Origin of the sequence: Egicoccus sp. AB-alg2, assembly GCF_041821065.1 — a bacterium.
Taxonomy (GTDB): Bacteria; Actinomycetota; Nitriliruptoria; order Nitriliruptorales; family Nitriliruptoraceae; genus Egicoccus.
Window position 1 is genome coordinate 1 of sequence record NZ_JBGUAX010000002.1, and the last position, 113,853, is coordinate 113,853.

109 protein-coding genes, 1 pseudogene and 2 riboswitches (1 of these 112 only partly in view) are annotated in these 113,853 nt (G+C 73.0%); of the genes and pseudogenes, 24 read left to right on the top strand and 86 right to left on the bottom strand.

Annotated features, from left to right (window positions below; genetic code table 11):
* Window positions 1-364 precede the first annotated feature (364 nt).
* From ACERM0_RS02610 to polX, 9 genes are all read right to left on the bottom strand, one after another.
* Complete coding sequence (locus ACERM0_RS02610) at window positions 365-799, bottom strand: hypothetical protein (RefSeq protein ID WP_373676960.1); 435 nt, start codon at window positions 797-799, stop codon at window positions 365-367.
* Between the two features lie 67 nt (window positions 800-866).
* On the bottom strand, window positions 867-1,568 hold the full coding sequence (locus ACERM0_RS02615; RefSeq protein WP_373677467.1) for an ABC transporter ATP-binding protein: 702 nt from the start codon (window positions 1,566-1,568) through the stop codon (window positions 867-869).
* A gap of 59 nt (window positions 1,569-1,627) precedes the next feature.
* Complete coding sequence (locus ACERM0_RS02620) at window positions 1,628-2,404, bottom strand: ABC transporter ATP-binding protein (protein WP_373676961.1); 777 nt, start codon at window positions 2,402-2,404, stop codon at window positions 1,628-1,630.
* Window positions 2,391-3,518: a branched-chain amino acid ABC transporter permease gene (locus ACERM0_RS02625; protein WP_373676962.1), complete on the bottom strand. Its 1,128-nt coding sequence runs from the start codon at window positions 3,516-3,518 to the stop codon at window positions 2,391-2,393. The genes ACERM0_RS02620 and ACERM0_RS02625 overlap by 14 nt, the downstream gene beginning before the upstream one ends.
* Window positions 3,519-3,522: 4 nt before the next feature.
* Window positions 3,523-4,623 carry a branched-chain amino acid ABC transporter permease gene (locus tag ACERM0_RS02630; protein ID WP_373676963.1) on the bottom strand — a complete coding sequence of 367 codons (1,101 nt, stop codon included), beginning with the start codon at window positions 4,621-4,623 and terminating at the stop codon, window positions 3,523-3,525.
* A gap of 7 nt (window positions 4,624-4,630) precedes the next feature.
* Window positions 4,631-6,175, bottom strand: coding sequence for an ABC transporter substrate-binding protein (locus ACERM0_RS02635; protein ID WP_373676964.1), 1,545 nt, complete (start codon window positions 6,173-6,175; stop codon window positions 4,631-4,633).
* Window positions 6,176-6,205: 30 nt separating this feature from the next.
* Window positions 6,206-7,654, bottom strand: a complete 1,449-nt coding sequence (locus tag ACERM0_RS02640; RefSeq protein WP_373676965.1) for a hypothetical protein — start codon at window positions 7,652-7,654, stop codon at window positions 6,206-6,208.
* Window positions 7,655-7,784: 130 nt separating this feature from the next.
* Window positions 7,785-8,435: a DNA-3-methyladenine glycosylase gene (locus ACERM0_RS02645; protein ID WP_373676966.1), complete on the bottom strand. Its 651-nt coding sequence runs from the start codon at window positions 8,433-8,435 to the stop codon at window positions 7,785-7,787.
* Window positions 8,432-10,228 (bottom strand): DNA polymerase/3'-5' exonuclease PolX, encoded by a 1,797-nt coding sequence (polX, locus tag ACERM0_RS02650; RefSeq protein ID WP_373676968.1) that lies wholly within the window; start codon window positions 10,226-10,228, stop codon window positions 8,432-8,434. Before polX ends, ACERM0_RS02645 begins: the two co-directional genes overlap by 4 nt.
* Window positions 10,229-10,374: 146 nt before the next feature.
* On the opposite strand from polX, the gene ACERM0_RS02655 reads away from it, so the two are divergent.
* Window positions 10,375-10,980 (top strand): hypothetical protein, encoded by a 606-nt coding sequence (locus ACERM0_RS02655; protein ID WP_373676969.1) that lies wholly within the window; start codon window positions 10,375-10,377, stop codon window positions 10,978-10,980.
* A 52-nt stretch (window positions 10,981-11,032) separates the two neighbouring features.
* Here ACERM0_RS02655 and argH read toward each other — a convergent pair whose 3' ends face one another.
* From argH to ACERM0_RS02710, 11 genes are all read right to left on the bottom strand, one after another.
* Window positions 11,033-12,448, bottom strand: coding sequence for an argininosuccinate lyase (argH, locus tag ACERM0_RS02660; protein WP_373676970.1), 1,416 nt, complete (start codon window positions 12,446-12,448; stop codon window positions 11,033-11,035).
* Entirely contained in the window at window positions 12,445-13,197 is a 753-nt protein-coding gene (locus ACERM0_RS02665; protein WP_373676971.1) for a VOC family protein, read from the bottom strand. The genes argH and ACERM0_RS02665 overlap by 4 nt, the downstream gene beginning before the upstream one ends.
* On the bottom strand, window positions 13,194-14,411 hold the full coding sequence (locus ACERM0_RS02670; RefSeq protein WP_373676972.1) for an argininosuccinate synthase: 1,218 nt from the start codon (window positions 14,409-14,411) through the stop codon (window positions 13,194-13,196). Before ACERM0_RS02670 ends, ACERM0_RS02665 begins: the two co-directional genes overlap by 4 nt.
* Before the next feature lie 17 nt (window positions 14,412-14,428).
* Complete coding sequence (argR, locus tag ACERM0_RS02675) at window positions 14,429-14,914, bottom strand: arginine repressor (protein WP_373676973.1); 486 nt, start codon at window positions 14,912-14,914, stop codon at window positions 14,429-14,431.
* Between the two features lie 16 nt (window positions 14,915-14,930).
* Window positions 14,931-15,875, bottom strand: coding sequence for an ornithine carbamoyltransferase (gene argF / locus ACERM0_RS02680; protein WP_373676974.1), 945 nt, complete (start codon window positions 15,873-15,875; stop codon window positions 14,931-14,933).
* A 9-nt stretch (window positions 15,876-15,884) separates the two neighbouring features.
* Entirely contained in the window at window positions 15,885-17,111 is a 1,227-nt protein-coding gene (locus tag ACERM0_RS02685; RefSeq protein ID WP_373676975.1) for an acetylornithine transaminase, read from the bottom strand.
* On the bottom strand, window positions 17,108-18,112 hold the full coding sequence (argB, locus tag ACERM0_RS02690; RefSeq protein WP_373676976.1) for an acetylglutamate kinase: 1,005 nt from the start codon (window positions 18,110-18,112) through the stop codon (window positions 17,108-17,110). Before argB ends, ACERM0_RS02685 begins: the two co-directional genes overlap by 4 nt.
* A gap of 13 nt (window positions 18,113-18,125) precedes the next feature.
* Complete coding sequence (argJ, locus tag ACERM0_RS02695) at window positions 18,126-19,334, bottom strand: bifunctional glutamate N-acetyltransferase/amino-acid acetyltransferase ArgJ (protein WP_373676977.1); 1,209 nt, start codon at window positions 19,332-19,334, stop codon at window positions 18,126-18,128.
* A 5-nt stretch (window positions 19,335-19,339) separates the two neighbouring features.
* Window positions 19,340-20,362: an N-acetyl-gamma-glutamyl-phosphate reductase gene (argC, locus tag ACERM0_RS02700; RefSeq protein ID WP_373676978.1), complete on the bottom strand. Its 1,023-nt coding sequence runs from the start codon at window positions 20,360-20,362 to the stop codon at window positions 19,340-19,342.
* A gap of 87 nt (window positions 20,363-20,449) precedes the next feature.
* A complete protein-coding gene (gene arfB, locus ACERM0_RS02705; protein ID WP_373676979.1) occupies window positions 20,450-20,872 on the bottom strand; it encodes an alternative ribosome rescue aminoacyl-tRNA hydrolase ArfB in 423 nt (140 codons plus the stop codon).
* A gap of 23 nt (window positions 20,873-20,895) precedes the next feature.
* Complete coding sequence (locus ACERM0_RS02710; RefSeq protein WP_373676980.1) at window positions 20,896-22,086, bottom strand: RtcB family protein; 1,191 nt, start codon at window positions 22,084-22,086, stop codon at window positions 20,896-20,898.
* Between the two features lie 118 nt (window positions 22,087-22,204).
* Here ACERM0_RS02710 and ACERM0_RS02715 point away from each other — a divergent pair, with 118 nt between their 5' ends.
* Entirely contained in the window at window positions 22,205-24,247 is a 2,043-nt protein-coding gene (locus ACERM0_RS02715) for an alpha/beta fold hydrolase (RefSeq protein ID WP_373676981.1), read from the top strand.
* A gap of 56 nt (window positions 24,248-24,303) precedes the next feature.
* On the opposite strand, the gene ACERM0_RS02720 is transcribed toward ACERM0_RS02715, so the two are convergent.
* The 9 genes from ACERM0_RS02720 to ACERM0_RS02760 form a co-directional block, all read right to left on the bottom strand.
* A complete protein-coding gene (locus ACERM0_RS02720; protein ID WP_373676982.1) occupies window positions 24,304-25,842 on the bottom strand; it encodes an LVIVD repeat-containing protein in 1,539 nt (512 codons plus the stop codon).
* A gap of 108 nt (window positions 25,843-25,950) precedes the next feature.
* Window positions 25,951-28,446 (bottom strand): phenylalanine--tRNA ligase subunit beta, encoded by a 2,496-nt coding sequence (pheT, locus tag ACERM0_RS02725; RefSeq protein ID WP_373676983.1) that lies wholly within the window; start codon window positions 28,444-28,446, stop codon window positions 25,951-25,953.
* Between the two features lie 120 nt (window positions 28,447-28,566).
* Complete coding sequence (gene pheS, locus ACERM0_RS02730) at window positions 28,567-29,610, bottom strand: phenylalanine--tRNA ligase subunit alpha (protein ID WP_373676984.1); 1,044 nt, start codon at window positions 29,608-29,610, stop codon at window positions 28,567-28,569.
* A gap of 75 nt (window positions 29,611-29,685) precedes the next feature.
* Complete coding sequence (locus ACERM0_RS02735) at window positions 29,686-30,699, bottom strand: ATP-binding protein (protein WP_373676985.1); 1,014 nt, start codon at window positions 30,697-30,699, stop codon at window positions 29,686-29,688.
* Window positions 30,700-30,732: 33 nt separating this feature from the next.
* Entirely contained in the window at window positions 30,733-31,527 is a 795-nt protein-coding gene (locus ACERM0_RS02740; protein WP_373676986.1) for a TrmH family RNA methyltransferase, read from the bottom strand.
* 94 nt (window positions 31,528-31,621) lie between these two features.
* The gene (gene rplT, locus ACERM0_RS02745) at window positions 31,622-31,990 is read right to left on the bottom strand and encodes a 50S ribosomal protein L20 (protein ID WP_373676987.1); all 369 of its coding nucleotides are present in this window, start codon (window positions 31,988-31,990) and stop codon (window positions 31,622-31,624) included.
* Between the two features lie 83 nt (window positions 31,991-32,073).
* Window positions 32,074-32,268 (bottom strand): 50S ribosomal protein L35, encoded by a 195-nt coding sequence (gene rpmI, locus ACERM0_RS02750; protein WP_373676988.1) that lies wholly within the window; start codon window positions 32,266-32,268, stop codon window positions 32,074-32,076.
* A 107-nt stretch (window positions 32,269-32,375) separates the two neighbouring features.
* Window positions 32,376-33,041: a translation initiation factor IF-3 gene (gene infC, locus ACERM0_RS02755; protein WP_373676989.1), complete on the bottom strand. Its 666-nt coding sequence runs from the start codon at window positions 33,039-33,041 to the stop codon at window positions 32,376-32,378.
* 278 nt (window positions 33,042-33,319) lie between these two features.
* Entirely contained in the window at window positions 33,320-33,805 is a 486-nt protein-coding gene (locus ACERM0_RS02760) for a hypothetical protein (protein WP_373676990.1), read from the bottom strand.
* Between the two features lie 122 nt (window positions 33,806-33,927).
* On the opposite strand from ACERM0_RS02760, the gene ACERM0_RS02765 reads away from it, so the two are divergent.
* From ACERM0_RS02765 to ACERM0_RS02775, 3 genes are all read left to right on the top strand, one after another.
* Window positions 33,928-34,191: a phosphoribosyl-ATP diphosphatase gene (locus ACERM0_RS02765; RefSeq protein ID WP_373676991.1), complete on the top strand. Its 264-nt coding sequence runs from the start codon at window positions 33,928-33,930 to the stop codon at window positions 34,189-34,191.
* A gap of 145 nt (window positions 34,192-34,336) precedes the next feature.
* Window positions 34,337-35,185: an ATP phosphoribosyltransferase gene (gene hisG, locus ACERM0_RS02770; protein ID WP_373676992.1), complete on the top strand. Its 849-nt coding sequence runs from the start codon at window positions 34,337-34,339 to the stop codon at window positions 35,183-35,185.
* Between the two features lie 3 nt (window positions 35,186-35,188).
* Window positions 35,189-35,704, top strand: a complete 516-nt coding sequence (locus tag ACERM0_RS02775; protein ID WP_373676993.1) for an NUDIX domain-containing protein — start codon at window positions 35,189-35,191, stop codon at window positions 35,702-35,704.
* A gap of 48 nt (window positions 35,705-35,752) precedes the next feature.
* Here ACERM0_RS02775 and ACERM0_RS02780 read toward each other — a convergent pair whose 3' ends face one another.
* The 15 genes from ACERM0_RS02780 to rpoZ all read right to left on the bottom strand — a co-directional run bounded on the left by ACERM0_RS02780 (window position 35,753) and on the right by rpoZ (window position 52,352).
* Window positions 35,753-36,418, bottom strand: a complete 666-nt coding sequence (locus tag ACERM0_RS02780) for a hypothetical protein (RefSeq protein ID WP_373676994.1) — start codon at window positions 36,416-36,418, stop codon at window positions 35,753-35,755.
* Window positions 36,419-36,516: 98 nt separating this feature from the next.
* A complete protein-coding gene (locus tag ACERM0_RS02785) occupies window positions 36,517-38,775 on the bottom strand; it encodes a UvrD-helicase domain-containing protein (RefSeq protein WP_373676995.1) in 2,259 nt (752 codons plus the stop codon).
* On the bottom strand, window positions 38,772-39,233 hold the full coding sequence (gene ribE, locus ACERM0_RS02790; RefSeq protein ID WP_373677468.1) for a 6,7-dimethyl-8-ribityllumazine synthase: 462 nt from the start codon (window positions 39,231-39,233) through the stop codon (window positions 38,772-38,774). Before ribE ends, ACERM0_RS02785 begins: the two co-directional genes overlap by 4 nt.
* Window positions 39,234-39,253: 20 nt before the next feature.
* Window positions 39,254-40,606: a bifunctional 3,4-dihydroxy-2-butanone-4-phosphate synthase/GTP cyclohydrolase II gene (locus ACERM0_RS02795; protein WP_373676996.1), complete on the bottom strand. Its 1,353-nt coding sequence runs from the start codon at window positions 40,604-40,606 to the stop codon at window positions 39,254-39,256.
* The gene (locus tag ACERM0_RS02800; protein WP_373676997.1) at window positions 40,603-41,316 is read right to left on the bottom strand and encodes a riboflavin synthase; all 714 of its coding nucleotides are present in this window, start codon (window positions 41,314-41,316) and stop codon (window positions 40,603-40,605) included. Before ACERM0_RS02800 ends, ACERM0_RS02795 begins: the two co-directional genes overlap by 4 nt.
* Entirely contained in the window at window positions 41,316-42,410 is a 1,095-nt protein-coding gene (ribD, locus tag ACERM0_RS02805; RefSeq protein WP_373676998.1) for a bifunctional diaminohydroxyphosphoribosylaminopyrimidine deaminase/5-amino-6-(5-phosphoribosylamino)uracil reductase RibD, read from the bottom strand. Before ribD ends, ACERM0_RS02800 begins: the two co-directional genes overlap by 1 nt.
* 157 nt (window positions 42,411-42,567) lie before the next feature.
* Window positions 42,568-42,701, bottom strand: a riboswitch (FMN riboswitch).
* Window positions 42,702-42,762: 61 nt separating this feature from the next.
* Window positions 42,763-43,734: a response regulator gene (locus ACERM0_RS02810; RefSeq protein WP_373676999.1), complete on the bottom strand. Its 972-nt coding sequence runs from the start codon at window positions 43,732-43,734 to the stop codon at window positions 42,763-42,765.
* Window positions 43,731-44,423 (bottom strand): ribulose-phosphate 3-epimerase, encoded by a 693-nt coding sequence (gene rpe / locus ACERM0_RS02815; protein ID WP_373677000.1) that lies wholly within the window; start codon window positions 44,421-44,423, stop codon window positions 43,731-43,733. The genes ACERM0_RS02810 and rpe overlap by 4 nt, the downstream gene beginning before the upstream one ends.
* 131 nt (window positions 44,424-44,554) lie before the next feature.
* Window positions 44,555-45,865, bottom strand: coding sequence for a 16S rRNA (cytosine(967)-C(5))-methyltransferase RsmB (rsmB, locus tag ACERM0_RS02820; RefSeq protein WP_373677001.1), 1,311 nt, complete (start codon window positions 45,863-45,865; stop codon window positions 44,555-44,557).
* On the bottom strand, window positions 45,862-46,791 hold the full coding sequence (fmt, locus tag ACERM0_RS02825) for a methionyl-tRNA formyltransferase (protein ID WP_373677002.1): 930 nt from the start codon (window positions 46,789-46,791) through the stop codon (window positions 45,862-45,864). Before fmt ends, rsmB begins: the two co-directional genes overlap by 4 nt.
* Before the next feature lie 90 nt (window positions 46,792-46,881).
* Window positions 46,882-47,454 carry a peptide deformylase gene (gene def / locus ACERM0_RS02830; RefSeq protein ID WP_373677003.1) on the bottom strand — a complete coding sequence of 191 codons (573 nt, stop codon included), beginning with the start codon at window positions 47,452-47,454 and terminating at the stop codon, window positions 46,882-46,884.
* Window positions 47,455-47,526: 72 nt separating this feature from the next.
* Window positions 47,527-49,536, bottom strand: coding sequence for a hypothetical protein (locus tag ACERM0_RS02835; RefSeq protein WP_373677004.1), 2,010 nt, complete (start codon window positions 49,534-49,536; stop codon window positions 47,527-47,529).
* Between the two features lie 13 nt (window positions 49,537-49,549).
* Window positions 49,550-50,740 (bottom strand): methionine adenosyltransferase, encoded by a 1,191-nt coding sequence (gene metK / locus ACERM0_RS02840; protein WP_373677005.1) that lies wholly within the window; start codon window positions 50,738-50,740, stop codon window positions 49,550-49,552.
* Window positions 50,741-50,814: 74 nt separating this feature from the next.
* The gene (coaBC, locus tag ACERM0_RS02845; RefSeq protein ID WP_373677006.1) at window positions 50,815-52,038 is read right to left on the bottom strand and encodes a bifunctional phosphopantothenoylcysteine decarboxylase/phosphopantothenate--cysteine ligase CoaBC; all 1,224 of its coding nucleotides are present in this window, start codon (window positions 52,036-52,038) and stop codon (window positions 50,815-50,817) included.
* Window positions 52,039-52,082: 44 nt separating this feature from the next.
* The gene (gene rpoZ / locus ACERM0_RS02850) at window positions 52,083-52,352 is read right to left on the bottom strand and encodes a DNA-directed RNA polymerase subunit omega (protein ID WP_373677469.1); all 270 of its coding nucleotides are present in this window, start codon (window positions 52,350-52,352) and stop codon (window positions 52,083-52,085) included.
* 211 nt (window positions 52,353-52,563) lie between these two features.
* Here rpoZ and ACERM0_RS02855 point away from each other — a divergent pair, with 211 nt between their 5' ends.
* Together ACERM0_RS02855 and ACERM0_RS02860 are read left to right on the top strand one after the other, a co-directional pair.
* Window positions 52,564-53,319 carry a hypothetical protein gene (locus tag ACERM0_RS02855; RefSeq protein WP_373677007.1) on the top strand — a complete coding sequence of 252 codons (756 nt, stop codon included), beginning with the start codon at window positions 52,564-52,566 and terminating at the stop codon, window positions 53,317-53,319.
* A 10-nt stretch (window positions 53,320-53,329) separates the two neighbouring features.
* Complete coding sequence (locus ACERM0_RS02860) at window positions 53,330-53,899, top strand: LemA family protein (RefSeq protein WP_373677008.1); 570 nt, start codon at window positions 53,330-53,332, stop codon at window positions 53,897-53,899.
* Window positions 53,900-54,124: 225 nt separating this feature from the next.
* Here the strand turns inward: ACERM0_RS02860 and ACERM0_RS02865 are convergent, their stop codons facing one another.
* From ACERM0_RS02865 to mihF, 3 genes are all read right to left on the bottom strand, one after another.
* Window positions 54,125-55,867: a hypothetical protein gene (locus ACERM0_RS02865; RefSeq protein WP_373677009.1), complete on the bottom strand. Its 1,743-nt coding sequence runs from the start codon at window positions 55,865-55,867 to the stop codon at window positions 54,125-54,127.
* A gap of 102 nt (window positions 55,868-55,969) precedes the next feature.
* Window positions 55,970-56,539, bottom strand: coding sequence for a guanylate kinase (gmk, locus tag ACERM0_RS02870; protein WP_373677010.1), 570 nt, complete (start codon window positions 56,537-56,539; stop codon window positions 55,970-55,972).
* Window positions 56,536-56,856 carry an integration host factor, actinobacterial type gene (gene mihF, locus ACERM0_RS02875; RefSeq protein WP_373677011.1) on the bottom strand — a complete coding sequence of 107 codons (321 nt, stop codon included), beginning with the start codon at window positions 56,854-56,856 and terminating at the stop codon, window positions 56,536-56,538. Before mihF ends, gmk begins: the two co-directional genes overlap by 4 nt.
* 143 nt (window positions 56,857-56,999) lie before the next feature.
* Between mihF and ACERM0_RS02880 the strand changes: the two genes are divergently transcribed.
* The 3 genes from ACERM0_RS02880 to ACERM0_RS02890 all read left to right on the top strand — a co-directional run bounded on the left by ACERM0_RS02880 (window position 57,000) and on the right by ACERM0_RS02890 (window position 60,506).
* Entirely contained in the window at window positions 57,000-57,617 is a 618-nt protein-coding gene (locus tag ACERM0_RS02880; protein WP_373677012.1) for a hypothetical protein, read from the top strand.
* 93 nt (window positions 57,618-57,710) lie between these two features.
* Window positions 57,711-58,388 (top strand): orotate phosphoribosyltransferase, encoded by a 678-nt coding sequence (pyrE, locus tag ACERM0_RS02885; RefSeq protein ID WP_373677013.1) that lies wholly within the window; start codon window positions 57,711-57,713, stop codon window positions 58,386-58,388.
* Between the two features lie 165 nt (window positions 58,389-58,553).
* Window positions 58,554-60,506, top strand: coding sequence for an ATP-dependent metallopeptidase FtsH/Yme1/Tma family protein (locus ACERM0_RS02890; protein ID WP_373677014.1), 1,953 nt, complete (start codon window positions 58,554-58,556; stop codon window positions 60,504-60,506).
* Window positions 60,507-60,578: 72 nt separating this feature from the next.
* On the opposite strand, the gene chrA is transcribed toward ACERM0_RS02890, so the two are convergent.
* A complete protein-coding gene (chrA, locus tag ACERM0_RS02895; RefSeq protein ID WP_373677015.1) occupies window positions 60,579-61,991 on the bottom strand; it encodes a chromate efflux transporter in 1,413 nt (470 codons plus the stop codon).
* A gap of 136 nt (window positions 61,992-62,127) precedes the next feature.
* Here chrA and ACERM0_RS02900 point away from each other — a divergent pair, with 136 nt between their 5' ends.
* Together ACERM0_RS02900 and ACERM0_RS02905 are read left to right on the top strand one after the other, a co-directional pair.
* Window positions 62,128-63,120 (top strand): acetylxylan esterase, encoded by a 993-nt coding sequence (locus ACERM0_RS02900; RefSeq protein ID WP_373677016.1) that lies wholly within the window; start codon window positions 62,128-62,130, stop codon window positions 63,118-63,120.
* Window positions 63,117-63,842: a Clp protease N-terminal domain-containing protein gene (locus ACERM0_RS02905; RefSeq protein WP_373677017.1), complete on the top strand. Its 726-nt coding sequence runs from the start codon at window positions 63,117-63,119 to the stop codon at window positions 63,840-63,842. Before ACERM0_RS02900 ends, ACERM0_RS02905 begins: the two co-directional genes overlap by 4 nt.
* 157 nt (window positions 63,843-63,999) lie before the next feature.
* Here ACERM0_RS02905 and ACERM0_RS02910 read toward each other — a convergent pair whose 3' ends face one another.
* A complete protein-coding gene (locus ACERM0_RS02910) occupies window positions 64,000-65,589 on the bottom strand; it encodes a pyruvate, phosphate dikinase (protein ID WP_373677018.1) in 1,590 nt (529 codons plus the stop codon).
* Window positions 65,590-65,669: 80 nt separating this feature from the next.
* Here ACERM0_RS02910 and ACERM0_RS02915 point away from each other — a divergent pair, with 80 nt between their 5' ends.
* A complete protein-coding gene (locus ACERM0_RS02915) occupies window positions 65,670-66,299 on the top strand; it encodes a transcriptional regulator (RefSeq protein ID WP_373677019.1) in 630 nt (209 codons plus the stop codon).
* 14 nt (window positions 66,300-66,313) lie between these two features.
* Here ACERM0_RS02915 and ACERM0_RS02920 read toward each other — a convergent pair whose 3' ends face one another.
* Window positions 66,314-66,838 carry a VOC family protein gene (locus ACERM0_RS02920; RefSeq protein WP_373677020.1) on the bottom strand — a complete coding sequence of 175 codons (525 nt, stop codon included), beginning with the start codon at window positions 66,836-66,838 and terminating at the stop codon, window positions 66,314-66,316.
* A gap of 105 nt (window positions 66,839-66,943) precedes the next feature.
* Here ACERM0_RS02920 and ACERM0_RS02925 point away from each other — a divergent pair, with 105 nt between their 5' ends.
* Complete coding sequence (locus tag ACERM0_RS02925) at window positions 66,944-67,417, top strand: MarR family winged helix-turn-helix transcriptional regulator (RefSeq protein WP_373677021.1); 474 nt, start codon at window positions 66,944-66,946, stop codon at window positions 67,415-67,417.
* Window positions 67,418-67,427: 10 nt separating this feature from the next.
* On the opposite strand, the gene ACERM0_RS02930 is transcribed toward ACERM0_RS02925, so the two are convergent.
* A complete protein-coding gene (locus tag ACERM0_RS02930) occupies window positions 67,428-68,018 on the bottom strand; it encodes a hypothetical protein (protein WP_373677022.1) in 591 nt (196 codons plus the stop codon).
* Window positions 68,019-68,419: 401 nt separating this feature from the next.
* Here ACERM0_RS02930 and ACERM0_RS02935 point away from each other — a divergent pair, with 401 nt between their 5' ends.
* The gene (locus ACERM0_RS02935) at window positions 68,420-68,761 is read left to right on the top strand and encodes a hypothetical protein (protein WP_373677023.1); all 342 of its coding nucleotides are present in this window, start codon (window positions 68,420-68,422) and stop codon (window positions 68,759-68,761) included.
* A gap of 180 nt (window positions 68,762-68,941) precedes the next feature.
* Here the strand turns inward: ACERM0_RS02935 and pyrF are convergent, their stop codons facing one another.
* From pyrF to pyrR, 8 genes are read right to left on the bottom strand one after another with little or no spacing between them, the layout of a single operon-like run.
* Window positions 68,942-69,628, bottom strand: a complete 687-nt coding sequence (pyrF, locus tag ACERM0_RS02940; RefSeq protein WP_373677024.1) for an orotidine-5'-phosphate decarboxylase — start codon at window positions 69,626-69,628, stop codon at window positions 68,942-68,944.
* On the bottom strand, window positions 69,625-70,611 hold the full coding sequence (locus ACERM0_RS02945; RefSeq protein WP_373677025.1) for a dihydroorotate dehydrogenase: 987 nt from the start codon (window positions 70,609-70,611) through the stop codon (window positions 69,625-69,627). The genes pyrF and ACERM0_RS02945 overlap by 4 nt, the downstream gene beginning before the upstream one ends.
* A complete protein-coding gene (locus tag ACERM0_RS02950) occupies window positions 70,608-71,540 on the bottom strand; it encodes a dihydroorotate dehydrogenase electron transfer subunit (protein WP_373677026.1) in 933 nt (310 codons plus the stop codon). Before ACERM0_RS02950 ends, ACERM0_RS02945 begins: the two co-directional genes overlap by 4 nt.
* Window positions 71,537-74,866, bottom strand: a complete 3,330-nt coding sequence (gene carB / locus ACERM0_RS02955) for a carbamoyl-phosphate synthase large subunit (RefSeq protein ID WP_373677027.1) — start codon at window positions 74,864-74,866, stop codon at window positions 71,537-71,539. Before carB ends, ACERM0_RS02950 begins: the two co-directional genes overlap by 4 nt.
* Window positions 74,853-76,037 (bottom strand): glutamine-hydrolyzing carbamoyl-phosphate synthase small subunit, encoded by a 1,185-nt coding sequence (gene carA / locus ACERM0_RS02960; protein ID WP_373677028.1) that lies wholly within the window; start codon window positions 76,035-76,037, stop codon window positions 74,853-74,855. The genes carB and carA overlap by 14 nt, the downstream gene beginning before the upstream one ends.
* Window positions 76,034-77,344 (bottom strand): dihydroorotase, encoded by a 1,311-nt coding sequence (locus ACERM0_RS02965; protein WP_373677029.1) that lies wholly within the window; start codon window positions 77,342-77,344, stop codon window positions 76,034-76,036. Before ACERM0_RS02965 ends, carA begins: the two co-directional genes overlap by 4 nt.
* Window positions 77,341-78,282 carry an aspartate carbamoyltransferase catalytic subunit gene (locus ACERM0_RS02970; protein ID WP_373677030.1) on the bottom strand — a complete coding sequence of 314 codons (942 nt, stop codon included), beginning with the start codon at window positions 78,280-78,282 and terminating at the stop codon, window positions 77,341-77,343. Before ACERM0_RS02970 ends, ACERM0_RS02965 begins: the two co-directional genes overlap by 4 nt.
* Complete coding sequence (pyrR, locus tag ACERM0_RS02975) at window positions 78,279-78,857, bottom strand: bifunctional pyr operon transcriptional regulator/uracil phosphoribosyltransferase PyrR (RefSeq protein WP_373677470.1); 579 nt, start codon at window positions 78,855-78,857, stop codon at window positions 78,279-78,281. The genes ACERM0_RS02970 and pyrR overlap by 4 nt, the downstream gene beginning before the upstream one ends.
* A 439-nt stretch (window positions 78,858-79,296) precedes the next feature.
* On the opposite strand from pyrR, the gene ACERM0_RS02980 reads away from it, so the two are divergent.
* Window positions 79,297-79,602, top strand: a complete 306-nt coding sequence (locus tag ACERM0_RS02980; protein WP_373677031.1) for a PH domain-containing protein — start codon at window positions 79,297-79,299, stop codon at window positions 79,600-79,602.
* Window positions 79,603-79,710: 108 nt separating this feature from the next.
* On the opposite strand, the gene ACERM0_RS02985 is transcribed toward ACERM0_RS02980, so the two are convergent.
* Genes ACERM0_RS02985 through ACERM0_RS03005 form a run of 5 tightly spaced genes read right to left on the bottom strand, consistent with a single transcriptional unit; the run spans window position 79,711 to window position 83,480 of the window.
* Window positions 79,711-80,652: a patatin-like phospholipase family protein gene (locus tag ACERM0_RS02985; RefSeq protein ID WP_373677032.1), complete on the bottom strand. Its 942-nt coding sequence runs from the start codon at window positions 80,650-80,652 to the stop codon at window positions 79,711-79,713.
* Between the two features lie 32 nt (window positions 80,653-80,684).
* On the bottom strand, window positions 80,685-81,281 hold the full coding sequence (gene nusB, locus ACERM0_RS02990; RefSeq protein WP_373677033.1) for a transcription antitermination factor NusB: 597 nt from the start codon (window positions 81,279-81,281) through the stop codon (window positions 80,685-80,687).
* Complete coding sequence (efp, locus tag ACERM0_RS02995) at window positions 81,281-81,838, bottom strand: elongation factor P (protein ID WP_373677034.1); 558 nt, start codon at window positions 81,836-81,838, stop codon at window positions 81,281-81,283. The genes nusB and efp overlap by 1 nt, the downstream gene beginning before the upstream one ends.
* A 32-nt stretch (window positions 81,839-81,870) precedes the next feature.
* On the bottom strand, window positions 81,871-83,034 hold the full coding sequence (locus tag ACERM0_RS03000) for a M24 family metallopeptidase (RefSeq protein ID WP_373677035.1): 1,164 nt from the start codon (window positions 83,032-83,034) through the stop codon (window positions 81,871-81,873).
* A complete protein-coding gene (locus tag ACERM0_RS03005) occupies window positions 83,031-83,480 on the bottom strand; it encodes a type II 3-dehydroquinate dehydratase (RefSeq protein WP_373677036.1) in 450 nt (149 codons plus the stop codon). Before ACERM0_RS03005 ends, ACERM0_RS03000 begins: the two co-directional genes overlap by 4 nt.
* A 188-nt stretch (window positions 83,481-83,668) precedes the next feature.
* Here ACERM0_RS03005 and ACERM0_RS03010 point away from each other — a divergent pair, with 188 nt between their 5' ends.
* The 3 genes and pseudogenes from ACERM0_RS03010 to ACERM0_RS03020 all read left to right on the top strand — a co-directional run bounded on the left by ACERM0_RS03010 (window position 83,669) and on the right by ACERM0_RS03020 (window position 86,950).
* On the top strand, window positions 83,669-84,835 hold the full coding sequence (locus ACERM0_RS03010) for a hypothetical protein (RefSeq protein WP_373677037.1): 1,167 nt from the start codon (window positions 83,669-83,671) through the stop codon (window positions 84,833-84,835).
* 143 nt (window positions 84,836-84,978) lie between these two features.
* A complete protein-coding gene (locus ACERM0_RS03015; RefSeq protein WP_373677038.1) occupies window positions 84,979-85,695 on the top strand; it encodes a YciI family protein in 717 nt (238 codons plus the stop codon).
* A pseudogene (locus tag ACERM0_RS03020) lies at window positions 85,692-86,950 on the top strand (RNA polymerase sigma factor). The gene ACERM0_RS03015 and the pseudogene ACERM0_RS03020 overlap by 4 nt, the downstream one beginning before the upstream one ends.
* A 355-nt stretch (window positions 86,951-87,305) precedes the next feature.
* Here ACERM0_RS03020 and aroB read toward each other — a convergent pair.
* The 20 genes from aroB to ACERM0_RS03120 all read right to left on the bottom strand — a co-directional run bounded on the left by aroB (window position 87,306) and on the right by ACERM0_RS03120 (window position 107,275).
* Entirely contained in the window at window positions 87,306-88,436 is a 1,131-nt protein-coding gene (aroB, locus tag ACERM0_RS03025; protein WP_373677039.1) for a 3-dehydroquinate synthase, read from the bottom strand.
* On the bottom strand, window positions 88,433-88,987 hold the full coding sequence (locus tag ACERM0_RS03030) for a shikimate kinase (RefSeq protein WP_373677040.1): 555 nt from the start codon (window positions 88,985-88,987) through the stop codon (window positions 88,433-88,435). The genes aroB and ACERM0_RS03030 overlap by 4 nt, the downstream gene beginning before the upstream one ends.
* 2 nt (window positions 88,988-88,989) lie before the next feature.
* Entirely contained in the window at window positions 88,990-90,177 is a 1,188-nt protein-coding gene (gene aroC, locus ACERM0_RS03035; protein WP_373677041.1) for a chorismate synthase, read from the bottom strand.
* A 137-nt stretch (window positions 90,178-90,314) separates the two neighbouring features.
* A complete protein-coding gene (locus ACERM0_RS03040; RefSeq protein WP_373677042.1) occupies window positions 90,315-91,487 on the bottom strand; it encodes a hypothetical protein in 1,173 nt (390 codons plus the stop codon).
* Between the two features lies 1 nt (window position 91,488).
* The gene (locus ACERM0_RS03045) at window positions 91,489-92,121 is read right to left on the bottom strand and encodes a type II secretion system protein J (RefSeq protein ID WP_373677043.1); all 633 of its coding nucleotides are present in this window, start codon (window positions 92,119-92,121) and stop codon (window positions 91,489-91,491) included.
* Window positions 92,118-93,617 (bottom strand): prepilin-type N-terminal cleavage/methylation domain-containing protein, encoded by a 1,500-nt coding sequence (locus tag ACERM0_RS03050; protein ID WP_373677044.1) that lies wholly within the window; start codon window positions 93,615-93,617, stop codon window positions 92,118-92,120. The genes ACERM0_RS03045 and ACERM0_RS03050 overlap by 4 nt, the downstream gene beginning before the upstream one ends.
* 80 nt (window positions 93,618-93,697) lie before the next feature.
* On the bottom strand, window positions 93,698-94,321 hold the full coding sequence (locus ACERM0_RS03055) for a hypothetical protein (RefSeq protein ID WP_373677045.1): 624 nt from the start codon (window positions 94,319-94,321) through the stop codon (window positions 93,698-93,700).
* 59 nt (window positions 94,322-94,380) lie between these two features.
* A complete protein-coding gene (gene gspM / locus ACERM0_RS03060) occupies window positions 94,381-95,043 on the bottom strand; it encodes a type II secretion system protein GspM (RefSeq protein ID WP_373677047.1) in 663 nt (220 codons plus the stop codon).
* Complete coding sequence (locus ACERM0_RS03065; RefSeq protein ID WP_373677048.1) at window positions 95,040-95,669, bottom strand: PilN domain-containing protein; 630 nt, start codon at window positions 95,667-95,669, stop codon at window positions 95,040-95,042. Before ACERM0_RS03065 ends, gspM begins: the two co-directional genes overlap by 4 nt.
* Window positions 95,666-96,703, bottom strand: coding sequence for a type IV pilus assembly protein PilM (gene pilM, locus ACERM0_RS03070; protein ID WP_373677049.1), 1,038 nt, complete (start codon window positions 96,701-96,703; stop codon window positions 95,666-95,668). Before pilM ends, ACERM0_RS03065 begins: the two co-directional genes overlap by 4 nt.
* Before the next feature lie 3 nt (window positions 96,704-96,706).
* Entirely contained in the window at window positions 96,707-96,922 is a 216-nt protein-coding gene (locus tag ACERM0_RS03075) for a helix-turn-helix domain-containing protein (protein WP_373677050.1), read from the bottom strand.
* 159 nt (window positions 96,923-97,081) lie between these two features.
* Window positions 97,082-97,882, bottom strand: a complete 801-nt coding sequence (locus ACERM0_RS03080) for an A24 family peptidase (protein WP_373677051.1) — start codon at window positions 97,880-97,882, stop codon at window positions 97,082-97,084.
* Window positions 97,883-97,980: 98 nt separating this feature from the next.
* Complete coding sequence (locus ACERM0_RS03085; protein WP_373677052.1) at window positions 97,981-98,451, bottom strand: type II secretion system protein; 471 nt, start codon at window positions 98,449-98,451, stop codon at window positions 97,981-97,983.
* A 96-nt stretch (window positions 98,452-98,547) separates the two neighbouring features.
* A riboswitch (cyclic di-GMP riboswitch) is annotated at window positions 98,548-98,640 on the bottom strand.
* Window positions 98,641-98,830: 190 nt separating this feature from the next.
* Complete coding sequence (locus tag ACERM0_RS03090; protein ID WP_373677053.1) at window positions 98,831-100,072, bottom strand: type II secretion system F family protein; 1,242 nt, start codon at window positions 100,070-100,072, stop codon at window positions 98,831-98,833.
* 11 nt (window positions 100,073-100,083) lie between these two features.
* Window positions 100,084-101,757: a PilT/PilU family type 4a pilus ATPase gene (locus tag ACERM0_RS03095; RefSeq protein ID WP_373677054.1), complete on the bottom strand. Its 1,674-nt coding sequence runs from the start codon at window positions 101,755-101,757 to the stop codon at window positions 100,084-100,086.
* A gap of 25 nt (window positions 101,758-101,782) precedes the next feature.
* Window positions 101,783-103,450, bottom strand: coding sequence for a GspE/PulE family protein (locus tag ACERM0_RS03100; protein WP_373677055.1), 1,668 nt, complete (start codon window positions 103,448-103,450; stop codon window positions 101,783-101,785).
* Window positions 103,447-104,100: an ATP/GTP-binding protein gene (locus ACERM0_RS03105; RefSeq protein ID WP_373677056.1), complete on the bottom strand. Its 654-nt coding sequence runs from the start codon at window positions 104,098-104,100 to the stop codon at window positions 103,447-103,449. The genes ACERM0_RS03100 and ACERM0_RS03105 overlap by 4 nt, the downstream gene beginning before the upstream one ends.
* Window positions 104,100-105,419: a DUF4388 domain-containing protein gene (locus tag ACERM0_RS03110; protein ID WP_373677057.1), complete on the bottom strand. Its 1,320-nt coding sequence runs from the start codon at window positions 105,417-105,419 to the stop codon at window positions 104,100-104,102. Before ACERM0_RS03110 ends, ACERM0_RS03105 begins: the two co-directional genes overlap by 1 nt.
* A 9-nt stretch (window positions 105,420-105,428) precedes the next feature.
* Window positions 105,429-106,550: a roadblock/LC7 domain-containing protein gene (locus ACERM0_RS03115; protein ID WP_373677058.1), complete on the bottom strand. Its 1,122-nt coding sequence runs from the start codon at window positions 106,548-106,550 to the stop codon at window positions 105,429-105,431.
* A 194-nt stretch (window positions 106,551-106,744) separates the two neighbouring features.
* Window positions 106,745-107,275 (bottom strand): DUF488 family protein, encoded by a 531-nt coding sequence (locus ACERM0_RS03120; RefSeq protein WP_373677060.1) that lies wholly within the window; start codon window positions 107,273-107,275, stop codon window positions 106,745-106,747.
* Window positions 107,276-107,592: 317 nt separating this feature from the next.
* Here ACERM0_RS03120 and ACERM0_RS03125 point away from each other — a divergent pair, with 317 nt between their 5' ends.
* Window positions 107,593-107,910 carry a DUF1905 domain-containing protein gene (locus tag ACERM0_RS03125; RefSeq protein ID WP_373677061.1) on the top strand — a complete coding sequence of 106 codons (318 nt, stop codon included), beginning with the start codon at window positions 107,593-107,595 and terminating at the stop codon, window positions 107,908-107,910.
* Between the two features lie 6 nt (window positions 107,911-107,916).
* On the opposite strand, the gene ACERM0_RS03130 is transcribed toward ACERM0_RS03125, so the two are convergent.
* Window positions 107,917-109,308 (bottom strand): FAD-binding oxidoreductase, encoded by a 1,392-nt coding sequence (locus ACERM0_RS03130; protein ID WP_373677471.1) that lies wholly within the window; start codon window positions 109,306-109,308, stop codon window positions 107,917-107,919.
* A 202-nt stretch (window positions 109,309-109,510) separates the two neighbouring features.
* Window positions 109,511-111,187 (bottom strand): LuxR C-terminal-related transcriptional regulator, encoded by a 1,677-nt coding sequence (locus ACERM0_RS03135; protein WP_373677062.1) that lies wholly within the window; start codon window positions 111,185-111,187, stop codon window positions 109,511-109,513.
* Window positions 111,188-111,348: 161 nt separating this feature from the next.
* Between ACERM0_RS03135 and ACERM0_RS03140 the strand changes: the two genes are divergently transcribed.
* From ACERM0_RS03140 to ACERM0_RS03155, 4 genes are all read left to right on the top strand, one after another.
* Window positions 111,349-112,182 (top strand): alpha/beta fold hydrolase, encoded by an 834-nt coding sequence (locus ACERM0_RS03140; protein WP_373677063.1) that lies wholly within the window; start codon window positions 111,349-111,351, stop codon window positions 112,180-112,182.
* 75 nt (window positions 112,183-112,257) lie between these two features.
* Complete coding sequence (locus ACERM0_RS03145; RefSeq protein ID WP_373677064.1) at window positions 112,258-112,590, top strand: ArsR/SmtB family transcription factor; 333 nt, start codon at window positions 112,258-112,260, stop codon at window positions 112,588-112,590.
* Complete coding sequence (locus tag ACERM0_RS03150; protein WP_373677065.1) at window positions 112,587-113,225, top strand: cation transporter; 639 nt, start codon at window positions 112,587-112,589, stop codon at window positions 113,223-113,225. Before ACERM0_RS03145 ends, ACERM0_RS03150 begins: the two co-directional genes overlap by 4 nt.
* A 121-nt stretch (window positions 113,226-113,346) precedes the next feature.
* Window positions 113,347-113,853, top strand: the start of a protein-coding gene (locus ACERM0_RS03155; RefSeq protein ID WP_373677066.1) for a BTAD domain-containing putative transcriptional regulator. 3,033 nt of this gene lie beyond the right edge of the window; 507 of the gene's 3,540 nt are visible here — the first part of the coding sequence; its start codon is at window positions 113,347-113,349; its stop codon lies beyond the right edge, outside the window.

Below are 113,853 nucleotides of genomic sequence, written 5' to 3' on the forward strand. Positions count from 1 at the left end.
TCGCTCCTCCGGCTCATGACGTCGAGACGACGTGAAGGCCGGTGGTCCTCGTAGCTCCCGGGCGGTCACGACCGATGGTCGCGGCGCGTCGGCGACGGCTCGAGGTGGAAGGAGCGTGGCCCGCTCGGGGCCGGTCGTCAACGGTACCGGGCTGCTGCCCGTGTGTCCAGCCGCGCCGTGTTGGCCGCGGCGTGCCCCGCTGACAGGTGGAACAGTATCCAGGGCCCGCCGCGGCGCAAACCAGCCCACCACCCCCGCGCAACGATCGCGCAACTCGGGCGCCCGACTTGCGTCGCACCACCTCGACGTGCCTGCCGATGCAGCGGCCGGGTCACGGCCAGCTCACGTCCGCTCGCCGGCCTGCTCAGCCCACCACGTCCACGACCGGTCGGCACACGCGACAGGGCGCCAACCCGCGCCGTACCGCGTCCTGGGGGCGCATCGGCTGCAGGCGCTCCCGGCCGGCCACGAGCTCGCACGCCGGCAGGTGGAAGGTGCTGGCGCCGGCCACGACGGCGGTGCCGTCGACGGGCACCGCCGAGGGCAGGGCCCCGGTCGGCCGCTCCCCCGCCACCAGGTCGGTCAGCGCGTCGATGCGGGCGGTCAGGCCCGCGTTGGTGCGCCGCAGCTCCTGGACGATGGCCAGCATGAGCCCGAGCCCGATCAGCCCCAGGCCGGCGAGCCCGCCGGAGATGAGATAGGGCACCTGGCCCTGCACGTGGTCGAGGCTGGCGGCGCCGTTCCAGCCCAGTGCGATCAGGAGGAAGCCGACACCCGTGAACCCCACGGCGAGGTGCATCGTGCTCCTGGTCCGGTCTCCCACGTCTTCCTCCAATCGACGGGGCGCCTCGGTGACGAGGCGCCGCTCATCCCATCAGGGCCGCGCTGACAGCCGAGCGGTCCCGCAGCTGCTCGCCCACGAGCCGGCGGACGACCCGGCCCCTCTCCATGACCACCCCGACGTCGGCGACCTCGAGGGCGCCGACGTTCTGCTCGATCAACAGCACCGTGACACCGTCGGCGGTGATTCGCCGCACAATGTCGAACACGTCCTTCACGATCACCGGCGCGAGCCCCATCGAGGCCTCGTCGACGATGAGCAGGCGCGGCCGGGCCATGAGGCCGCGGGCGATGGCCAGCATCTGCTGCTCGCCGCCGGACAGCGTCCCGGCCGCCTGGTCGAGCCGTTCGCGCAGGCGCGGGAAGTAACCCAGCACCTGCTCGAGGCGGTCGGCGACCCACGACGCGTCACGACGCTGCGTCCACGCGCCCACCTGCAGGTTGCGGCCGACGCTGAGATCGGGGAACACACGGCGGCCCTCCGGGACCATGACGACCCCTGCGTCGACGCAGCGCTTCGTCGACCACCGCGTGATGTCGTGGCCGTCGAAGTGGATCGCTCCCGACCAGACGCGTAGCGCGCCGCAGATGGTGTGGGCGGTCGTGGTCTTGCCGGCACCGTTGAGGCCGAGCAGCACGGCGGTCGAGCCGGCGGCGACGTCGAGGTCGACGCCGTGCAGGACCGGCAGGTTGCCGTAACCGGCATGCACGTCCGTCAGCGACAGCAGGGGACGGGGCGTCTCGTCGCCGCCGACGGGCCGGGTCGATGGGTGCACGGCGGTCCTTCTCATGCCAGCGCCACCGCACCCTGGCCGAGGTAGGCCTCGGCGACGTCCCGGTTGGCACGCACCTCGTCGGGGCGACCCTCGGCCAGCAGGCGCCCGAAGTTGAGGACGTAGACGTAGTCGCAGATACGAAGCATGAAGGGCACGTGGTGCTCGATCACCACGACGGTGAGCCCGAGGTCGCGGCGCATGGCCAGCAGTCGGTCGGCGAACCCGTCGGCTTCCTCGGGGCCGAGCCCCGCCAGCGGCTCGTCGAGCATCAGCACGTCGGGATCGGTCGCGAGCACCGCCGCCACCTCGACCTGCTTGAGCATCCCGTAGGAGAGCCCTCCCAGTGGCTGGTCGGCGAGGTGCAGCAGGCCGAGCTCGCCGAGCAGCAACCGGGCGCGCCGGCGCAGGACGCGTTCCTCGCCGACCGCGCCGGGCAGCCCGAGCAGTCCGGCGGCCACGCCGTAACGGATGTTGCGGTGCTGGGCGACGAGCAGGTTCTCCAGGACGGTGAACGAGCGCACGAGCCCGACGTGCTGGAACGTCCGACCGACGCCGCGGACCGTGCGCTGGTCCGGGCGCAGGTGGGTGACCCGTTCGTCGCGGACGAACACGTCGCCCTCGGTCGGCGCGTAGAAGCCGGTGACGCAGTTGAACAGCGTGGTCTTCCCGGCGCCGTTCGGTCCGATCAGGCCGACGATCTCGTGCTCGTTGACGTCGAAGCTGACGTCCGCCAGCGCCTGGAGGCCACCGAAGCGGATCGACACGCCGCGCGCGCTAAGGACGGCCATCGCTGCCTCCTGGCGCCGTCGCGGTGGTGTCGGCGCCGGGGGCGCCGGGCGGGCGGAACGTGCACCACCGGACCACCGGGCTCAGCGACTGGGCGATGCCGCCCGGGAAGCGGACCAGCACCGCGAGCAGCAGCAGCGCCCCGAAGACCTGGGCAGCGGAGCCGTCCAGCGGGAAGCGGTCGATGCCCTCGTGCAATGCGTCGAGCACGTTCGGCAGGGCCGTGAACAGCGCGGCGCCGAGCACGACCCCGATGCGCGACCCGATGCCCCCGACCACGACCATCATCAGAAACGTCAGCGACAGCATGAAGTTGAACGTCAGCGGCGAGACCACCTCGGTGATCGAGGCGAAGAGCGCGCCGGCCAGGCCTGCGACGGCGCCGGCGTGGACGAAGGCCAGCAGCTTGTAGCGCGTGACGTCGATCCCCCACGACGCGGCGACCCGCTCCGAGTCGCGCAGCGCCCGGATGGCGCGACCGGCCTTGGACGCCGTCAGTCGCCAGTCGAGCAGCCACACCGCGGCCAGGCCGGCGTAGCAGACGTAGGCGTAGGCGAGGTCGCCGGTCGCCCAGGACGGCCGGTCCGCCGTCTGACCGGCGCCGCCGCCGGTGAGCGGTTCGATGCCGAACAGCACCCGTTCGGCGAACAGGCCCAGCGCCAGCGTCACGAGCGCCAGGTACAAGCCCCGGACGCGCAGGGCGACGACGCCCAGGAGCAGCGCGATGGTGGCGCCGAGGGCCACCGCGACGGCCGCCGCGACCTCCCACGGCAACGCGAGCTCGGTCAGTACGAAGCCGGCCCCGAAGGCGCCGATGCCGAGGAAGGCCGAGTGCCCGAGCGAGACCTGCCCGGTGTAGCCGACCAGCACGTTCAGGCTGAGCGCGACCATGCCGTACACGGCGACGGTCGCGACGACGGTGCGGGTGAGCGGGGGCACCACCAGCGGCAGCCCGCCGACCGCGGCGGCGAGCAGGCACCACACCGTCAGCCGACCCGCGATGCCGGCCGGGCCGGGCCGCCAGCTCGACACGGGAGCGGCCGCCGGGCCGACGGTGCCGCGGGTGGGGGGCCCGGCGGACGGCGCGGCGGACGGTCGTGTGGCGGTGGCGGACATCGCGTCAGCCCTCCTTGCCCAGCAGCCCGAGGGGTCGGAACACCAGCACGAGCAGCAGTACGACGAAGGCCGCCAGAGTCGGCGCGTTGGGGACGTTGAGGTCGAACGCGACCGTCACCTCGTTGGCGGTCGCCGACACCTGCCCGAGCAGCAGCCCCCCGACGACAGCGCCGGCCGGCGAGGCGATCCCGCCAAGGACGGCGGCGGTGAAGGCCGGTATCAGGAAGGTGCTGGTCATCAGCCCCGGAGTGATGCCCTCGAACACGCCGGCGCCCAGCACGCCCCCGAGCGCGGCCAGCCCGCCGGCCAGCCCCCAGGCCAGCGACGACATGGCCCGCGCCGAGACACCGTGCAGTTCGGCGGCGAAGGCGTCCTGTGCGCTGGCGAGCAGCGCGACCCCGAGCGGCGTGCGGAACAACGCCACGAGCGCGACCGAGGCGACGACCAGCACGGCGGCGACCACGAGGGTGTGCGCCGGTACGCGCAACCACAGGACCCGCAGGGTGCCGCTGAAGAACTGTGGGAAGGTCCGGGACTGCAGGTCGAAGACGACCACCTGCACGCCGATGAGCAGCAGGGCCACCCCGGCGGTGGCGACCAGGCTGGTGACGGGGCTGCGGTCCGCGAGGCGCTGGATGACCGCGAGGTTGACCGTCACCGCCAGGGCTGCACCGACCGCGACCGCGACCAGTGTCAGCACCACCAGGCGGGCGAAGGACACCTCGGCGGCGTCCACGAACCCGTCGAGGTCACCGCCGAGCAGGAGCAGCACGACCACGAAGGCGGGCATGGTGCCCAATTCGCCCTGCGCGAAGTTGAGCACCCGGGTGGCGCGGTAGACGAGCGCGATCCCGAGCGCCACCAGGGCGTAGATCGCCCCGGACCCGAGGCCGTTCACGACCGCGGCACCCACGTCCATGCCGGCGGCGGCCAACCCGCCGGCGACGACGAGGACGGCGACGCTCCAGACGACCGTCGTCCGGCGCGCTGTCAGTGCCCCCGTCAAACGCGCGAGCCGTGTCTCGAGCACGCCGTCGGACGGCGCCTCGGGTACGGCGACCTCGGCCTCCAGGGCCGCGGTCGACTCGGTCGTGTCGGTCGTCATGGCGCGCTCAGAAGCTCGACTTGAAGGTGCCGCCGTCGCGGTACTGGCGCGATCCGCAGTCGGCCCGCAGCACGTGGACGCCGGTGCCTCCGAAGTGGTTGTCGGGGCGGTAGTTCACGTCCGGGTACACCCCGGTGGAGACCCGCCCCGAGGACGCGACGACGGCGCGGAAGTCCTCGCGGGTGAGGTCGTTGCCGAACGTCTTCTCGTAGCTCTTGAACGCGGCGTGCTGCAGCTTGCTGGCACCCCAGATGGCCCACGCGATGTCGTCGGCCGGCACGCCGAAGCGGCTGGCCGCCTGCTGGAACTCCGGGTCGAGCTTGCCGGCCGTCTCGAGCGCCGGGAACGGCGAGAAGAACGTGCCGTTGCCGACGTGCGGGCAGCCAGAGCGCAGCACGTCGTTGAGCCCCTTGCTGACACCGACCCCGACGTAGTGGAAGTCGCGGTCGGTCGACTGCGCGAAGCGGATGTAGTCCAGCGGACTGGAGAGGAAGAACACGACCTCGACACCGCGGCGCTCGAGCTCGCCGGCGTAGCTGGAGTACCAGGTCGTGTCGCCCTTGGGGTGGCGCTGGGTGCCGGCGTAGTCGAGACCGTGCTTCTTCACCGCGGCCTCCCAGCCGCTGACGGCGTCGTTGAAGTTGGGGGTCTGGGTGACGATCGCGCCGACCTTCTTGCCGGGGAAGGTCTTCTTCACGTACTGCGCGAGCAGGTCGGCCTGCTGCCGGTAGGTCATCGACGCGGCGAAGTACCAGGGGTTGCCCTCCAAGCCGGTCTCCGTGACACCGGCCGAGAAGTAGGGCACGCGTTCCTGCCCCATGCGGCGCCCGCAGGCCTGGATCTGGTCGGTGCCACCGCCGCCCATCAGCAGGAAGGCACGACCGGCCAGGTTGCGGCAGACCTGGATCGCCGAGTTCGGGTCGTAGCGGTCGTCGGCGAAGATCACCTCGATCTTGTCGCGGCCGAGCACCTTCTGGCCCTTCGCCTCCGTGATCCAGCGCCAGTACAGGTCGCGGGACTTCTCGAACGAGGTGGAGGGCAGGGGCGCCGCACCCGTCACCGGCGCGTGGACGGCCAGGGTGATCGTGTCGTCGGTCACGCCCGTCCGGTCGCTGCCCTGGGGCTGGCGGGCGCCTCCCCCACCGGAGCCACCGCCGCCGCCTCCGCCGCCACCGGCCGTCGCAGCGTCACCGGATCCGCCGCCTCCCTGCTCGCCAGCGGCACCGTCGCCGGATCCGCCTCCGCCATCGGCGGCGTCGGCGTCTGCGTCGACGCCCTCGCCGAGGTCACCTGCGGCGAGGTCATCGGCGGCGGCTGCGTCGCCGCCCTCGACGTCGAACGCGCCATCGAGGGCAGCGTCCTCGCCGAAGCCGTCCGCGGCGAGCGCCTCCTCGTCGCCCGCCTCCACCAGCAGCTCGGCGCCGCCGGCAGCGCCGCTGCCGCGCGCCAGCGGGCTGCTCTCCACGTGGACGCCCGGCTTCTGCCCGCAGGCGACCAGCGTCAGCGCCAGTGCCACGGGGATCCCGAGTGCGTGAAGGATGGTGTGTCGCATCTGCCGACCTCTGGGGCGTCGGTGGACGGATCAGGCCAGGCCGGCGTCGCCGCCCCGGCGTTCGATCAGGCGGCTCAGCGCGCCGCCGCTGCCGGGCAGCGAGACGCCACCGGGCACGAGCGCCTGGCTGGTGAGGTAGGCACCGCCGAGGAAGACCGGCACCAGGAGCCACAGCCACCACGGGTTGCCGACGCCGCCCTCGTCGGCGGCGAGCGTCGGATTGGCGCCGCCGGGCGGGGCGGCGACCTCGGCGGCGTCGCCGGGGGCACCGTCGGCGAGCGCGGCCTCGTCGAGCGACTCGCCGTCGGCGAGCGCCTCCCCGCCCGCGTCGTCGAAGGCGACGTCGTCGAAGCCCCCGTCCCCGCCCCCACCGGCGTCGTCGTCGAAGCCGCCGTCGTCGAACCCGTCGTCGAAGCCGTCGTCACCGAAGTCGCCCTCGGCCGCGACGACCGGATCGGCCGGCCCGTCCTCCAGGGGCGGCATGCCCTCCACTGGAGGTGCCGGCTCGGCGGTCTGCATGCTCGCGCGGACCTCGGTCAGGTCGAGCGCCACCTGGGCGGTGGTGGACGTGTCGGGGTCGCCGAAGGCGAGGTTGGGGGCGCCGATCGGTCGCAGGAGCAGACCGTGGTTGGCGAGCTCGCCGTCCGCCCAGGCGGCGGCCGTGAAGGTCAGGTCGAACGACCACACGTCACCGTCGGTCCGGACGGCGTTGGTGCCGTAGATGCAGTCGACGTCGACGACCTCCTCGTCACCCTCCGCTCGGCGTGGCAGGTCGTCGTCCGAGGACGCCTGCGGGGCGCCACCCGGTGTGAACTCGCTCAGCAGCGGGCACGCCTCGATGCCGATCAGCTCCGGATCCAGCTCGACCGGGTCCTCCTGCAGCGCGGCCGCCAGGCCCTCGGCGAGCACCGCCGGGTCCTGGGGACCGATGGTCTCGAACGCCGCCAGCACGGCCCGCCGGAAGGCCGGCGACCCGAGCTCGTAGCTGGGCTGGCTCTGCGGGACCGTCACGGTGAAGGCGACGATCTCCTGCCCGTCGGGAACGGGCGGCAGGGCGAAACGGATGGCGGTCTGGTAGCGCGGCTGCCCGCCGAGGAACGAGACCGCGGCCGTGTCCGCCGGGACCGGCTGCACGGGCACGGCCGGCTCACGCTCGTTGACCTCGCGCAGGGCACCCACGACGGTCTGGCGCACGTCCTCCGACGCCTCCGGGCACAGCTCCGGACGCACGACGCAGACGGCCTCCGGCGGGAACTGGCGACGCAGCGTCGGAGGGATGGCGTCGGTCGTCGGCGACACGTACAGCGTCGACGCCTCGATCTCCAGCGGTGCGCCGTCGTCCGCCGGAGGCGCAGCGTCCTGCGCCGCGGCCGGCGCGCCGGCCATGGCCGCCACCAGCAGCGTGATGCCGGTGAGCCGGCCCACGTGTCGGTGCGCCCGGCCACGGACACGTGCATCGTCGATCGCTGCGGGCCGCATCGAGACCTCCCTGCCGGGCCCGTCTCCCACGGGCCTCCAGCACGCCCAACGAGCGAGCGCGCGGCAGGTCACGCGGCCGCACGCGATTCCTTGCGGTATGCCACGTGGGCCCTCGCGCGGTGCGGCCGGTTCAGGCCGGGCGCGGTGCGCGGGGGTGGCGCCGGTAACCGCTCACCTCGGGCACGTCGCGCAGCGCGAACCGCCACGGGACGTCGGCAGCCTGCCGCACCCCGACCCGCGGGCCGACGACGACCTCGGCCCGGCCGGGCCGGTAGCCGTCGTCCACGAGCTGCAGGGTCGCCTCGTCGTCGAGGAGGTCGGCACCGTCGTGCTCGGGCGCGGTCACCGCCAGGGCCTGGCAGAGGCGGCCCGGACCACGCAGCAGCTCCCGGTCGTCACGGGCGGTGGGTCGCCGTTCGCGCAGCACATCACGACCGTCCAGCGCGACGGCCGCCCGCAGCAGCACCGCGGCGCCCGTGCCGGGCGGCTCGGCCGCCACGTTCAGGCACCAGTGGATGCCGTAGGAGCGGTAGACGTAGGCGGTGCCGGGCCGGGCGAACATCGGCGCGGTGCGGGGCGTGAGGCCGGCGGCGCTGTGGCTGGCGGCGTCGTCCTCGCGGTAGGCCTCGGTCTCGACGATCCGCACGACGCTCCACGTCCCGTCGGGCTCGCGGCGGCGCAGGAGCGATCCCAGCAGCGCGATGGCCGCCTCGGGCGCACCGACGGCCAGCCGCTCGCGCGCGAACGGCCGCAACTCGCCGACGGATCTGACCACGGTCACGCCGTGCGGACGCGGTCGACCCACGCCACGAACCGGTCCAGCGGCCAGGTGTTGGCGACCTGGTCGCGCGGCAGGCCGCCGCGCCGCGCATTGGCGACTCCGTGACGCAGGTTGTCCAACTCCGGCACCGAGTGCGCGTCGGTGGAGATCACGAACGTGACCCCTCGTGCGGCGCCCTCGCGGATCACCTCGGCGGAGGCGTCGAGGCGGCGCAGGTTGCAGTTGATCTCGATGGCGGTGCCGGTCTCCGCCGCGGCGTCCAGGACCTGGTCGAGGTCGAGTTCGATGCCGGGACGCTTGCCGATCATGCGGCCGTGGAGGTGCCCGATCGCCGTCACCGAGGGGTGCCGGATCGCGGCCACCACCCGCTCGGTCTGCTCCGTGACCGGGCGGGTGAAGTGGGAGTGCACGCTGGCGACGAGCCAGTCGTAGCCGGCCAGGAACTCCGCGTCGTAGTCGAGGGTGCCGTCCAGGCCGATGTTGAGCTCCGCCCCGTGGAACAGCCGGATGTCGCCCCGCTGCTGCTCGAGGTCCCGGACCAGCCGGCGTTGCCGGAGCATGCCCTCGCGCGAGATGCCGTTGATGCGCAGGTTCTCCGCGTGGTCGGTGATCGCGAGGTACTCGTGGCCGCGCTCGACCGCGGCGGCCACCATCGTCTCCAGCGAGGCCCGCCCGTCGCCCGACCAGTCGGTGTGGTCGTGCAGGTCTCCGCGCAGGTCCTCGCGCGTGACCAACGTCGGGGCGGTGCCGGCCTCCGCGGCCTCGATCTCGCCGTCGTCCTCCCGGCGCTCGGCCGGGATCCACGGCAGGTCCAGCGCCGCGTACACCTCGTCCTCGGTGCGCTGGGCGACGACCTCGAGGTCGCGCCGGTCGACGGGCGCTGCCTCGGCGTCCTCGTCGTCGGCGTCGACGTCCTCGGGCAGCTTCGCGAGCGCGTACTCGTTGAGGGTCATGCCGCGCTTCAAGGCCCGCTGGCGCAGCCGGATGTTGTGGGCCTTGGAGCCGGTGAAGTACAGCAGCGCGGCACCGAAGCTCTCCGGCGGGACGATCCGCAGGTCCACCTGCACGCCCTCGCGGGTCAGCACGCTGGTCTTCGTGCCGCCCGAGCCGATGACCTGGCCGACGTCGCCGAGACCGAGGAACGCCTCGGTGACCGCGGGAGCATCGGTGGCGGCGACCAGCACGTCCAGATCGCCGAGGGTCTCCCGGAAACGGCGGACCGAGCCCGCGTAGGCGGCTTGCTCCACGCCGTCGACGACGCGCATCGCCGCGACGATGCGCTCCGCGAGCGGCACGGCGACGTACAGCGGCACACGGGTCTGCTTCGACGAGAGCCCCAGCTGTTCGATGGCGAGGCGCAGGTTGTCGGCGGTCTTCTCCCCCAGTCCCGGCAGGTTCGCGATCCGCCCGTCGTCGAGGGCCGCACGCAGCCCGTCCAGGTCACGGATGCCGAGCAGGTCGTCGAGCAGCCCGATGGTCTTGGGCCCGAGGCCCGGGACGCGGAGCAGTTCCTGCTTGCCGACCGGATGCTTGGCCCGCAACTCCTCGAGCTTGGCCATCGTGCCCGTGTCGACGTACTCGCGGATCTTGGCGGCGATGCTCTTGCCGATGCCCTTCACGTTCGCGAGCTGGGCGGCCGACAGCTCGGCGACGTCGGTCGGTAACTGCTCGACCGCCCGTTGCGCGTTCTGGTAGGCACGCACCCGGAACGCCTGCGGGCTGCCCTCGTCGATCTCGGTCAGCGTCGCGAGCTCGCCCAGTGCGCGGGCCACCTCGCCGTTCTTCTTCGCCACCGTGTCCGCTTCTGCCCTCGGTGCCGGCGGTCGGCACCGTCGCCGGAAGCGTAACGTCGGGCGCACCTCGGACGTCCGGCCGCGCGTCGTCCGGGCCGCGGCGTAGGCGTTCGGGTAGGTGTGCGCCCGGACACGAGGAGGCGCGCGTGAAGCTCTACGCCGACACCGGCCCGAAGCGCACGGCCCAGGTCCTCGGCGACGGGGCCGTGGCCGTGGTCACGTTCCTGCTGCTGTGGCTGGCGTCGTTCCTGCGCGAACAGATCCTGGGTTTCCGCACCGCCGCCGAACGGGTCGAATCGTCCGGGCGCAGCGTCAGCAGCGGTGCCACGTCCGCCGGCGACGCACTGTCCGACGTGCCGCTGGTGGGTGGGGCGCTGCGCACGCCCTTCGACGTCGTCGCGGAGGCCGGCCGCGACCTCAGCGTGGCCGGGACGGAGGCCGGCTCGTCCATCGACGCGCTGGCGCTGTGGCTGCCGTTGCTGCTGGTGGTGCTGCCGGTCGGCCTGCTGCTGTTGAGCCACCTGCCGCGGCGGGTGCGGTGGGTCCGTGAGGTCGCCGAGGTGGAACGGCTCGCCGGCACGGTCGGCGCCGACCGCCTGCTCGCCCACCGGGCGATTGCGAACCGCTCGCTGCGCGACCTGCGTCGGGGCGGCGTCGACGCGGCTGGCGCGTTCGCTGCCGGCGACTGGGCCACGCTCGCCCGGCTCGAGCGCCGTGCGCTGGGGCTCCGCGACCGGCCACCCGCGGGCTGAGGAGGAGGCAGGCCCCGCCGCGCGCACGCCCGATCGCTGGCCGCCGTGTCCGTCAGTCGCCGCGATTGGTCGCGGACGCCCGCCGCGCCAGGCGCAGCTGCTCGCGGACCGCGCTGGAGGCCGTGCCGAGCGTGCTGTCACGCCGGTCGACCGCCTGGCGGGCGTCGAGCAGGTCCGCCACGCCGCGGTCGAGCACCGGGTGGGCCGCAGCCAGCTCGCCCGGGTCGAGCCCGTCGAGGTCGACGCCGCGCGTCTCCGCCAGCCGCACCACCTCGCCGACCACCTCGTGGGCCTCACGGAAGGGCACCCCGCGACGGACGAGTTCCTCGGCCAGGTCGGTGGCCAGTGCAAACCCGCCGACCGAGGCGTCGGCGAGCCGGTCCTGGTCGAAGGTCAGCGACGCGACCGTCCCGGTGATGGCCGGCAGCACGAGCCGCAGCGTGCCCACCGCGTCGAAGACGGGCTCCTTGTCCTCCTGCAGGTCGCGGTCGTAGGCCATCGGCAGCGCCTTGACCGTGGTCAGCAGCGACACGAGGTCGCCGATGACCCGACCGGCCTTGCCACGCACGAGTTCCGCCACGTCCGGGTTGCGCTTCTGCGGCATGATCGACGAGCCGGTCGAGAACGCGTCGCCGACCTTCGCGAACCCGAACTCGGCCGTGGCCCACAGCACGATCTCCTCGCCGAGGCGCGAGAGGTGCACGGCCAGGATCGCGCAGGCGGACAGCAGTTCCAGCGCGAAGTCGCGCGAGGCCACCGCGTCCATCGAGTTCTCGATGACGCGCGAGAAGCCGAGGTGCTCGGCATACGCGGCCGGGTCGAGGCCCAGGGTGGTGCCCGCCAGTGCGCCCGAGCCCAGCACCGACGCGTCGAGGCGTTCGCGGGCGTCGCGGAGGCGGCCGGCGTCGCGGTCGAGCATCCAGACGTAGGCGAGCAGGTGGTGGCTGAGCAGGACCGGCTGGCCGCGCTGCACGTGCGTGTAGCCGGGGGCGAGCCAGTCGAGGTGCGCCTCGGCCTGTTCGACCAGCGCGGCCTGCAGTTCGCCGACGAGCCCGACGAGGTCGTCGCAGGCGTCACGGCACCACAGGCGCAGGTCGTTGGCGATCTGGTCGTTGCGCGACCGGCCGGCACGCAGCTTGCCGCCGAGGGGACCCAGTTCCTCGACCAGCCAGCGCTCCACGGCGCCGTGGACGTCCTCGTCGGTGGGCAGGAACGGGAACTCGTCACGCGCGAACAGGGCCGCGCACCGCTCCAGGGCGGCCAGCATGCGGTCGAGTTCGTCGTCGTCGAGCACGCCGATGCGCCGCAGTTCGTGGGCGTGGGCGCGGGAGCCGGCCAGGTCCTGTCGCCACAGCTGCCGGTCGAAGGCGGTGGAGACGCCCAGCTGCCAGGCGGCCTCGTCCGGCCCGGTCGTGAACCGGCCGCCCCAGAGGCGGCCGGCGTCGGTGGCGTCGTGTTGCTGGGTCACGGGGCGGACTCCGGATCGTCGGATGCGTGGAAGTGGTCGGGCACCACGCACAGCAGCAGGCCGGCCGGGTCGGCCAGGGTGACCCAGCTGTCGACGTCCTGGACGTGGGCGGCGCCGGCCGCCTGCAGGCGTGCGGCGGCGTCGGTGACGTCGGTCGCGTCGAGGTCGACGTGGTAGCGCGGGGCTCCGTCGTCCAGTCGCTGCACCTCGAAGCGCACCGGGCCGGACACGCCCGGCACGTCACCGAGCAGGACGTACTCGTCACGTTCGGTGGCGACGCGGGCATCGACCTCGAACGCCGCGGTCCAGAACCCGACCTCCGCGTCGACCAGCCCGGCCGGGACGTCGACGAAGACGGCGGCCAGGCGCGCCGGTCCGTGGCCGGGCGTCCCGAGCTCGGGTTCGATCCGGCCTGTCTCGACCACGCACAGCACGAGCCCGGCCGGGCTGGCCAGCACGTCGCCGTCGCCCTGCGGTCGCGACGCGACGTGGGTCGCTCCGGCCGCCAGCAGCCGCTGCACCTCGCCCGCCACGTCGTCGGTGTCGAGGTCGAGGTGGAAGCGGCTCACGCCGTCCTCGCGGCGCTGGACGTGCAGTCCGCAGACCGCGTCGTGGCCGACGAGGTGGGTGTGGTGCTCGGACGCCCGCCGCGTCGAGGCGGCGCCCAGCGCGGCCGCCCAGAACGCCACGACGGCGTCGTGCGCGGCCGCGGGGGCGTCGGCCTGGACGTTGCGCAGGCGGAGGCTCACAGCTGGTCGCCGTGCTCGGTCGCGCGGGCGGCCCAGGTCTTCAGCGGCAGGCCCCACAGCTTGACGAAGCCCTCGGCCAGCGACTGGTCGAACTGGTCCTGCGCGTCGTAGGTCGCCATCTCGTACTGGTACAGGCCCGAGTCGTCGCTGCGACGGCCGACGACGGTGGCGTGGCCCTTGAACAGCTCCACCCGGACCTCGCCGTTGACGTAGCGGTTGGCCTCCTCCATGAAGGCGTCCAGGGCCTTCTTGAGCGGCCCCCACCAAAGGCCGTTGTAGATCAGCTGGGCGTAGCGGCCCTCCTCGGCGCGCTTGTGCTCGGCCAGTTCCTGCTCCAGGCACAGGTCCTCGAGGTCGCGGTGGGCCGTCAGCAGCGTGATCGCGCCGGGGCACTCGTAGATCTCGCGGCTCTTGATGCCGACGAGGCGGTCCTCGATCATGTCGATGCGCCCGACGCCGTGGGCCCCGGCACGCGCGTCCAGTTCGGCCACCAGCTGCGCCAGCGGCAGTTCCTTGCCGTCGAGGCTGACCGGCATGCCGTGGCGGAAGGCGAGCACGATCTCCTCGGGCTCGTCGGGGGCGTCCTTGACGCTGACGGTGCGCTCGAAGACGTCCTCGGGCGGTGCCGCCCAGGGGTCCTCGAGGATGCCGCACTCGGCCGTGCGGCCCCAGGCGTTCTCGTCGATCGAGTACGGCGACGCCTTGGACTTCACCGGGATCGGGATGCCACGCTCGTTGGCGTAGTCGATCGCTGCGTCGCGCGACAGGCCCCACTCGCGGATCGGTGCCACCGTGTCCAGGTCGGGTGCCAGGCACATCGTGCCGACCTCGAAGCGGACCTGGTCGTTGCCCTTGCCGGTGCAGCCGTGCGCGACACCGGCGGCACCCGTCTCCCGGGCGACACGGACGAGGTGCTTGACGATCAGCGGACGCGACAACGCGGACACGAGCGGGTACTTGCCCATGTACATCGCGTTGGCCTTCAGTGCCGGCGCGATGAAGTCGGTGGCGAACTCGTCCTTCGCGTCGACCACGACGGACTCGACGGCGCCACAGTCGAGGGCGCGCTGGCGGATCTCGTCGAGGTCGTCGACACCCTGGCCGACGTCGACGGCGCAGGCGACGACGTCGACGTCCTTGTGCTCGCGCATCCACTGGATGGCGACGGACGTGTCGAGGCCGCCGGAGTAGGCGAGCACGATCCGAGGCTTCATGCGAAAGACTCCTAGGGTCAGGCGGGAGAGGTGGTCGGGGTGGCGAGGCCGGCGCGGATGCGCAGCCGGTCGGCGAGGTCGGCGCCGGACAGGGACTCGGCGGCGACGACCAGCACGGTGTCGTCCCCCGAGACGGTGGCCAGCACGTCGTCGAGCTCGGCGAGATCGATGGCGGAGGCGACGGGATGGGCGCACGCGGGTGGGGTGCGCAGGACGACGAGGTTGTGGCTGTGGGCGACGGACACGACGAACTGTCGCAGGGTGTCGTCGAGGCGACTGCGTGCGGAGCCTGGCCCGGGATCCACGGCCAGACGGTAGACCAGCGCACCGTCGGCGCCGCGGACCTTCACGGCGCCGAGCTCGTCCAGGTCGCGACTGACGGTCGCCTGGTGGGCGTCCAGCCCACGGGCCGCCAATGCCGCGCGCACCTCGGCCTGCGAGCCGAGGTCGGTCGAGCTGATCAGCTCGCGCAGCAGCTGCTGCCGACGTGCCTTGTCCGCCATCGGGGCTCCTCCCGGCTCAGGCCAGCAACGCGGCCAGCAGCGCCTTCTGGGCGTGCAGCCGGTTCTCGGCCTGGTCGAACACGCGGGACGCGGGGCCGTCGATCACCTCGGCGGTGACCTCCTCCCCGCGGTGGGCCGGCAGGCAGTGGAGGAACACGGCGTCGCTGGCCGCCTGCCCCATCAGCTCGGCGGTGACGCGGTAGGGCACGAAACGCTGGGCGCGCGCGTCGGCCTGCGCCTCCTGCCCCATCGACGCCCACACGTCGGTGTAGACGGCGTCCGCGCCGGCGACGGCCTCGGCGGGGTCGGTCGTCACCTGGATCTTCGCCCCGGTGTCGGCACCGATGGCCTGTGCCCGGGCGAGGATCGTCGCGTCCGGGGCGTGTCCCTCCGGATGGCCGACGCGGACCGACAGCCCGACCTTGGCGCCGGCCAGGAGCAAGGAGTTGGCGACGTTGTTGCCGTCGCCGACGTAGGCCAGGGTGCGGCCCTCGAAGTCGACGTGGGCCTCGCGGAAGGTCTGCAGGTCGGCGACGGCCTGGCAGGGGTGCTCGAGGTCCGTGAGTGCGTTGACGACGGGGACGTCGGCCGCGTCCGCCAGCTCCTCCAGGCGGTCCTGGCCGAAGGTGCGCACGACCACCGCGTGGACGTAGCGCGAGAGGACCGTGCCCGTGTCGGCGATCGTCTCGCCGCGGCCGAGCTGCAGTTCCGCCGACGACAGCGGCAGCGGCTGGCCGCCCAGCTCGGTGACGGCCACCTGGAACGACACCCGCGTCCGCGTCGACGGCTTCTCGAACACCAGCGCGACCGTGCGGCCGCGCAGCGCGCCGTGGGCCAGGTCGGATCCGGCGGCCAGGCGCTCGGCGCGGTCGGCCTTGAGCTGGTCGGCGACGTCGAGCACCTGCAGCAACTGCTCGCCGGTCAGGTCGTCGACGGACAGGAAGTCGTCGGGGAAGGTCATGGCGGTTCCTCAGGCAGTGGGGTCGTCGCCGGCGGCGACGGCGTCCAGCGACTCGGCCACGGCGGCCAGCGCCAGGTCGATCTCCTGGCGGCTGACGGTCAGCGGCGGCGCGAACCGCACGACGTCGGGGGCGACGGCGTTTACGATCAGGAAGCGCTCGCGGCAGGCCGCCTCCACCTCGGCCGCGACCGGGGCGTCCAGCTCCAGCCCCAGCAGCAGGCCACGACCGCGTACGCCGCTGGCCAGCGGCGCGGTGTCGACCAGCCGCTGGAGCCCCTCGGTCAGGCGCCGGGCGCGGGTGCGGCCGGCGGCCAGCACGCCTTCGGCCTCGATGGTGTCGATGACGGCGTTGGCGGCGGCGCAGGTGACGGGGTTGCCGCCGAAGGTCGTGCCGTGGTCGCCGACGCCGAAGGCGGTCGCCGCCTCGCCACGGGCGACGCAGGCCCCGATGGGCAGGCCGTTGGCCAGCGCCTTGGCGAGCGTCACCACGTCGGGCACGACCGGGGTGTCCTGGTACGCGAACCAGGGGCCGGTGCGACCGATGCCGGTCTGCACCTCGTCGACGACCAGCAGCGCGCCCACGGCGTCGCAGGCCTCGCGGGCGGCGAGCAGCACCTCGTCCGGGACCGGCCGGACGCCGCCCTCGCCCTGCACGACCTCCACGAGAACCGCGCAGGTGGTGTCGCTCACCGCGGCACGCACGGCGTCGGCGTCGTCGTGGGGCACGTGGTCGACGAACCCGGCCAGCGGCGCGAACGGCTCGTGCTTGGCGGGCTGCCCGGTGGCCTCCAAAGTCGCGAGCGTGCGCCCGTGGAACGAGCCCTCGAGCGCAACGACGCGGGTCTTGTCGGGGCGCTGCCGTTTGCCGTGGCGCCGGGCGAGCTTCACCGCGGTCTCGTTGGCCGTGGCACCGCACTGGGCGAAGAACACCCGTGCGTCGTCCCACCCCACGATCCGGGCCAGCCGCTCGGCCAGCGCGACGGCCGGCTCGGTGACGAAGAGGTTGGAGGTGTGCACCAGCGTGCCCGCCTGCGCCGCCACGGCCGCGGCGACCGCCGGGTGGGCGTGCCCGAGGTTGGTCACCCCCAACCCGCACAGGAAGTCGAGGAAGACGTTGTCGTCGGCGTCGAACAGCGCGGTGCCCTTGCCCCGGACGAACGCCGCCTTCGGGGCCGGGTAGGTCGGCATGAACCGCTGGCCGGCGCGGGTGGCCAGTGCCTCGGTGGCGCTGGTCATGCGGCACCCGCCCGTGTCGCGGCCGGCGCGGGGGTGGCCGTGGCCCGTGCGCCGGGGGTGATCATGGTGCCGACGCCCTCGTCGGTGAAGATCTCGATCAGCACCGCGTGCAGCACCCGCCCGTCGAGGATGTGGGCCTGCGGCACGCCGTCCTGGATCGCCCGCACGATGGAGCGCACCTTCGGGCGCATGCCCTCGTGCAATTCGCCCGCGTCGAGCATGGCCTGCAGCCGGTCGGCGGAGACCTCGCTCATGAGGCTCTGCCGCTCCGGGTCGCCGAAGTCCTGGTAGAGCCCCTCGACGTCCGTGAGGTAGACCAGCTTCGAGGCGCCCAGGGCGGCCGCGATCGCGCCCGCCGCGAGGTCGGCGTTGACGTTGCGTTCCCGTCCGTCGGCGTCGCGCCCGACGGTCGCGACGACCGGCAGGAACTGGTCGCGCAGCATCTCGTCGAGGTAGTGGGTCGCGACCTGCTCGACCTCGCCGACCAGCCCCAGGTCCTCGCCGTCGGGGCCGACGGCGGGGCGGACCCTCAGCAGCCCCGCGTCGGTGCCCGCGACGCCGACCGCCGGGGCGCCGGCGGCCTGCACGAGCCCGACCAGCTCCGGGTTGACCTGCCCGAGCAGCGACATGCGCACGACGTCCATCATGGCCTCGTCGGTGACCCGCAGACCGCCGACGAACGAGGACCGGACGCCGAGCTGGCCGGCGAGCGCGCTGATCTGCGGACCGCCGCCGTGGACGATCACCGGCCGCAGCCCGACGAAGTGCAGCAGCGCGACGTCGGCCGCGAAGGAGCGCTTGAGCTCGTCGTCGACCATCGCGTTGCCGCCGTACTTGATCACGACGGTCTGGCCGTGGAAGCGGGTGATCCAGGGCAGCGCCTCGCGCAGCACGGCGGCCTTGCCCTGGGCGGCGACGACCCGCTCGAAGGCCTGCTCGTCCGCGGACGTCGTCGTCGACGCGGTCGTGTCCGCGCTGGCCGTGGTGGACGGGATGGACATGGCAGACGGTCCCCTAGGTCGTGTACTCGGCGTTGAACCGCACGTACTCGGGTGTCAGGTCGCAGGTCAGCACGGTGGCGGCGGCGTCGCCGGAGCCGAGGTCGATCTCGATCTCGATCTCCGGCTTGCTCATCGCGATGGTGGCCTGGTTGCGGTCGAAGCTGGCGGCGACGCCGAAGCGGCAGACCGTCACGCCGGCGCAGCGGATGCCGACCCGGCGCGGGTCGAAGTCGACCTGCGCGTTGCCCATCGCCATCAGGATGCGTCCCCAGTTCGGGTCCGCACCGTGGATGGCGGCGCGCACCAGCAGCGACGTGGCGACGGCGCGGGCGAGGCGCTCGGCGTCCGCTTCGGTGGCGGCCTGCCGGACGGTGACGGCGGCGACGCGGGTCGCGCCCTCGCCGTCGGCGACCACCTGGCGGGCGAGGTCGGCACAGACGGCGTGCACGGCCCGGGCGAGCGTGTCCAGGCGCGGTGGGTGTGACGCGCTGCCGCCGGCCAGCAGGGCCACGGTGTCGCTGGTCGACCCGTCGCCGTCGACGCTGATGCGGTTGAAGGTGGTCGCCACCGCGCTGCGCAGCACCTTGCGGGCGATCGGGCCGCCCAGCGGCGCGTCCGTGGTGATCGCCACCAGCAGCGTGGCCATGGCCGGCTCGATCATGCCGACGCCCTTGGCCATGCCACCGACCACGCAACTGCCCTGCTCGTCGGTGACGCGGAAGGCGACCTGCTTGCCGTGCGTGTCGGTGGTCAGCATGGCCTGGGCGGCAGCGTCGCCGCCGTCGGGTGACAGCGCGTCGACGGCGGCCGGCAGGGCGGCCTCGATGCGCTCGATCGGCAGCGGGACGCCGATGACGCCGGTGGACATCACCAGCACCTCGTCGGCGGCGACACCGAGGTGCCCGGCCGTCACGGCCGCCAGTCGCGCCGCGTGGGCGTCGCCGTCGGGCGTGCACACGTTGGCGTTGCCGGCGTTGATGACGACGGCGCGCGCCTTGCCGTCGGCGACATGCGCTTCCGTCAGGCGGCAGGCGGGCGCCTTGACGAGGTTGGTCGTGGTGACGGCCGCGGCCCCGGCGACCTCGTCGGCCACGAGCAGGGCCAGGTCCGGGTTGCCGGACGGCTTGACCCCGCTGACGACGCCCGCCGCGCGGAAGCCGTCGGCGGCGGTGGCGCCACCCGGCACCGGCTGCAGGCCGCTGCGGTCCTGCGGTCCCCACACGCCGGTCACGGGTACAGCCCGATCGCGGTCAGGCCGGTCGTCTCCTCGAGGCCGAGCAGCAGGTTGGCGTTCTGCAGGGCCTGCCCCGCCGCGCCCTTGCCGAGATTGTCGGTCACCGCGACCACCGTCACACGCCGGGTCCGCGGGTCGGTGACGGCCGACAGTTGCGCCCCGTTGGAGCCGGTCACGGCCTTGACCACCGGGAACTCGCCCGGCGCGAGCACGTGGACGAACGGCTCGTCCGCGTAGGCCTGGACCAGCGCGCGCTGCACGTCGTCCGCCGACACGCCGTCGCGCAGGGTCGCGTAGCTGGTGGTCAGCAGCCCGCGCGGGATCGGCAGCAGGTGCGGGGTGAAGCTGATCGGGCCGAGGTCGGCCCCGAACGCGGCGAGGTGGGCCTCGATCTCGCCCGTGTGCCGGTGGGCGGGTGCGCCGTAGGCCGTGACGCTGCCGGCCACGTGGGTGGCGTGCAACGCGTCCTTGGCGGCCCGGCCGGCCCCGGACGTGCCGGACTTGCCGTCGACCACCACGGTTCCGGGCTGCACCAACGACGCGAGCGGGACCAGCCCGAGCAGCGCCGTCGTCACGTAGCAGCCGGGGTTGGCGACCAGGGTCGCGTCCGCGATCTGCTTGCGGTTGAACTCCGGCAGCCCGTAGACGGCCGGGGCGAGGTCCGGCCGCGGGTGCGTCTCGCCGTACCAGGTCGCGAACCCGTCGGCGGGCAGCCGGAAGGCCGCGGACAGGTCGACGGTGCGCACGCCGGCGTCGTGGAGGGCCGCGCCCAACTCCAGCGACGGGCCGTGCGGCGTCGACAGGAACACCAGGTCGAGGCCGGCCAGGCGATCGACGTCGACGGCGTCGAAGACCGCCGTGCCGGCGAGATTCGGGAACAGCGAGGCCACCGGCTCGCCCGCCTGCGAGTGGGCGGCGACGACGGCCACCTCGAGCTGCGGGTGACCGGCCAGCAGGCGCAGCAGTTCGGCCCCTCCGTAGCCGGAGGCGCCGACGATGCCGACCGACGCGGTCATGGGTGCGGCTCCTGTCGAGACGAAGCGCGCAGTCTGCAGGATTATGCAGCACTATGCAAACGCCGGTGGGTCGCCGACCGCTCCGCATCAGACGTCGGGCGGCTTGCGCAGCTTCTTGGTCTCGCTGCGCTGCCGCTTGGCCTGCAGCCGCCGATCCTTGGACGCGCGGGTGCGGCGGGTCGGGCGGCGGACCTTCGGTGGCTCGAGCGCCTCCCCCACCACCGCCTGCAACCGCGCGAACGCCGCCGCGCGGTTCTGGTGCTGGCTGCGGTGCTCGGAGGACTGCAGGATCAGCACGCCGTCCCCGGTGATCCGGTTGCCGAGACGTTCGAGCACGCGCCGGCGTTGCGTCTCCGTCAGCGACGGTGACGCGGCGACGTCCCAGCGCAGTTCGACCTTGCTGTCGGTGGTGTTGACGCCCTGCCCGCCGGGGCCGGAGGACCGGGACACGCGCACGTCGAACTCCGCCTCCGGGACGGAGACGCCGCGGCGCAGTCGGATGTCGGCCATGGCCGGCAGCGTAGGAGGGCCGGTCAGTGGCTGCCGCGACGGCTGCCCTTCTCCACGCCCTTGTAGTTCACGAGCGTCCGCAGCCGGTGCACCACCTCCACCAGGTCCGTCTGGTCGGCCATCACCGTGTCGAGGTCCTTGTAGGCGGTCGGGATCTCGTCGATCAGCGCGGCGGCGTCCTGCTGCAGCCACGTGCGTCCGAGCATCGCCTTCTCCATGTCCTCGACCGTGAACGCCCGGCGGGCCTGGTTGCGCGACATCGCGCGACCGGCGCCGTGGGCGGCGGAGGCGTAGCTGGCGGGGTTGCCCAGGCCCCGAACGATGTAGGAGCCGGTGCCCATCGAGCCCGGCACGACCCCCAGTTCGCCGGGCCGTGCCGAGATCGCGCCCTTGCGGGTGATCCACAGGTCCCGGCCGTCGTGGCGTTCGCGCCGCGCGTAGTTGTGATGGTTGTTGATCGTCTGCCGGACCTCGAACGGCGCCAGGGCCCGGAGCCGTGCGAGAGCCACGTGCATCATCCGCTGGCGTGAGCCGTACGCGTAGGCCTGCGCCCACTGCAGGTCACGCACGTAGGCGTCGAACGCCGGCGTGCCCTGCACGAGGTAGGCCAGATCCGGGTCGGGGAGCGTCACCATCGCCTGGCGCATCGCCGTCTTCGCCCGGTCGATGTGGCGCATCGCCAGCACGTTGCCGGGCCCGCGCGAGCCCGAGTGCAGCATGAGCCAGACCCGGTCGCGCTCGTCGAGGCACAGCTCGAGGAAGTGGTTGCCGGACCCCAACGTCCCGAACTGTCGCGGCGCACGTTCGCGCAGCCGCGCATCGCCGGCGACGCTGTCCGGCAGGCCGTACTCCGCGACGAAGGCCGCCCAGGCTGGATCCTCCTCGGCGTGCCAGTAGCCGAGGCCGGCCGGGATCCGTTCCTGCCAGCCGGACAGCAGTGGCGTGAGGTCGTCGGGCAGGTGCTCGGCCAGCAGGGTGGTCTCCGCGGCGATGACCCCGCAGCCGATGTCCACCCCGACCGCCGACGGGATGATCGCCTCGCGGGTCGGGATCACCGACCCGATCGTGCAGCCCATCCCCCAGTGCGCGTCGGGCATGAGGGCGACGTGCCCGTCGATCACGGCCACCGTGGCCGTGCGCAGCGCCTGGGCACGCGCCTGCTCGTTCAGCATCGACGCCCAGTTCAGTACGCCATTGCCCAGCCGCTCCGGCATCGCTCCTCCTCTCGTCCCGGCCGTTTCGCTCGTGTCGGCCGTCCCGGCGGCCGGGGACCGTGTGCGGTCCGTCCGCGGCGCCGGTTGCCCGCCCGGGGTGCTCACTAGCCTCGGTCCCATGACTACACCATTCGACCTCGACACGTTCCTGCGCCAGCCCCGTCTGTCGGGCCTGGCGATCGCTCCGGACGGTCGCCGGCTGGTGGTCGGCGTCGCGACCGAGGCCCCGGACGCGAAGCGCTACCGCTCGGCGCTGTGGGGGCTGGACCCGACGGGCGAGGGCCGGCCGCGGCAGCTCACCCGCTCCGCGCCCGGCGAGTCCGGCGCCGCGTTCGGCCCCGACGGCACGCTGCTGTTCGTCTCCGCTCGGCCCGATCCCGACACGACACCGGACGGCGACCCGCCGGCGGCGTTGTGGGCCTTGCCACCCGACGGTGGCGAGGCCCACCTCGTCGTCGCACCGCCCGGCGGTGTCGCCGGCGTGAGCGTGGCCCGCGACACGGGCGACGTCGTCCTGGCCGGCGACCTGCACCCGCAGGCGGACACGTTCGCCGGCGACCGCGAGCACGCCAAGCGCCGCGAGGAGGCGGGCGTGACCGCGCAGTTGTTCGACGACTACCCGATCCGGTTCTGGGACCACTACCTCGGGCCGCGACAGCCCGGCCGCTGGTTCCTCGACGCCGGCCGGCTCCAGGGTGCGGCTTCGGCAGCAGCGCCCGTCGACGACGAGACCGTCCCCGAGCCGCGGCTGCTGGCCCGCGGCAGTGTGCTGCGCAACGTCGAGGGCGACCTGACGCCCGACGGCACGACCTACGTGACCGCGTGGCGCCGCGCCGGTGAGGCGCTCACCTCGCCCGACGACCTGGCCACCGACCTGGTCGCGGTCGACGTCGCCACCGGCGAGCGGCGGACCCTGGTCGCTGACGGGCGGTTCTGGTCGGCACCCCGCGTGTCCCCGGACGGCCGCCAGGTGGTCTGCCAGGTGATGGACGTCGGCGCGCCCGATCGCGCCGCCGACATCGGCCTCGCCCTCGTCGACCTGGCGAGCGGCGACGTCACCGACCTCCTCCCCGACCTGGACCTGTGGCCCGACCATGCGCAGTGGATGCCGGACGGCCGCGCGATCGTGTTCGAGGCCGACGAGCAGGGACACCGCCCGATCTTCCGCCTGGAGCTCGCCAGCCGCGAGGTGACCCGGCTGGCGGCCGGCGGCGCGCACGTCGACACCTGCGTCGCGCCCGACGGCACCGCCGTCTTCGCCCTGCGGGCCACCGTCGGTGAGCCGCCACAGGTCGTGCGCTACGACGCGACCGACGCGGACCAACCGCCACAGGTGTTGCCCTCACCGGCGGGTGACCAGCCGGCCGTGCGGGTCGAGCGGCTGCACGCCCCCGCCGACGACGGGGTGCAGGTCGGGTCCTGGCTGGTCCTGCCCGAGGACGCCGACGGTCCCCTGCCGCTGGTCGTGTTCATCCACGGCGGGCCGCTCGGCTCGTGGAACAACTGGTCGTGGCGGTGGTGCCCGTCGGTGCTGGCCGCCCGGGGCTACGCCGTGCTGCTGCCCGACCCGGCCCTGTCGACCGGCTACGGGCGGGACTTCGTCCGGCGCGGTTGGGGCCGCTGGGGACACGAGCCGTACACCGACCTGCTGGCGGCCGTCGACGCCGCCTGCGACCACGACGCGGTCGACGCCGAGCGGGTCGCGGCGATGGGCGGCTCGTTCGGTGGGTACATGGCCAACTGGGTCGCCGGGCACACCGACCGGTTCCGCTGCATCGTCACGCACGCGTCGCTGTGGAACCTCGAGGGTTTCCACGGCACGACCGACATGGGGCTGCTGTGGGAGCGCGAGTTCGGCGACCCCTACGCGACCGACCGTCGCCGCTACCGCGAGCACTCGCCGCAGCGGTTCGTCGGCCAGATCCGCACGCCCATGCTGGTCGTCCACGGCGAACTGGACTACCGGGTGCCGATCAGCGAGGGCCTGACGCTGTGGACGGACCTGTCCCGCCACGGTGTGGACGCCCGCTTCCTGTACTTCCCCGACGAGAACCACTGGGTGCTAAAGCCCCAGAACGCACGGCTGTGGTACGAGACCGTGCTGGCGTTCCTGGACGAGCACGTCCACGGCAAGGACTTCGCGCGCCCTGAACTGCTGTAACAGCGGTCACGTCGCCCGGCGCCTCGTCGCGTCGGGCGACGCGACCCGCGGTTCACTCAGGACGCGACCGGCAGCTTGCAACGCAGCGCGATGTCCGCCAGTTCGGCGGGTGAGAGCGGCTCGCTCGGCAACTGCAGCAGGGCCTGCTCCGCGGACAACCACTGATCGAGACCAGTGCCCGCCGTCGCCTTGGACAGGTCGACAAGGTAGACGTCGAGGCCGCGGGCGATGTCGTTGCCGTAGACGTGGAAGGGCCGGTCGCGGGACACCGACGGTGCCTTCACGGCCCACGTGTCGCTGTCCTCGAAACGGAACGAGGCGACCTCGCGCATCCCGACACCGAGTTCGCCGAGGGCGACCCCGACCAGGCCCGACAGATCGACCACGCGCACGCCACCGTTGTAGAACGCGATGGTCATCAGGGCCTCGTCCTCGTGGATCTCGAAGACGTGGGCGGTGCAGGTGCCGATCCCGTCGGTGGTGAGGCCGACGTCACGGATGTTCCAGTAGCCGACCTTGCGTGGCGTCCGTTCGAGGTCGCCGGTGATGTCGTAGACGTGGACGCCGCCGTTGGGGCACTGCCCCGTCGGCGACGCGCCGGCCACCTCGTCCTCGACGACGAGGAACTCGCGGCGCCCGAGGATCGGGTCGGTCAGCTTGACCGGGTTCGCCTGGTGCTCGACGTTGATCGCCGGGTCGACGAAGGACGACACGATGGTCGGATCGGCAGGGTCGGTGGTGTCGATGATGACGGTCTGCGACAGGGCGGCCGAGTAGGCACGCGTGCCGTCGGCGTTGAACGTGATGTCGTGCGACTCGGTGCCCAGTCCCGGCCTGATCGGCAGCGGGACGAATGCGACCTGGACCGGGGCGGCGAGGTCGCGGATGTCGACGACCTCGATGCCGACCTCGCCGACGACGGAGGTGATCAGCTCCGAGTTGGAGTTGTAGAGGTAGTCGCCGCTCGGGTGCACGGTCTGGTTGTGCGAGCCCTTCGGGAACGACACGAACGACGCCAGCGTCGGCGCGTGGGGATCGGTCACGTCGACGACGAACGTGCCCGGACCGAGGGCGTCGCGCGCGCCGAACCCGAGCGCCTCGGCCTCGCGGAAGCAGGCGGAGTCCGTGCGGGTCTGGCTCGCATACCCGAGGTCGCGGGCGTAGGTCACGTACCAGCGTGCGTCGCGTTCGAACACCTGCACGTCGCCCTGCGCGATGGCACAGTCGTAGACGGCCACCGGGCGTGGGCGGCCCGGGTCGGTGACGTCGAGGATCTGCAGGCCGTTGGTGTAGGTCCCGGCGAAGACGAAGGTGCGGTTCTCGACCTCCGTCCGGGTCCGGACCGCTCCCCCACCCCGCCCGAGGCCGACCCGCTCCTCGACCGTGCGCGTGACCGGGATGGTCGCGAACTCCAGGTCGGTTCCCTGGTTCGGCCCGGTGCCGTGGGCGTCCGCGTACGGGACGTTGGCGACGTGCTCCATCGGTCCGGCGCCCGTCCCGTCCAGCACGCCGCCGACCAGGTCGGGCGCGGGGACGAGCGCAAGCGAGCCGACGGCCACGACCGCCAGCAGGGACACGGGGGTTCGGGCCGGCATCGGACGCTCCTCGGGACGGCGTGATGCCGACGACAACGAGGTGGGGTCCGCCGCGATCCGACGGCGCGCGGCGGCCGCCCGGCACATCGTGCCGGGCGGGTCCGGGCGTCAGCGGCGCAGGGTCGCGCCGAGTGCCTCGGCACGTGCCGCGACCGCGTCGATGACGGCCTCGGCGTCGGCGTCGGTCAGTTGCCGCTCCGGCGACTGCAGGCGCAGCCGGATGGCGACGCTGCGGCGGCCCGGGCCGACCTGCTCGCCGCGGTACTCGTCGAACCACCACAGCCCGTCGAGGAGGTCGCCCGCTCCCTCGCGCACGGCCGCTTCCAGCGTGGCGTAGGGCACCTCGTCGTCGGCGACCAGGGCCACGTCCAGACTCATGGCAGGGTGGCGGACCAGCGTGCGTGCCGCGACGGGCGGGTGCCCCTCCGGCGGCACGGCCCGCAGCAGCGGCTCGAGCAGCAGCTCGGCCACGACGACCGGTTCTGGCAGGTCACGCCGGTCGGCCTCCTGCGGATGGAGCTGGCCGACGAAGCCGACCTCGACCGGTGCGGCGTCCGGCAGCGGGCGCAGGCGCAGGGACGCGGAGCGGCCAGGGTGGAAGCCGTCACGCTCGACGGGCACGCGCTGCAGCGTCCAGTCGGCACCCGGCGGGCACGCCCGGGCAACGACCTGGTCGAGCACCGCCAGCAGGTCGTAGACGCTCCAACGGTCCTCGGCGTCGAGGTGGCGCTCGCCCAGCCGCAGCCCCTGGGCGGCCAGCGCGAGCGTGCGGGGCTGGACCGGCAACGGCTCGCCGTCGGGGGCCGACCAGCGCCAGTCGCCGCTGGCGTCGACCGGCGCGAACGCGTCCAGCACCTCGCCCAGCGGGTCGTCGGCCGGCCGGAACAACCGCCCGAGCTCGACCAGCGCCGTGCCGGGACGGCCCTGGCCGGCGTTGCGGCGCAGCGCGACCAGCAGGCCCTCGACCAGCGACGGCCGCATCGAGGAGGCGTCCTTGGCCAGCGGATTCGCCAGCTCCACCCGGCCCTTGGTCGGCACCACCCCCGCCAGCGCGTCCTCGCCCACGAACGGGCGCGTGATGGCTTCAGCGAACCCGGCCGCCAGGGCGAGCCCGCGCAGCTCCTGCTCGAGCCGCTGCGCCGGCGAGCGCCCCCCAACCATGGTGATCGCGGGCAGCGTGGCGGGGATGCGCCCGTAGCCGTGCAGGCGCGCGACCTCCTCGGCGACGTCCGCCTCGCGCTGCAGGTCGCCACGCCAGGTCGGCGGGGTCACCCGCAGCCGGTCGTGGTCCACCTCGACGTAGCTGCCGCTGCGGGCCAGCAGGTCGGTCTGACGCGCGGCGTCGAGGTCGGGGACGGCCAGCAGGCGCTGGACCCGGGCGGGGTCGATCTCGATCGTGGGGCGACCGGCCCACGCGACCTCGCGGTGTACGGCCGCCGTGCCGACCGGCCGGGCCGCGCCGAGCTGGGCCAGCAGCTGCACCGCCCGTCCGACGCCGCGGGCGGCGCCCTCCGGGTCGACGCGACGCTCGAAGCGCTGGCTGGCCTCGGAGACCAGGCCGAGGCGACGGGACGTGCGGCGGATGCGGCGCGGCTCCCAGACGGCCGCCTCCAGCAGGACGCGGCGCGTGTCGGCGGTCACCTCGGTGCTGGCGCCGCCCATGACGCCGGCCAGGCTGACCGGCCCGTCGGCGTCGTCGATGACGACGTCACCTGCGACCAGGCTCCGCTCCTGGTCGTCGAGGGTGACCAGCGTCTCGCCGTCGCGGGCGTCGCGGACGGTCAGGCGCGGCCCGGCGACGCGGTCGAGGTCGAAGGCGTGCAGCGGCTGGCCGAGCTCCAGCATGACGAAGTTGGTGACGTCGACGATCAGGTCGATCGACCGCACGCCGCACTGCCCGAGCCGCTGTGCCAGCCACGGCGGCGACGGCTGCACCCGCACGTCCTCCAGCGCCCAGGTCACGAACCGCTCGCACGCGTCGGTCTCCAGCGCGACCGGGATGGTGTCGGCGTCGAGCGCGGCAAGGATGCCTTCGGGCTCGCGCCAGGTCGTGTCGAGGATGGCGGCCAGGTCGCGGGCGACGCCCAGCACGGAGAGGTGGTCGCCGCGGTCGGGTTGCACCGCGACCTCGACGACGGGCTCGCCGACCGGCAGCAGGTCGGTGAGGTCCGCGCCGACGGGCGTGTCGGCCGGCAGGACCAGGATGCCCTCGTGCTCGTCGGACAACTGCAGTTCGCGGGCCGAGGCCAGCATGCCGTTGGACACGACCCCGCGGATCTTGCGGGCCTCCATGCGCATGCCGGGGATGGAGGCGCCGGGCACGGCGTGGGCGACCACGTCACCGACGTCGAAGTTGGCGGCGCCGCACACCAGCTCGACCTCGCCCGCCCCGCCGTCGCCCGTGACCCGCACGACCCGCAGCCGGTCGGCGTCCGGGTGCGGCTCCCAGTGCAGCACCTTGGCGGTGCGCACCCCGGCGGTGCCGGCGCCCGGCGTCTCGATCGACTCGACCTCCAGGCCGTTGAGGCTCATGACGTCGACGAGTTCGTCGAGCGGCAGGTCGACGTCGACGAAGGTGCGCAGCCAGGACAACGGCAGCTTCACGGGACACGCTCCGGCAGGAATGGGATCGGCTTGGCGGGATCGGATCGGCGGGATCGGAATGGCGGGGCAACGAGCGAGCGTCAGCGTGCGAGACGATCGGGGTGGCGGGTGGGAGTCGAACTAGAACCGGGAGAGGAAGCGGGCGTCGGCGTCGTAGAAGTCGCGGATGTCGCGGACGCCGTGGCGCAGCATGGCGACCCGCTCGACGCCGATGCCGAACGCGAAGCCGGACACCTCGCCGGGGTCGTAGCCGCAGGCGCTGAGGACATTGGGGTCGACCATGCCGGCGCCGAGGATCTCGATCCAGCCGGTGCCCGAGCACACGCGGCAGTCGGGGTCGCCGGCGCGGCCGTCGGCGGCGCCGCAGAACCCGCAGCTGACGTCGACCTCGGCGCTGGGTTCGGTGAACGGGAAGAACGACGGCCGCAGCCGGATCTGGCGCTCGGCCCCGAACAGGGCCCGCGAGAACGCCAGCAGGGTGCCGCGCAGGTCGGCCATCGACACGTCCTGCGCCACCAGCAGCCCCTCGACCTGGGTGAACACCGGCGAGTGGGTCGCGTCCACGCTGTCGGCCCGGTAGACGCGGCCGGGGCACACGACGGCGACCGGCGGTGCCTGCGCCGTCATGGTGCGGGCCTGGACGGGCGAGGTGTGGGTGCGCAGCACGACGTCGGCGGCGAAGGACACGTAGATCGTGTCCATCTCCTGGCGGGCCGGATGGTCGGGCTCGATGTTGAGCAGGTCGAAGTTGTAGGCGCCGGATTCGACCTCGGGTCCCTCGGCGACGCGATAGCCGAGCCCGACGAACACGTCGACGATCTCCTGCTCGACCTGGGTGAGCAGGTGGGGGCGGCCGGGCGTCAGCCGACGCGGCGGCAGGCTGAGGTCGAGCCGCTCGGCCTCCAGACGCTCCCGCAGGGCGACGGAGGCGAGTTCGTCGCGGCGGGCGTCGAAGGCGCGCTGGAAGGTGTCGCGGAAGGCGTTGAGTTGCTTGCCGCGTTCCTTGCGCTCGTCCGGGGACAGTTCGCGCATCCCCTTCTGGATGGTGACGAGGTCGCTCTTCTTGCCCGTGAAGCGCACGCGCGCCTCGTCGAGCGCGTCGAGGTCGCCGGCGCGCTCGACGGCGGCCAGCGCGTCGCGCTGCAGCGTTTCCAGGTCGGTCACGGTCTCACCTTCGGCCCGGACGGGGGCGGACGAGCAGGGTAGACGCCCCGCGCGAACGTCCCCGACGCGTGACCGTCAGTCGCCGGCGGGCAGCACGACGTGGAAGGTGGCGCCGTCGCGCCGGTCGGTGTCGAGCCACACCTGCCCGCCATGGGCCTCGACCAGGCCGCGGGTGATGTACAGGCCGAGCCCGGTGCCGGCCCGGCGGTTGTCCCGGCCACGGCCGAACTTGCGGAAGATCGACCGCGATTCGTCGGCCGGGATGCCCTCCCCGTCGTCTTCGACCCGGATCCAGACGCCCCCGTCGTGCGGGCGGACGTCGATGCGCACCTCGCTGTCGGGCGCATAGGCCAGCGCGTTCTCCAGGAGGTTGGCCAGCACCTGCTCGAGCTTGTCGGGGTCGGCCAGCACGCGCGGGCAGTCGGGGTCCACCTCCAGGCGCAGCATGCGGCCGGATCCGAGCTCGCCCATCGCCAGCTTGGCGACCACGGAACGGATCAGCGCACCCACGTCGGTCGGCTGCCGCTGCAGTTGCACCCGGCCGGCGTCGATGCGCGAGACCTCGAGGAGTTCGCGCAGCAGACGGGTGACGCGATCGGCGTCGGCGTCGACCGTCTCCAGCATGGCGCGCTTCTGCTCGTCGGAGAAGCGCTCCCAGCGCGAGAGCAGGGTGCGCGTGAAGCCCTTGACGCTGGTGAGCGGCGAGCGGATCTCGTGTGAGACGGTGGCGACGACGTCGCCGTGGATGGCGTCGAGCGCCTCGCGCCGGCCGGCGCTGCGCAGCGTCACGGCCAGCAGGTCGTCGTGCCAGCGGCCGGCGACGGCGACGGGGCGTACCCGTCCGCCCGCCTCGAGGTACAGCACCCGCTCGGGGATGCGCTCGCCGAACGCCGGGCGGTGGTCACCCAGGCTGCAGCGCACGCCGGCGTCGTCGCGCAGGTCGAAGGCGTCCGCGAAGGGCTTGCCGACGACCTCGCCGCGACCGCCCAGCCAGGCGCGTGCCCGGTCGTTGACGGCCAGCACGAGCCCGTCGGCCCCCACCACGACCACGCCCTCCGGCAGGAGGTCGAATGCCCCGAAATCGTCCATCGGCCGGCCTTGACAGCGTTTTCGCCGACCACCCTAGCGGCGTGTCGGCGCCGTGCCCGGGACGTGCACCGCGCGTGCGGCGGCATACACGGCGACCGCGGCGGCCGCCGCCACGTTGAGTGATTCGGCCCGGCCCCACCGCGGGATCGCCACGACGTCGTCGAGGTGGGCGGCCGCGTCGGCGGGCAGGCCGTGGGCCTCGTTGCCCAACACCAGCGCCAGCGGTGGCGTGGCGACAGCGAGGTCGAACACCGAGCGCTCGCCGTGGGCGTCGAGCCCGAGCAGCGGCTGGCCGGCGGCGCGGCAGACGAGGGCGACGTCGGCGAGGTCGACGTCGGTCACCACCGGCAGGTGGTAGGTCGAGCCGACCGCGGCGCGCACCGTCTTGGGTGCGAACGGATCGACGCTGCCGGTGGTCAGGACGATGCCGGCCGCGCCGGCGGCGTCGGCGGTTCGGATGATGGTGCCGGCGTTGCCGGGGTCCGCGACGGCGTGCAGGACGACCAGCAGGCCCTCGCCCACGACCTCCTCCAGACCGGCGGTGCCGGTGCGAGCCACGGCGACGACGCCCTGGGGGGTGGTGGCGTCGGCGAGGCGTTCGAGCACGTGGTCGGCGACCTCGTGGCACACCACGTCGTCGGGGACGTCCAGCCCCGGGGCCGCGTCGGCCGTCACGTACAGCTCCTCGACGACGCCGGCCGCGAGCGCCTCACGCACCGCATTAGGGCCTTCGACGAGGTGATGGCCCCGCTCACGGCGCTCGCGACGGCGCGCCAGGGCCGCCGCGGCGCGGATCCGCGGGTTACGGACCGAGGTGATCGGTTCCACCGTCGAGCTCTCCTGCCGTGCGCTCGCCCCCGGACGAACGACGAGCGCCGGCGTGGACGCCGGCGCTCGTCGCCGAGGGTTCGCGCAGGATGCCTCAGGCCGCGTCGGCCTCGAGCGCCGCCTTGGCCGAGGCGACCACCGCCGCGAACGCGGCCTGGTCGTGCACGGCGAGGTCGGCGAGGTTCTTGCGGTCGAGCTCGATGCCGGCCAGCTTCAGCCCGTGCATCAGACGGCTGTAGCTCAGGCCCTCCTGACGGGCCGCCGCGTTGATGCGGGCGATCCACAGCTTGCGGAAGTCACCCTTGCGCGCGCGGCGGTCGCGGTAGGCGTACCGATCCGCGTGGTAGACGGCTTCCTTGGCCACCTTGAAGCGGCGGCTGCGGGCTCCGCGGAAGCCCTTGGCGCGGTCCAGGACCGCCTTGTGGCTCTTCTTGGCGTGAACGCCACCCTTGACGCGTGCCATGGGGGGTCCTCCTCGTGTCGTGCGTGCGTGTCAGCGTCGGATTCGTGCCGCGCCCGCGGCGTGCGGGGTCGCCGGCGGGGCGCCTACTGGTTGAGGAGGCGCTTGACGTTCTTCGCGGCCCCGCCCGTGATCTCGGTCGGACCGGCCAGGCGGCGCTTGCGGGTGGAGGGCTTCTTCTCCAGCAGGTGGGCGCGGTTCTTGCGCGCGACCAGGACCTTGCCGTTGCGGGTCACCCGGAAGCGCTTCTTCGCACCGCTGTGCGTCTTCTGCTTCGGCATCGAACTGCTGCCTTCGTGTGGGCGGCGCGCAAGGGCGCGCCGGGGCGTGCGGGGGAAAGCCGGGGCGGCGCGGCGGCGCGCCGCCCGGCGAGTCTGCTCGGCTGGCTTCAGCCCTCGGTGGTCGGCTCGGCCTCCGGCGCGGGCTCACCCGGCTCGACCGGTGGCTGACCGGCGACGTGCGCCTTGGGCTTGTCGGCCTTGGGCGGCTTCGGCTTGACGGGTGCGAGGACCATGACCATGTTGCGGCCGTCGACCTTCGGGCTGGCCTCGACGGTCGCCAGTTCCTTCATGTCCTCGGCGAGTCGGTCCAGCAGCCGCAGTCCGAGCTCGGTGTGGCTCATCTCACGACCACGGAACATGATCGACGCGCGCACCTTCGAGCCGTCCTTGAGGAAGCGACGGACGTGACCCGACTTGGTGCCGTAGTCGTTGTCGGAGATCTTCGGACGCATCTTGATCTCCTTGACGGAGATCTGGTTCTGCCGCTTGCGCGCGTCCTTCTCCTTCTGCTCCTGCTCGTACTTGTGCTTGCCGTGGTCCATGATCCGGCACACCGGCGGATCGGCGTGCGGAGCCACCTCCACCAGGTCCAGATCCTGCTCGCGGGCACGGCGCAGGGCCTGCGCCAGGGGCACGATCCCGACCTGCGTCCCGTCCGCGTCCACGAGACGGACACGCGGGACCTTGATGTCGGCGTTCAGCCGCTGCTGCTGCTCGTTGATGCTGCTGCCTCCTCGAGACGGGGTGCACCGCGCATGCGGCACGTAGGGCACGTACGGGTCCTTCGACCGCTTCCGGGCACGCGAGCGCACGAAAAACGGCGACCCGAGGGTCGCCGTCCGGACACGTCGCTACCGCCGCCAGCCGCGTACGAGACACGTCTGGCGAGAGATCGACGGACCCGGGAAGGTGCGACCCACCGGGTGGGCGCCGGCCCGCGGCATCGGCCGCGGCGCGCCACTTGTCTGCAGTTGTGTGCGACCACACGGGTCACAGGCCCGGCAGGCTACCAGCCGGGCCGCGGGCGCGTCGAGCGCCCGTGCGACGCCCGTCAGCGGCCGGGCACCCAGAGGCGCGAGGCAGCCGACGACTGCTGCTGACCCGGCTGGGGGCTGGGCTGCTGCGGAGCCGGCTGCTGCGGCGCCCCACCGCTGGCCTGGGCGTCCGTGTCGGCGCCTGCCGCGCCCGCCGGCAGGTCACCCTCCTCGACGTGGCCCTGGGCGCCGGCCTGCGCGACCTCGCGCTCGGCCTCGACCTGCGCCATCCGCAGCTGGGTGAGCGCCTGGTCGACCTGGTCGGTCAGCTCCTTCGGCAGCCGGGCACGGCCCTGGTCCGCCAGCACGGCGACCATGTCGAGCAGGAGACGGCCGTCCTGGCGTCCGAGCTTGACCTGGGCGGCGTTCAGCAGGGCCGAGGCCACCTCGGCGACGACCTGCTCCACCGGAGCGGCCCGGAGCTGGCCGAGATAGGCCCGCACCTCTTCCTCGGACGGTTCTTGTCCGGCGGCCTGCGACGGATCGAACGGCACGTCGCTCACGCGGCGCTCCTCGGTGGTGGACGTCTTCGTCCCCGGAGCCTACCCACCGGTCCAGGCGACCGGCTGCGCCGACCCTGCCGTAGGCTCCTGCCCGATCCCCCACGCCCACACCAGGCCATGCCGTGAAGACCTTCGACGACCTCTTCGCCGAGCTGACCCACAAGGCGCGCACCCGTCCCGCGGGCTCGGGCACCGTCGCGGCCCTGGACGCCGGCATCCATGCCATCGGCAAGAAGATCGTCGAGGAGGCCGCGGAGGTCTGGATGGCGGCCGAGCACGAGAGCGACGAGCGCATCGCCGAGGAGGTGTCGCAGCTGCTCTACCACCTCCAGGTGCTGCTGCTGGCGAGGGGTCTGTCCCTGGAGGACGTCTACCGACACCTGTGACGACGGTCGGGCGGACCGCAGCCGCCCGGTCACGAACGGCGGCCGCCCCGGCGCCCACGTCCGGGCGAGCGCGTAACCTCGGCGGCCACTCCCCTGCGGCCGTCGGCGCCACCGCCCAGGCCGTCGCTTCCCCGAGGTACCACCCATGCTGCGTGTCGCCGTCCCCAACAAGGGCTCGCTGTCCGAGCCGGCCATCGAGATGCTCCGCGAGGCGGGCTACCGCCAGCGCGCCGCCCGCCACGAGCTGGTGCTCGTGGACCAGGACAACGACACGGAGTTCTTCTTCCTGCGCCCCCGGGACATCGCCACGTACGTCGGCGACGGCCAGCTCGACGTCGGCATCACCGGCCGGGACCTGCTCCTCGACGGCGACAGCGACGCCCAGGAGATGCTGTCCCTGGGCTTCGGCCGCTCGACGTTCCGCTACGCGACCGTGCCCGGCACGGCCACCGACGTGCAGGGCTTCGCCGGCAAGCGGATCGCCACGAGCTACCCCGGCATCGTGCGGCGGGACCTCGCCAAGCGCGGCATCGAAGCCGAGGTGATCCGGCTCGACGGCGCGGTGGAGACGGCCGTGCGCCTCGGCGTCGCGGACATCGTCGCCGACGTCGTGGAGACCGGGGCGACCCTGCGCCAGGCGGGCCTCGAGGTACTGGGCGAGCCGATCCTGCAGTCGGAGGCGGTGCTGATCCGCGACGCCCGCAACGTCGCCCCCTCGGCGCAGGTCGAGCAGCTCGCCCGCCGGCTCAACGGCGTCATCATCGCCCGGCAGTACGTGATGATCGACTACGACGTCCGGGTGGAGTCCGTCGACGAGGCCTGCCAGCTGACCCCCGGGATCGAGTCGCCGACGGTGTCGCCGCTGCACGACAAGGGGTGGGTCGCCGTCCGGGCCATGGTGCTGCGCAAGGACACCAACACAATCATGGACCAGCTGTGGGAGCTCGGCGCCCGCGGGATCCTGGTCACCGACATCCTCGCCTGCCGGCTGTAGCCCATGGCCAGGTCGGGACACGTCGCGGAGATCCGTGCCCTGGTCGGCACCCACCGGCTGCTGCTGCCGTCGGTCGGAACGGCCGTCTTCGATGGTGACCGGCTGCTGCTGGTCCGCCACGCCGACGGCGGCCGCCAATGGGGGCTGCCCGGCGGCGCGGTCGAGCCGGACGAGCACCCGGCCGACGCGGCCGTGCGCGAGGTCCACGAGGAGACCGGCCTACACGTCGCGTTGCGCGCCGTCGCGGCGGTCCTGGGCGGCCCGGACCGCGAGATCCACTACGAGAACGGCGACCGCACGGCCTACGTGACGACCGTCTTCACCGCCGCGGTCGTTGGCGACCGGACGCTCCGCCTGGACCGGGCCGAACTGCTCGACGCCGGCTGGTTCGCCGAGGGGGAGCTCGGCGCGCTGGCGCTGCCGGCCTACGCACAGGAGGGTGTCACGGCCGCCGTCGCCGTGCACCGCCATGGCCGGCCGACGGCGTTCCAGCCCGCCACCTGGACGCCGTCCGGGTGAGGTGGTGCGCTGCCGGCGGGCACCCGTTGCCGCCCGGGCCGCGGCGTGTCAGCGGCGGCTGGCCGAGGGCGCGTCACCGGTGAGCAGGGCGATCGTGATGCGGACCAGGGCGGACAGGCCGATGCCGGCCAGGACGATCAGCGCGGGCAGGTACCAGACGCGGTTCGTGACCGGCTCCGGCAGGATCGCGTCCCAGGCGGCCAACGGGGCGTCCTCCTCGACGGCGGGCCCGACCCGGTCGTAGGCGCTGTAGTGGGAGGCGGTCAGCCAGCTCGAGGGCGCGCAGTCGAGGTCCGAGGGCACCGTCCGCACCCGGCGCACGCCCTCCTCGTCCCACCACAGGGCGTAGCAGTCGCGCCCGGCGGTCCCGGTCAGCACCCAACGGTCGCCGTCGGGCCGCGGGATGGTCACGCCCTCGACGCCGTCGGCGACCGTGCTCACCTCGGTGTCGATCCGCAGGTCACCCGCCCGCTGCGCCCGGTAGACGGTCTCCATGTCGGTGGTGAGCTCGCGGGCCGGGGGCAGGGCCGGGTTGGGGATCTCCCGCACGGCCCACACGAAGGCGAGGCCGGCCACGACCAGCAGCAGCAGAACGCCGTTGAAACGCAGGCTGCGGTCGCGGGCGGCTCGCCGCCGCGCCAGGACCTCTGCCGGCTTCGGGGCCCGGCCCGAGGATGCCGGCGCGGGTGGGGCGGGGCGCTGACGTACGCGCATGACGACCGGTCTCCGCCGACGTGAGCCAAGTGCGGGCTCGGGTCACCAGCGTACGCCCGGCCAGCCTCACCTCGGCCCGCGACGCGGGGCGTGTGCGCTCAGGCCGGCTCGTAGCGGTCCGCCCCGGGTACCGGGGCGTCGGGCGCGGCGACCACGGTCAGCGACCGGGTCGCGCGGGTCACGGCGACGTACAGCTGGTGCAGGCCGACGGCCGAGGCAGCGGCGATCCGATCGGGTGCCGTCAGTACGACGTCGTCGAACTCCAGGCCCTTGACCGTGCGGGCGTCCATCACGCGGATGCGCGAGCGGGCGTCCTCGTCCACCGGGGCGGCGGCCACGCGCTGCTCGAGCGACGCGAGCAGGTCCGGGGGCGCGATCAGGACCACGGTGCCGTCGGCACGCAGCGCGGCGTCCGTGCCCGCGTCGACCGCCGCACCGACCAGATCGGTGGTCCGCTGCAGGCGCGGACGTCGCCCGCCGGCGCGCACGGCCGTCGGCACGGCGTCCGGGTCGTGACCGGCCGCCTCCAGGACCGCGCGTGCCACCTCGACGATCTCCGCCGGGGTGCGGTAGTTGACGCTCAGCGACTGCACCGCGACCTGGCGGCGCCCGATCAGGCGGGCCACCGCGTCCCAGTCGCGCGGCTCGGCGACCCGGCTGCGTTGGGCGAGGTCGCCGACGACCGTCCACGACGCGTACGGCCCGCGGCGCGCCACCATCCGCCACTGCATCGGCGTGAGGTCCTGCGCCTCGTCGACGACGACGTGTGCGAAGTCGCGGTAGTCGTCGGCCTCCACGTCCGCGAGTTCGACCTGCGGTGTCAACGCGTCCCCCGTCAGCCGCAGGCCGGGGTCCGACTCGCGCGAGACCTCGGGTTCGGGCTCTGCCACCCGACCGAGGACCGCCCGGACCTCGTCGAGCAGCGCCACGTCGTCCAGCGTCCAGCCCTCGGCGCGGTCCCAGGCGTCGATCAGGACCTGCCGCGGGGCGGGGTCGAGCACGCCGTCGGCGAGCCGGTCGAGGCCGACCTGGCCGGTGGCGACGGCCTCCAGCACGGCGGCCGGCTCCAGCGGCGGCCAGAAGCAGCGGCGCAGCATGGTCACCTGCGCCGAGTCCTCGAGGGCCTGGTCGAAGCCGGTCCCGGAGCGCTCCTCGGGCGGCCGGGCACCCGAGGCCCGGCGCGCGCTGCGCCACGCCTTCCAGAGTGCGGCCCGCAGGGCCTCGTCGGCGCCGCCGGCCCGGGCGTGGTAGGTCGTCTGGTCGCGCTCGGCCGACACGCGCGAGAGCAGCCGTCGCCGCACCCTCGCCAGCGTGCGGCCGTCCACCTGCGCACTGGTGCCCTCGAAACTGAAGCTGGTCGACGGCGGCAGCGGCGGCACGGCGGCCGCGACGGCACGGCGGCACACCTCCACCATCGCGAGGTCGCCCTTGACGGCGGCGACGTGCGGCTCGTCCCAGCCGGCGACACGGACGCCGCGAGGCGCGAAGCCCTCCAGCGGCCGCTGCACGGCCCGGTCCTCCCCCAGCGACGGCAGCACGCGGGCGGTGTACTCCGTGAACGCGCGGGACGGCCCGACCACCAGGATCCCGCGGCCCTCGAACCGGTCCCGGTCGCCGTAGAGCAGGTACGCGACCCGGTGGAGCGCGACGACCGTCTTGCCGGTGCCCGGGCCACCGGTCACGACCAGCGTGCCGGTCGCCGGCGAGCGGATGATGCGGTCCTGGTCGGCCTGGATGGTCGCGACGATGTCGCGCATGTGGGCGGTCCGGGTACGCGCCAGGGCCGCCAGCAGGGCGCCCTGCCCGGTGACCGAACCCAGCCCGAGCCGCTCGGCGGCGTCGGCGTCGAGCAGTTCGTCGTCGAGGTCGCGTACCTGCCGGCCGCGGGTGACCAGGGTGCGGCGCCGGACGACGTCCATCGGCGCGGCGGGCGTCGCCTGGTAGAAGGCGGCGGACGCCGGGGCGCGCCAGTCGACGAGCAGCACGTCGCCGTCCTCGTCCACGACCGACACGCGCCCCACGTGGAGGGTGTCGGCGTCGGCGAGGTCGAGGCGCCCGAACGCCAGCGACTCCACGTCCCCGAACGTGTAGCGGGCCGCCCGGGTGGCATGGTGATGGGCGGTGACGTCACGCTCGAAGCGGGCCTGGAAGGTCGAGCCGCTGTGGTCGGCAGCGGCGTCGGCCGCACGCGCGTCGGCCCGGCGCCGGAGTTCCTCGACGCGGTCGTGGACGCGGTGCAGGTGGGCCTGCTCCTCCGCGAGGGCGGCCCGTTTCGCGCCCGCCTCGGGGGCCACGGCGTCGTCGGCGGCGCCGGCGGGTTCGTCGTGGTGGGCGGCAGGATGCGGGGCCGAGCTCACAGCTGGCGCAGCACCTGGGCGGTCTCCACGGCCGTGATGGCCGCCTCGGCGCCCTTGTTGCCGAGCTTGCCGCCGGCACGCTCGACGGCCTGCTCCCACGTGTCCGTGGTCAGCACGCCGAACGCGATCGGGATCCCGTGCTCGCGGGACACGGCCGACACGCCGGAGGCCGCCTCGCCGGCCACGTAGTCGAAGTGCGGCGTGGCGCCGCGCACGACGCAGCCGAGGGCCACCAGTGCGTCGTAGCCGCCGCTGGCGGCCATGTGGCGCAGCACGACCGGCACCTCGAAGGCGCCGGGGACCCAGGCGACGGTCACGTCGGACGGCTTGGCACCGTGACGCACGAGCGCCCCGACGGCACCGTCGACCAGGCGCTCGACCACGGCCTCGTTGAAGCGGGCGGCGACGATGCCGACCCGCAGGCCGCCGGCGTCCAGCGCGCCGGTCACGACGCGCAGGTCGGGGTCGTTGCTGGTGGTCACGCGGAGTCCTTTCCGAGGCGGGGGTGGTCGTCCTGCGGCGGTGGGGCCATCCCGATGCCGCGCGGTGCGGGCTTCTCCACGGCCGCGGGGGCGGTGGCCCGTTGCTTGGCGATGTCGCCGACCCCGGTGGAGACGGCGACGTCCTCACCGGTGTACTGGTGCCCCATACGGTCGGCCTTGGTCTGCAGGTAGTGCTCGTTCGCGTCGTTGGCCAGCACCTCGACCGGGACCCGCTCCACGATCGAGAGCCCGAAGCCGCCGAGCGCGGCGCGCTTGGCGGGGTTGTTGGTCAGCAGCCGCAGGCTCGACAGGCCGAGGTCGGCGAGGATCATCGCACCGGTGCCGTAGTCGCGCGCGTCGGCCGGCAGGCCGAGCTGCAGGTTGGCATCCACGGTGTCGATCCCGGCGTCCTGGAGCTCGTAGGCCTGCAGCTTGTGGAGCAGGCCGATCCCGCGGCCCTCGTGCCCGCGAAGGTAGACGATCACGCCCTCGCCCTCGTCGGCGATCCGGGCCATCGCCAGGTCCAGCTGCGGGCCGCAGTCGCAGCGCAGCGACCGGAACACGTCGCCGGTCAGGCACTCGGAGTGCATGCGGACGAGCACGTTCGGCTTGCCCTCCGGCTGGCCGTGGATGAGGGCCACGGACTCCGAACCGTCGGCGCCCGACCGGTAGCCGATCATCCGCCACTCGCCGTACGGCGTGGGGAGCCGGGCGGCCGCCACCTGCTCGACGAGGTGCTCGCGCTCGCGCCGGTAGGCGACCAGGTCGGCGATCGTGACGATGAGCAGGTCGTGCTCGGCGGCGAAGCGCTCGAGGTCGGGCACCCGGGCCATCGTCCCGTCGAGGTTGACGACCTCGGCGATGACGGCGGCGGGTCGCCGGCCGGCCAGGCGGGCCAGGTCGACCGACGCCTCGGTGTGGCCGGGGCGGCGCAGGACACCGCCGGGGTGGTAGCGCAGCGGGAAGACGTGCCCGGGTCGGTGCACGTCTTCGGCCGTGCTGCCCGGATCCGCCAGCACGCGGATCGTGCGGGCACGGTCGGCGGCGGAGATGCCGGTGGAGGTGCCCTCGACGGCGTCGACCGAGACGGTGTAGGCGGTGCCCTTCGGGTCCTCGTTGTCGACGACCATCATCGGGATGCGCAGCCGGTCCAGGTCCTCGCCGAGCATCGGCACGCAGATCACGCCGCTGGTGTGGTTGACCAGGAAGGCGAGGTTCTCCGGGGTCGCCGCGTCGGCCGCGAGGACCAGGTCGCCCTCGTTCTCGCGGTCCTCGTCGTCGACCACCACGACGATCCTGCCGTCGCGGATGGCTTCGATCGCCTGTTCGATGGTGGCGAACGTGGTCATGCTCGATCGACCTCCTGGTCGGCCCGGCGGTCCGGGTCGTCGCCCTGGGGCGCTGCCAGGGAATCGCCCTGGGGCGCTGCTGCACGGGTGTAGGGCGAGGCGGCGCCGGCGGCGAGCAGACGCTCGACGTACTTGGCGACGACGTCGGCCTCGAGGTTGACGCGCTGGCCGGGGACCAGCCGGTCGTCGAAGGTGGTGGCCTGCAGGGTGTGCGGGATCAGCCCGACCCGGAAGCGGTCACCGTCGACGTCGACGACGGTCAGGCTGGCACCCGACAGGGTGATCGAGCCCTTGGGTACCAGGTAGGGCACGACGGCGGCGGGGGCGCGCACGGTGACGAAGACGGTGCCGGGCTGCTCGTCGCGGGCGACGACCTCACCGACGCCGTCGACGTGGCCCTGCACGAGATGGCCGCCGAACCGGGCATCGGCACGCATGGCCGGTTCGAGGTTGACGCCGACGCCCTCGGCGAGCCCGCCCAGCGCCGTGGCACGCAGCGTCTCGGCCATGAGGTCGGCGGTGAAGCCGCGGCGGGTGCCGTCGTCGTCGAGGAACGACGTGACGGTCAGACAGCACCCGTCGACGGCGATCGAGTCGCCGGGGCGGGCGTCGCGGACCACCTCGGCGCAGCCGATGGTGAGCCGGGCGTGCCCGTCGTAGAGGTCGATGGCGTCGACGGTGCCGACTTCCTCGACGATCCCGGTGAACATCAGGCGGCCTCCTCGGCGGGCTGGGGGCGCAGGTGCAGGACGAGGTCGGGGCCGGCCCCGCCGGCGCGCTCGGTCACGAAGACCTGCCCGCTGGCGGGCGCGACGGCGCGGCGTGGGGGCCCGTCGCCCAGGTCGGCGACGTGCAGCACGACCCGGTCGACCAGGCGGGCGGCCAGCAGCGCGTCGGCCAGGGTCGCGCCCGGCTCGGCCAGGACGTCGCGGATGCCGGTGGCGGCGACGGCCCGCAGGGCCTGCGGCAGCCACGGGGCGCCGTCCGCGGGAACCGTCAGCACCTGCGCGCCCGCGTCGGTGAGCCGGCGCGCCGATCTCTCGTCCGCCGGGGCGCTGGTGACGATCAGGGCCCCGCGGGTCACGACCCGGGCCGAGGGCGGGGTGCGCAGCCGGCGGTCGAGCACCACCGGGCGCGGCTGGTGGTCGGCCGCGACGAGGCGCACGTCCAGGCGCGGGTCGTCGGCGAGCACCGTGCCGGAGCCGACCAGCACTGCGTCGACCTCGGCGCGCCAGCGGTGCACGGCCGTGCGGGCCGTCGGCCCGGTGATCCAGCGTCGCCCGTCCGGGGCGGTGAGCGCGCCGTCGAGCGTCTGGGCCAGCTTCAGCGTCACGTGCGGGCGGCCGGCCGTCGCGACGGACAGGAAGCCCTCGAGCTGGGCGGCCACCGCGCCGTGGAGCACCTCGCCGACCGCGTCCGGTCCGACCACCCGGAGCCCACGATCGCGCAGCACCTCGGCGCCGCCGGCCGCCAGGCCGTGCGGGTCCGCGTGCGCGTACACGACGCCGTGTACGTCGGCGTCGGCCAGGGCGGCGGCGCACGGCGGCGTGCGGCCGTGGTGGGCGCAGGGCTCGAGCGTCACGTAGGCGGTGGCACCGGCGGCGCGGTCCCCGGCGGCACGAAGGGCCACGGCCTCGGCGTGCGGGCCACCCGGCGGGGCGGTCGCACCCTCGCCGACGACCTCACCGTCGCGGACCAGGACGCAGCCGACGGCCGGGTTGGGGGCCGTGCGGTGGCGCGCGGTCTCGGCCAGCGCGATCGCCCGCGCGAGGGCGCGGCGGTCGGCGGCGGCGAGCGCGGACACGGCGGTTGGCCTTCGGTCGCGGTGCGGGCACGGCACCGGACGGTGGTGCCGACGTCCGCCGGAGCCGATGCGAAGGCACGCGGACCGCCGGCCGGACGCCACCGGACGGCGGCGCGGCCGGGCGCCGTCGCCCCGTGGAGGGCGGGCACGGCGCGGCCCGCGTTCCCTCTCATCCGGACTGTCACCGTCGGCCCCGGAATCGCACCGGGTCCACCTTCTCGTCCCGAAGGACGATCCGGGTCGCGGGCTGTCACCGCCGGTAGGGAATTCCACCCCTCCCCGGGAACGCCCGTCCAGCCTACCCGCTCGGGCCGGCCCCCCGGACGCCCGCCCCGATCGGGCGCGGCCGTCGTCAGGGAAGCTCGACCTCGAGATCGATCGGTTCCTCGCCGTCGCGGCGGCGGTCGACCGCGTAGGTGGAGCGACCCCGGCCCCGGGTCTTGGCGTAGCGCTTCATCTCCGTCGCGATCGTCACCACCTCGCCGACGTGGGCGTAGTCGCGGCGGGTGGTGGTCGCCACGCCGATCGACAGCGACAGCAACCCGTAGCGTTGCGGCACACCGCGGCGGTCGGGCACCTCGATGGAGCCGGCCGCGCGGTCGTCCGGGTCGTACAGGGTCGGGGCCAGCGCGTCGAAGTGTTCGCAGACGGCTTCGGCCACGGGTTCGGCGAGGTCGGGCGGCAGGATCACCACGAAGTCGTCACCGCCGACGTGGCCGACGAAGGTGTCTTCGTCGCCGAGGTCGCGGGCCACGGTCCGCAGCAGGTCGCCCACGGCGCGCAAGGCCTCGTCGCCGCGCAGGAAGCCGTAGTGGTCGTTGAACGGTTTGAACTGGTCGAGGTCGACGTAGAGCAGCGCGAACGGCTCGTCACGCTCGAGTCGCTCGCCGAGCTCGGTGAGGATGCGTTCGTTGCCGGGCAGGCCGCTGAGCGGGTTCAGCGAGCGCTGCTGGTCGGCGCGGCGCAGCGCCGCCCGCACCCGTGCCAGCAGCACGTCCGTGTCGAACGGCTTGGTGATGTAGTCGTCCGCGCCCGCGTCCAGCCCCTGCAGGGTGTCCTCGCGCTGATCGCGGGCGGTCATCATCACGACCGGCAGGTGGCTCGTGCGGGCGTCGTCGCGCAGGCGCCGCAGGGTCTGCATGCCGTCCAGGCGCGGCATCATGATGTCGAGCAGGACCAGGTCCGGGCCGCCGCCGCGCGCCCGCTCCAGGGCCTGGATGCCGTCGCCGGCCTCCAGCACCTCGAAACCCGCGAGGTCCAGCGTCAACGCCAGGAACGCGCGGATGTCGGCGTCGTCGTCGACGACCAGGACCCGCTGGGTCACGCAGCGCCCTCGCCGCCGGCCACCTCGAGCGCCGCGAACGCGGCCTCCAGCACTTGGCGCGCCGCCGCGGGCCGGTCGGGCTGGTCGAACACGGCCGAGCCGGCCACGAACGTGTCGGCGCCGGCCGCGGCCGTCCCGCCCACGGTCTTGGCGGAGATGCCCCCGTCGACCTGGATGCGGAAGTCGGCGCCGAGGTGCTGACGGGCACGGACCGCCTCGGCGATCTTGGGCAGGACCTCGGGCATGAACGCCTGCCCACCGAAGCCGGGCTGCACCGTCATGACGAGGAGCATGTCGACGTGCGGCAGCAGCTCCTCGACCAGCGACAGCGGCTGGTGGGGGCGCACCGCGACCCCGACCTGGCTGCCGGCGTCGCGCAGCAGCTCCACGAGCCCGAGCGGGTCGTCCTCCACCTCGGGGTGGAACGTGACCGAGTCGGCGCCCGCGGCCACGACCTGCGGCGCGTACGTGCGCGGATCGGTGATCATGAGGTGGGCGTCGAGCAGCAGCGGCGTCGCCGCCCGCAGGCTCTTCACCACCGGCGGGCCGATCGTGAGGTTGGGCACGTAGTGGGCGTCCATCACGTCGACGTGGATCATCGACACGGCCGGGGCGACGTCCGCGATCTCGTCGGCCAGACGCGCGAAGTCGGCCGACAGGATGGACGGAGCGACACGCAGGTCATGCACGGAACGGCCCTTTCTGGCCACGGCGAACGCTGACGGCAGCGTAGCCGCGACGGTCATCCCACCATCGGCCGCCGAGGTGCCCCGCTCAAGCGTCTGCGGCGCGCCGCCCGAGCGTTCGGCCGACGCGTCGCTCAGGGGTCGGGCTGGTCACGACGTCGCCAGGTGGCGACGTACATCCCGTCCGTGTCGTCGGCGTCGGGCAGCAGCTGCCGCCGCTCCCCCGGCTCGAACCCACTGCCGTGGGCGTCGTCGAACCAGGCTGCGACCTGCTCGGTCTCCGCCGCCGTCCAGGTGCACACCGCGTAGGTCAGGGTGCCGCCGGCGGCGACGCGCTCCGCGGCGGCGTCGAGGAGGCGGCGCTGCACCCCGGCCAGCTCCGTGGCGTCGGCCGGCCGGCGCCGCCAGCGCACCTCGGGACGGCGGCGGCCGGTGCCCAGCCCGCTGCACGGCGCGTCGAGCAGGACCCGGTCGTAGCGCTCCTGGGCGGGCAGCGGCGGGCGGGTCGCGTCGCCGACGTGGACGTCGACGTCCACGCCCAGCCGGGCGGCCGCCTGCTCGACCAGCTTGGCGCGGTGGGGATGCAGCTCCACCGCAACGACCCGGCCGGCGGGACCGACGAGCGCGGCGAGGTGGGCGCTCTTGCCGCCCGGGCCGGCACACAGGTCCAGCACCCGTTCCCCCGGCCCGGCGCCGGTCGCCCGGGCCACCTGCATCGACGCCTCGTCCTGGACCGCGGCCCGGCCGTCGCGGACGGCGTCCAGCCGGCGCGGATCGGCGCCGGGCACCCGCACCGACTCGGGCAGGCTGCCGGGCCGGGCGTCCAGGCCGGCGTCGCGCAGCTCGGCGACCAGCGCGTCGCGGTCGCCGGTGGCGCGCAGCGTCACCCCCGGCGGCGCGTCGTCGGCCTCCAGGATCGCGCGGGTGCGCTCGAGCCCGTAGCGGTGCAGCAGGTCGCTGACGACCCACTCCGGGTGGGCGGTGGTCAGTGCGAGCGCGGTGACCGGCTCGGCGTCCGCGTCCGGCCACGGCAGGGTGTCGCGGCGACGATCGAGGTTGCGGAGCACGCCGTTGACGAACCCGCCGGCGCCCTTGGCGCGGTTGCGGGGCACGACCTCCCGCGCCAGTGCGACGGAGGTGGACACGGCGGCGCGCGAGGGCACCGAAGTGCGCAGCAGTTGCAGTGCGCCCAGTCGCAGGATCCGCCGGAGCGCGGGCTCGACCGCGTCCAGCGGCCGTGTCAGCACCTGCTGCAGCGCCCAGTCCAGGGTGCCTTCCCAGCGCAGCGTGTCGTAGGCCAGGTGGGACGCGAACGCGCGGTCGCGGGCGGCGTCGAGCCGGTCGACCGCCGCCGGCACGGCGAGGTTGGCGTACGCGTCGTCCTCGTCGACGGCGGTCAGCGCCGCCAGCGCGGCGCGTCGGGCGGGCAGGCCGGCGTCGCTCACGAGGCGTACTCGCCGAGCCGTTCGCCCGGCTCGGGCCGGTAGCCGTTGGCGAACGCGACGCCGTCCATCGCGGCCTTGCCCTCCGGCTGCACGCGCCGCAGCAGCACGGCCCCGTCACCCGCGGCCACCTCGACACCCTCGCCGGTGCGTGCGACGACGGTGCCCGGCTCGCCGGTCGTGTCCGTGGCGCGGGTGGCCAGCACCTTCAGGCGCCGGCCACGCCACGTGGTGTGGGCGCCGGGGGCCGGGTCGGCGCTGCGGACGAGGTCGACGACCGCGCGGGCCGGCGCCCGCCAGTCGATGCGCACGTCGTCCGGGGTGATCTTCGGCGCCAGCGTCGCACCCTCGGCGGGTTGGGCCACCGGCTCCTCGCCGGCGACCAGTCGCCGGATCGAGTCGACCAGCACGGGCGCGCCCAGCCGTGCCAGACGGGCGAGCAGGTCACCGGCGGACTCGTCGGGGTCGATGGGCACCACGACCCGGTCGAGGATCGGGCCGGTGTCCATGCCCTCGTCGAGCACGAAGGTCGTGATGCCGGTCCTCTCGTCGCCGGCCCGCAGGGCGTGCTGGACGGGAGCGGCGCCGCGCCAGCGTGGCAACAGGGAGAAGTGCAGGTTGACGAACCCGCGGCCTCCGGCCTCCAGGAACCGCTTGGGCAGCAGCGCGCCGTAGGCGACGACCGCGCAGGCGTCCACCTGCAGCGCGGCGAACTCGTCGAGCACCTCGCTCGGCTTGGCCGGCTGCCAGACCTCGAGCCCGTGGGCGAGCGCGGCCTGCTTCACCGGCGGCGCGACCGGAGTCCGCGAGCGGCCCTTCGGACGGTCGGGGTTGGTGAGGACCACGGCCACCTCGACGTCGCCGGCCGCGACGAGGGCATCGAGGGCGGGCACGGCCACCTCAGGGGTGCCGAGGAACGCGACACGCACGGGGAGCTCCTCCGGGTCGGGGCAGCGGGGCACGGCGACGCGGGGCCCCGCGACCGCTGCGTCGAGGGGCGGCGCCGACCGCGCGGCGAATCAGCGCGGGCGACGGCCGAGCAGCAGGCCGCCCGGCTTCGGCGGCGTCGGGTCGTCGAGCCCCTGCTCGATCCGGTAGTCCCGGATCCGGCGCAACGCCTCCTGCTTGTCGTGCTTGGCGAGGTGGTCGACGAACAGGATGCCGTTGAGGTGGTCCATCTCGTGCAACCAGATGCGGGCGAAGTAGCCCTCCAGTTGGACCTTCTGGTGGTCGCCGCCCAGGTCCTGGTAGCCGACCTCGATGCGTAGCGGCCGCTGCACGGGGTAGAACAGGCCGGGGAACGACAGACACCCCTCCTCGCCGTCCTGCAGGTCCTCCTCGGAGGCGTCGAGCAGGGTCGGGTTCACGACCGCACCACCCAGGTCGTCGCCATCCTCCTGCGGGACCTCCCAGGTGAACAGCCGCTTGAGCACGCCGACCTGGTTCGCGGCCAGGCCGACGCCCTCGGCCGCGCGCATGGTGTCGAACATGTCGCCGGCCAGCTTGGCGAGGCGGCCGTCGAAGTCCTCGACCTCGTGAGCGCGCTGACGCAGCACGGGGTCCCCGAAGATACGGATCTCGAGCCTGCTCACGAGGTGCTCCTGGGACGTCGTCGTCGCGGCCAAGCGTACGCCAGCCCCGGTGGTCCGGGCGCCGCCTGCCGGTCACCAGGCGTCGACCGGATCCACGTCGAGGCGCACGTCGCGGTCGTCCGTGCTCCACGCCTCGCGCAGCGGCCGCAGCGCGGCCAGGGTCGCGGCCCGGTCGTCGACCTTCAGCAGCAGCTGCCATCGGCCGTCGACCGGGACCGGGCCGAGCAGGTCGTCCCCGGCGGGCAGCGCCGCGCGCAACGCCTCGAGGTCGCCGGTCGGGTCGGCGCCGAAGTCGAGCCGCAATGCGTGCGCGAGCGGCGGGAACCGCAGGGCGGCGCGCTGCTGGACCTCGGCCCGCCAGAACGCGCCCGGGTCCCAGCCCGCCAGGGCCGCGATCGCGGGATGGTCGGGTTCGCGGGTCTGGGCGACGACCAGGCCGGGTGAGGTGCGGACGCGGCCGTGCACGGTCCATGCGGCGACGGTCATCGCCAGCCGCAGGGTGTCCTCGGCCGCGTCCAGCGACGGCCGCCGCAGGGAGCCGTCGAGGTCGGGCAGCACGACCGCGCCGACCGGACCCGGCGGACGGTCGAGCACCGACCCGCGGGTCATCACCAGCACGGCCGGCGGGTCCGGGGCCGGCTGGCCGTAGCCCTCCAGGACCGCCACCGGCACGTCGAATGCGCGCCGGAGCTCGGCCCCCAGCCGGGCGGCGCCGGCCGCCAAGGGTACGACGCGCCGCTCGCCGCAGGCGGGGCAGGCCGGCACGCGGGGCGCCTGCCACCCGCAGCCGTCGCACGACACCGACGCGCCGTGCAGGGCCAGCGACGACGCGCAAACCGGGCACGCGGTCCGCTCCCCGCAGCGTCCGCACACGAGGGCCCGACCCTCTCCGCGACGGCTGGCGAGCAGCACCCCGTAGCTGCCGGCCCGTACCGCTTCGCGCAGGGACCGCCAGGACGCCCGCGTCAGCCGAGCTCGTGGCTCGCCCTCACCGGTGTCGACCCGCACGCGCGGGCGGGCGTCGCGCTCGGCGTCCCGCGACGGCGTGACGGGCGCGACCCGCCGTTCCCGCAGCAGCCGCCAGGCGACCGCGCTGGGCACCGTGGCGACGGCCAGGCCGACCCCGCCGGCGCGGCGGGCCCGCTCCAGCACGACGTCGCGGGCATGGTGGCGGGGGCTGCGCCGCTCCTTGTAGGCCGGGTTGGCCTCGTCGAGCACCACGGCCAGCCCGAGCCGCTCCAGCGGCGTCCACACGGCGCCGCGCTCGCCGACGACCACCCGGGCGATCCCGCAGCGCGCCTCCAGCCAGCGGCGGTAGGCCACCCGCGGCGACGGCCCGCCCCGCAGGTCGACCGCCAGGTCTCCGGCGGCGGCCACCACGGCGTCCGCGACCGGCGAGGCCGGATCCGGCACGAGCACGAGCACGTCGCGGTCGCCGGCCAGACACAGCTGCGCGAGTTCGGCCAGCCGGGCCGCGACGTCCTCGCCCGGCAGCGGCCGCCACAGGAACGAGCCGGCGCCGGCGGCCACGGCCGCCCGCAGCTCCGTGCCCGACTCGCCGTAGACCGCCCAGGCGGCGTCGACGTCGGCGGCCGGCGGCGGTGGGTCGGGGCGCGGACGGCGGGCCGTGCCGGGTGGGAACCAGCCGGCGTCGGCGGCACGCCGCTCGACGTCCACCGTGCGCGCCGGCAGGGCATGCCGGACCACGTCGGCCAGCGGCGCCCCGTACCGGTCGGCCGCCCACCGCAGCAGGCCCAGCTCGTCCGGTCGCACCCAGACGTGCTCGCCGAGCAGCCGTTTCAGCGGTCGCAACCGCGCGGGCGGCACCTCGCTGTGGTCGCCCACCTCGACGACCAGGCCGCGCACGGACCGGCCCGCGAACGCGACCTGCACCCGCTGGCCCGCCACCACCTCGACGTCGTCGGGAACGAGGTAGTCGAACGCGCGGTCGAGGTGGAACGGCTCCACCTCGACGACGACCCGGGCGATGCGCCGCGGCGGGCCGTCCGCTCCGAGCTGGTCCGGCTCCGGCCCGCGGGCTTCCGAACGGGTCCGGTCCGGATCGTCCGGGCCCGGCGTCACGACGCCGACGGCGTCACTGAACGGCGCGACGCAGCGCGTCGGCGCGGTCGGTGCGCTCCCAGGTGAACCGGTCGCCCTCGCGGCCGAAGTGGCCGTAGGCCGCGGTCTGGCGGTAGCCCGGCTTGCGCAGCTCCAGCGCGTCGGCGATGGCGGCGGGGCGCAGGTCGAAGACCTCGCGCACGCCGCGCAGGATCGCGTCGGGGTCGACCTGCTCGGTCCCGAAGGTCTCCAGGTTGAGCGACACCGGGGAGGCCACGCCGATCGCGTAGGCGACCTGCAGTTCGGCGCGCTTGGCGAGGCCGGCGGCGACGATGTTCTTGGCCACCCACCGCACCGCGTACGCCGCCGATCGGTCGACCTTCGACGGGTCCTTGCCGGAGAACGCCCCACCGCCGTGTCTGGCCATGCCGCCGTAGGTGTCGACGATGATCTTGCGGCCCGTCAGGCCGGCGTCCGCCAGCGGACCGCCCAGCTCGAACCGGCCGGTCGGGTTGACGTAGACCTTCACGTCCGATGTGTCGATGTCGTCGGGCAGCAGCGGCTGGATGACCTGTTCCTCGATGTCGGGCCGCAGCAGTGTCGACAGGTCGATCTCCGAGCGGTGCTGGGTGGAGATGACAACCGCCGTGATCGCCTTCGGCACCCCGTTCTCGTAGGCGACGGTGACCTGCGTCTTGCCGTCGGGACGCAGGTAGGGGATCTCGCCCGACTTGCGCACGTCCGACAGGCGGTGGGCCATCCGGTGCGCGAGGTAGATCGGCGTCGGCATCAACGAGGGGGTCTCGTCGGTGGCGTAGCCGAACATCATCCCCTGGTCGCCGGCGCCCTGCAGCGCGTAGGGGTCGGTGTCCTCGCCGGTGCGCGACTCGAAGGCCGTGTCGACGCCCATCGCGATGTCGGGCGACTGCTCGTCGATGGCGACCGAAACCCCACAGGTGTTGCCGTCGAAGCCCATGTCGTGGTGGTCGTAGCCGATCGACAGGACCGTGTCGCGCACGACGCGGGGGATGTCCACGTAGGTCTCGGTGGAGATCTCGCCGGCGATGATGACCTGACCGGTCGTCACCAGCGTCTCGCAGGCGACGCGCCCCTGCGGGTCCTCGGCCAGGATGGCGTCGAGGATGGCGTCCGAGATCTGGTCGGCCATCTTGTCCGGGTGCCCCTCGGTCACGGACTCGGACGTGAACAGGCTTCGACGCGACACGGGTACTCCTGGCAGACGTGGACGTCCGGCACCTCACGGAGCGGGGCGCGGACGACGCGCCAGCCTAGCGAGGATCAGCCCTGGCGAAGTCGGGCCGCCACCTCGTCGAGGATCCGGTCGGCCACCATCGTCTTGGCCGCCAGCGCCACCTCGACCCGGCTGCCGTCGCGGCCGAGGATCACGACGCGGTTGGTGTCGACCCCGAAGCCGGCGTCGGCGGCACCGACGTCGTTGACGACGAGCAGATCGGCGTTCTTGCGGGCGAGCTTGTCGCGCCCGTAGGCCTCCACGTCGTCGGTCTCCGCGGCGAAACCGACGAGCAGGGCTCGCAGGCCTCCGCCGGCCTTGCGGGCACCGAGCTCCGCCAGGATGTCCGGGTTGGGCACCAGCTCCAGCCGCGGAGCCCCGGCCGCCTTCTTGAGCTTGGAGGCCGCCGCCTGCGCCGGGCGGAAGTCGGCCACGGCCGCGGCCTTGACGACCACGTCGACCGCGTCGACCCGAGCCAGCACGGCGTCGCGCATCTCGAGCGCCGTGGTGACGTCGTGGCGTTCCACACCCGGCGGCGTCGCCAACGATGACGGCGCGGCGACGAGATCGACCTTGGCGCCGCGGGCGGCAGCCGCGGCCGCCACCGCGAAGCCCATCTTCCCGCTGGAGCGGTTGCCGAGGAAGCGCACGGGATCGATCGGCTCCCGGGTGCCGCCGGCGGTGACCAGCACCCGCCGGCCGGCGAGGTCGTCACGGCGACTGCGGGTGGCCTGGAGGTGGGCGACGATCCGGGCGTAGGCCTCGTCGGGTTCGACAAGCCGCCCGGCGCCGGCGTCGCCACCCATCAGCGGCCCGACCGCCGGGCCGAGCACGTCGACGCCGCGCTCGCGCAGTACGGCCGCGTTGCGGCGCGTGGCCGCGTGCTCCCACATCTCGGTGTGCATCGCCGGTGCCACGACCAGCGGGCAGGTGGCGGCCAGCAGCGTCGTGGTCAGCAGATCGTCGGCATGGCCGCCGGCGAGCTTGGCCAGGACATTGGCGGTCGCCGGGTAGACGACGGCGACGTCGGCGGCGCGCCCCAGCGCGACGTGGGTCTCGTCAGGGATGTCCTGCCAGACCTCGTCACGCACGTGGCGGCCGGTGATGCCCTCGAACGTGGCGGCACCCACGAAGTGGCGGGCGCCACGGGTGAGCACCGGATCGACGGTGGCCCCGGCACCGACCAGCAGCCGTGCCAGGAGCGCGGCCTTGTACGCCGCGATGCCGCCGCTGACGCCCAGCAGGATCCGGGCGCCGCGCAGATCGCTCACGTGCGTGCTCCCGACTCGGGCCGCGGCGGCGTGCCGCCGCAAGGTCAGGCCTGTTCGTCGCCCTCGATGAACGCGAGCGGGTCGGTGCCGTCCCCGGCCGACTCGACGCCTTCGATCTTCGCCTGCGAGATCTCCTCGAGCGCGATCGACAGCGGCTTGTTCGACGCGGTTTGGACCAGCGGCGGGACGTACTGGCCGAGGCCCTCGCCGAGCTGCGCGTAGTAGCCGTTGATCTCGCGGGCGCGCTTGGCCGCGAGGTGCACCAGGTGGAACTTCGAGTCCACCTTGTCCATCAGGTCGTCGATGCGAGCGATCGGAGTACCTCCGCGAGCGTGGGAGACGGGGAAGCGTGGCGAGACGTCGTGCACGGGCAGGCGGACACGGCCGCCCCGGGCGCGGTCGCGTCAGGCTACCGGCTCGCACGCAAGATGTGTGCCGGAGCTCGGGTCCTCGCGGCATCGTGCCCGGTAGGGTTCCGCCACGCCCTTCTGCGGGCACGGGGCGGCGGACGACCGGGGCGCAGGCATGGAACCGATGGTGTTGATCGTGCTGGCCGTGATCGCGATCGGCGGCCTGGCGTGGTACGTCCAGCACGTGCAGCGGCGCCGGCTCGAGGAGTCGATGGCCCAGCTGCTGGCGCGCGAACCGGGCCTGGCACCCACGACGACGCCCCTCGGGCTGCCGGCGAAGCAGCTGGCCGCGACCTTCACCGGCTGCAAGCGGGGCGACCGCAAGCACGGCGTGCGCTACGGGGTCCAGGGCCCGTTGCCGGTCACCCTCCACGGCGAACCGGCCGAACTGGCCTGCGCCGCATTCGAGTGGTGGTGGGAGGAGCGGCGCGAGAACCGCGACGCCAACGGCAACACGACGACCACCTACGTGACCCGCCGCACGATGGTCACCGTGACGCGGCTGCCGGCGCCGGTTCCCGACCACGTCCGCATCGGACCGGAGTCGGTCTTCGGACGGCTCGGGCTCTCACGCCGCGACCACCAGCTGGAGTCAGACGCCTTCAACCGCCGGTTCCGGGTGGTCGCCGACGACCGCATGCTGACGGTGCAGCTGCTCGACGCGCGCCTGCAGGAACTGCTGCTCGCCGAGTTCCAGGGTCGCACCATCGAACTGCTTGGCGACCTGCTGGTGGTGTCGGGCGACCCGTCCCACCGCGACACGTCGCTGACCGGCTGCGTCGGCCAGCTGCCGGCCGTGCGGCAGGACACCGCCCGCGTCCTGGGTGCCGTGCCCGCCCAGTTCTGGCGCGCCCTCGATCGACGGCCCTGAAGGAGACCGCATGGATCCCGGTGTGCTGGTCGCGATCGTCGTCGCCGTCGCCGTGGTGTTCGCCCCGATCTATACCTACAACCGGTTCGTCGCCCAGCGGGCGTCCATGGACGCCGCCTGGGCGGGCATCGACGTCGAGTTGCAGCGCCGCCACGACCTCGTCCCGAACCTGGTACGCAGCGTGCAGGGCTACGCCGCCCACGAACGTGCCCTGTTCGAGCAGGTCGTCGAGGCCCGCAACCGGGCGGTGGCGTCCGTGGCCCCCGAGGTGCCGGTGACCGACCAGGCCCGGGCCGAGGACGCGCTCACCGAGCGGCTGACCGGCCTGCTGGTGCTGGCCGAGGGCTACCCGCAGCTGCGCGCCGACCGGGTGTTCCTCGACCTGCAACGGCAGCTGGTGGAGACCGAGGACCGCATCTCCGCCTCGCGCCGGCTCTACAACCTCGAGGTGGCCGCCTACGAGCGTCGGCGGCAGGCGTTCCCGTCGAACCTGGTCGCGTCCGCGTTCGGGTTCGACCGCCGCCCGCTGTTCGAGATCCTGGACGCCGCCGCGCGACACGCCCCGCACGTCAGCGCCTGACGCAGCACCGCTGGTCCGGCTGGCGCGCCGGCGTCGAGGTGGTGGGGCCGGACTGCGGACGTACTCGCGACTCGGCGCGGCCGCCACCGAGCGGCGGCGGGCCGCACTGCACGCACGTCGAGCCCACCACGCGACGCCCCGCGGGGGCGGGTTCGGCGTGGTGGGCGGGTGACGTGGTGGATCTCGCGCGAGGCCGCGACGCGATTGGCGGCGCGGTTGCTCGCGTCAGAACGGCATGGCGTCGTGAGGGTCGGCGGCGTCGGCGTCTTCGGGTCCGTCGCGAGGCGCGGCGGGCGGGTCGGCACCGGTTCGCGGCGAGCCGCGCGGCGTGGCCGGCGGGTCGGTGCCGCCGCTCGGCCCGTCGCGTGGTGCGGCCGGTGGGTCGGTGCCGCCGCTGGGACCGCGGTCGGCGGGTGTGGGTGGGAGGGGGATGCGGGTGGTGCCGGGCAGGGTCCGGATCCGCAGTCCGGTGCGGGGGTGGTGCCAGATGCGGACGCCGTCGGCGGTCTGGGAGACGGTCCAGCCGGCGGTCTCCTTGGTGTGGTTGGTGGGCCGGCACACCGGCGCCAGCTGATCGATGTCGGTGCGTCCCGTCAGCTCGCCAGGGCGGACCGGGTGCCAGGGCCTTGCGTGGTCCAGATCGCAGGCCAGCGCGGCGACCTGGCAGCCCGGTTCGCTGCAGGTGTCGTGCACCGCGAGCACGGCGTCGGACAGCCAACCGGGCGGCAACCGGCGGGTCCGGCCGACGCCGAGGACCTGGCCGGTGTCGTCGACGACGATGGCCCGCAGCTCGGTGCCGCGTTGGTCGAGCAGCCGCCGCGCCGCCACGGACGTGAGCTGCAGCCGCCCGCCGGACAGGCGGGTCAACACCTCGGCCGGCAGCCGGCCGGTGTCGAGCAGGGTGTCGTACGAGACACGCAGCAACACCTTGACCGGCACCCGCCCCTCACCATCGCCGGTCGCGCCGGCCTCCAACAGGTCGATCAGCTTCTCGAACCGGCGCCGGCCCCGATCGGCCGACGCCTGCCGGACCTGGTCGGGATCCGGGTCGTGGCCGATGCCGGCCTTGGTGGCCGGACCGGCCCGGCCGGGGTCGGTGGCGGCCTCTAGCAGCGCGAAGTTGGCCGCGCCTGCCTGTCCGAAGAACCTGCCGCCGCTGCCGTCCAGCCGCGGCTGGAGCACCAGCATCTCCGCCGGCTCGTCGTCCGGGTCAGCGGGTTCGGGGTCGGTGGCGGTGAGGTCGGCGGCCAGCCACCGCACCAGGCCGGATACGGCATCCGGGTCCGTGCCCTCCAACCGGTCGACCAGCTCGTCGACCGCGGCGTCCAGTTGCGCGTCGAGCCGGCGCGGCAGCCGGGCGACTTCCAGCGCGATGATCCGCAGCTGTGCCCACGAGATCCGGGCTTGGTCGAATGCGGCCTTGAGGCCGGGCAGCCGCCGCAACACGTCGGCGGCCGTGAGCAGCATCCGCCGATCCGCCGTCGTACGGCGGGCCTCGGACAGCAGCCACTGCTCCAACGGCACCCCCGTGACCGTCTCAACCACGGAGTTGTCCTGGAGCTGGATGATCGTGTCCAACACCGAGGCGAGCAGCCGATCGACCAGGCGCAGCTCGTCGAGCATCCCGGCCAGCGCCGGCACCTCGGCCAGCAACGGGAACGCGTCCAGACCGTCGGCCGCAGCCGCCGGGTCGGAATCGGGCGGCGTAGCGGGCGTGGCGGCGGGACCGCCGGTGCCGGCAGCGCCAGCTGAGCCGGTCGCCGCATCACGCGCCGACACCGCGCCGCGCGTCGACGCTGCCTCTGCGCTCACCGACGCTTCGGCCTGGTAGCCGGCGCGATGGTCGGCGGCCAGCAGCTGCCCGACCGTGTGTGGACGCGTCCCCCGTCGCGCGGCGGCCCCACCGGCAACCCGGTAGCAGCCGGCCGGAGCGGCCGACAGCGACGGGGCGGAAGCGGTGCGAAGCATCGGCCGAGTATCGACGACGGGTGTGACACGGCCCGGATGCGTTGCCCGCGACCTGTGGAAACGGGACGGGCTCGCTCGCGTCTTCTCGGGTGAGCGGCTCCCTCAGGTGACGGTGCGCGCCGCGGCGATCGCGTCCAGCACCTCGGCGACGCAGCGGTCGAGGTCGTCGTTGACGACCACCGCGTCGAACAGATCACGCTGCGCCAACTCGCGTCGTGCTACCTCGAGACGGGCGTCTACGGCCTCGTCGTCCTCGGTCCCGCGGGTACGCAGGCGCCGTTCGAGCTCCGCGAAGGAGGGCGGGGCGAGGAACACCAGCAACGCGTCCGTGGACTGCTCGCGCACCTGTAGGGCGCCCTGCACCTCGATGTCGAGCACGACGACCTTGCCGTCCGCGACCGCCGCCTCGGCCGGGCGGCGCGGCGTGCCGTACAGGTTGCCGGCGTACTCGGCCCACTCCAGCAGTTCGCCGTCTGCCACCATCTGTTCGAAGCGGGGCCGGTCGACGAAGTGGTAGTCGACCCCGTCGGCCTCGTTCGGGCGCGCCGGACGAGTGGTCACGGACACCGACAGGACGCTGTCGGGCAGCGCCGCGCGGACGCGCCCGTGCACTGTGCCCTTGCCGACACCGCTGGGACCCGCGATCACGACCAGGAGGCCGCGAGGGGTCACGGGCGATGCTCGAACGTGGCCAGCAGCGCCTCGGTCTGCCGAGGTCCCAGGCCGCGAAGGCGGCGCGTGGGCGCGATGTCGAGTTCCTCCATCAGGCGACGGGCCTTCACCGGGCCGTACGCCGGCATGGCCTCGAGCACCTCGCAGACCTTCATCTTCGCCAGGGCGTCCGCCGACTCGGCCCGGTCCAGCACCTGCCGCAGACTGACCTCGCCGGCCTTGAGCATCTGCTTCAGCTCGGCACGGATGCGGCGCGCCTCCGCCGCCTTGGCGAGGGCGGCGCGGCGCTGCTCGGGATCGAGCTCGGGCAGCGGCATGCGGTTGGCTCCGGACGGGTCGCCGGCGGGTCGACGACCACGGCAACAGGTCGAATCGTCTCGTTCGCGGCGCAACCCTAGTCCGTGCGGTGGGCGGGTAGCGTCCCGGACGCGACGAACGCGCCACCGGTCGGGGAGGAAGCATGACCAGCATCGACCAGTTCGTGCTGGGGGTGGATCTCGACGGGGTCTGCGCCGACTACGAGGGCGCGTTCCGCGCGTCCGTGGTCCGCCACTTCGGCCGCCATCCGGACCAGTTGCCGCCACAGACGGTCATGGACGCCTACTCGCAATGGGGGTTGACGTTCGAGGAGTTCGAGCAGGCCCACAAGAAGGCGGTACTCGAGGACCGGATGTTCCGCCACATGGACCCGCTGCCGGGCGTGTCGGAGGCGCTGTGGCGGCTCTCCGACGCCGGCGTGTGGATCCGGATCATCACGCACCGGCTGCTGTTCAACTGGGCCCACGAGTCCAGCGCGGCCGACACCGCCTTCTGGCTCGACCAGCACAACATCCCCTACCGGGACCTGTGCTTCATCGGCGACAAGCCCAACGTGGGCGCGGACCTCTACGTCGACGACTCCCCGAGCAACGTGTTGGCGCTGCGCGGGGCGGGGCGTGCCGTGATCGTGTTCGACCAGCCCTACAACCGTGACCTGCCCAGCCCCCGGGCCCACACCTGGGACGACGTCGTGGCGTTGGTGGAGGCCGAGTTCGACGCCCGGTCCCGCCACGTGCCGCTGCCGCTCGAACTGGAGTGACGCCGGGCGCGACCTCGCCCAGGTCGCGGCCCTACGACGGCCCGGGTCTACGCTGCCGCCACTCCCCCGCCACCCGCCCCGATCGGTCCTGCCGTGCACGAACGCACCCGCGACTTCGTCGACTTCATGGTGCGGTGCGACGTGCTGACCTTCGGCGACTTCGTCGCCAAGTCCGGCCGGCGCACCCCCTACTTCGTCAACGCCGGCCGCTACCGCACCGGCACACAGGTGGCCGAACTCGGCCGCTTCTACGCCGCCACGATCGACGAGGCGTTCGGCGACGGCGTCGACGTGCTGTTCGGTCCCGCCTACAAGGGCATCCCGCTGGCGGTGACCACCGCCATCGCGCTGGCGGAGCATCACGACCGCGACGTGGGCTTCTGCTTCGACCGCAAGGAAGCCAAGGACCACGGCGAAGGTGGCTCGCTCGTGGGTCACCCGCTCGCCGACGGTGACCGGGTGGTCGTCGTCGAGGACGTCACCACCGCGGGCACCTCGATCCGCAACACCCTGCCACTGCTGCGCGCCGCCGCGGACGTCGAGGTGGTCGGGCTGGTCGTCGGCGTGGACCGCCGCGAACGTGGCTCGCGTGACGACGTGTCGGCGCTGGACGAGTTGGCCGAGGACCACGGGCTGCGCACGGTGGCGCTCGCCACCGTGGACGACGTCGTGGAGCACCTGCGCGACCGCGAGGTGGATGGCCGGCGGGTGCTGGGCGACGACGACCTCGACCGGATCGCGCGCTACCGAGCGATCTACGGGGTGCGCTGAGCACTTCCGCGGCGCCCCGCGCAGCGCTCTGGAGCAGGGCGGCGAGGCGGCGGGATCGGCCGAGTCGGCCCGGGTTCCCGGCGGTTGGGGGCTTTTACGTTGTTCTTACCCTTTCGTGCGCTCGCCGTTCCCGGACTGTCGTGGCGGGGACAGTGGCCGATCGGGATGGTTAGCCTCCTTGCCTCGCTGACCGCGAACCGTGAGCTGCCCGTGTCCAAGTCGCGCCGTCCCGACCCGTCCAACTCGACCACCGCGCCGCGCCGCCGTTCCGTGCGCCGTCCGAGCTCGCCAGGCTCGGACGTCTGGCGCGACAAGCGCGTCTGGGTCGCGGCCACCGGGCTCGTGGTGATGATCGCGGCCCTGGTGGCGCTGAGCTGGCCGACCACGGCGGCGGAGCCGCAGCGCGTGGTCCTCTCCGAGGCGATCGAGCGGGTGCGCGGCGGCGAGGTCGCCTTCGCCACCATCGACGACAAGAGCCGCGAGGTGCTGCTCGTCCTGGGCGACCCGGCCACGGCCACCTCGCCGGCCATCGCCCCCGACGGCGCCTTCGAGTTGCCCGAGGGCGAGCAGCTGGTCGCGGCCTACAACGAGGGCTACGGCCCCGACCTGGCCGCCATCTTCGTCGACGCGGGTGTGCCGTTCACAGGCGAGCCGGAGCCCGAACCGGACCGGCTGACCCCGATCGTCACGAACCTGCTGCCGGCCCTGCTGATCGTGTCGTTCCTGCTGTGGTTCGTGGCGCGCAAGGGTGGCTTCGGCCAGTTCGGCAAGTCCAACCGTGGCCCGGCCGCAGTGCCCTCCACGCGCTTCAGCGACGTCGCGGGCGCCGACGAGGCCGTCGCCGAGCTGCGCGAGGTCGTGGACCTGCTGCACGATCCGGAGCGGTTCGCCGCCAGCGGCGCGACCGTGCCGCGCGGGTTCCTGCTCGAGGGCCCGCCCGGGACCGGCAAGACGCTGCTGGCCCGTGCGGTCGCCGGCGAGGCGGGCGTGCCGTTCTTCAGCCTGTCCGGGTCGGAGTTCGTGGAGATGTTCGTCGGCGTCGGCGCCAGCCGCGTCCGCGACGTGTTCGCCAAGGCCCGCAAGCACGAGCGGGCGATCATCTTCATCGACGAGATCGACGCCATCGGCAAGGCGCGCGGCAACGGTCCGTCCTCGGGTGCCAACGACGAACGCGAGGCGACGCTCAACCAGTTGCTCGTCGAGATGGACGGCTTCGAGGGTTCGGGCATCATCACGCTGGCCGCCACGAACCGGGCGGACGTGCTCGACCAGGCGCTGCTGCGCGCCGGGCGCTTCGACCGTCGGATCGCCGTGCCGGCACCCGACCGGGTCGGCCGCACGAAGATCCTCGAGCTGCACACCGACGGTCGCCGGCTGGCCGACGACGTCGACCTGGTCGCGCTGGCCCGCCGCACGCCCGGCATGACCGGCGCCGACCTCGCCGCCCTCGTCAACAGCGCCACCCTCGAGGCGGCCCGCGACGGCGCCGAGGCCGTCAACGCCGACCACCTCGAGGCAGCCCTGTCGACGGCGATGCTCGGCCGCGAACGTCGCTCGGCGGTCACCACCGACCGCGACCGCACCATCACGGCCTGGCACGAGGCCGGTCACACCCTCGCCGCGCTGCTGCAGCCGGACGCCGACGACCCGGTCACCGTCACGATCGTGCCGCGCGGGCCGGCCGGCGGCGTCACGTGGATGAGCGGCAACGACAACGCCTTCATGACCGCCAGCGAGGCGCGGGCCAAGCTGGTGACCGCGATGGCGGGCCGCGCGGCCGAGGAGCGCCTGCTGGCCGGCTCGTTCACGCAGGGCGCAGCCGGTGACTTCCAGCACGCCACCGAACTGGCCACCAACATGGTGACCCGTTACGGCATGAGCCCCCTGGGCGTCGCCAGCCTCTCCCCCGAGCAGGTCGTCAACGGCCCGCTCGCCGAGCAGGTCCACGCGGCCGTCAACACGCTGCTCGACGAGGCGCTGGCGGAGGCTCGCGCGCTGCTCCAAACCAACGCGGACCTGCTGGCCGCGGTGGCCGACGGGCTGCTGCTCGACGAGACGCTGCACCTCGCCGACATCCTGCGCCTGCAGGGCGAGCTCGCCGAGGTCACCCGCGCCTGACCTGCGCCAGCGCCCGCATACCTGGTCGAGCCTGCGCCGCACGGTGGACCAAGCCGGTCGGACGGCGCCCACTCACGCGACGACGAGGTAGTGGAGCAGGGCGCCGGCGCCGGCACTGACGGCGAGGGTGCGGAGCATGGACCAACGGAGCTTGAACATGGCGAAGAAAGCCGCGGTCGCGATGGCGGCGGCGAGCGGATCGAGGCTGGCGGATTCAGGGGTGTAGAGCCGGACGCCGTACGCGTGGAGTTCGTCGACCTGCCCGAAGATGGTGTGCAGTGAGAACCAGACGGCGAGGTTGAGCACGACGCCGACCACCGCGGCGGTGATCGCCGACAGCGCGGAGGTGAGCCGGTGGTTGCCGCGCAGGTACTCGATGTAGGGCGCGCCGAGGAAGATCCAGAGGAAGCAGGGCACGAACGTGACCCAGGTGGTGAGAATCGCGCCGAGCACACCGGCCAGCATCGGGTCGAGACCGAGGTCGGCGCGGTAGGCACCCATGAAGCCGACGAACTGCACCACCTGGATGAGCGGCCCCGGGGTGGTCTCGGCCATGCCGAGCCCGTCGAGCATCTCGCCCGGAGCGAGCCAGCCGTAGGTCTGCACCGCCTGCTGGGCGAGGTAGGCCAGCACCGAGTAGGCGCCACCGAAGGTCACGACCGCGGCGGTGGAGAAGAAGGTGCCCTGCTGCACCCAGATGCTCTCACGGCCGGTCCAGATGGCCAGCCCGACGATCGGTGCGAACCACAAGGTCACGCCGATGGCCAGGACCTTCAGCGACCTTCGGGTGGAGGGCCGGACGGGTTGGTCGTCGTCGGAGACCCTGGCGCCTCCGTCTGCGGTGTCGTCGGCTGTGTGGCCACGGATGACGTCGAAGGTGTCGGGCCACCGTCGACCGCCGAAAAAGCCGAGGACGCCGGCGCCGGCGATGATGAACGGGAAGGGGACGTCGAGGAAGAAGATCGCGACGAAGGCGGCCCCGGCGATGGCGTACATCGTGCGGTTCTTCAACGCGCGTGAGCCGATGCGCACGACCGCGGCGGCGACGATGGCCATGACCGCCGGTTTGATGCCGTAGAAGATCGCCTCGACGGCCGTGACGTCCCCGAAGCCGGCGTACAGCACGCTGAGCGCCATGATCGCGAGGAAGCCCGGCAGCACGAACAGCCCGCCGGCGATCAGTCCCCCACGCGTCCCGTGCAGCAACCATCCGAAGTAGGTGGCCAACTGCTGGGCCTCGGGGCCGGGCAGCAGCATGCAGTAGTTGAGCGAGTGCAGGAACCGCTTCTCGGAGAACCAGCGCCGCTCCTCGATCAGGAACCGGTGCATGACGGCGATCTGTCCGGCCGGTCCGCCGAAGCTGTTGAGGGCCACCAATCCCCACACCCGGGTGGCCTCGCCGAGACCGATGCCATGCCCTGCCAGTCCCGGCGGTTCTTCACCGCCGGAGACGGCGGGGTCGCGATCGGCGTGCTCGGCGGTCATGCGAGGTCCTGGCGGGAAGCGCGAGCGGGAGTTGTAGCCGAGCGATCGGGAACGCGCTGCCCGACACCAGCCTTGGCTCCGGCACGGAGCCGGCCCATGGCGAGCTAGCTTCGCGGCGGCACGCACCGGACCGGGTGTGCTCGCCGAGCGGGAGGTGCTGCGCGTGCTGGTCGACAAGTCGCTCGAGGAACTCTGGACCTACCGGCCCGAGGTGGCCGAGCCCGCCGACTTCGACGCGTTCTGGAAGCAGCAACGCGACGCCGCGGCCGCCCACCCGCTGGCGGCCCGCTTCGCGCCGGCGCCGGTCGACCTGGTGACCGTCGAGGTCCTGGACGTGACCTTCGCCGGGCACGGGGGCACACCGGTGAAGGGCTGGCTGCTTTTGCCCCGGGACCGGACCGACGCGCTGCCGGCCGTGGTCGAGTACGTCGGCTACGGCGGCGGCCGTGGGTTGCCGCACGAGCGGCTGTTCTGGTCGGCCGCCGGGTTCGCCCACCTGGTGATGGACACGCGCGGGCAAGGCTCGTCGTGGGCGGTCGGTGACACCGCCGACGTCGGTGACACGGGCGCGCCGGCGGCCCCGGGGTTCCTGACGCGCGGGATCGCCGACCCGGCCACGCACTACTTCACGCGGCTGTTCGTCGACGCGGCCCGTGCGGTCGACGCCGTGCGGGCGCATCCGGCCGTCGATTCCGGCCGGGTCGCCGTGCTCGGCGGCAGTCAGGGCGGCGGGCTCGCGCTGGCCGCCGCCCACCTCGCCGAGCAGCCCGCCGCCGTGTCGTCGCAGGTGCCGTTCCTGGCCCACTTCCGGCGCGCCGTGGAGGTGACCGACGCGCTGCCCTACGGCGAGCTGTCGCGTTACTGCCGGACCCACCGCGACCGGGCCGACGAGGTGTTCGCGACGCTGAGCTACCTCGACGTCGTCAACCACGCCAGGCGGGCCCAGGCGCCGGCGCTGTTCAGCGTCGGGCTGGCCGACACGGTGTGTCCGCCGTCGACCGTGTTCGCCGCCTTCCACGCCTACGCGGGCGACAAGGACATTCGCGTCTACCCGTTCAACGAGCACGAAGGTGGCGGTGCCCACCACGTACGCGAGGAGCTGACCTTCCTGCGCGAGGTCCTGACGTGACGTACGCGAGTGCCGGGGTGCTCGCGGCGGCGGCCCGGGTCGCCCGGCGCCTGCGGCAGTACGACCTCACCGAGGCACACCTGCTCGCGGGCGTCCTCGATGGACCGGTGACGGCCGGCCGGCGCGCACTGGAAGCGGTCGGGCTGACCGCGGACGTGGTCGAGCGTGAGCTGGCCGGACGCGCCCCTGCGGCGGGTGCCGGAGGCGAGGCTGGCGCCACCACGCTCGCCGGCATCCGTGAGCTCTTGGCTCGGTCCGAGGGGGTGGCGATCGCCAACGGCTCGGCCGAGGTTCGCGCGGAGGACCTGCTGGTCGCGCTGCTGTGGAACGCCGCCGACACGGCCGGGATCGCGTTCCTGCAGCGACGTGGGATCACCACGGCGGCGTTGCGCGACGCGCTGGTCGCCGAGGGGGTCGCGGTGCCCGACCTGCCGCTGCCCCGGGCGGTCGAGCTCGCGTACGGCCCGGAGGTGTCGGGCCCGGCCGAGCGGTGGGGCGAGGTCTACGGCCACCTCGTGGAGGTGCTCGGCGCCCGCTGGCACTGGAGCTGGAACCTCACCGACGACGGCCGTTTCGTCGTCCAGGCCGAGGAGGACGCTGACCTGCCCGGCCTCCTCGGCGACCTCCTGGGTCCGGGCGCGGTGGACGTCGACGCGTCGCGACGCCACCGGTTGTGGGTCGACGCTCGTGCACCTCACGGCGCTGCCGGCCGCCCGTCGTGAGGACACCGCGCCGCCGGCTCGTCCTCGTCGCCGCCGGTCGAGAGCATGATCACCGGCACGCCGGCCGCCCGGAGGTCCGTGACCGCCCGGTCCAGCCGCGTGTGCCCGATGCCCTGCGCCCAGCGAGATCGGCCCGGCCCCGCACCGGGGGTGGAGGTCAGCCCGCTCCGAGCCGGGCATGGGCTGCCGCGAGCCTCGCCGCGGGCGAGCGCGAGCGGCCCGAACCGCCAGCGAGGTCGTCCGCCCAGCGCAACAACCGCTGGAGGTGGGGATCGACGCCGTCCGCTCGCGCTCGCACGTCGCCGACGAACACGGCGCCGCTGGTGCCGTCGATGGAGACCACGTCACCGGTCCGCAGCACCGTCGGACCGACCGTCACCGTGCCGGCGCCGGCGTCGATCGCGATGCCGGCCGCGCCGACGACAGCGGCCTTGGACAACGACCTCGCCACCACCGCGGCATGACTGGTCAGCCCGCCGGCCGCAGTCAGGACGCCGACCGCCGCGGCGATCCCGGGCATGTCCCGCGGCGACGTCACGGGCCGGACGAGGACCACGGGCCCCGTTCGGGCCAGCCGTATGGCCTCCTCCGAAGTGGTCGCGATCCGCCCGGTTGCGACGCCGGGCGACGCACCCAGCCCGGCCGTCAGCACGCGCTCGCCATCGTGGCTCGCGCGCGCTGCGGCGGCGCTCACCCGGACCTGCTCGGGGGTGATCCGTCGCAGTGCCTCGGTCGTGCCGATGCGCCCCTCGTCCACGAGCTCGACGGCGATCTTGATGGCGGCGCGGGCCGTGGCACCACCGACGCGGACCTGCAGCAGCCAGAGCCGCCCGGACTCGATGGTGAACTCGACGTGCACGAGGTCACGCAGTTCGCGCTCCAGCAGCGCCAAGGCGTCGAGGAGGGTGTCCCAGGCGTCTGGGAGGCGCTCCGCCAGGGCGGACAGTCGGCCGGTGTCGGCCCGGCCGGACACCACGTCCTCGCCCTGGGCGGTGAACAGCACGTCGCCGTAGGGCGCCCGATGGCCGGTCGTGGGGTCGCGGCTGAACGCCACACCCGTCGCGCTGTCGGCGTCCCGGTTGCCGAACACCATCGCCTGCACGACCGCGGCCGTCCCCAGGTCGTGCGGGATGTCCTGGCGCTGCCGGTAGGCGTGTGCCCGCGGCGAATGCCACGAGCCCAACACCGCCGCCACGGCACGCTCCACCTGCTCGACCGGGTCCTCGGGGATCGCGTGGCCGGCCCGGTCGAGCTGTTCCTCGACGGCTCCGAGCAACGCGTCGGGTCGTGTTGCACCCTGCCTCCCGGCGGCGTGCCGTCGCTCAAGGTCCGCGAAGACGGCCTCGTCCACCCCGGCGACGGTGGTGGCGTAGCTGCGCAGGAACCGGAAGCGGGTGTCGACGTGGAACGCCGACGGCGCCGCCTCGAGCGCGGCCTGCACCGGCAGGGCGCCGAGGTTCACGACCGTGTCCATCATCCCCGGCATGGACACCGCTGCCCCCGACCGAACCGCGACGAGCAGCGGTGCCCGTGGATCGCCCAGCCGGCGTCCCGTCACGCGTTCGAGTGCGTGCAGTTGCTCGCGGATCGCCGCGGCCACGTCGCCCGCGAGCGCGCCGTGGCGCAGGAAGTGCCGGCCGACCGGCGTGGTCACGACGAAGGCGGGCGGCACCGGCAGGCCCAGCCGCGCCATCGTGGCGAGCCCCACGGCCTTGTTCCCGAGCACCTCGGCGTCGAGGTCCTCCACGATGGCGTCGGCGAGCGCGACGACCCCTAGGCTTGCGCCGTGTCCTTCGCCCAACCGTCACCGACCGTGTCGACGTCCGGATGATCGAACCACACCCCACCCCGCCCGACCTGCTCGTGCTGCACACGCTGCGCTGCATCGGCTTCGCGTCCGTGCAGCGTGTGGAGGCGGCCCTCGCCGGGCTGACCGATGCGGACGTCGAGGAGGAACTGCTGTCCCTGGCCGCGCAGGGGTTGGTCACCCATGAACGGGGCGAGTTCGGTGGTTGGGGGCTCACCGACGCCGGCAAGGCCGCGGATACCGAACGGATCGGTGACGAACTGGACGTCGCCGGCGGACGCGGCGAGGTCCAGGTGGCCTACGTCGACTTCCTCGACCTCAACCCTCGGGCCCTGGACCTGTGCGGCGCGTGGCAGGTCCGCGGCGTCGACGGCAGCGTCGTCCTGAACGACCACACCGACGCGGAGTACGACAACAGCGTGCTGGCTCGGCTGGCCGACCTGGACGCCGAGGCACAGCACGTCTGTGCGCGCCTCGGGGCCCGACTGCAGCGGTTCTCACGCTACGGCCCACGGCTGGCCAGGGCCCTGGAACGCGCAGGCGCCGGCGACGTCGCCCAGATCACCGACAGCCTCGACTCGTACCACACGGTCTGGTTCCAGCTGCACGAGGATCTGCTCGCGACCCTGGGGATCGCTCGCGACGCCTGACCCGCCGTCGACGCTCAGACGGCGGTGCCGTCCCCGCTCTCCGCCACGATGCGGCCGGCGGTGCGCACGCCCGACCAGCGCTCGAGCTCGGCACGCAGGTCCAGCCGCTCGATGGGGGCGGCGTTCTCGAACTCACCCCAGGCCTCGCGCGGCAGCATCCACATGATCTCGAACTCGTTGCCGTCGGGGTCGATGCCGTAGAGGCTCTTGGTCGCGCCGTGGCTGCTCTCGCCGCTCAGCGCGCCTGCGTCGCCGAGGATCCGCCGGGCGTCGGCGAGTTCCTCGATGGTGTCGACCTGCCAGGCCAGGTGGTACAGCCCGATGCCGCCGCGACGCTTGGGCGGGGCGGCCGGTCCGACCCCGAACAGCCCGAGGTCGTGGTGGTTGCCCGACCGCGGCAGGCGCAGGAAGGCGGCGTTGGCGCGCGGCTCCCGCGCCACGACCTCCATGCCGAACACCTGGGTGTAGAAGCGTTCCGCGCGTTCGAGGTCGGCAACGAACAGCACGGCGTGGTTGAGACGGACCGGCGAGACGGCCATGGTGAGGCTCCAGCGGGAGAGGCGGCCCCCGGGACCGACCGGGGAATGGTTGAAGTGTCCACCTTCTTTGTTGAGATGTCAACCAGTGTCGGTATGCTGCGCGACATGGATCAGGTGCAGTGGCTGGACGAGCACGAGGCGACCGCCTGGCGTGGGCTGCAGTTCATGCAGATGCGCCTGGAAGCCGCGCTCGCCCGACAGCTGTCGGCGGAGTCGTCGCTGTCGCTGCAGGACTTCATGGTGCTCGTCGCGCTGACCGACCATCCCGACGGCCGCCTGCGGGCGTTCGAGCTCGCCAACACGCTCGGGTGGGACAAGACCCGGCTGAGCCACCACCTCAAGCGCATGTCCGCCCGGGATCTGGTCGAGAAGCAGACCTGCCCCACCGACCGCCGCGGCTACTTCGTCGCCGTCACCGTCGACGGGCGCGAGGCGATCCGGAACGCCGCCCCCGGTCACGTCGCCACGGTGCGGCGCCTCTTCCTCGACCTGGTCAGCGACGACGAGTTGGAGACGATCATCCGTGTCACCTCACGGGTGCTCGACCGGCTCTCGGAGGACGCCGACGGTCAGCGGTGACCCGCGCGAGTCACGACGATGGGGACCGCCGGGTGAAGGCGCGGTAACCGAGCAACCAGATCGGCCCCATGACGACGAGGCTGCCGACGACCTGGCCCCAGGCGGGCAGCTCGCCCGGTTCTACGCCGACCGCGCGGAGCCCGGCGAAGCCGACCCAGAGGAACATCCGGGCGGTGAAGACGGCCACCAGGAGGGCGAGGAGACCGGCCCCGATCCGTTGGCCGACGCTCGGTGCCGCTTCGGGGTCGATCCGTGCACCATCCAGAAGGGCCTGGTTGGCGCGCTCCGCCGCGGCGGCATTGGCGTGATCCAGCCACCCGAACCCCAACGCGAAGGGGGCCATCACCACGAGCGCGGCCACGACCAGCGTCCGATCCACCGTCCCCGTGACGACGAGTTGGACGAGGCCGGCAACGAGCGCCGGCACGGTGAGCATGCTGGTCATCAGCCAGAAGCTGACCCGCCGCTGCTGGCGGGCGAGCTCCACAGCAGCGCTCGCCAGGCGCGGATCGTCGACCGCACGCCCGTCCTGCACGATCTCGGCGAGACGATGCCGCTCGAGTTCGCCCAGGTCGGCCAGTCCCGGTTCGTCGTCGTTCATCCTGCGCCGCTCCCGAGCAGGCGGTCGAACCGCGCGAACCAACCTCGATCCGGCCGGTCCCCGGTGTGGTGTCCGGCCGGGCCGACACCGGCCGACTGTCCGCCGAAGGCGTCGCGGAGCCGGCCATCGAAACCCGGCCATACACGGGAAGTGGGCACGCGCGCGCCGCGATCCGGCGGACAGCACGCCCGGCTCCGGACCAGCTGGCGTGGCGCCTTCTCACGCTCACGCAGCGTCACGACGCCCTCCTCGACCCACCGCAGGATGCCCGACCGAGGAGCGTCACCTTCGCTCGCGAACCCGACCGACGGGTCCGCGGCGGTCGACCGCCGCGTAGGGTGCGCCGCGGAGGACCGGGGCCGCGGGGGTCTTTGTTCTCCGGATTCCGGGGAGGAGCCCTGGTGGCCGACGACGAGGGACGCCGGCGGCGGTCTCGCCGACCCACCGCCTCGACGGACGAGATCCGGCGCGTCACCGACCCCGAGGGACGCCGGTGGCTCGTGCGGCACGAGGCGGGTGACGTGATCCTCAACAGCTGGGGGACGCTGCTGCCACCGCCGCTCGACGTGCTGGTCATGGCCCGTGACGCGCGGAGGAATGGATGGTCGGCCATCATGGCCAACTCGTCCGATGGACAGGAACGCCGGGTCGGCCTGGGCACCGGGAGGTCACCGGTCGAAGCCCTCGACGAGGTCGCGGCCGCACTGTCCGAAGGCCGCCCACTCCCCGACCGCCTCGGCTGACGACGCACGGCCCGACGTCCCAGACTCGAGCGACGCGCGCGCCCGAAACCCGGTCATACACGGGAAATGGGCAGGCGCGCTCCGCGATCCGGCGGACAGCACGGCCCGAAACCCGGCCATCCACGGGAAGTGGGGGTTCCACACGAGCGAATCGGTGCCGACAGCCGCCGGCAGCGGTACTCAGTCCCGAGAGAGTTCGGCGGCGATGGCCTGGGCAGCCGCGGCGGGGTCCTCGGCGCGGGTGATCGGGCGGCCGACCACCAGCAGGTCGGCACCGTCCGCCACCGCGGAAGCGGGCGTGGCGGCGCGCGCGTGGTCGTCGTCGCCGGCACCGGCGGGACGGACGCCGGGCGTTACCAGCAACACCTCGCCACCGACGGTGCGACGCACGGCGACCAGGTCTGCCGGCGCGCAGACCAGCCCGGGCGCGCCGCCCTGCACGGCCAGCGCCGCCAGCGTCGGCACCTGCGTCGTCGCCGCGGGCGCGCTGATCGAGGTCAGGTCGTGGTCGGAGATCGAGGTGAGCACCGTCACGGCCAGCACCCGGCCGTGCTCCCCCAACCCGGACACCGCGGCGTGGACCATGTCCTTCCCGCCGCTGGCGTGGACCGTCAGCAGCCCCACCCCGAGGTCGGCGATGCGCCGCGCGGCACGCTCGACGGTCGTGGGGATGTCGTGCAGCTTGACGTCGAGGAACACCGGCCCGTAGCCACGGATGATCTCCACCGCGGCCGGCCCGTGGGCCGCGAACAACTCCAGACCCACCTTGAACCAGCCGACGTGCCCGGACAGCGTCTTGGCCAGGGCTTCGGCCTCGTCCAGGCTCGGTACGTCGAGGGCGACAGCGAGCCGCTCGGTGGGCGTCACGTGGTCACCTTCCCGCGGAGCTCGGCGATGCTCGCGATACCCCGCTGCGCGAGCCAGGTGCGCAGGTCGTTCACCAGCGTCTGGCCGGCGAAGGGGTCGACGAAGTTGGCAGTCCCCACGGCGACGGCCGTCGCACCGGCGCGCGTGAACTCGATCACGTCCGCAACCGTCCGCACCCCACCACACCCGATGATGGGGACCTCGGGCATCGCCTGGTGGACCTGGTGGACGTTTCGGACCGCGACCGGCTTGATCGCCGGACCCGACAGCCCGCCGTAGGTGTTGTGCAGGCGCGGCCGGCCGGTCTCCGGGTCGATGGCCATGCCCAGCAGGGTGTTGATCAGCGTCAGCCCGTCGGCGCCGGCGTCGACGACCGAGCGCGCCACCGCGACGATGTCGGTCACGTCCGAGGTCAGCTTGGCGAAGACCGGGACGTCGGTCTCGCGCGCCACCGCCGCGATCACGGACGCGGACTCGTCCGGCGAGCAGGCGAACACCAGGCCGCGGTGCTCGACGTTCGGGCAGGAGAGGTTCACCTCGATCCCGACCACGCCGGCCTGCCGGCGCAGCCGACGTGCCACCTCGCGGTACTCCTCGACGGTCTTGCCGGCGATGGAGGCGATCACCTTGGCGCCGCGTCCCTGCAGCCAGGGCAGGTCACGGTCGAGCCAGCCGTCGATGCCGGGATTCTGCAACCCGATCGCGTTGAGCATGCCGGACGGCGTCTCCGCCATCCGCGGCGTGGGCAGTCCCTCCCGCGGCTCCAGCGTGATCGACTTGACCACGACCGCACCCAATTCGGTCACGTCGTAGAAGCGGTCGATCTCCACGCCGGAGGCGAAGCAGCCGGACGCGGTCGTGATCGGGTTGTCCAGCGCGATCCCCGCCAGGTCGACGGCGGTGTCGACGTCCGCCTGCGGGATGGCACGTTCGTCGACGACGGCGAGGTCCGCCGGATCGATGCGGCGTACGTCCGGGCTCATGCGTCCCCCCACAGCTCGGCGTCGGTCAGCCGCGCCACCGGCTCAGGCTCCGGCTCCTCGTCCAGCACGTCGGGCTGGGCGGCCCAGCGGGTCTCGTCCCACGCGATGCGGGCACCGTTGAAGACGGGACCGTCGATGCAGCTGCGCTTCATCCGAACCTGCCCGTCCTTGGTCCTCACCGGCATCACGCAGGTGAAGCACACGCCGATGCCGCAGGCCATGTGCTCCTCGACGGCGACCTGGACCGGCAGCTCGAGTTCCTGGCAGCGTTCGGAGACGGCCCGCAGCATCGGGTTCGGACCGCAGGCGTAGACCACGCCGGTGCGGCACTGCCGGGCGACGTCCTCGAGCACGTCGGTGACCCGGCCCCGCTCCCCCAGCGAGCCGTCCTCGGTCGTGAACGTGACGCTGGCGGTGATGCGCTTGGCCTCGATGGCGTTGAGGATCCGGCCCTCGTCGGCGGCGCCCACGATCATGTCCACCCGCAGGCCCTTGCGGACGAGTTCCTCGGCGAGGAAGAACAGCGGTGCGGCGCCGTAGCCACCGCCGATGAGGAGGCACGACACGCGCCGCTGCGGCAGCGGGAACGGCGTGCCGAGCGGCCCGACCACGTCGATGGTGTCGTGCGCGTCGACGGCCGTGAGCCATTCGGTGCCCGGCCCGTGGGCGTCGAACACGACGTCGACCGTGCCGGCGTAGATGCCCTGCCGTGACACCCGCGCGATCGAGAAGGGCCGCCGTAGCAGCGCGCCCTGGCAGGAGACGGCGATGTCGACGAACTGGCCCGGCCGGGCCCGTTCGGCGATCTCGGGCGAGGAGAACGACAGCAGCCAGTAGGCACCCTCGCGCCGCCGCGCCAGCACCTCGCACTGGGCCCGCACCGGGAACTCCGTGCCGGCACGGCCCTGGACCTGTCCTGCCCGTCTCATGCGCTCGTCTCCCCGCTGGTCGCGTCCTCGCGGAACACGGCCTGGTACTCCTGCAGCGAGTGCACCTGGAACCGGCCGCGCCGCACCGCCTGCACGCCGTGGACGGCGGCGAGGATGCCGGACAACGTCGTGATGCACGGCACCCCGTTGGTCACCGCCGCCTGGCGGATGTCGTAACCGTCCCCGCGGGTGCCGGACCCGAACGGCGTGTTCAGCACCAGCCCGATCGCGCCCGACTCGATCCGGTCGAGGATGTCGCGCGAGCCCTCGGACACCTTGCGGACCACGCTCACGGGGATGCCGGCGCGCTCCAAGACGTCGGCGGTCCCGGCGGTCGCGACCACCTCGAAGCCGAGGTCGATCAGGCGCATGACCGGGAACACGATCGCGCGCTTGTCGCGGTTGGCGACCGACACGAAAACCTGCGTGCGGCGCCCGGCCGCGTCAGGCCCGGACTGGTCGTCGCTGGGCGGGAGATCAGGTGCCGGCAGCACCATCGAGCCGGTCCCGGCCTGCGACTTCGCGAACGCGGCCCCGAAGTCGTGGTCGATGCCCATGACCTCGCCGGTCGAGCGCATCTCGGGACCCAGCAGCGCGTCCACGCCCGGGAACCGGTCGAAGGGCAGCACCGCCTCTTTCACCGCCACGTGCCGGGGCCGTGGTCCCTCGACGGCGTCGCGTTCGGGGACGACACCGGCGGCGCGCAGGTCCGCCAGGCTCTCGCCCGCCATCACGCGGGCGGCCGCCTTCGCCAGCGGCACGCCGGTCGCCTTCGACACGAACGGCACCGTGCGCGAGGCCCGCGGGTTGGCCTCGATGCACCACAGCACGTCGTCCTTCAGCGCGTACTGCACGTTCAGCAGCCCGCGGACGTCGAGGCCGCGGGCGATGCCGTCGGTGACCCGCCGGATCTCGGCGACCTGGCCGCGTCCGAGCGTGATCGGGGGCAGCGTGCAGGCCGAGTCGCCCGAGTGCACCCCGGCCTCCTCGATGTGTTCGAGCACGCCGCCGACGAAGGTCTCTTCACCGTCGAAGACCGCGTCGACGTCCACCTCGATGGCGCCCTCGAGGAAGCGGTCGACCAGGATCGGCTGCTCGGGTGACGCCTCGACGGCCTCGCGCAGGTAGGTGCGCAGCCCGTCCTCGTCGTAGACGATCTGCATGGCACGGCCGCCCAGCACGTAGGAGGGCCGGACCAGCACGGGGTAGCCGATGGCGACCGCGATCTCGCGGGCCTCCTCGAACGAGCGCGCGATCCCCCCCGGCGGCATGGCCACGCCGAGGTCGCGCATCAGCGCGCCGAAGCGGCCACGGTCCTCCGCGGCGTCGATGGCGTCGGGGGCGGTGCCCCAGATCGGCACGCCCGCGTCCTGGAGCTGCTGGGCCAGCTTCAGCGGCGTCTGCCCGCCGAGCTGCACCAGCACGCCGACCGGCTGCTCGCGGTGGCAGATCTCGAGCACGTCCTCGAACGTGAGCGGCTCGAAGTACAGCCGGTCGGCGGTGTCGTAGTCGGTCGACACCGTCTCCGGGTTGCAGTTGACCATGATGGTCTCGTACCCGGCGTCCTTGAGGGCGAACACCGCGTGGACGCAGCAGTAGTCGAACTCCACGCCCTGGCCGATCCGGTTGGGCCCGGACCCGAGCACGATCACCTTGTCGCGCGACGACTCGGTGACCTCGTCCTCGTCCTCGTAGGTCGAGTAGTGGTAGGGCGTGTAGGCCTCGAACTCGGCCGCGCAGGTGTCGACCGTCTTGAACACCGGCCGGATCCCGGCCGTGTGACGGCGGGCGCGGACGGCTGCTTCGGTCGTGTCGAGCAGGTGGGCGAGGTGCGCGTCGGAGAACCCGTCGGCCTTCGCCTCGCGCAGCAGCTCATCGGGCAGCGCGGCGAGGTGCTCGTGGGCGCGCAGCTCGCGCCGGCGCTCCACCAGCTGCAGCAGCTGGTCGGTGAACCACGGGTCGAAGCCGGTCAGCTCGCTGACCCGATCGACCGACCAGCCGCGGGTGAGCGCCTCGTCGACGGCGTCGAGGCGGGTCGCGGTCGGGCGACGCAGCAGCGCTTCCAGCTGTGCCTCGTCGACCCCCAGCGACGGTCCGGCGCCGAAGCCGACGCGGCCGTCCTCGAGGCTGCGCAGGGCCTTGTTGAACGACTCCTTGAAGGTCCGGCCGATCGCCATGACCTCGCCGACCGACTTCATCTTGGTGGTCAGCGTGTCGTCGGTGTCGCGGAACTTCTCGAAGGCGAACCGCGGCACCTTGGTGACCACGTAGTCGATGGTGGGCTCGAAGGCGGCCTTGGTCTTGCGGGTGATGTCGTTGGCGATCTCGTCGAGCGTGTAGCCGATGGCCAGCTTCGCCGCGATCTTGGCGATCGGGAAGCCGGTCGCCTTGGACGCCAGCGCGGAGGAGCGCGACACCCGCGGGTTCATCTCGATGACGACCTGGCGGCCGGTCGCGGGGTCGACCGCGAACTGGACGTTGGAGCCGCCCGTCTCCACGCCGATGCGGCGCAGGACCGCGAACGCGGCGTCACGCATCTGCTGGTACTCGGGGTCGGACAGCGTCATGGCCGGCGCGACGGTGATGGAGTCGCCGGTGTGCACGCCCATGGCGTCGAGGTTCTCGATCGAGCACACGATCACGCAGTTGTCGTTGCGGTCGCGCATGACCTCGAGCTCGTACTCCTTCCAGCCGAGCACGGATTCCTCGACGAGCACCTCGTGGACCGGCGAATCGGCCAGACCCTGGCGGATCATGGACCGCAGCTGGTCCTCGTCGTAGGCGATACCGCCACCCTTGCCGCCCAGCGTGAACGACGGCCGCAGCACGACCGGGTAGCCGTACTCGGCCGCCGCCTCGAACGCCTGCGACTCCTCCTTGACGTAGGTGGAACGCGGCGATTCCAGGCCGATCTCGGACATGGCCTCCTTGAACCGCTGGCGATCCTCGGCGGTCTGGATCGCGTCCAGGTCCGCGCCCAGCACCTCGACGCCGTACTCCTCCAGCACGCCGGAGGCGTACAGCTCGACGGCGAGGTTCAGCGCGGTCTGGCCACCCAGGGTCGGCAGCAGCGCGTCGGGGCGCTCCTTCTCGATCACCGCCCGGACGGTGGCGACGGTGAGCGGCTCCACGTAGGTCGCGTCCGCCATGGCCGGGTCGGTCATAATCGTGGCCGGGTTCGAGTTGACCAGCACGACCCGCAAGCCCTCCTCGCGCAGGACCTTGCAGGCCTGCGTGCCCGAGTAGTCGAACTCGCTGGCCTGCCCGATGACGATCGGTCCGGAGCCCAGCACCAGGACGCTGGCGATGTCGTCACGCCGTGGCACCGCGAACCTCCAGGATCATGCGGGCGAACCGCTCGAACAGGTAGCGCGCGTCGGTCGGGCCGGGCGCGGCCTCGGGGTGGTACTGGACGCTGAACGCCGGCACGTCGAGGGCGGTCAGGCCCTCGACGACGTCGTCGTTGAGGTTGAGATGGCTGACCTCGACGCGGCCGTGGTCGCGGGTCGCGAACGTGTGCGCGTCGGTCTGCTCGCCCAGCGTGGAGGCCCGCACCGCGAACCCGTGGTTGTGGCTGGTGATCTCCACGACCCCGTCGGCACGGCGCAGCACCGGCTGGTTCACGCCGTGGTGGCCGAAGTCGAGCTTGTAGGTCTGCGCCCCCAGCGCGTGGCCGAGCAGTTGCGAGCCGAGGCAGATCCCGAACGTCGGCACCTGCCCCAGCAACTCGGCCGTGGTCGCGATGCCCTGCGTGACCGTGGCGGGGTCGCCCGGCCCGTTGGAGAGGAACAGCCCGTCCGGGTCGCGTTCCCGGACCTGGTCCGGCGTCGCCGAGGCCGGCAGGACGTGCACCTCGGCGCCCTGCTCGCGCAGGAACCGGCCGATCGAGCGCTTCATGCCGAAGTCGAGCGCCACGACCCGGAAGCGGCGTTCACCGACCGGGTCGAGCACGTACGGCTCGGGCGTGGTGACCTCGCTGGCCAGCTCCGCGCCCTCCATGCCCGGGCTCCGCCGCACCTGCTCGAGCAGCACGTCGACGTCGAGGTGCTCCGTGGACAGCCCGGCGCGCATCGCGCCCTTGTCGCGCAGCAGGCGGGTGAGGCGGCGGGTGTCGATGCCCTCGATGCCGACGACTCCGGCCTCGGCGAGGGCGCTGCGCAGGTCGCGTTGCGAGCGCCAGTTCGACGGGCGCCGGGCGGCCTCGCGGACGACGAAGCCGGCCACCTGGATGCGCCCGGACTCCATGTCCTGGTCGTTGAGGCCGTAGTTGCCGACGTGCGGGGCCGTCATCGCCACGATCTGGCGCCGGTACGACGGGTCGGTCAGCACCTCCTGGTAGCCGGCCATGCCCGTGTTGAACACCGCCTCGCCGAAGACGGTGCCGGGCGCACCGATCGAGCGGCCGCGGAACGCGCTGCCGTCCTCCAGGACCAGCAGCGCCGGTGCGGCGTGGCGGGGCGGTAGCGGCCAGGTGGCTGCGGATGCACCTACCGTCACGCCTGCACCTTCCCGTCGAGCAGCGTGAAACGGCCCCGCAGCAGCGTGTGCACGGGTCGGCCCACCAGCTCGGCGCCGTGGAACGGGGTGTTGCGGGCCTTCGAGTGCAACGCGCGGCCGTCGACGCTCCACCGCACGTCCGGGTCGAGGACCGCGAGGTTGGCGTCCGCGCCGGGGCTGATCGCGCCGCCGTGGGCGCCGACCGAGCGGACCGCCGCCGGCCCCGTGGTCAGCCGCGCGATCGCGGTCAGCGGGTCGAGCAGGCCGCTGCGCACCAGCTCGGTGTTGACGACCGCGAACGCCGTCTCCAGACCGAGCATCCCGCAGGGGGCGTGCTCCCACTCCTGGTCCTTGAGCTCCGGCGCGTGCGGGGCGTGGTCGGTGGCGACGCAGTCGATCGTCCCGTCGGTCAGCGCCGCCCGCAGCGCCTGTACGTCGGCCTCCGTGCGCAGCGGCGGGTTGACCTTCAGGGCCGGGTCGTAGCTGCTGATGAGGTGGTCCTGCAGGCTGAGGTGGTGCGGCGTGACCTCGGCGGTGACCCGCACGCCGCGGGCCTTGGCGGCGCGGATGAGTTCCACCGCGCCGGCGGTGGAGACGTGCGGGACGTGCAGGCGCGCGTCGAGGCCGGCGGCGAGGATCAGATCGCGGGCGATCATGATCTCCTCGGCCTCGTGCGGCCAGCCCGGCAGTCCGAGCACCGACGACGCCTCGCCCTCGTTCATCTGCGCGCCGGCGGTCAGGTCGGGGTCCTCGGCGTGGTTGCAGATGACCGCGTCGAAGGCGCTGGCGTACTGCAGCGCGCGGCGCATGACCAGGCTGTCGGCGACCGGCTTGCCGTCGTCGGAGAAGAAGTCGACCTGTGCGGCGGAGTCGCGCAGTTCGCCGAACTCGGCCAGTTCCTCGCCCTTCAGCGCCTTGGTGATGGCACCGACCGGGAACACGTCGACGAGGCCGACCTCGTTGCCGCGCCGCCAGACCGTCTCCGCCACGGCCGCGGCGTCGCAGACCGGGTCGGTGTTGGCCATCGGGCACAGCGCCGTGTAGCCGCCGGCGGCACCGGCGGCCGAGCCGCTGGCGATGTCCTCGGCGTCCTCGAAGCCGGGCTCGCGCAGGTGGGTGTGCAGGTCGACGAACCCGGGCGTGACCCACAGCCCGTCGCAGTCGACGACCTCGCCGGCGTCGGTCGACAGGCCCTCGCCGACCTCGACGACCGCGCCGTCGCGGATCAGCACGTCGAGGTGTGCGTCGGTGCCCGAGGCGGGGTCGAGCAGACGGCCGCCGCGGAGCAGGATGGTGGTGTCGGTCATGCGTTCACCTCGGCGCCCTCGGCGTCCCCGGACAGCAGCAGGTACAGGCAGGCCATGCGGATCGCGATCCCGTTGGTGACCTGTTCGACGATGACCGCCCGCTCGGAGTCGGCCACGTCGGCGGTGATCTCCACCCCGCGGTTCATCGGCCCGGGGTGCATCACGATGGCGTGGTCGGGCAGCTTCTCCAGCCGGGCCGTGTCGACGCCCCACACGCGGGCGTACTCGCGGGAGGTCGGGAAGAACGCCCGGTGCATGCGCTCGCGCTGGACACGCAGCAGGTAGACGACGTCCGCGTCGGGCAGCACCGCATCGAGGTCGCGGCTGACCTCCACACCCCAGTGTTCGACCGAGGGCGGCAGCAGCGTGGGCGGCGAGACCAGCGTCACCCGCGCGCCGAGCAGCTTCAGCGCCTGCACCTCGCTGCGGGCGACTCGCGAGTGCAGCACGTCACCGACGATGACCACGTGCCGGCCGGCGAGGTCGCCGAGGTGGCGGCGCATCGTGAACACGTCCAGCAGCGCCTGGGTCGGGTGCTGGTGCCAACCGTCGCCGGCGTTGAGGATCGGGACCTCGAGGTAGCGCGACAACTGCAGCGGTGCGCCCGAGGACCCGGATCGGATGACGACGCAGTCGACGCCCATCGCGTCCAGCGTCAGGGCCGTGTCCTTGAACGACTCGCCCTTGGACACCGAGCTGCCCTTGGCAGAGAAGTTGATGACCTCCGCGGACAGGCGCTTGGCGGCGATGTCGAAGCTGATGCGGGTGCGGGTGGAGTCCTCGAGGAAGAGGTTGCAGACCACCTTGCCGCGCAGGGTCGGCACGCTGTTGCGGCGCCGTTCGGCGATCGGCAGCAACTGTTCGGCGGTGTCGAGGATGCCGACGACCTGGGCGGGGCCGAGGTCCTCGATCGAGATCAGGTTGGCGAGCGGCTTCATGCGTCCACGACCTCCTCGGACACGACCTCGTCGCGCCCGTCGACCTCCTCGACCAGCACGCGGATGCGGTCGTCGGCCGCGGTGGGGAGGTTCTTGCCGACGTGGTCGGCGCGGATCGGCAGCTCGCGGTGGCCGCGGTCGACCAGCGCGACCAGCCGGATGCGGGCGGGGCGGCCGAGCTCCAGCACCGCCTCCATCGCGGCACGGATCGTGCGGCCGGTGTAGAGGACGTCGTCGACCAGCACGACCGTGCGCCCGTCGACGGAGACCGGCACGCGCGTCTCGCCCAGCGGCAGCGGGCCGCGGCGGGTCAGGTCGTCGCGGTAGAGCGTGACGTCCAGGGCGCCGGCGGGGACCTCGGTGCCCTCGATGTCGTGGATGAGGGCGGCGAGGCGCTTGGCGAGCGGGACGCCGCGGGTCTGGATGCCGACCAGCACCAGGTCGTCGGCGCCGTGGTTGGCCTCGAGCAGCTCGTGGGCGAGACGCTTCAGCGCCCGCGAGACCTCGTCAGCCGTCAACAGCCGGGTCACGCCGCCGTCGCGAGGCGGGGACGCGCGCCCGGGATGTGGGCGCAGGCGGACAGGGAACGCACCTTGGAGCTCCTTCCCGGCCTCACGGGACCGGTCGTTAAAGGAAGCGCGCCGCGCGGGTGAGCCACGTGCGGCCGCGGGGGTTCGCCGAGCGACGGTAGCAGGGCCGACCGCTCCCGCCGAACGAGGCGCCCCCGCACGTTGCCGCCAGGTCAGTCCGACTCGCCGATAGCGTGCAGCCAGAAGCGGCGCCGCCCATCGGCCCGTGACGGTGGCTAGTGTCGAGCTCGCTCCCGGCGCCTGCGGGGTTCTCGGCGCCGGGGGCTGGTGAGCGGGCTGCTGGCGTTCGGGGTGTCCGTTGCGAGTGGAGTCGTCGTCACGTGGCTGGCGGCGTTTCTCCGTCGCCTTCATGGGGGTCGTCGCGGCCTTCGTGGTGTCCACCTTCGCCTTCGCGGGCGTTCACTGGCTCACGCGTCTGACCGGCGTGCTGCTGCTCGCCGGTCAGCTGCCGCTCGCGATCACGCGCTTCAGCTACACGGAGATCACCGACGAAGGCCTCGACCTGAACGTCCGCGTCCGCAGGCGGTCGATCCCGTGGTCGAGAATCGCGGCGATCGAGCTCGGCGGCCCCACTGGTCGCGCGCCGCGCATCGAGCTGACCGACGGCTCGAAGGTTCAGAGCGTGGCACTCGGCGGACTCGTCGCGGGGCCAACGGCCGACGCGGCCGTGCTCGACCGGCTGGAGCGGGCCGCCGCGGAGCACGCGTTCAACCTGCGCCCGCACCGGTAGCTCACGACCGCCGAGTCCGGCTGCGGGGTGGAGTTGCTTCCTGCACTGGATCGGTTCAGTCGACGGGTTCGGAAGGAAGCAACCCGGGCGCCGACCCCGCACGCGGGCCTAGACGGTGGTGAGCCAGGACAGCGCGGCGTTGCGGCCCTTGTCGGCCAGGGCGGCACGGTCCTGGGCGTCGAGGTCGAAGTCCAGCGACGGGTAGCCGGTGGTGTCGACGAACACGGTGCGCGCCAGCACCGACGGGTCGTCGAGGTGGCGCTGGTCCCAGGCGGTCACGGCAGTGCCCATGAGCGCGCGCAGGTAGCTGACCGGTCCCGTCACCGGCTGCACGATGTCGCCGACGCCGTCGGGCCGGGCGGTCAGCTTGACGCCGATGGTCGGGAAGCGTGCCGGCTGCCCGTCGCGACGGTCGAAGACGTCGACCGGGAAGTTCGACAGCAGTCCCCCGTCCACCAGCACGGCCGGGTGCTCACGGTCGCGGAACGGCAGTCGGACCGGCTCGAACACCAGCGGGATCGCCGCGGAGGCCGCCACTGCCTCCACCACCGGCTGGGCGTCGGGGTCCAGGCCGTAGTCGGCATAGTCCCACGGCAGCAGCACCTGCCGGGCGCGGGTGACGTCCGCCGCCGTCACCACCAGCCGGTACTGGTGCCGGCCGGTGACGTCGTCGCCGGGCACCTCACGGCGTAGGTCGCCGAAGGTGCGCACCCCGAGTGCCGCCAACTGCTCGGCCAGCCACGCCTTCATCGGCCGGTGGTCGTGCAGGCCCAGCTCGAGCAGCACCGACAGCCCGCGCAGCCCCTGCCCGATGCGGCCCAGCTGGTCCAGCGGGCCGGCGGGCACCAGTCGGCGCAGGTCCAGGTCGCGAGCCAGCCGGTCCAGTTCCGTGGGCGCCATCCCGGCGGCCAACAGCGCCGCGACGATGGCGCCCGCCGACGTGCCGGCCACGCGTTCGAAGCGCACGCCTGCCTCGGCGAGCCCGGCGACGGCGCCGGCGAGGGCGACCCCGCGCGCGCCGCCACCTTCCAGCACCAGGTCGGCCTGCATCCTCGCCTCCCCCGTCGGCGACGGGGTAGACCTTAACCCTCGGCTGGGACGTCCTCGCCGGCCACGTGGCGGCGTACGGACTCCAGCACGCCGTTGACGTAGCGGCCGGAGTCCTCGGTCGACAGCGACTTGGCGAGCTCCACGGCCTCGTTGATCACCACGGCGGGGCTGGTCTCCTCGTGGGTCAGCTCGTAGGTGGCCACGCGCAGCACCGTGCGGTCGACGACCGGCATGCGCCGGATCGACCACCGCCGTGCGTAGCGCTCGATGAGCTGGTCGATCTCGGCCCGGTGCTCGCTGACCCCCAGCACCAGCCGTCGCGTGAACGCGTCGATCGGGGCGACGCGGGGGCGCTGGTCGTCCAGCGTCGTGCCAGCTGAGGCGTCCGCCTCGGCCTGACGGCGCAGTACCTCGGCGGTTGCCTGTTCGTCCCCGAGGTCATCGAGGTCGTCGAGCATCGCCAGCGCCGACGGGTCGTTGGCGACCAGGTCGAGCGTGGCCACCGGATCGGCGCCGCGCAGGTCGGCCTGGAACAGGATCTTCAGGGCCCGTTCACGGGCTCGACGCGGGTCGCGGGTGTCGCGGCGGCGCGTGGGGTTGCGCGGGCCGGACGGGGCAGGGTCCGCCATCAGGCGCGGGAGATGTACGCGCCGGTGCGCGTGTCGACCTTGACTTTCTCGCCCTGCTCGATGAACAGCGGGACCTGGATCTCCTTGCCCGTCTCCAGGGTGGCCGGCTTGGTCGCGCTGGTGGCGGTGTTGCCCGCGACCCCCGGCTCCGTGTAGGTGATCTCCAGCACCTTCGACGCCGGCAGCTCGACCCCGACGATCCGGCCCTGGTAGGTCTGGATCTGCAGCTCGTCGCCCTCGACGAGGAAGTCGGCGGCGTCGCCGATGGCGGGCGCGGGCGCGTTCTGCTGGTCGTAGGTCTCGTTGTTCATCAGGACGTAGTCGTCGCCCTCGCGGTACAGGAACTGCACCGTGGAGCGCTCGACGATGGCCTGCTCGACGTCCTCCCCGGCACGGAAGGTCTTCTCCACCACCTTGCCGGTCTCCACTTCCTTGAGCTTCGTGCGCACGACGGCGCCACCCTTGCCGGGCTTGTGGTGGTTCCAGTCGACGATCTGCTGCAACTTGCCGTCGATCAGGAGGGTCATGCCGTTCTTGAGGTTGTTGGTCGAGACCACGATGGGACCTCACACGGAAGGCCGGGCGCGTGTCACGACAGGACGCGCAGCGCTCGGGGGGCGGTCGTCAGGATGGTCGGCGGTCCGTCCGCGGTGACCACGATCGTGTCCTCGATGCGGACCCCGCCGACGCCGGGCAGGTACACGCCCGGTTCGACGGTCAGCGCCGTTGCGGGCGCGAGCGTAGCAGGCGACCCCTTCCCGACCGCCGGGGCCTCGTGGATGTCCAGCCCCACCCCGTGGCCGGTCCCGTGGACGAAGCGGTCGCCGTACCCGGCGGCCGTGAGGTGTTCGCGACATGCCGCGTCGACGTCCCCGGCCCGGGCGCCGGCGACCGCGGCGGCCCGGCCGGCGGCCTGGGCGGCCTCCACGGCCGCGTACACCTCGCGCAGCCGGTCGTCGAGGTGCCCGAGGGCGACGGTGCGCGTGCAGTCGGCGTGGTAGCCGTCGACCAGCGCGCCGCAGTCGACGGTGAGCACGTCGCCGACCTGAAGGCGCCGGTCGCTGGGCGCGTGGTGGGGCACGGCGGCGTTCGGGCCGCTGGCGACGATGGAGGCGAACGCCACCCCGTCGGCACCCAGGTCGACGAAACGGCGTTCCAGGGCCGTCGCGAGATCGCGTTCGCTGCGTCCGACCGCGACCACCTCGGCGAACAGCCACTCGAGCGCCTCGACGGTGAGGGCGCAGGCGCGGGCGAGCCGGGCGATCTCCGCGTCGTCCTTGACCACGCGCCGCCGCTCGACCAGGGCGCGGGTCGGGCGTACCTCGACACCGGCTGTCTCGCCCTGTTCGACCCAGTCGGTGGCGTCGGCCCAGGCGAGGTGGACGGCTTCGACGCCCAGGCGCTGTCCGCGCTCGCATGCGGCCAGGGCGATCTCCAGCGGAGCGCGGGTCAGCGCGAGGGGCAGGCCGGCGGCCTCGACGGCGGCGCGGTGCTCGTAGCGGCCGTCGGTGACCAGCAGGTCGACGCCCGGCTCGGGACCGATCAGCACCTGCCCGTTGCTGCCCGAGAACCCGCTCAGCCAGCGGACGTTGGCGGGGGCGGTGACCAGCAGCAGGTCGACCCCGGCGCCGGCGAGGTCGGCGCGCAACCGGTCGCGCCGGGACTGGTGGTCGGGTACCGGCAGGTCCGGTCGTGGGCCGGCCGGCTGGGTGCCGGCCTCGTGGACGCCGTGGGCGCCGTGGGCGCCGGTCACGCCGCGCGCCGTTCGAGCAGCGCGACCGCCGCTCGGACGGCGAGCGGATAGCCGGCGGTCCCGAACCCGGCGATGGAGCCGTCGCAGGCGGCCGCGATGACCGAGTGCTGCCGGAACGGCTCGCGGGCGTGGACGTTGGACAGGTGCACCTCGACGGCCGGGACGCTCAACAGTTCCAGCGCGTCGCGGAGTGCGTGGCTGTAGTGGGTCAGCGCCCCCGCGTTGACGACCACCGCGTCGGTCCCGTCGCGACGGGCCGCGTGGACCCGGGCGACCAGTTCGCCCTCGGACTCGTACTGCTCGGCGACGACCTCGGCGCCCAGACCCTGCGCCTCCGCCCGGGCGGCGACCACGACGTCGGCGAGTGTGTCCGTGCCGTAGTGGGCGGGATCGCGCGTCCCGAGCTGGGACAGGTTGGGGCCGTGCAGCAGCAGGATGGACGTCATCGCGGCCTCGTCGCTCGTGTCGCAGCGATGCGCTTTCCTGATGAGCACCGCCAGACGGAACCTTACGTCCGTGGGCGGAGCCTCCTGGACCGGCCCGCCGGGACCGGCCGCCACGCCCCGTTACGAACCTTCGCGAATCTCGCTAGTCACTGCTAGTTTTCCTAGTGACCAGGATGCGAGGTGCCGTCATGCCCGATCCGTTCCGGGACGACCACCCCGCCGGCGGGATCCTGCCGGCGGCCGCCAACCCGTTCCGGCCGGGAGCGGGGAAGGTCCCGCCCGCGTTCGGCGGCCGAATGCAGCCGCTACTGGCGGCCAAGAGCATCGTCGACCGGCTGGCCGTGCCGGCGGACCCGGTCACGATGCCGGTGCTGCGCGGCTTTCGCGGCATGGGCAAGACGGCGCTGATGGCCTACGCCCGCGAGCATGCCGCCGCCGCGGGCACGGTGACCCTGCACATCGAGGCCGACCCGTCCGACACGTCGTTGGCCTCGACGTGTGCCGGCATGGCTCGCGACGCCCGGCCGCTGACCACCGATCTGCCGGCGGCGTTCGCCAAGCGGCTGGCGGCGCTGGACATCACCGGCCGGGTCGAGTTCCACCCGAGCTCGTCCACGGATCCCGGCAGCAACATCGAGGCCCTGCTGCACGACCTGGTCCTGCTCGGTGACGCGCAGCGACGGGGCATCCTGCTCACCGTCGACGAGGCGCACGAGGCCGAGGACCTGCTGCTCAAGCCGCTCGTGCGGGCGCTGCACCGTCACGCGCAGGACGCCCGCGCCTTCGGCGTGATCATCTCCGGGCTGCCGGGTGTGGCCGACACGCTGATGGAGGCCGGGCAGACCTACACCGAGCGCCTCGCGAGCTACGACCTCGGCCTGCTCGACGAGGACGGCTGCGCCGAGGCCCTGCGCCTGCCGTTCGCCGACGACGCCCGCATCGTGGTCACCGATGCCGCCGTCGCGGCCGTCCATGCCGAAGCCGGCGGCTACCCGTGGTTCGTCCAGCTGTGGGGCGCCCACCTGTGGAACTGTCTGCAGCAGGCCGAGGCCGTGACCGTCGACGACGTCGAGCGGGCCCGCCCGAACGTGGAACGGGACACCGGCGCGTTCTATGCGCGTCGCTGGGCACGGGTGCCCGACGGACGCGCCCGCGGGCTGGTGCGGGCGCTCGCCGGTGCGAGCGGCCGGGCGCCGCTGCGGACGCTGCTGGCGGAGCTGGGACTGGAACGCTCCGCCCAGCTGGGTCCGGCCCGCGCCGAACTGATCGACCGCGGACTGGTCTTCGCCCCCTCGCGCGGCTGGCTCGCGTTCACCGTTCCCGGTTTCGACGCCTGGGTTCGCGAACACACCTGAGCCGACGGCCCGACGTGCGTTGCGTGCACGGGCGGCGGGCGGTCGTCGAAGTCGCGGTCGGGTGTTCGTCAACGTGGTGACGGGCCGGACCCGTCCGACGCTCGATCCGCACCGAGCGCCACGACCGCCGAAGGAGCGAAGACATGCATTACCTGGTCCTGCTGCACGACACCGAGGACGCCGCGTCCGTGCCCGGAACCCCCGAGTGGGACGCCGAGGTGGCCGAGTACGCCGCCTTCGGCGAGGAGGCCGGCGACCACATCGCGGGCGGCGAGGCGCTGCAGCCCTCGAAGCAGGGGCTGGTCGTCCGCCATGTCGACGGGGCACCCGTGGTCACCGAAGGCGCCTTCGCGGAGACCGCGGAGGTCGTGGGTGGCTACTACGTGCTGGAGGCCGACGACCTCGACGTCGCACTCGACGTCGCGCGGAAGCTGCCGGCGCTGCGCACCGGCGCCGTGGAGGTCCGGCCCATGGTGGGCTGGTGGCGCCCGGGTGCCACACCCGCGGCGGGCAGCACCCGCTGGCTGGCGTTGCTGCACGGCGCACCGACCGAAGCCGACCGGCCCGGCAGCCCGTCGTGGGAGGCTGCCGAGGCAGCCCACGCGGTGTTCGAGCGCGAACACGACCGGCACCTGATCAGCGGCGCCGCGCTGCAACCGCCCGACACCGCGACCACCCTGCGACGACGCGACGGCGAACTGGTCGTCAGCGACGGACCCTTCGCGGAGACCGCCGAGGTCGTGGGCGGCTACTACGAGTTGTGGGCCGCCGACCGCGAGGAGGCGGTGCGCATCGCCGAACGGATCCCGGTCGGCGCCGGAGCGGTGGAGTTGCGGCCCATCGTCGAGTGGGACACATGAGCGATCCGACGCCACGCGCCGTCACGCGCGCCTTCCGCGAGTCCGCGGCGGGCGCCCTGGCGACGCTGGCGCGGGTCACGGGGAGCCTCGACGCCGCCGAGGACGCGGTGCAGGACGCCTTCGAGGTGGCCGTGCGCGAGTGGCCGAGACGCGGCGTGCCCGACGACCCCGCTGCCTGGATCTTCGTCACGGCCCGCAACCGGTTGCGCGACCGGTGGCGGCGCGAGGCCCGGCGGCCGTTGCGGGAAGCAGCGGCTGCCGGCCCGCCGCCGACGTCGGATCCGGCCGATCCCGCCGGTGCGGCCGACCCGGCTGTTCCGGTCCGCGACGACCTGCTGCGGTTGCTGTTCACCTGCGGCCACCCGGCGATCGGCACGGCCGCGCAGGTCACGCTGATGCTGCGTCTGGTCTGTGCGTTGCCGACGGCGACCATCGCGCGGCTGTTGCTGGAGCCCGAGGCCACCACGGCCCAACGGCTCAGCCGCGCCAAGCGCAAGATCCGTACGGCGGCGATCCCGTTCCGGGTGCCGGACGAGCGTGAAGTGCCGGAGCGACTCCCGCCCGTCCTGAAGGCCATCGAGCTGCTGTTCACCCACGGCTATGCCCCGCAGACCGGGCCGGCGGTGGACACCGACGCCTGCGTGGAGGCGATCCGCCTGGCGCTGCTGCTCGTGGACCTGCTCCCCCAGGAACCGGAGGCGCGGGGGCTCCTGGCGCTGCTGCTGCTGCAGGACAGCCGGCGGACGACCCGCACGGATGCCGACGGTGAGCTGGTGCTGCTCGAGGACCAGGACCGCAGCCGCTGGGACGCGGACCGGATCCGCGCCGGCCGTTCGCAGCTGGAGCGGGCGACGACGCTGCGGCGGCTCGGCCCGTACCAGCTGCAGGCGGCCATCGCCGCCGAGCACGCCCGCGCCCCGAGCTACGCCGCCACCGACTGGGCACGCATCGTCGTCGGCTACGACCAGCTGCTGGAGCACCTTCCCTGCCGGTCGTCGCCCTCAACCGGGCGGTCGCCGTTGCGGAACGCGACGGGCCGGCGGCCGCGCTGGAACTCGTCGACGCGCTGCTGGTCGATCCCCGGCTCGCGCGGAGTCATCGGCTGCCCGCCACCCGGGCACTGCTCTTGGAGCGCCTCGGCCGGTGCACGGAAGCGCGAGCGGAGCTGAACCGCGCGCTGGAGCTGGCCCCGGACGGCGCCGAGCGGCGCCTGCTCAGCCGGCGGCTGGCGGGCCTCGAACCGCACCCCGAGTGACCCCTACAAAGGCCGAAACCCCGTCCCTGGGACGGGGCTTCGACTACCCCCCGCGCGTACTTGCGGAGCAGGAGGATACCGGTCGGGCGACCAGAACAGCCAGAGACGGTGGTGCCAGCACCACTACATCGGGCGTGGACCGCGCAAAAGAGTGGTCGGCCGTCCGCGACGGGGGGACACGGACGACCGACCGTTCGGAAGCCTACGCGCCGGTAACCAGAATGTGAAGCGTTTCCGCCGACGAATCCCGGGCCGGCGGCGACGCCGCCCGCCGAAGGCCACTCGGGCGAGCCGCTCCGCCGGCCGCGGACGCCCCGCGATCCCACTCAGAGACGCCCGGTTCTCGCCGCCGGGGTCACGCGTCAGCCGCCTCGACGTCCTCCGGCGGGGTGGGCACGCCCAGCTCGTCGAGGACGGCGTCGACGTCGGCGCGTTCCGGGGTGATCACGGCCGGCTTCGCCAGCGCGTCGAGCACGACGAAGCGCACACCGCCGGCATCCGCCTTCTTGTCACGGGCGATCGTGGCCCACATCTCGTCGCGGTCCAGCGCCGGCCCGCGCACCGGCAGACCGAGCCGTTCCAGCAGCGCCTCGGCCCGGTCGGCCAGCTCGGCGGGGGTCCGACCCAGCCGCACGCCGAGCCGGAGCGCGACGACGGTGCCGATCGCGACCGCCTCGCCGTGCAGTACCTCGTTGTAGCCGGTCAGCGACTCCACCGCGTGGCCGTAGGTGTGGCCGAGGTTGAGGTGGGCGCGCACGCCGCCCTCCTTCTCGTCGGCCGCCACGACCCGCGCCTTCACGGCAGCCGACCGGCGGACGATCTCCGCGAGCAGCTCCGGGTCGCCGGCGAGGACCTCGTCGGTGCGCTGCTCCAGGAGGTCGAGGAGTTCCGGGTCGGCGATCAGGCCGTACTTGACGACCTCGCCCAGCCCTTCGACGCGGATCCGCTCCGGGAGCGTGGCGAGGACCGCGACGTCGCAGGCGACGGCGACGGGCTGGTGGAAGGCCCCGACGAGGTTCTTGCCCTGCGGCAGGTTGATGCCCGTCTTGCCGCCGATGGCCGCGTCGACCTGAGCCAGCAGGGTCGTGGGGATCTGCAGGACCGGCACGCCGCGGTTCCAGGTGGCGGCCGCGAACCCGGCCGCGTCGCCGACGACCCCACCACCGAGCGCCACGATCAGATCCCGGCGGCTGAGCGGCGCGGACGCGCACGCCTCCCACAGCTCGCGCAGCACGCCCGCCGACTTGGCCGCCTCGCCGTCGGGCACGTCGTAGCGGTGGACTTCCAGCCCGGCCCGCTCGAACACCTCCATGACCGGTGCGACGAGGCCCGCCTCCTCCAGCGGCTCCTGGGTGACGACCATGACCTTGGCGACGCCCTCGGGCAGCGTCACGTGGTCGAGCAGCCGGTCGAGCCAGCCGGTGCCGACCAGGACGGGATAGGCCCGGCCGGCGAGTTCGACCGGGACGAGGACGGGATCCGTCAACGCATCACCTGTTCGTGTTCGGAGGGGGTGAGCACGTCCCCCTGGGCCAGAGCCCATGCCAGGATCTCGTCGACGACCTGCTCTGGTGGCTGCGAGGCGTCGACGGTGAGGTCGGCGACCTCGGCGTAGCGTTGCGCACGGGCGGCATACGTCTGGCGCACCCGCACCTCCAGTTCGTCCGGTGTCCCCAGCAGCGGGCGGTCCGTACTACCGGCCAGCCGCTGGACCAGCACCTCGGGGCTGGCGCGCAGTTCGACCAGCACGCCGGTCATCAGCAGGGACGCGACGTTGTCGTCGCGCAGCACCGCTCCCCCGCCCAGAGCGACGACGAGGTCGTGGAACTTCGCCAGTTCCTCGACGACCTGGCGCTCCAGGTCCCGGAAGCCGGCCTCGCCGTGGGCGGCGAACAGCTCGGGGATGGTGCGGCCCGTCCAGGTGCGCAGTTCCTCGTCCGTGTCGGCGACCCGGCGACCGAGCCGCTCGCCCAGCAGCGCCGCGACCGTGGACTTGCCGGCGCCCATCATCCCGTGCAGCAGGAGGTTGCGGCTCATCATCAGCGGCCGGCCACCTCGTCGAGGTATCCCTGCAGGTTGCGCTTCACCTCGGCCAGCGTGTCCCCGCCGGTCTTCTCCAGCAGCGCGTCGGCCAGCTCGAACGCGACTACCGACTCCAGCACCACGCCGGCCCGCGGGACCGCGCAGGCGTCGGAGCGCTGGGTGATGGCCACCGCCTCGTCGTGGGTGTCGAGGTCGACCGTTCGCAGCGGGCGCGGCAGCGAGGAGATCGGCTTCATCACGACCCGCAGCCGCAGCGGCTGGCCGGTGGACATCCCGGCCTCCAGCCCACCGGCGCGGTCCGACAGGCGGGCGTAGCCGGCCGTGTCGTGGACGATCTCGTCGTGGGCCTGCGAACCGGGCCGGTCCGCCAGCGCGAAGCCGTCGCCGAACTCCACGCCCTTCATGGCCTGCACCGACAGGCACGCGGCCGCCAGGCGGGTGTCGAGCTTGCGGTCCCAGTGCACGTGGCTGCCCAGCCCCGGCGGCAGGCCGTGGGCGATGACCTCGATCGTGCCACCGAGGGTGTCGTTGTCGGCGTGCGCGGCGTCGATGCGCGCCACCATGGCGTCGGCCGTCGGTGGGTGGAAGCAGCGCACCTCGGAGGCGTCGACGGCGTCGAGGTCGTCGGGGCCGGGGCGGGGCGCGTCTTCGGGCACGCGGACGCCGCCGATGTTGACGACGTGGCTGACGACGGTGATGCCGGCCTCGGCGAGCAGCCGCTTCGCGATGGTGCCGACGACCACGCGTGCCGCGGTCTCGCGGGCCGAGGCGCGCTCCAGCGCGTCGCGCACGTCGTCGTAGCCGTACTTGAGCGCGGCGGTCAGGTCGGCGTGTCCGGGCCGGGGCCGGGTGAGGCGACGGCCGCGGCCGGTGTCACGGATGTCGTCGAGGTCCTCGCGCGGCTCGGGGTCCATCGCGTCGACCCACTTCGGCCATTCCGTGTTGCGGATCACGACGGACACGGGCGAGCCGAGGGTGCGGCCGTGGCGGACGCCGCCCAGCACCTCGAGCTCGTCGACCTCGAACGCCATCCGCGGCGAGCGGCCGTGGCCGAGCCGGCGGCGCGCCAACTCGTCGGCCAGCAGCTTGCGCGACATGGTCAGCCCGGCCGGCAGGCCTTCGAGCGTGGCGACCAGCGCGGGGCCGTGGGACTCCCCCGCGGTCAGGTAGCGCAGACGGGGCAACGGACACCTCGGGAACGACACGACGGTCCGGGCAGCCTATCCCCGCGGGCTGCCGACCCCGACGGGCCGGCAGCCAGGCCCGGCATGGGGACGAGCGGCCGCCACGGGCGGCCGCTCGCGTCGTGCCGCGACCGGTGTCAGTTGTTGGAGAAGCTGGTGGTGTTGCGACCCTCTTCGCGCCAGCCGTGGACGGCGAAGTCGTCCTCGGCCACGTCACGGAAGCGCTCGTCGTAGTGGAACGCCCAGCCGCCCTTGCTGTCCATGGTGCGGCACACGATCGAGCCGTAGATGTCGCCCTGCGCGTTCGGGCCCGAGCAGTCGGAGGTCGGCGCGTAGATGCCGGCGGCGATGATCGTGTGGTTGTTGGCCGACACGTTGCCGCTGGCGAGGTAGATCATCAGGCTGATCGCGTCGGGGGTCTTGTCGTTCGGGCCGTCGACGTTCACGCAGGCGACGTTGGAGCAGTCCTTGGTGTTGCCCTGACCCAGTAGGCGCAGCCCTCCCGAGGGGGCGATGTAGATCCGCGTCGGCTCGGTGGTCGGCGTCTCCGGCGCCGCGAGCTTGTGCAGGCCGGCCGGGAAGGTGACGTTGCTGAAGCAGTACGTCTGACCGCGTACGAGAGGGAAGCTGCCGGTGTAGGCGCCGTCGTCACGCCCGAAGCACTCGCCGCCCTCGGCGTAGGCCTGCTCCCCGAGATTGGGCAGGAAGGCCGGCTCCGGCACCGTCTCGACACCCACGTTGACGATGCCCTTGTCGCTGTAGGTCGCGGTGTTGTAACGCATCACCCAGTCGACGGTCGCGTTGCCGCGCAGCACGATCTCCCGGTTGGACCCGACGCGGCCGAGCCTGTTGGTCCCGCCCGTCTGCGTGTACGAGTCGGCGTCGTTGCCACCGCGGAGTTCGATCCGGTAGTCGGCGAACGCCGCGAGGTTGAACAACTGGTACGGGCCGATCGTGGCCTCGACGACGCGGGTCGCGTCGCCGAAGGTGCCCTCGGCCCGGACCTGCCAGCGCATCTCGCCGACCCGGTCGGCGGTCCACGTGGCCGAGCCGCCACCGTCCAACGCAAGGCTGTCGCCCAGCGCGGTCGCCGGGTCCTCCTTGTCGAACGCTGCCAGCTCGGTGAACGCCTGCTGGATGCCGGCGTCCGCCACCTGGATGGCCTGGTTGAAGTCTCGGTCGGCACGTGCCGTCACCTGGCCGGTCCGCACGTCGCTGAACACGACGACGATCAGTCCCCCGACGACGATGGCCGCCAGCAGCACCAGCATCAGCGAGCCGGATTCTTCCTGCTGCAGTCGACGCCCCATCTCAGCTGCTCCTGTAGCGCATGTTGCGGACGGTGATGAAGGTCTCGGCACGAACGGGCGACTGTCCTTCGAGCTGGCGTTCCAGCCGGATGCCGATCTTGTAGGCGTCGGAGTACGCGAGATCGCACTCCTCCTGGGTGACACTCCCGCTGACCGTGCAGATGATCTCCGCGCCGTAGTCGTCGAAGTACGTGAACACCGGCGCGGTGCCGTTGTCGATGTTGGTGACGAGGGTGCGGCGCGGCTGCTCGACGATCTCCACGGTGCCGTTGCCGACGGCGCTGAGGTCGGCGGTCGCCGTGTCCTGAACCAGGAACTGTCCACCGTTCTCGTTGACGACGCGGAAGGCGACGACCTGAACCTGCCGGTCGCGGATCAACTCGGCGCCGATGTGGGTGCCGTAGGACCCGTTGTCGCTGACGTAGAGCGGGTCGGCCGCACGCAGATCGCGACCGACGCGCTGCAGCGCCACCTCGAGCTCGTGGATGGCCATCGTGCGGGCGGTCGTGGTCCGGGCGCTGCTCATGCCGGTGACGATCGCGCTGACCACCACCGAGCCGACCACGCCCAGCAGCACGATGGCGACGAGCAGCTCGACGAGGGTGAAACCCTCCTCTTGCCGTGAGCGGTTCATAGGCAGCTGTTGTCCTGGTCGACCCGGTTGGGCTGGCGAACCGTCAGCTGCGCCGTCTCGATCGGCCCGGCCGACTTGCCGTCCGAGACACGTGAGGCGGTGATGCTGAACTTCGTGCGGTCGTTCTTCTTGAACCCGTGGCTGTCCCCCACCGGGAACGTGACGGAGAACACGGTCCCTGCGGGACTGACCGTGGCCGGGTCCGGCGGCTCCATGGCCTGGACGCGTTGCTCCTTGTTGGCCGTGTACTGCATGCGCACCGAGTAGTCGGTCGGCGTCATGCCCTTCACCAGCACGTCCACCTTGACGGCGCGGTAGAAGCGGCCGTTGGCGTCGAGACAGACCTGGGTCCGGCTGACCAGCGCGTTCGACAGCTCGACCGGTTGCGCGGGGGTGCCTTCGCCGCCGCCCGGCGGCGGCTGCACGACCGGCGGCAGCGGCTCCTGTCCGGTCTCCTCGGGATCGAGGACCTGCGGGAAGGGCGTGCCGCTCCAGAAGGTCGCCGTCGTTGCGCCGGGATAGGGCTCGCCGTTCAGCGTGCCCGTGACGCGGAAGGTCCGCGGCCCGTTGGGGAAGCGATGCTCGGCGGGCAGGGTCACGTTGAACCCGACGAACAGAGCCGGATCCTCCGGGTCGGCCAGCGTGCCGGTCATCGCGATGGTCGCCTTCTGCAGCTCGGGTACCGGTGCGATAACGGGCGGCTCGGCGTCCGGGTCGGAAGCCGGGAAGTAGTGGCCGTCCTTGATGACCCAGTAGGTCAGCTCGGCGGATTGGACGCCGCGGCTGAAGCGCACGATCACGTTGACCGGCTCGGTCGCCGTGTCGACGCGCGGGTCCTCCAGCGTCACCTCGCCGTCTGGCGCCACCAGCGGCATCGGCGAGGGGCCGACCTCGAACTGGATGACGCGCGGCCGCAGGGGGTCGCCCGCCTCCCCGGCGGTGGCGGCGCGCTGGGAGTCGAAGCGCTGGGTGACGGTCTGGCCCATCACCTGCCAGCGCAGGAACGTCGTGAAGTGCTTGATGCCGTCGTTGACCGAGTCCCAGCTGACGTACTGGTAGACCTCGTAGTCGTGGCCGTCCAGGGTCATGACCGGCGGCACGCTGTAGGGCACGAGGTCGCGCCGGGCGGTGCAGGTCGCCGGCGGCGGCGGGCACGACCCGGGCCCTTCCAGCAGCACCAGCTCGCGACCCTCGAAGGTGCCGTCGGCGACGACGAGGCCGGCGGTCACGTCCGCGGGCGCATCCTCCAGTGCCTCCAGTTCGTCCTCGTACAGCGCCGCGTCCTGCCACGGCAGCGCCTGCAGCTCCTCGTGGAGCCGGTTGGCGACGGCGGTGGCCTGCACGCGGCGCTCGTTGTCGACGGCGCTGCGGCCGAAGGTGATCAGCGATCCGGCGGCCGCCGCCAGGATGATGGACAGCAGCGCGAACGCGACCACCAGTTCGATGAGCGTGAGACCGTGCTCGTCCTGGTATCGCCGAGGCGTAGTCGATGACACGTGCGGCTCCCCGACACGATCCGTGGGCCCCTGTGCCCCTCTGCTTGGTTTCGGCGCGCCGGGGGGCCGGCTTGAGCCGCCTACTTCAGAACGCGCTCGTCGAGGCACAGACGGATGATCCCGTCCTCGTGCAGCACGCTCACGCACGGGTCCTCGATGGTCATCAGCACGAACGCGTCCGCGAAGCCCTGGCCCTCGCTGACCTCGTACATCGTGGTGCCGACCTGGATGACCGCGTAGGTGGTCCCGTCGCGCTTCTCCAGCCCGCCCAGCGCGACGACCTGGCCGTCGCAGGTGACCTCGCCGTCCTCGTCGACGGTGCAGCCGCGCTGCCGCTCGTCGTCGGGCGCCGGCTTGCTGCCGTCGTCCGCGTCGCCGTCCTTGCCATCGTCGCCCGTGTCGGCATCGTCGCCGGCGTCGGCGTCGTCACCCGCGTCGGCGTTCGTGTCACCGGACGAGCCGTCGGACGACGCCTTGGCCTGCACGACCGGCGTGAACGGGTCGTGCGAGAGCACCACGTCGACGCCGTCGATGGTCAGGTTGACCGGCTCGGCGGTCGGGTCGATGTCCTCCGTGGCCTCGTCGGCCGGCTCCTCGGTCCCGGTCGCGGCCGGCGCGGCCGGGACGGCGGGTGCGCGGACCCACCACAGGGAGATGCCGAGCGCCACCAGCGCCAGGGCGGCCACGCCGCTGAGTGCGACCACCAGGGTCGAGGGTCGCTTGGTGGGTGCCGCGTGCGCCGCGGTCCGTCGTGTGAGCGCCATCATTCGCCTCCCATGGCCTCGACGCCGACCGTCTCGTCGTCGTCCTGCGGCTGCCCGTCGCCCTCGGCGTCGGGGTCGGCCGCGTCGGGGTCCTCCGTCGGCGCGGCCGGGGCCGGCAGCGACGGGGCGCGGGTGTAGAGCGTCCCGCCGAGGTTGACGGTGAGGACCGGGTACTCGTCCTCGGCCACCGTCACGCTCGTCCACTGCAGGCCGCGCGGGGTGATCGTCGGGTCCTCGATGCGGCGGAAGAAGTCGACCAGCTGGAAGTAGCTGCCTGCGACGGTTGCCGACAGGTCGATGGCGGTCAGCTCCTCCTGGCTGTCCGGCAGCGGGGAGGGCCGCGACGTCGACACGGCGTGGACCGTGACACGGGCGTCCTCGGCGGCACGCTGCACCTGGGCGATGGCCGCCGGCAGCGACGCACTGCCCGGCACGACGGCCGACGCGGCCGCCAGCTCGGCCTCCAGCTCCGGTGCGCGGTCGCGGACGGCCCGGTAGCGCTCGAGCTCCAACTGCAGCTGCAGCTGCCGGTCCTGCTGGGCGACGATCTGCTCCTCGAGGGCGGCCTGTTCCTCGCGCTGCGGCTTGAACATCAGCATCCAGTACATGGCCACGACCAGCACGGCGGCCAGCACGGAGAGCAGGACGGTCTGCCGTCTCATCGGAGTCCCTCCGGAAGTCCCTCGGCGTAGCGGCCGGTCTTGGCGAACGGCGCCAGCTCCCCATCGACGGAGAAGGTGGCGACCTCGGTGCCCTCCTCGTCGTCGAGCGACGACGAGTTGAAGTAGAGGTTGCGGAAGATGGCGACCTTGCCGAGCTCGTGGAGGATCGCCTCCACGCCCGGGGCGTGGGTCTCGACCGTCTTGCCGGTGATCGTGAACGAGCCGACCGACGTGGTCTCCGCCGCCGGGTCGGGCCGCGGCATGTTGATCGTGATCGTCTCCAGCTGCGCGTCGGCCGGCATGACCGAGGCGAGGTCGGAGAGGATCCAGGCCAGCGACACCTCGCCGGCCATCGCTTCGGTCAGCGAGGCGTTGGCCTTCATGCCCAGCTCTTCGAGCTCGCGGTACTCCGACATCTGGGCGACCTCGCCCTGGAGCTCGGCGGTGCGCAGCTCCGCGGCGGCGAGGCGGTCCTCGGCGTCGCGCAGCTGGCCGGTCCCCCACCAGTGGACGCCGCCGACGGCGACCAGGAGTCCGAGGCCGCTGGCCGCCAGGATCCTGCGCTGCTTGGCGGCGCGCGCCTGTTCCCGGGTGACCTGCGGCAGCAGGTTGACGCGAACGCTCACTCCAGACCCCCGAGCGCGAGACCGACGGCGGTGGCGAGGGTCGGCCCGACGTCGTGCAGGTCCTCCTCGCCGTAGACGGTGTCCTTGACGTTCGTACGTGCGAACGGGCTGGCCAGGTCGACCGGCAGGCGCAGGCTGGCGGCCAGCCGCTCCGGCAGGCCTGGCAGCGCGGCCGCGCCGCCGCTCAGCACCACGTAGGACAGCCGGCGTGAGCCGGGCTGGGCGGCGTAGTAGTCCAGCGAGCTGCGGATCTCGTCGATGAAGCGGTCGACCTGCGTGGTCAGCAGTTGGCTGGCCGGGTCGGTGGCGCCCAGCCGGCACTGGCGCTTCTGCTGTTCGGCCTGGTCGCGGTCGAGGTCGAGCCCGCGGGCCAGGGCCTCGGTCAGCGAGTCACCGCCGGTGGCGAGGATGCGCACGAACGTCGGCGTGCCGGCCTCGTGGATGACGAGGCTGGTGACGCCGGCGCCGATGTCGATGACCATCTCGCTGCCCTGCTCGAGCGGCGAGGTGTTGCCGACCGCCCGCAGCACGGCGAAGCAGTTGAGGTCGATGCCGATGGGCTTCAGACCGGCGCGGGTCGCGACCTCCACGTGGGAGGTCAGCATTTCCTTGTGGGCGGCGACCAGCAGCACACGCTGCAGGTGGTCGCCCTCCTCGGTGAACCAGTCCTCGACCGGGTAGACGTCCAGTTCAGCGTCCTCCACGGCGATGGGCAGGTGCTCCTGCGCCTGGTAGCGGATCGACGTGCGCAGCTCCTCGAGCTCCATGTAGGGCAGGTCGATCTGCCGGACGACCACGCGCGGGTTGGCGACGCCCAGCCACACGCGGTCGGTCTTCACCTTGGCGGTGGACAGCAGCTCGCGCAGCGCCGCGGCGGCCGCGGCGGGGTCGAGGACCTCACCGCCGTTGACCACGTCGCCGGGGAGCTCGATACCCCCGAAGTTGGTGACGACGACGCCGGTGCGGCCCTCACGGACCTCGGCGACGGTGATGGTGCGGGTTCCGATGTCGATGCCGACGGCACGTGATGCCATGGATCAGCCGTTCGATCGCTCGGCGTGCACGACGCCGGCCGAGAGGTAGTCGTGGAGGTCCTGCTGCCGCACCCGGTAGTTCTTGCCGACGCGCAGCGCCGGCAGGTCACCGGACCGGATCAGGCGGTAGACGGTCATCGTCGACACGCGCAGGACGTCGGCGACCTCGGCGACCGTGCGCAGTTGCACGGCCCGGTTCCCGTCGTCCATCGCGGTCATCGTCGGCGTCCTGGAGAAGTCAGGGATCGACGAGGCACACCAGCAACTGCAGCCCCATCGACCACACGCGGCCTACGCGCGCGTCATCCGCAACAGTCGGCACGAAGGGCCGTCAGCTTGAGCGTTGGGCTCCAGAACGGCGCTTCAGCGCACGACGGTTCAGAAGCCCAGCACCCGCCGGACGACGTCCGCGCTGCCGGTCGGGGCGAGCACGACGACCAGCGCGCCCATGGCCAGGTAGGGCCCGAACGGGATGCGACTGGCCATCTTCGCTCGCCGTGCCACCAGCAGGACCACGACCACGACGACGGCGCTCAGCATGGTGGCGTACGCGAAGGCGACCAACTGCAGGCCGCCGAGGTAGCCGACCACCAGGCCGATCGAGATGGCGAGCTTCACGTCGCCCATCCCCATGCCCATCTGCCCGCGCAGCAGGCGGAACAGCTCGGCGAACAGGAACATGATGCCGGGCACGACGAGTGCCCAGATGACTGCCCGGCGCAGCTCCGGCCACGCGCCGTCGGCGGCGGCCGAGCCCACGATCAACGGCAGCAGCACCAGCGGGAGCCGCAGCGTGAGCCGGTTCGGGATAATCCGGTGCTCGAGGTCGATGGCGGTGGCGACGACCAACGCCCATACGAACACCAGGAGCGCCGGGAGCAGCGGGTCAGCACCCCAGACGGCCGTCACGGCACCGAACAGCACGGCGGTCATGACCTCCACCACCGTGTAGCGGGCGGAGATCCGGGCGCCGCAGTTGCGGCAGCGTCCCCGGAGCAGCAGCCAGGACACGACGGGAACGTTGTCGCGGGCGCCGATCAGCGCCCCACAGGACGGGCACGACGAGCGCTTCGGCTCCGTGACCGTGCCGCCACGCGGCCAGCGGTGGATCGGCACGTTCGCGAACGAGCCGACGACCAGCCCCATGAGGACCGCGCCGACCACCAACAGCGCATCCACCACGACCACCCCTGCTCACGTGCCTACGGAACCTACTGGCAAGGAGAAGGGGCGGCCCGTAGGCCGCCCCTTCCAGTCCCCTGGGAGAGAGGGGTGAATCAGGTACCGCTGCCACCGGTGCCGGTGGTGGTCCACTGGCCAAGACCGCCAGTGGCCGAGTTGTAGACGACCTGCTCCCCACCGACAGCCGCGTGGACGGCCGTGATGGTGTAGCTAGCGGGCGCTGCCGCCGTACCCGTCCCGACCACCGGGGCGTACGTAAGTGTCACCCCGTCGCTGACGCGCAGGTCGACGTTGGTGGCCGGCGTGATGGTCGTCTCCCCGGCCGTGTTCTGAGTCGCAACGAAGCCGGCGGCCGGGTACGCGCCTGTACGAGTCATGAATGACTCGATCTCGATGGCGGCGTTGCGGGCGTCCGACTCCGCCGATCCGCGCCAAGCGTTCTGACGCTGGTTGAGGAAGACGGGGATGGCGATCGCGGCGAGGATGCCGATGATGATCACCACGACGAGCAGTTCGATGAGGGTGAAGCCCTCTTCGTCCCGCTTCGTGCGGATGGACTCGAGCATGAAACGCTCCTTGGCATGATGGCGATGATGAACCTGTGCCGACGTCCCGCCCGCTTGACAAGCACAGGCCCCATCGGGTGATGGAGCGTCTCTGCGCGAGGCAGCCCGGCTGACCGTCCCGATGATGCTGGGGGCTGAGGTCCCGTGGCGTTGCTTCCCCGCCTCTCGACGGAGTCGCCCTTGTCACGCGCTTGCGGTTCGTCCCCCGTGTTCTCGGCCACTTCGGCCATGGTCTTAAGCACAATCCAGGAAGATGCGCGATGACCCCCACTACCGCATACAGATTGATCTTTGAGCCAAAGACGCCAGCGAGGCCGGTATACGCGCGGACGTCATCGTCCGCGACCATTCCGGCCTCTTGTGCGAACGCCGACGGCTGTCAGCTGCCGATGAGTTCGAAGATCTTGAACATCGGCATGTACAGCGCGATGACCATGCCACCGACGATGCCGCCGATCACGGCGATCATCAGCGGCTCCATGAGCGCGGTCAACGACTCCGTTGTCGACTCGATCTCCGTGTCGTAGAAGTCGGAGATCTTGCCGAGCATGCCGTCGACGTTGCCCGTCTCCTCGCCAACGGCGATCATCTGCACGACCATCGGCGGGAAGATGTCGTGCTGCGACAGCGGTCGGTTCATCGATTCGCCCTGACGGACCGACTCCTGCACGTCCTTCACCGCATCACCGATAGGGCCATTGTTGACCGTTTCTGCGGTGATTTCCAGCGCCTGCAGGATCGGCACACCCGCGGCGAGCAACGTCGACAGATTCCGCGCGAAGCGCGTCAGCGCGATCTTGTGGAACAGTGGACCGAAGACCGGAACCCGCAACTTCATCACGTCGAGCGCATACCGCCCTCTCGGGTTCGCTCGGATTCGTTTATATCCGAACCATGCAGAGACGGGAACAACAACGTAGGTGACGACGCCCTTCCACGACGTGACGAAGTTCGACGCCTTTACAAGCATCTTCGTCAGCCACGGGAGTTCACCGCCGAGATCCTGGAACATGCCGTCGAACACGGGAACGATGAAGATGAGCATGACGGTCGACAGCGCGATCGCCATGAAGAAGACGATGGTCGGATAGGTCATCGCTGACTTGATCTTGCTACGGAGCTTGACATCGGCCTCGAGCATCACCGCGACGCGGATGAGGACCTGGTCGAGCATGCCGGCGGTCTCGCCGGCCTTCACCATGGCGCGGTAGAGCTTCGGGAAGACCTTCTCGTGCTCCGCCATCGCGCTGGACAGCGAGGCGCCCGACTCGACGCGATTGCGGATGTCGTCGATGGTCTCCGCGAGCTTCTTGTTCTCCGTCTGGTCGTGGAGGATCGACAGCGATCGGATCAGGGCCAGCCCGGAGTTGATCATCGTCGCGAACTGGCGCGAGAAGATCGCGAGGTCCTTCAGCCCGACACGGTCGGACAAGCCCGGGATCCGGATCTCCGTGTTGAGACCCTTCTCGTCGACTTGCGTGATCCGGATCGGGGCGTAGCCCATCGACGCGAGCTTCGAGGCGACGGCCGCCTGGCTGTCGGCCTCGAGTTGCCCCGTGATCATCTTGCCCGTGCGGTCACGGACCTGGTAGTCGAACTTGCTTACGGTCGCGCTGGGCATCGTGGTCTCCTTCAGCCCTTGCCGGACAGGCGCTGGAATTCGGCCACGTTGTTGGCCTTCTCGAGCGCGGCGTCGTAGGTCACTTTGCCCGCCTTCACCAGCGTCGCCAGCGACTGGTCCATGGCGACCATCCCGTGCTGGGCGCCGGCCTGGATCGCGCTGTAGAGCTGGTGGGTCTTGCCCTCACGGATGAGGTTCCGGACCGCCGAGGTCGCGGTCATGATCTCCACCGCCACGGCGCGGCCCTTGCCGTCGGCGGTCTTCAGCAGCGTCTGACAGACGACGCCCTGCAGCGCGCCGGCCAGCATGACGCGGATCTGCTCCTGCTGGTGCGGCGGGAAGACGTCGATGATGCGGTCGACGGACTGCGGCGCGTCCTGGGTGTGCAGCGTCCCGAACACGAGGTGGCCGGTCTCCGCGGCGGTCAACGCGATCTGGATCGTCTCGAGGTCGCGCATCTCGCCGACCAGGATCACGTCCGGGTCCTGGCGCAGCACGTGCTTCAGCGCCGCGTTGAACCCGTGGGTGTCCGTGCCCACCTCGCGCTGGTTCACGACCGAGCGTTTGTGGGTGTGCAGGAACTCGATGGGGTCCTCGACGGTCATGATGTGCGACGGCCGGTTGCGGTTGACCAGGTCGATCACCGACGCCAGCGTCGTCGACTTGCCGGAGCCGGTCGGCCCGGTGACCAGCACGAAACCACGCGGCAGGTAGGCGAAGTTGGCCACCTGCTCCGGGATGCCCAGCTGCTCCAGCGGCCGGATCTCGAACGGGATGACACGCATCACCGCGCCGATGGAGTCGCGCTGCATGAAGACGTTGACGCGGAAGCGCGACTTGCCCGGGATCGCGTAGCTCATGTCCAGTTCGAGTTCGTTCTCGAACTGCTCGCGCTGCTTCTGCGTCATGATCGAGTACAGCATCTTCTGCAGCTCGTCCGGCACGCAGACCGGGAACTCCTCCATCGGCGTCAGGTCGCCGTGCACGCGGATGGTCGGCGGGATCCCGCACGTCAGGTGCAGGTCGGACCCGCCGCGCTCGACCAGGGTCAGCAGCAGCTGATCGAGGTCGATCGCCGTGTCCTCCTCGGACATCAGCAGCGGCGTCACCGGTGCCGAGGCGCCGTCACCGCCCACGGCTGCCCCTCCGTCGACCGCCGCCATCGCCGGTGTCCCTCCGGGCGGCGGCGTCGACGGAACCGCGGGCGGTGACGACAGCGCGCCGGCCGTGGAGCCCTCGCCGCCCCTGGCGCCCACGCCGGCGGGGACTGCCTGCGCCTCGATGGCCGCCAGCAGGGTCCGGCGTGATGCCAAGGCGAGTGCGACGGGAAGACCCATCGCCGACTCCAGCCGCGCACGCAAGGTCGTGTCGTAGGGGTCGGCCACGGCGACCATGATCTGGTCGTCCTCGCCGAACCGGATCGGCAGCGCCAGCAGCTCGCGAGCGATCTCGCCGGGCAGCAGCGCCGCCGCGTGCGGGTCGACGTGTGCGGCGTCGACCTCGGCGTAGGGCATGCCGAGCGTGGCCGCCAGGGCGCGCACGAGGTCGCCCTCGCCGGCCAGGCGCTGGTCGAGCAGCACCTTGGGCAGGCTGCCCTCGCCGGCCGCGGACCGCTCCTCCGCCCAGCGCAACTGCTCCGGGCTCAGCACGCCGTGCCGGACCAGCACCTCGCCGAGTGCGCTCACGACTTCTTCCTCCTGCGTCGCCGTCTCAGACGACGACACGTCCGATCTCCTCGAGCGTCGTCCGCCCGAGCAACACCTTCGACAGGCCGTCCTGCCGCAACGTCTGCATGCCCTGCTCGATCGCGACCTTCGCGATCTGTTCCGAGGAGGCCCGTGCGACCGCCAGTCGCTCGATCTCCTCGGTGACCGTCAGCACCTCGTGCACCGCGAGCCGGCCCCGGTAGCCGGTGTTGCTGCAGGCCGAGCAGCCGACCGCGCGAGGCAGCGGCGGCCGTTCGCGGACGATGTCGTCCGGGAACCCGGCCGCCGCAAGGATTTCCGGTTCTGGGGCCACGTGTTCGACGCAGCGCGCACAGACCTTGCGGGCCAGTCGCTGCGCCAGCACGCAGTCGACGGCCGAGCCGACCAGGAACGGCTCGATGCCCATCTCCGTCAGCCGGGTGACCGCCGACGGGGCGTCGTTGGTGTGCAGCGTCGACAGCACGAGGTGGCCGGTGAGGGCGGCCTCGATGCCGATGTGGGCCGTCTCGCGGTCGCGCATCTCGCCCACGAGGACGATGTCGGGGTCCTGCCGCAGGATCGAGCGCAGCGCCGACGCGAACGTCAGGCCGATCTTCGGGTTGACCTGGACCTGGCTGATGCCGGGCAGGCGGTACTCGACGGGGTCCTCGGTGGTGATGATGTTCACCCCCGGCTCGTTGAGCACGTTCAGCGTCGCGTACAGCGTCGTGGACTTGCCCGAACCGGTCGGACCGGTGACCAGGATCGTGCCGTAGGGCTTGCGGTAGGCCTCTTCGAACCGCTTGTGGTTGTGCTCGAGGAAGCCGAGGTCCTCCAGCTCGAGCAGCACGGCGGTCTTGTCGAGGATGCGCATCACGACCTTCTCGCCGTACACGGTCGGCAGCGTCGAGAAGCGCAGGTCGATGGCCTTGTTGTTCGAGGTGACGCTGATGCGCCCGTCCTGCGGGACGCGGCGTTCGGCGATGTCGACGTCGGCCATGATCTTGAGCCGGCTGATGACCCCGGACTGGATCGTCTTCGGCGAGCGCATCACCTCGTGCAGCACGCCGTCGATGCGGTAGCGCACCCGCAGGTCGCGCTCCCCCGGCTCGATGTGGATGTCCGACGCGCCGTCCGCGACCGCCTGCGAGATGAGCAGGTTCACGAACTTGACGATCGGCGCTTCCTCGACGACGGCGCGGATGGAGCTGAGGTCGCCGTCCTCGTCGCCACCATCGGCGATGTCGCCCGCCATCGCCTCCATGTCGTCGGCGAGGTGGGCGAACTTCTCGATCGCCGCCTGGATGTCCTCCTTGGTGGCGACGACGGGCTGGACGTCCAGCTTGGTGATCGTGCGCAGGTCGTCGATCGCAACGATGTTGGCCGGATCGCTCATCGCGACCAGCAGCTTGCCGTCCTGCATCGCGTACGGGAGCACGCTGTGCCGGGTCAGCGTCGTTGCCGGCACGAGTGTGGCCAGCCGCCCGTCGACGTCGGCCTCGGCGAGGTCGACGAACGACAGACCGATCTGGCCGGCCAGGGCCGCGACCAGCTGCTTCTCCGTCAGCAGACCCCGCTCGACCAGCACCCGGCCCAGCGAGCGGCCGGTGCCACGCTGCTCCGTCTCGGCCTCGCGCAGCTGGTCGGCGGAGACCAGGCCCTGGGCGACGAACACCTGCCCGAGCGATCTCATTGGCCAGCCACACGATCCGGCACGGCCGCCGGCAGCGAGGTGACGGTGCCCGGCAGCTGCCGCAGCAACGCGCGCAGCAGCGCGACGAGGACGGCCTTGACCTCCTCACGACGGCGGGCGTCGGCAGCCAGGACGGGCACGTGGTCGGGCAGGCCGAGCTGGCGGCGGATGCGCGTCAGCGCCGCGCCCGTCCCCCGGTCACGGGGGAGCTTGTTGACGGCGACGACCAGCGGCACCTCGGCGAGATCGCGGAAGTACAGGTGCTGCTCGCGGGCCTCGGCGATCGTCTCCGGCCGGCTGGCGTCGACGACCAGCACGAATCCGAGCATGCCCTCGGCCAGGATCTGCCACATGAACTCGAACCGCTCCTGCCCGGGGGTGCCGAACAGGTGCAGTGCGAGATCGTCGGCGAGCGACACCCGGCCGAAGTCCATCGCGACTGTCGTGCGGCCCGAATGACGCTGGCCGACCACCCCATGGTCGTAGGTGCTGACGTCCCGCTCCGTCGAGACGACGGCGATCTCCGAGATCGTGCGGATCAGGGTGGTCTTGCCGGCGTCGAACGGGCCGGTCACGACGATCTTGAAGCTGCGATGGCGCGCCCGATCGACGGCGTGGCGCCGTGTGGGGCCGGCCGTCTGGAGGGCCATCAGAGCTGCTCGACGCCGCGGATCAGGCGCTGCACCAGCGCGGCGTCGACGTTCGCGTCCTGCCGCAGTCGGTCAGGCCGCACGCGCGGCCGCAGGCCACGGGGACCGGCCGGCTCGAACAGCAGCGCCTCGGTGGGCTCGGACGCCGTCGTGTCCGTGGCCTCCGCCACCGCGGCCAGCACCGGGGCGACGGGCGCGGGCGGTGCCATCGTCGGGTAGTCGTGGGTGACCGGCTGGATCGGCGCGGTCTCGAACAGGTCGGCGGCAAGGTCCTCGTCGTTGCCGACGAACGCGGTCTCGGCGGCGACAGCCGGCACGTCGTCGAGGTCCGCCTCGGCGGCCGCAGTGACCACGTCGACGTCCTCGTCGAAGGCCGCGAACGCCTCGACGGTCTCGGGGGCCTCGTGCTCCTCGAGTACGTCGAGGGTGTCGGCGGCCTCGGCGGCGGCCATGTCCTCGGCGGCCTCGACGGCGGCCACGTCCTCGACGGCTTCGGCGGCGGGGACGTCGAGCTCGGGCCCGGCCGTGATGTCGGCCGTCTCGGTGATGGCGGGCATGACCGGCCCGGTCAGCCCGAAGGTCGCGTAGGCGGTGGTGAGACGACCGGCCACGCCGGCGTCCGGCTCACGGGCCGGCGCCACGATGCCGTCGTCGAGCAGGTCGGCGAGCGTCGCGTGGGCGCGGTAGTCGCCCTGCCCCCACAGCCGAGCGAGCTCCGCGACGGTGCGACGGCCGTCGATCATGGCCAGCAGCCGCCAGCGGTCACCCGACAGCGTGAGCGTGCCGGTGTGCGGCGGCGCGTCCAGCACCAGGACGGCGTCGGCGCCGCCGGTCCGCTCCTGCAGGCGCGGCCAGGCCGCGAGCCGCTCGCGTGCGGCCAGCACCAGCGGGTCCTCGACCGGCTCGAAGCCGTGGGCGCGGTGCGGCTGGTCGGACGGGCCCTCGAAGTGGAAGGTGCCCTCGCGCCACAGCAGCAGGTCGAAGAGGCGGTCGGTGCGCAGCTCGGCGAGCAGCGTGTCCACCGTGGCCTCGTCGAGCAGCTCGTGCTCGGCCAGCGCCAGGAGCCGGCCGCGGTCGTCGTCGGCGCCGTCGATCAGCTGCCACAGACCGCCGGACGTGACCAGGCCGGCGCCCAGCAGGCGGTGTGCCAGGGCGGTGCCGTCGGTGTCGGTCGCGACGTCGACGACACGGCCGACCTCGAGGTGCAGGCGGGCGTGGTCGTCGCCGCGCTGCAGCTGCAGGCTGCCGCTCTTCGCGGTCGCCGAGATCAGCTGCAGGAGGTCGAGAAGTCGGAAGTCCCCCAGTCGTCCTTCGAGCACGGCACTCACCTATCCCCAGCCGTTGGTGGAGGGCTCGGGACGAGCCCAGGAGTTGGACGAGACGGTGTCGCCGCCGGTCGCCCGTCGTACCTCGAACAGCGCTTCGGTCAGCAGGTCACGGTCGTCACCGGCCGTCAGCGGCTCTGTGGCGAGCACGGACATCAGGTCGGCCTGGTGGTCGTCTTCGGCCTGGCGGTGCATGGCCTCTTCGGCGGCCGGAGCGGCCGGAGCAGGCGGTGCGGCCGGTGGCGGCACCTGGGGCGCGGCGGCGACCGGCGTGTAGCCGTTCGTGGGCGCGTGCCCGTTGGTCGGGACGTAGCCGTCGGTCGGCTCGTGGCCGTTGCTGGCGACGTAGCCGTTGGACGGTGCGTGACCGTTGGTCGGCGCGTACCCGTCGGCCGGCGCGTGGTGGTTGGTCGGCGCGTACCCGTTGGCGGGCGCGAACCCGTTGGCCGGGGCCTGGTCGTCGACCGGACCGGCCTCGAAGCTGGCGGCAGGCTCGAAGCTCGGCGGCGGCTCGTAGGCGCGCGGCGGCTCGGGTGCCGCGACGGGCGCGAAGCCGTTCGGCAGGTCGAAGGGTGCTTCCTCGACCCCCTGCGCGACGGGCTCGTGGTAGGGCTCCTCGACGGAAGCCGGCTCGGGGGCCGGCGGCACCGTCTGCGAGAACGCGTCGACGGCCGCCTGGACCGGGTCGTCGGTGGCGGCGCCGGGGTCCCACTCGGCGGGCGCGACCAGCTCCGAGCCCTGCGGCTCCAGCACGTGGCCGACGCGGTCGGCGGTGCGCCGCATCTCGAAGAGCATGAAGCCGATCTTGGCGTTGCGGTGCGCGATGGCGGCGAGCACGGCCTGGTCGCGGGCGCTCATCAGGAACACGAAGCCCTCGTCACCCTGGACGAAGACCTGGTTCAGCTGGCCGCGCCCGAGCCCGAGGGCGGCCTGCTCGCCGAGCGACAGCAACGCGGCGCTCATGGCGCCGACGCGGTCCTCGTCGAGCTCGTCGGGCAGCGCGCTGGCCATCGGCAGCCCGTCGAACGACACGACGGCCGCCGCCTCGACGTCCGGTGACGAGCGGAGGAAGTCGTCCAGGGCAGCGGCCAGCCGGGCCGCACGGGTGTCGAGGTGGTCGGACACGGCGATCTCCGTTCGCGTGCGTCGATGCGGCGGAGGCGGCGTCCGCGCCGTCCCCCGCGTTGTTGCATCGGCGCAGGAACCCCCCGGCTTAAGCCGAGACGGACGAACGGCCGCGAAACGGGCGGTCCAGCCCACGGTTCCGGACGGTTCGGGCCGCGGCGACACCGGCGCCGCCGGCCCGTACCGGGACGCGCTCAGAGGAGTTGCGGTTCGCCGCCGTCGTAGACGAGCCGGCCGTCCTGGACGCGGACCACGTCGGTCGGGCGGTGCTCGTCGAGGCGGCCGTCGTGCAGCAGGTGACGCAACGGGACGTCGGTCAGCAGCGTCACGTGGTCCGCGATCATCCGCCGGTGGCAGCGCCACCACAGCGACTCGGAGCACATCACCGCGACGCGATGGCGCCTCGCCTCGACCAGGACGGCGTGGATCGCCTCCCGGAACTCGGGTGTGTCGAGGTGGTCCGCGTACGCCTGGAACGAGGCGTTGCGCAGACCGGTGTGTGGTGAGCCCTCCACGCGCTTGCGGCGGCCGCCGAGCCGTTCCTCCCAGCGGTAGTCGATGCCGGCCGCGGGCACCCACAGCTCGAGCCGGTCCCGCGCCACGTGCGGGTGACGGCGGCTGCCCGGGAAGCGGCGCACGTCCACGACCGAGGCCACGCCCGCATCGGTCAGCAGTGCCTCGAGCTCCTGCTGCGACGCCGTGCCGTGCCCGACGGTGACGATCACGAGCCCACCACGATCCCGTCCCCCTGCCGGTCCGGACGCAGCGACGTCGAGGTCGCCGCGAGGTCCCGGCCACGGTAGCCCCGGGCGCACGTCCGGTAGCTAGCCTGCCGCCGAAGCGCTCGGGGGCTCGTCATGCCGCAGGTCGAGGTCAACGGCACGCGGCTGTACTACGAGGACACGGGCGCGGGCGAAGAGACGATCCTGTTCAGTCACGGCCTGCTGTGGGATCGCAGCCTGTTGGGCCCGCCGGCTCACGGACGGCATGTGTCCGCGTCATGCGGCATGCTGTCCCGGCGCCGGCGTGGGGGGAGGTTCAGGTGGCGGACACCTCGGCCGCGCTGTTGACGTTCGAGTTCGACGGTGAGCTGTGGTACTGGCGGGGGCCGGCGCCGTTCTACTTCGTCACGGTGCCCGCGGACGCGTGCGCGCTGATCCACGACGAGGCGCCGCTGGTGAGCTACGGCTGGGGCATGATCCCGGCCACGATCCGGATCGGCGAGAGCGAGTGGGAGACGGCGCTGTGGCCGAAGGACGGCCGCTACGTCGTGCCGGTCAAGGCCGCCGTGCGCGACGCGGAGCACCTCGACGAAGGCGATCACGCGACCGTGCACCTGCGCATCGACGGTCCGGGATGAGGTGAGTCAGGCGGTTGCGGGTTCGATGTTGTGGTTGAACCGGAACACGTTGTCCGGGTCGTACTCGGCCTTGACCGCGGCCAGGCGCCGGTAGTTGGCCTCGCCGCCGAAGCCGGCGATCGTGCGATCGCGGCCCTCGTCGGTGGTGTAGTTGAGGTAGGTGCCTGCCGCGGCGTAGGGGGCCAGGTCGGCCCGGACGGCCTTTGCCCAGGCGATCGCCCGGTCGTCGTCGGCAGGGTCCTCCCACAGCCCCAACGGGTGCACGCACCACGTGGCGTCCCGGTTGGCGATCGGCCACGTGCCCGCCTGCGCCGCGATCGCGCCGCCCCAGGGCAGCAGTGCGTGCTGGGACGGTGACGGGACCACCATGTCGGAGGCGCGCCGGCAGAAGGCCGTCACGGCCTCGTCCGGCAGCCGCGTGAGGTGCTCGGCCGTCCAGTAGTTGCGGTAGCCGGGTGGGTCGTCGAGCGCCCCCTGGACCTCGGCGTAGGGCAGTTCCTCGACGATCTGGCCGGCCGGACCGAGGTCCAGCAGCGGCGCCATCAGCCGGCGCGCCTCCGGCTCCTGGCCGGCGTGCACCACGACCACGGCCGGCGTCAACCTGCCGACGAGCCGCTGGGGGAGGAAGTCCTCTTCCGGGCCGGTCAGGTAGACCAGACCGCCGCCGAACGCGTCGGGCGCGTCCGACTCGATCAGGTCCCGGTAGCGGCGAACGAGCTCCTCGCCGTCCTCCGGGTCGTAGACGAGGATGGCGAACGTCGTCACGGGCAGCTCGTGCAGGCGGAAGGTCAGCGAGGTGGCGACGCCGAAGTTGCCGCCGCCGCCGTGCAGGGCCCAGAACAGCTCGGGATGCTCGTCCTGCGACGCGACGACCGTGCGTCCGTCCGCAGTCACCAGCTCGACGGCCAGCAGGTTGTCGCAGGCCAGGCCGAAGCCGCGGGCCAGCCAACCGTCGCCGCCGCCGAGGGTCAGGCCGGCGACGCCAGTGGTCGTCACGCGCCCGCCCGTCGTCATCAGCCCGTGCGGTTGGCACGCCCGGTCGACCATGCCCCAGTTCGCCCCGCCGCCGACCCGTGCCGTTCGCGCCACGGGATCGACGTGGACGTCGTGCATGAGCCGGGTGTCGATCACCAGTCCCCCGTCGCTCAAGGCCGCGCCCGCGACCCCGTGGCCGCCCGAGCGCACCGAGACCGCGAGGTCGTGCGCACGTCCGAAGGCGATGGCCTCGGCGACGTCGGCGGGGGTGGCGCACCGGGCGATGACGGCGGGCCGGCGATCGATGGTGGCGTTGAAGAGGGTGCGGGCGTCGTCGTAGCCGTCCTGGCCGGCGACGAGCACGGTCCCGGCGAGGCGGTCGCGCAGTGCGGCGACGTCGCCGGCGATGGTGGGTGCGCTCATCGGTGTGGTCCTTCTCCGCGAGTCCGCGAACACGGCGGCGAGGTGGGCGAGCCGCTGGAGCTCCCCGCGAACGGGGGCGCCGACGCGGTCGCGTGGATCGCCGGGCGTGTCGCTGGTCATGCCTCGACGCTACGGCGCGGCCGCTCCCCTGCCGTCCCCCGCGATGGCCAACCCGGCCGCCGCAGCTGATGGCCCGTTCTGGCTACAGCAGCCCCTGCTGCACCGCCAGCGAGGCGGCCGCGGTCCGCGACGGCAGTGCGAGCTTGCGCAGCAGGTTGCCCACGTGGCGGTGGACGGTGTGCTCGCTCAGGACCAGCCGTTGCGCGATCTGGTGGTTGGTCAGCCCCTCGGCCACCAGGCACAGGACCTCCCGCTCCCGCGGCGTCAGGGAGCCCAGCGGCCCGTCGGGGCGCAACGGTTCACCCGGACCTGCCTCGGCGCGCCACTGCCGTGCCAGCGCCTCCACGCGGGCACACTCGGCGGCGGCCCCGAGGTCGCGGAGGCCGACCAGGGCGCGCTCGAGTTCGACGAGCGCGGCGGAGCGGCGACCGAGTGCCCGCAGGGTGGTGGCCAGTTCCACGCGGATGCGGGCGGCCTCGAACGGCGCGCGGCGGCCCGCCGGGGTGTCCAGGGCGTCCTCGAAGGCTCGACGGGCTGACGCATGGTCGCCGTCGAAGGCGGCCACCGTGCCCGCACACGCGAGCGCCGCCGTCTGCAGCGGGCCGGTCCCGACGCGCGCCGCCAGTTGCTGCAGCTCGTCGAGCGACCGCCGTGCGCGTTCGCCCTGCCCGAGACGGACCGCGGCATGGACCGCCAACTCGAGTCCACCGGCCCGCTCGAACGCGTGGGGCGGGAGCCGGCGGAGGAACCGGTCGGCGAGGTCGAGTGCCTGCTCGGCGTCGCCCCGCGTCAACGCGAGCGAACCGAGGCCGAGGGAGGCGTAGAGGTTGCCGTCGCAGCGTGCGTACAGGGCGGCCGCCTCCTCGAGGCGTCCCTGCTGTTGCCGGAGGTCGCCGAGGCGCACGAGCGCTTCGCCGGTCAATGCCGGGCGGGCCAGGCCGAGTTCGGTCTCGGCCTGCCCGAGCTGGGTCTCGGCCTCCTCCCAGCGCCCCTCCCAGATCAGCACGCGGGCGTACTTGGCGCGGCACTGCCCCAGCATGAGCCCGACCCCGTGCCGCTCGCAGAATTCGGTCATCCGCACGCACCACTGGCCGGCGCGGTCGTAGTCACGGACCTGCTCGCAGGCCGAGATCAGGTAGCAGCACGCCCAGGCGACGCACGCCAGCTGGTCCGCCTCACCACCCAGCGCCACCACCGTCGCCTCGTCGAGGCGGTGCATGCCGTCCGCGAGGTCCCCCTCGAGCACCTTCGCCAGGCCTTCCGTGGCCAGGCCGACCATCTCGAGCTCCGGCACGTCGTAGCGGCGACCCAGCGCCGCCGCCTCAGCACCCAGGCGCCCGGCTGCCTCCGGGTCGTCCAGCAGGATGAAGGACGCCTCGTGGACAGCGAGCCAGCCGTGATCCGGCCCGGGCGGCTGCCCCTCGAGCAGGCGGCGGGCACGCCGCAGCCAACCGTTGGCGACCGCCGGTTCGCCACGGAACTCGTAGTGGTCGGCCGCCAACCACGCGGCCACACGCGCGGCCGACGCGTCGTCGCCGCGCTCCCGGTACGCCCGGTAGGCCGCCTCCCGCGCCTCGAACGTGCCCGGGTCCTCGTCGAGGAAGTAGTTCGCCCACCCGAGACCCTCCCAGGCCTCGGGAGCGCCGTCGACCGCCACGGCGGCATCGAACAGCGTGCGCGCGGCGGCCCAGTCACCAGCGCGGAGCGCCTCCCAGCCACCGTCGGTGCCGGTCGGTGCTGTCGGCCGTGATGAGCTCATGTCCGATCGAGTATGCACCTGCCGACCACCCCTGACCACCGCGTCGGAGCGATCGGCCCCAGACCCGGTGCGACGTTTTCCCGACTGGGTAGGACTACCGATGCAATCCTCCCCCGAGGAGCCCAGGGTGGACGTCGTCAGCCAGGTTCAGGAGGACGACGATGACCGCGACGACCGACCGCGCCGCCCAGACCCGCATCACCTCGCCCGACGGCACCCAGATCGCCTGCTTCACCAGCGGTGAAGGCCCGCCGCTGGTCCTCGTCCACGGCACCACCGCCGATCACGCGCGGTGGGCTCCCATCCTGGGGCTGCTCGAGGCGCATGCCACCGTCCACGCGATCGATCGCCGAGGACGGGGCGCCAGTAGCGACGGCCCTGTCTATGCCATCGAGCGCGAGTACGAGGACGTCGCAGCGGTCGTCGACCACGTCGCCGCGGCGTCGGGCCAGAAGGTCGACGTGCTCGGGCACTCGTACGGTGGCGTCGTCGCCTACGGCGCCGCTCACCTCACCGAGAACGTCCACTCGCTGCTGCTCTACGAGGGCTGGCCCGCAGCCGATCCCGCCAGCATGAGCGCCTCCGCGGACGTGCACGAGCGGATGGGGCAGCTGCTGGGTGCCAGCGCCCCGGAGGCCGCGCTGGAACTGTTCATGCGCGAGGTCGTCGGCATGCCGGACGCGGAATTCGCCATCTACCGCACCCTGCCCGCGTGGCCCCGCCGGGTCGCCGCAGCACACACCATCCTGCGCGAGGAACGCAGCGTGCCGGCGTTCGATGCGGACGAGGCCGCCGGGCTGGCGTTGCCGGTCCTGCTGCTGGTCGGATCCGACAGCCCGCCGTCGATCCAGAACGACTACGCGACGGTCGCCGCTGCCCTACCCGATGTCCGGGTCGAGATCCTCGAAGGACAGCAGCACATCGCGATGGACCTGGTCCCGGAGGAGTTCAGCCGACGGGTCGTCGACTTCCTCCGCAGCGGCCCGGGCGCCTGATCGAAGCGGCCCGGCTCCCGCACCCGTCGGTACAGCAGATCCTGTATCCGACAGGTGATGATGTACTGTCTTCGCATGGATGCCAATGACCACGACATCGACCTCGACGGGCTGAGTCGTCTGGGCAGCGCCCTGTCCGACCACACCCGCCGGCGCCTGCTCGTCGCACTCGCCCGCGGTCCCGGCTACCCCGCCGAGCTCGCGGTCGAACTCGACGAGTCGCGACAGAACATCTCGAATCACCTCGCGTGTCTGCGGGGCTGCGGCCTCGTCGTGGCGTTCCCCGAGGGCCGGCGGATGCGCTACGAGCTGGTGGACGCCGGACTGGCGACCGCGCTGCGCGACCTCGTCGAGCTCACGGTCGCCGTCGACCCGCAGCACGCCCACCGGCCGGAGCGATCGGCATGACCACGACCGCGCCGAGCATCAGCCGGGTCGAGGCCGTCCGGCGGGTCCGGCTCTACAACAACCTGACCATCGGCTGGAACGTCGTCGAGGGCATCGTGGCCGTCGCGGCGGGGATCGCCGCCGGCTCGATCAGCCTGATCGCGTTCGGGCTCGACTCCGGGGTCGAGGTGTCGACCTCGATCGTGCTCGCCTGGCGGCTGGCGCAGGAACGTCGCGGTGGCTGCATGGCCGGCTACGACCGCCGTGCCACCCGGTGGATCGCGGGATGCTTCGCGGTCCTCGCCGTGTACGTCGGCTACGAGGCGATCGCGCAGTTGGTCGAGCAGCGCGCCCCGGACGTCAGCGTCCCCGGGATGGTGCTCGCCAGCGTGTCGGTGATCGTCATGCCCGTGCTCGCGCGCGCGAAGAAGCGGCTCGGACCGGTCCTGGGCTCGCAGGCGGTCGTGTCCGAGTCCCGCCAGACCGAGCTGTGCGCCTGGCTCTCCGCGGTGGTCCTCGCCGGCCTCGCGCTGAACGCCCTCCTCGGCTGGTGGTGGGCCGACCCCGTCGCGGCGCTCGCTCTCGCCGGGTTCGCGTCTTTCGAGGCCATCAGGACGTGGCGAGCCGACAGCCTCGAGGACACCTGCTGCGCCTGATTGGCGGGACGCTTGGAGCGGGCGCTGCCGGCGCGGGCTGGCAGCTCGCATCGACCGGTCGCGCCCGCCCGGCCGCCCTGCCATGCTGTGGTCACGTGGTCATCGAGGTGGATGGGGCGAAGTGACCGCGCACGCGCCGGACGCACCGTCGCCGGAGGCCGGGGGGAGCCGGGCCGCGGGCTTCCGCTTCCAGCTCGTCGGGTCGTTCGCGGCGTGGCGAGACGGCCACCCGGTGCCGGACCGGGACATCGGCAGCCGCAAGGGCCGGACGCTGCTGAAGCTCCTGCTCGTCCACGCCGACGACAGCGTCCGTCTCGGCCACGTGAGCGAGCTGTTGTGGGGCGACGCGCCGCCCGACCACGCCGAACGCAACGTCGCCAGCCTCGTCAGCCGTCTGCGGGCGATGCTCGGACGCGACGCGATCGAGGGTGGCGCGGGCACCTACCGGCTCCGGACCAGCGCGCGGCTCGCCACGGACCTGCACGACGCCGAGCGCCTGGCCGCCGAAGCCCGGGCACGGCTCGCCGCCGCCCAACCGGCCCTGGCCGCGACCGCGGCCCGACGGGCGCTCGGCCTGGTCGGCGCGGGGACCCTGCTCCCCGACGACGAAGGCCACTGGCTCGTACCG

Bases quoted from the DNA above. Each gene is read 5' to 3' on its own strand.
- ACERM0_RS02610 (WP_373676960.1), bottom strand. From the start codon at position 799: ATGCACCTCGCCGTGGGGTTCACGGGTGTCGGCTTCCTCCTGATCGCA.
- ACERM0_RS02620 (WP_373676961.1), bottom strand. From the start codon at position 2,404: ATGGCCGTCCTTAGCGCGCGCGGCGTGTCGATCCGCTTCGGTGGCCTC.
- ACERM0_RS02625 (WP_373676962.1), bottom strand. From the start codon at position 3,518: ATGTCCGCCACCGCCACACGACCGTCCGCCGCGCCGTCCGCCGGGCCC.
- ACERM0_RS02630 (WP_373676963.1), bottom strand. From the start codon at position 4,623: ATGACGACCGACACGACCGAGTCGACCGCGGCCCTGGAGGCCGAGGTC.
- ACERM0_RS02635 (WP_373676964.1), bottom strand. From the start codon at position 6,175: ATGCGACACACCATCCTTCACGCACTCGGGATCCCCGTGGCACTGGCG.
- ACERM0_RS02640 (WP_373676965.1), bottom strand. From the start codon at position 7,654: ATGCGGCCCGCAGCGATCGACGATGCACGTGTCCGTGGCCGGGCGCAC.
- ACERM0_RS02670 (WP_373676972.1), bottom strand. From the start codon at position 14,411: ATGAAGCCTCGGATCGTGCTCGCCTACTCCGGCGGCCTCGACACGTCC.
- argR (WP_373676973.1), bottom strand. From the start codon at position 14,914: ATGGCGGACAAGGCACGTCGGCAGCAGCTGCTGCGCGAGCTGATCAGC.
- argF (WP_373676974.1), bottom strand. From the start codon at position 15,875: ATGACCTTCCCCGACGACTTCCTGTCCGTCGACGACCTGACCGGCGAG.
- ACERM0_RS02685 (WP_373676975.1), bottom strand. From the start codon at position 17,111: ATGACCAGCGCCACCGAGGCACTGGCCACCCGCGCCGGCCAGCGGTTC.
- argB (WP_373676976.1), bottom strand. From the start codon at position 18,112: ATGTCCATCCCGTCCACCACGGCCAGCGCGGACACGACCGCGTCGACG.
- argC (WP_373676978.1), bottom strand. From the start codon at position 20,362: ATGACCGCGTCGGTCGGCATCGTCGGCGCCTCCGGCTACGGAGGGGCC.
- arfB (WP_373676979.1), bottom strand. From the start codon at position 20,872: ATGGCCGACATCCGACTGCGCCGCGGCGTCTCCGTCCCGGAGGCGGAG.
- ACERM0_RS02710 (WP_373676980.1), bottom strand. From the start codon at position 22,086: ATGCCGGAGCGGCTGGGCAATGGCGTACTGAACTGGGCGTCGATGCTG.
- ACERM0_RS02715 (WP_373676981.1), top strand. From the start codon at position 22,205: ATGACTACACCATTCGACCTCGACACGTTCCTGCGCCAGCCCCGTCTG.
- ACERM0_RS02720 (WP_373676982.1), bottom strand. From the start codon at position 25,842: ATGCCGGCCCGAACCCCCGTGTCCCTGCTGGCGGTCGTGGCCGTCGGC.
- ACERM0_RS02735 (WP_373676985.1), bottom strand. From the start codon at position 30,699: ATGGACGATTTCGGGGCATTCGACCTCCTGCCGGAGGGCGTGGTCGTG.
- rplT (WP_373676987.1), bottom strand. From the start codon at position 31,990: ATGGCACGCGTCAAGGGTGGCGTTCACGCCAAGAAGAGCCACAAGGCG.
- rpmI (WP_373676988.1), bottom strand. From the start codon at position 32,268: ATGCCGAAGCAGAAGACGCACAGCGGTGCGAAGAAGCGCTTCCGGGTG.
- hisG (WP_373676992.1), top strand. From the start codon at position 34,337: ATGCTGCGTGTCGCCGTCCCCAACAAGGGCTCGCTGTCCGAGCCGGCC.
- ACERM0_RS02775 (WP_373676993.1), top strand. From the start codon at position 35,189: ATGGCCAGGTCGGGACACGTCGCGGAGATCCGTGCCCTGGTCGGCACC.
- ACERM0_RS02780 (WP_373676994.1), bottom strand. From the start codon at position 36,418: ATGCGCGTACGTCAGCGCCCCGCCCCACCCGCGCCGGCATCCTCGGGC.
- ACERM0_RS02795 (WP_373676996.1), bottom strand. From the start codon at position 40,606: ATGACCACGTTCGCCACCATCGAACAGGCGATCGAAGCCATCCGCGAC.
- ACERM0_RS02800 (WP_373676997.1), bottom strand. From the start codon at position 41,316: ATGTTCACCGGGATCGTCGAGGAAGTCGGCACCGTCGACGCCATCGAC.
- ACERM0_RS02855 (WP_373677007.1), top strand. From the start codon at position 52,564: ATGGAACCGATGGTGTTGATCGTGCTGGCCGTGATCGCGATCGGCGGC.
- ACERM0_RS02860 (WP_373677008.1), top strand. From the start codon at position 53,330: ATGGATCCCGGTGTGCTGGTCGCGATCGTCGTCGCCGTCGCCGTGGTG.
- ACERM0_RS02865 (WP_373677009.1), bottom strand. From the start codon at position 55,867: ATGCTTCGCACCGCTTCCGCCCCGTCGCTGTCGGCCGCTCCGGCCGGC.
- mihF (WP_373677011.1), bottom strand. From the start codon at position 56,856: ATGCCGCTGCCCGAGCTCGATCCCGAGCAGCGCCGCGCCGCCCTCGCC.
- ACERM0_RS02880 (WP_373677012.1), top strand. From the start codon at position 57,000: ATGACCAGCATCGACCAGTTCGTGCTGGGGGTGGATCTCGACGGGGTC.
- ACERM0_RS02890 (WP_373677014.1), top strand. From the start codon at position 58,554: ATGGTTAGCCTCCTTGCCTCGCTGACCGCGAACCGTGAGCTGCCCGTG.
- chrA (WP_373677015.1), bottom strand. From the start codon at position 61,991: ATGACCGCCGAGCACGCCGATCGCGACCCCGCCGTCTCCGGCGGTGAA.
- ACERM0_RS02915 (WP_373677019.1), top strand. From the start codon at position 65,670: ATGATCGAACCACACCCCACCCCGCCCGACCTGCTCGTGCTGCACACG.
- ACERM0_RS02920 (WP_373677020.1), bottom strand. From the start codon at position 66,838: ATGGCCGTCTCGCCGGTCCGTCTCAACCACGCCGTGCTGTTCGTTGCC.
- ACERM0_RS02925 (WP_373677021.1), top strand. From the start codon at position 66,944: ATGGATCAGGTGCAGTGGCTGGACGAGCACGAGGCGACCGCCTGGCGT.
- ACERM0_RS02930 (WP_373677022.1), bottom strand. From the start codon at position 68,018: ATGAACGACGACGAACCGGGACTGGCCGACCTGGGCGAACTCGAGCGG.
- ACERM0_RS02945 (WP_373677025.1), bottom strand. From the start codon at position 70,611: ATGAGCCCGGACGTACGCCGCATCGATCCGGCGGACCTCGCCGTCGTC.
- ACERM0_RS02950 (WP_373677026.1), bottom strand. From the start codon at position 71,540: ATGAGACGGGCAGGACAGGTCCAGGGCCGTGCCGGCACGGAGTTCCCG.
- ACERM0_RS02965 (WP_373677029.1), bottom strand. From the start codon at position 77,344: ATGACCGACACCACCATCCTGCTCCGCGGCGGCCGTCTGCTCGACCCC.
- ACERM0_RS02970 (WP_373677030.1), bottom strand. From the start codon at position 78,282: ATGAAGCCGCTCGCCAACCTGATCTCGATCGAGGACCTCGGCCCCGCC.
- ACERM0_RS02985 (WP_373677032.1), bottom strand. From the start codon at position 80,652: ATGCAGGCCGACCTGGTGCTGGAAGGTGGCGGCGCGCGCGGGGTCGCC.
- nusB (WP_373677033.1), bottom strand. From the start codon at position 81,281: ATGGCGGACCCTGCCCCGTCCGGCCCGCGCAACCCCACGCGCCGCCGC.
- ACERM0_RS03005 (WP_373677036.1), bottom strand. From the start codon at position 83,480: ATGACGTCCATCCTGCTGCTGCACGGCCCCAACCTGTCCCAGCTCGGG.
- ACERM0_RS03010 (WP_373677037.1), top strand. From the start codon at position 83,669: ATGCCCGATCCGTTCCGGGACGACCACCCCGCCGGCGGGATCCTGCCG.
- ACERM0_RS03015 (WP_373677038.1), top strand. From the start codon at position 84,979: ATGCATTACCTGGTCCTGCTGCACGACACCGAGGACGCCGCGTCCGTG.
- ACERM0_RS03030 (WP_373677040.1), bottom strand. From the start codon at position 88,987: ATGAGCCGCAACCTCCTGCTGCACGGGATGATGGGCGCCGGCAAGTCC.
- ACERM0_RS03040 (WP_373677042.1), bottom strand. From the start codon at position 91,487: ATGGGGCGTCGACTGCAGCAGGAAGAATCCGGCTCGCTGATGCTGGTG.
- ACERM0_RS03045 (WP_373677043.1), bottom strand. From the start codon at position 92,121: ATGAACCGCTCACGGCAAGAGGAGGGTTTCACCCTCGTCGAGCTGCTC.
- gspM (WP_373677047.1), bottom strand. From the start codon at position 95,043: ATGAGACGGCAGACCGTCCTGCTCTCCGTGCTGGCCGCCGTGCTGGTC.
- pilM (WP_373677049.1), bottom strand. From the start codon at position 96,703: ATGGCATCACGTGCCGTCGGCATCGACATCGGAACCCGCACCATCACC.
- ACERM0_RS03075 (WP_373677050.1), bottom strand. From the start codon at position 96,922: ATGACCGCGATGGACGACGGGAACCGGGCCGTGCAACTGCGCACGGTC.
- ACERM0_RS03085 (WP_373677052.1), bottom strand. From the start codon at position 98,451: ATGCTCGAGTCCATCCGCACGAAGCGGGACGAAGAGGGCTTCACCCTC.
- ACERM0_RS03090 (WP_373677053.1), bottom strand. From the start codon at position 100,072: ATGCCCAGCGCGACCGTAAGCAAGTTCGACTACCAGGTCCGTGACCGC.
- ACERM0_RS03100 (WP_373677055.1), bottom strand. From the start codon at position 103,450: ATGAGATCGCTCGGGCAGGTGTTCGTCGCCCAGGGCCTGGTCTCCGCC.
- ACERM0_RS03105 (WP_373677056.1), bottom strand. From the start codon at position 104,100: ATGGCCCTCCAGACGGCCGGCCCCACACGGCGCCACGCCGTCGATCGG.
- ACERM0_RS03130 (WP_373677471.1), bottom strand. From the start codon at position 109,308: ATGAGCGCACCCACCATCGCCGGCGACGTCGCCGCACTGCGCGACCGC.
- ACERM0_RS03135 (WP_373677062.1), bottom strand. From the start codon at position 111,187: ATGAGCTCATCACGGCCGACAGCACCGACCGGCACCGACGGTGGCTGG.
- ACERM0_RS03140 (WP_373677063.1), top strand. From the start codon at position 111,349: ATGACCGCGACGACCGACCGCGCCGCCCAGACCCGCATCACCTCGCCC.
- ACERM0_RS03145 (WP_373677064.1), top strand. From the start codon at position 112,258: ATGGATGCCAATGACCACGACATCGACCTCGACGGGCTGAGTCGTCTG.
- ACERM0_RS03150 (WP_373677065.1), top strand. From the start codon at position 112,587: ATGACCACGACCGCGCCGAGCATCAGCCGGGTCGAGGCCGTCCGGCGG.